This is a genomic window from Microbacterium ulmi (assembly GCF_011759705.1).
Taxonomy (GTDB): Bacteria; Actinomycetota; Actinomycetes; order Actinomycetales; family Microbacteriaceae; genus Microbacterium; species Microbacterium ulmi.
The window spans coordinates 285,292-398,614 of the sequence record NZ_JAAOZF010000001.1; the positions used below are offsets into that span (position 1 = coordinate 285,292).

Sequence of the window (113,323 nt, forward strand, 5' to 3'; positions counted from 1 at the left end):
ACGGCGCCCGTGACGACCATGCGCTCGAGCGGAGTCGGCGCCCGCGTGGACGTGACGACGAGGAGCTGGCGGGTGCGGCGCCGGGTTCCCAGAGGATGGATGGCGGTGACCGCGCCCTCGTCGTCGATGATCTGCGCCACGGCCCCCTGCGTGCTCGCCCGCTCGAGATCGGCGCGCAGCGCGTCATATCGTTCGGCCGCGGCGCCGGGCGAGGCATCCAGCACGGTTCCCCGGATGCTCAGCACCGCGACCTGGCTGCCCGTCGCCGCAGCGAGCAGTCGCAGCACCTCCGCCCGGCCGCGCGGTTCGAGGGCGGCGGAGGTGAGCTGCCGCTGGATGTCGTACGCGCGCTGCACGGTCGCGAACTGCTCCGAGGCGAGCCGGGTGGTCACGAACTGGGACACCGCGACGAACGGGACGTCGATCGGCACCTCGATGACGGGGATGCCGCGCTGTTCGCCCGCCTCGACGATCGCGGGGGGAACGACGCCGTAGGGGGCGTGGACGGTCCCTCCCGTGCCGAAGCCGACGCCGGAGATCCCCCGGTCCGCCAGCCGCTCCATGTACTGCATCATCGACGCCGGCGTCGACAGCTGGAGTCCCGTCGTGATGAGGAACTCGCCGCCCTGCAGCCACGGCGTGGGGTCAGCGACCTCGCTCACGTGCACCCAGCGGATCTCGCGGTCGAGCTCGGCGGCGCCCGCGACGCATCTCAGCTCGAGCTCGGTCTCCTCGAGCAGCTGACGCAGTGTTACCGCCACGTTTCTCCCCGTGCCTGGTCGCCGTCCGCAAGGGCGGTTCCTCATCATTATGGTGGTTTGGATGCGCGCGAACCGACAGGACGTCGATAGCGTGCCGCCTTTGCGGCAGGGAGACTGGCACGGCATCCTGATCCGCTCCACCCGACCCCACGGAGATCACATGAGAAACCGCGCTGTTCTCGCGACCGCGGCCCTCGCCCTCACGACCGTCGCCCTCGCGGGCTGCGCCGTCGAAGGCCCGGGCACGACGGCCGATGCCGATGCACTCAAGATCGGCTGGCTCCTGCCCCAGACCGGTCCGATCTCGAGCCTGGGCGCACCGCAGATCGCAGCGCTCGAGCTCGCAGCCGCAGACGTCTCCGCAGCGGGCGGCGCGGCCGGACTCGAGATCGAATACGTCGGCGGCGACGAGGCGGGCGACACGGCGGCGGCCGCGCAGGCCGTCGATCGGATCCTGGCGGACGGGGTGAGCGCCGTCATCGGCGCAGGAAGCTCGTCCATCACGCTCAGCGTCATCGACCGCATCACGGGGGCCGGCGTCGTGCAGTGCTCCGGCATGAACACGTCGCCCGCGCTGACGGGCTACCCGGACGACGGCCTCTACTTCCGCACGGTCCCCTCGGACATCCTGCAGGGCGGCGTGCTCGCCGAGCGCATCGCCGCGGACGGCGGAGCGAATGTGGCTGTCATCGCGCGCAGCGACTCGTACGCGACGGGGCTGGCCGACGCCCTCGTCGACGCCCTGCCCGACAACGGGCTCGCACTGGCGGATCGGGTCGACTACGACCCCTCGGCGACGAGCTTCGACGCCGAAGTGCGCAGGGTCGTCGCGAGCGGCGCCGACTCGATCGTGCTCCTGAGCTTCGACGAGGGCGCCACCATCCTGCAGGGTCTGATCCAGGCAGGCGCGGGTCCCGAGTCGGTGAACCTCTACGGCACCGACGCGCTTCCCATCGCGTCGCTTGCCGAGACGGTGGACCCGTCGAACCCCGCGGCGCTCGAGGGCATGACCTTCACGCAGGCGTCCTCGGGCGAGGGCTCGGACTTCACGGCCCGCCTCCTGCAGAAGTCTCCCGAGCTCACCACGACGGCGTTCACTCCGTACTTCTACGACTGCGCCATCCTCATCGCGCTCGGCGTCGAGCAGACCGGCAGCACCGACCCGCGGGGCATCGCCGACGCGCTCGTGGGCCTCACGAACGGCGACGAGGAGTGCACGACGTTCGCGGACTGCAAGAAGCTGCTCGCCGAGGGCGCGTCGATCGCCTACGTCGGCGCGGCCGGACCGCTGAAGTTCGACGAGGACGGTGAGCCGACGACGGGCCTCTACGACGTGCTCGTCATGCAGGCCGACGGCACCACCACGACGGTCGACACCGTCCGACGGACGATCGAGAAGTAGGCCCGTCATGAGCACCGCAGTCGACACCCTCGACAGCCGGACGAACCGGAGCACCGGCCGGCGCCGCGCTCTCCTCGTCGCGGCCGTCGTCGTGCTCTCGGCTGCGGTGCTCGTCGCCGTCGTGCCCGCCGGTCCCGTCGCGATCGTCCAGGCGATCGCCGACGGCGTGCGCGTCGGGCTGATCCTCGCGCTCGTGGGGATCGGCCTCTCCCTCGTCTTCGCGACGACGGGCGTGTTCAACTTCGCTCACGGCGAGCTCGCGACCCTCGGCGCGCTGACGACCTGGGCGCTCAACGCCGCGGGCGTTCCGCTCGTGCTCGCGATGGCGCTCGTGATCCCGGTCGGCATCGCTGCCGGCTATGTCGGGGAGAAGGCCGTGTGGCGTCCGCTGCGCCGCCGGGGCGTCAGCCTCCCGGGCATGCTCGTGGTCGGGATCGGCCTGGGCCTGGCGCTGCGCAGCTCGTTCCTGTTCGCCATCGGCGGCGGCGCGCGCACGTACCGGGAAGGCTCGGTGCAGGCCCCCATGGACGTCTTCGGCGTCTCGATCCAGCCGAAGCAGATCGCGGCGGTGGCCGTCGTGCTCCTCGTGCTGGCGGCGCTCGCCCTCTTCCTGCGGTTCGCGCCGCTCGGACAGGCCATCCGCGCGGTCTCCGACGATCGCGAGCTCGCAGCGGCCACCGGCGTCGCCGTCGACCGCGTCCTGGCCGCCGTGTGGATGATCGGCGGCGCGCTCGCGACGCTCGGCGGCGCGCTCATGGGCCTGTTCGAGCAGGTCAGCTGGCAGATGGGCAATCAGGTGCTCCTGCTGGTGATCGCCGGAGTCACGCTCGGCGGCCTCGGCAGCGTCGCGGGAGCCGCCGTCGGAGGCGTCATCGTCGGGGTCGTGACGCAGCTGAGCGTGCTGGTCCTTCCCGCCGAGCTCAAGTACGTCACGGCGCTCGTGCTTCTCATCCTCATCCTGCTCATCCGCCCGTCGGGGCTGTTCGGGCGTCGTCAGCGGATCGGATGACCGGAGCCATGGATCCGACAGCACTGTTCACAGACGCCCTGCGCGCCGCCATCAGCCCGACCGCCGCCGCGTACGCGCTCGCGGCGATCGGCCTCAACCTCCAGTTCGGGTACGCGGGACTGGTCAACCTCGGCTTCGCCGGGACGATGGCGGCGGGCGCCTACGGGCTCGCGATCGTCGTCGTCAGCGGCGGGCCGTTCTGGGCGGGCATCGTCGTGGGAGCGGCGACCGCGGCGGTCTTCTCGCTCCTGGTCGCGCTGCCGACCGTCCGGCTCCGAGCGGACTACCTGGCGATGACGACGATCGCGACGGCCGAGATCCTGCGTCTGATCCTCCGCTCCAGCTGGGCGCGGCCCGTGACGGGCGGCGTGAACGGCCTCCAGCGGTTCGCGAACGAGTTCTACGCGCTGAGCCCGTTCGGCACCCGCAGCTTCGCGATCGGTCCCGTGATCGTCCCGGGGCGGACGCTGTGGCTGATCGTCGTCGCCTGGGCCCTCGTCGCGATCGTCGCCGTCGTGATCGGAGCGATCGTCCGCAGCCCCTGGGGACGCACCGTCGTCGCGATCCGCCAGGACGAGGATCTCGCGCGGGCCCTCGGCAAGAACACGTTCGCGATCAAGGTCCAGGTGATGGTGGTCGGCGGCGTCTGCGCCGCGCTGGCCGGGAGCGTGCTCGTGACCGATCAGCAGAACGCCAATCCCGACAACTTCGGCACGCCGCTGACCTTCATGCTCTACGCGATCGTCATCCTCGGCGGCGCGGGCCGCATCCTGGCTCCGATCGCGGGCGCGATCCTCTTCTGGGTGCTGCTGTCGGTCACCGACGGCATCCTTCGTGCCCTTGCGGATGCCTCGACCGCCGCCGGCGGGTGGTTCGGGCAGGATCAGGCGGGCGCCGCCCGGTACATCCTCGTGGGGGTCGGCCTGGTGCTCGTGATCGTGTTCCGTCCGCAGGGGCTGCTGGCGCGGGCGGCGCGCCGGCCGTCTGGAGCGACTGCATGAGCGCCTCGTCCATCGCTGCCGCCTCGTCGATCCCTCTCGAGGAGACCGCGCTGCGCATCCAGGGGGTCCGACGCGCGTTCGGCGGCGTCACGGCGGTCGACGTCGACGAGATCCGCGTGCCGCGCGGCAAGCTCACGGCGCTCATCGGCCCCAACGGAGCGGGCAAGTCGACGCTGTTCGACATCATCACGGGCTTCGAGGCGGCGGATGCCGGAACGTGGTCGTTCGAAGGCCAGCCGCTGTCGGGCCGCCGCGCGCACTCGATCGCGCGGCTCGGGCTCGTGCGCACCTTCCAGGCGACCCGGATCGTCGAGGGTGAGTCGGTCCTTCAGAATATGATGCTGGCCGCGCCGGCGCAGTCCGGCGAGAGCCTCCTGCGTGCTGCGTGGCATCCCGGGTGGCGTCGCGGGGAGCGTGCGGAGGCCGAGCGCGCCATGGCGCTGCTGGAGCGGTTCCGGCTCGCCGAGAAGGCGTCGGAGGACGCGGCCGGCCTGAGCGGCGGCCAGCGGCGCCTCCTCGAGGTCGCTCGTGCCCTCATGGCGAAGCCGCGCGCACTGCTGCTGGACGAGCCCCTCGCGGGTGTCAACCCCGCGCTCCGCGAGAAGGTCATGGAGCACCTCGTGTCGCTGCGCGACGAGGGCCTCACCCTGCTGTTCGTCGAGCACGACATGGATGCGGTCATGACGCTCAGCGACCACGTCGTGTGCCTCGCGACGGGGCGGCGCATCTCTGAGGGCACTCCGGCCGAGGTGGCGGGCGACCCCGCCGTCGTCGACGCGTATCTGGGAGCGAACAAGCCCGTCTCCGCCGCTCGGCCGCGGACGACCACGCGCGACGACGATGTCGTGCTGGACGTCCGCGGCCTCACTGCGGGGTATCACCCTGGACGGCCCATCGTCTCGGACATCGACGCGCAGGTGCGACGGGGCGAGATCGCCGCGATCATCGGCGCGAATGGCGCGGGCAAGTCGACACTGCTGAAGGCCGTCGCCGGCATCGTCCCCGTCAGCACCGGCACCGTGTCGGTCGACGGCTCGGACATGTCGCGGACGAGCGTGCATCGACGGGTCCGCGACGGCATCGGATACGTCCCGCAGTCGCGCAACGTCTTCCCCTCGCTGACGGTCGCCGAGAACCTCCGGATGGGCGAGTACGGCCGCCGACACGACCGGGAGGCGATCGACCGCGTGCTCGCGATCTTCCCCGGTCTCCGCGACCGGCTCGGCGCGCGCGCCGGGTCGCTCTCGGGAGGACAGCGTCAGGCCGTCGCCATGGCCCGCGCGCTCATGCCGCAGCCGCGACTGCTGCTGCTCGACGAGCCGTCCGCCGGGCTCTCGCCGATGGCACAGACGAGCGCGTTCGAGACGATCGCGGACACCGCACGATCGGGTGTCGCCGTCCTCATCGTCGAGCAGAACGCGCGCGACTGCCTCGCGATCAGCCATCGCGGCTACGTGCTCGAGCAGGGCCGGGTCGCGCTGACGGGCACCGGTCACGACCTGCTGCACGACGACCGCGTGATCGAGCTGTACCTCGGCGCGCTGCGCACCCGGCTCGAGACCGACCCCGGCGTTCCACAAGACCCGACCCACGAGGAGACCCGATGACCGACCCCATCCGCACGTTCGAGCTCGTCGGCGCGCCGTTCGACGGCGCCGCCACGCTCGGATGGCCCGGCTCGCGGCACGCGCCGGCGCGCATCCGCGAGTCGCTCGCGTGGATGACGATGCGCTCCGAGGGCGGCCAGGTGTTCAGCCTCGACACGGGCGGACTGCTTCCGGCCGGACCGGATCTGATCCGGGATGCCGGCGACGTGGCGGTCGTCCCTCACGACGTCCTGGCGACGCTCGACGCCGCAGCGCAAGGGGTGAGCGACGTGGTGCGCCGCGGCAGCGTGCCGATCCTGCTCGGCGGCGACGACTCGCTCCTGCTCGCCGGCGCGCGCGGGCTGCACGACGCCGTGGAGGGCACCGTCGCGATCGTCCACTTCGACGCCCACCTCGATCTCATGGACGAGAGCGTCAGGCAGGGCCGGTTCAGCCATTCCAGCGGCATGCGTCGTGCCCTCGAGCTCGACCGCGTGCGCGTCGAACACAGCATCCAGCTCGGCCCGCGTCACTTCAACTACCCGTCGTCGCTGCGGTTCATCCAGGAGTCGGGCCTCCCGCAGATCCCCGCCGTCGAGGTCATCGAAGCCGGCTGGCGTCCGGCAGCCGATCGGGTGCTCGACCGCATCCGGGGAGCCGACCACGTCTTCTTCAGCTTCGACATCGACACGATCGATCCCGCGCACGCGCCGGGGGCGGGGGCCCACGAGCCGGGCGGCATCACGTCGCGCGATGCGATCGAGCTCGTCAAGGTCCTCGCCCCGCACTGCGACGCGTTCGCCGTCACGGAGGTGAACCCGATGACCGACCACAACGACCTCACCTCCAATCTCGCCGCGTATCTCTGCTACTACTTCGCCGTCTTCGGCGCCGTCGCGGCATGACGGTCCGCGGGGACGAGGGGATCCACCGGCGCAGGCCGGGAGCCGTGGCCTACGGCGCCGAGATCGGCGTCGTCATGCTCGACTTCGACTCGCCGTTCGTGCCGGGCGACATGGGGAACGCGGCGACCTACTCGAGGCCGGCCGCCTTCCGCGCCGTGCCGGGGCTCTCGGTCTCGGCGATCCTGGAGGACGACGCGGGCGCATTCGAGGCGGCCGTCGTCGACGCCGCGCTCGAGCTCGCGGCAGGCGGCGTGCGGGCGATCACGAGCAACTGCGGGTTCATGATCCGGTACCAGGATGCCGTGGCCGCCGCCGTCGCGCCCGTTCCGGTGGGACTGTCGAGCCTCGTCCAGCTTCCGATGCTCGCTGCGCTCCTGCCCGCCGGCGGCAGGATCGGCATCGTCACGGCGGACGCGAGAGTCCTCGATGCGGCGTTCGTGGAGCGGTTCCTTCCCGGCCTCGGCGCACGTGTCGCGGTGCACGGCCTCGAGTCGGCCCCGTCCTTCCGTCAGACGATGTTCGAGCTCGGCGACGAGCTGGACGCCGACGGGATCCGCCGGGAGGTCGTCGACGCCGTGGCGATGCTCACCCGACGCGAACCCGACGTCTCGGCCCTGCTGTTCGAGTGCGCCGCGCTGCCCGCCTACTCGTCGGCCGTGCAGTCGGAGTTCCCCCGCCTGCCCGTGTTCGACTTCGGCACACTCGCGGAGCTGCTGCTGACCGCCACCGCCCGCACGCCGTACATCGGGCACGTCTGAGGAGAGAGATGAAAGTCGTCGCCGGCTGGCATGCCAGCCCGATGGAGCTCGATCGGGTGCGGCGGGCCCTGCCCGTCGGCACGGAGGTCGTGACGCTTCCGGGCCACGACGCCGTGGCCTTCCCCTACGGCGCCGACCGCGCCGCCTATCTCGAGGCGATGCGCGACGCGGATGCCGTGATCACGTGGGTGCTGCCGCACGACGTCGTGCGAGCGGCGCCGAAGCTCGCGCACGTGTCGTGGCTGCACGCGGGCTGCGACCGCCTGCCGTTCGACGAGTTCCGAGCCAGGGGCATCACCCTCGCCAACGTCCCCGACGCCCACCAGGCTGCGATCGCCGAGCACGCGTGGGCACTCGTCCTGGCGGCGGTCAAGCGCATCGTGTGGAAGCACGGCGAGCACGTCGCCGGCCGGCACGTCCCCTACTGGCGCGACGGCGGCGTCGGGGGCACGCTCTCCGGATCGACGCTCGCGGTGCTCGGAGTGGGAAGCATCGGAGCGCAGATCGCCCGCGTCGCACATGCCTTCGACATGCACGTGGTGGGAGTGCGCCGCAACGGAACCGTGCCGCATCCCCACGTCGACAGGATGTACGGCGAGCACGAGCTGCATCTCGCCCTCGCGCAGGCCGACGTCGTCGTGATCGCCGTGCCGTCCACCGCCCGCACCCGTGGCCTCATCGACGCGGAGGCGCTCGCCGCGCTGCGTCCCGGAGCGGTCGTCGTGAACATCGCGCGCGGGGACATCGTCGTGGAGGAGGCCGTCCGCGACGCCCTCGACGAAGGCCGGGTCGGCGTGTTCGCGTCGGACGTGTGGTGGGACTACGAGGACGCGATGCCTCCCGACCAGCACTTCGGGTCGCCGTCGCGTCTGGGAGTGCATCTGCGCGACGACGTCATCGTCTCGGGCGATCAGGCCTCGAACGTGTACTTCGCGCGGGATCGCATGCTCGATCGGGGCCTCGAGAACCTCGCCGACATGATCGCGGGTCTGACACCGCGCGGGGCCGTCGACCTCGATGAGGAGTATTAGGCCGCGGCGTCGATGGACGAGCCGGCGATGGACGAGTCGGCGAGCCGCACCACGAGCACGGGGCCACGGGGCCACGGGCCACGAGGCAAGGGGCCCCAGGAGGCCAGGAGGCCAGGAGGTCAGAGGGTCAGGAAGGCAGCAGGCCACGAGCCCAGTAGACAAGGGGCCAGGGGCCGCGAGGCCGCGGACGGGATGCCGGACAGCACGTCAGCCCGCGGCCTCCAGCATGCGCTCGGGCTCGAAGAGCTCGCGGGCGGCACCCGTCTCGTCTCGCGGGAGCGCGGATCCCGAGCTCGCAGGAGCGCGCTCGCCGACCGGCACCGGCCGTGGAGCAGGCCGGGTCTCGGCGGGCAGCGCCTCGATCTCGCCTCCGGCGCCGGGCAGCAGCATCCGCCCGCTGCGCGGCACGGGCCAGCGCCTGCTCGACACCGTCACGGTGAGCGCCCGCCCTGCGAGGTAGCCGTGACCGCGGCCGAGCCCCGACCACTCGGGATCGCCGAGCCCGAGGACGGCCTCGGCCTGCGGCCACGGCCCCTGCACGAGCAGCACGGCGCCGCGGTCGCGCAGCCGCGCCGCGAGCCGCGACACCTCGGCGGCCCCTGCGCGCGAGCCGGGACGCACCGCGACGACCGGCAGCACCTCTGAGACCGTCGACGTGACGGCGAGCCACCGCGCACCGGGATCGGGGACGAGGACGAGCCGCGACAGATCGACCCCCAGCCGCTCGGCGGCCTCGGCGCCGAGCTCGGGCATCCCGATCGCGCCGCACCACGACCCCGCCTGCGACGGGCCGGCGAGCAGCGCGAGCAGCAGGGATGCGGAGGGTGCGAGCGAATACGCGGCCCCCTGCCGAAGCCCGCCGCCGGGGAGCAGCGCCGCGAGCGCGGGGTGCACGGGGAGCACGGGCGCGTCGAGCCTGCGCCCCTGCACGCGTTCGAGCTGGGCGCGCAGACGCAGCACGTCGGGATCCTGCTCCTGCCGGAGCGTCTCGGTGCGCACGATCGCCCTCATCCTTGAATGATAGAACAGATGTTCTAACGTTCGATCAGATGAGGGGGACGCTACCGCCTGCTGCCGACATCGGGGGATGGGCCGAGGATGAATCGTGTCGATTCTCCCCGGGCATTCCGCAGAGGAGATCGACGGGCGAGATCAGGCCCGTGCGACCTGCCGAGTCGTCGCGATGCGCGCGAAGCCGCCTGCCTGCAGCACGAGCGCCGTCGCGGCCATGAGCTCGGCGGCGGTGCGCGCGACAGTGCCGAGGCCCGCGACATCCGTCGACAGGTCGAACGTGCGCGTCGCATCGAGGACGACCGTCACGTCGTAGCCGAGATTCCCCGCCATGCGCGCCGTCGTCTCGACGCACATGTTGGTCTGGATGCCGCACACGACGAGCTCCGAGACGCCCTCGCGCTGCAGCCACGCGTGCAGGTCGGGGTCGCCGTAGAACGCGGAGTTGACGCTCTTCGTCACGAACAGCGCGGGCTCGACGGCCGCGACGACCTCGACGAGCGCATTGCCCGGGGCCCCCGCGTGCAGCGGAGACGACGGCGACGGCGAGTCGTGCCGCACGACGACGATGGGCTCACCCGCACGCTCCCACGAGGAGACGAGCGCACCGACGTTCGCCTCGCAGTCGGGATTCGCGGTCGGACCCCAGTGCTCGAGGTCGTCGAAGCCGCGCTGCATGTCGATCACGATGAGGGCTCGGGGCATGCCCCCATCCCATCACGAGCCCGGTCGAGCCGGAGTGCCGCGGATGGCAGCGATCCTGCCGTCTTCCGCGTCGTTCCTGCCGGAACGCCCGGTTCGTCCGCTCACGCGGCGATCGCGAGGTATCTCTCCCACTGCGGGTCGCTGCGCTCCGTGCCGCGGACGGTCCACTGCGTGCCGTGCGGCGGCCTCGGGACGATCTTGAGCTCCCACCCCATCTCCTGCGGAGTGCGGTCGCCCTTGACGTTGTTGCAGCGCAGGCAGCACGCGACGAGGTTCTCCCATGAGTCCGCGCCGCCGCGCGAGCGGGGAAGCACATGGTCGATCGTCGACGCGGACTTGCCGCAGTAGGCGCAGCGGTGCGCGTCGCGCCGCAGCACGCCGCGGCGCGTCACGGGGATGTGCCGGCCTCCGGGAACCCGGACGTAGCGCGTGAGGAGGATGACGGCAGGTCTGTCGAAGGCGGCCCGCGTCCCCCACACGGGCAGTCCGTCGACGTGTTCGACGACGGTGGCCTTCTCGTTCATCACGAGCACGAGGGCCCGCTTGAACGACACGATCGCGAGCGGCTCGTAGCCCGCGTTGAGCACCAGAGTGCGCATTCCTCATCCTCTCGAACGGCCCGGGACGGCTTCCCGGGTTTATTCGATGCCGACGATTCGAGGCACGCAGGGCATGAAAAAGGCGCTGTCTACAGACAGCGCCTTGGACGCACGGCAACGCCGTGGCATCCGGTCTCATGATGCCGAAGGACCAGCAGGCCGAGCGCATCCATGGTTCGGATGCGTGGTGTGCGGTCCATCGGCGCCCTCCGCTTCTCTCAGCGTCGGGTTTCAGGCTAACGCACGCGCAGGACACGCGGGCCGAACGCCCCACTGAACGTCACGTGGCGTGTCGGCGAACGGATGCCGCGGCATCCGCTCCCACGGCCTACCCGGCGTTGGCCTGCAGGTAGGCGAGCGGGTCGACGAGCGTCCCGTTGATGCGCACTTCGAAGTGGAGGTGGTTCGCGGTCGAGCTGCCCGTGCTGCCGACCAGGCCGATCAGCTGACCCGCCGAGACCGTCTGCCCCGCCGAGACCTGACGGCTGCCGTAGGTCATGTGGCCGTACAGCGTCGAGACGAGCTGGCCGTTGATGACGTGGTCGATCGTGACGGCGACGCCGTACCCGAAGTAGCTCTCCGACGAGATGCGCACGACGCCGTCGGCCATCGCGAAGATCGGCGTGCCGCCGGCGGTGAGCATGTCGACGCCCTGATGCGCGCCGCCGCGCGACATGAAGCCGTCGCCGATGTAGTCGATGTGCGCGAGGGGCCAGCGCACCGCGCCGGATCCCGGGGCGACCATGTTGAGGTTGATCTTCGTCCGCGCCGACGCGACGGAGCTCGCGAGAGCGCGGGCGCGCTCTGCCGCCGCCTCCTGCGCCTTCTTCTTGTCGATCTCTTCCTGGGTCGTCGCGTCGTAGCTCTGGCGCGAGAGCGCCGCGTGCGTCGCATCGGAGGCGACCACGAGCGTCTGCGCGTCGTCGACGGCGGCCTGCTGCATCGTCATGGCCTCGGCCGCGGGCTGGCGCGTGCTGAAGGCGGGAAGCGCGATCGAGACGATGAGGCCTCCGACGACGCTGAGGATCACGAGGCTGCGCAGAGGCCGGAGGGTGCGGCGGGGGCCCTTGGCCGCAGCCGGACGTGCGGCAGCCGGTCGCCCTCGGCGCGCGACTGTGGCCGCGGCGGCGACGGAGCGCCCGCTGCGACGTGTGACACCGGTCACGGTGTTCTCGCCCGCGGGCGATTCGATCTCTTCAGCCAAACTGTCCTCCGGCGCCTCTGCACCGGATGACTCGCACCGTGGCGCTGGCTCGTCAGCACTGTGTGTCGGGGCACGATGTGCGGGCTTCACCACGTGGACGACGAGCCGCTGAGGCAATCCGCGTGGGGTCCGTCGGCGGGCTTCTCGCCTGTGGACCCTCCGAGGCTACCCGAATGTCACGATTCTGTCACGTTGGCGACCTGGCAGAACCCTGGGGACTACCTCCGGTCGTCGACCAGGAAGATGTGCGACGCGACCTCCACGGGCAGCTCGAGGCCCTGATCGCTGCCGTGCATCTCGACGAGCACGTATCCCTCGCTGTAGCGGTAGTCGCCCACGGCGCCGGGCACGACTCCGGCGCCCTTGAGCTGCTGCAGCAGCTCGGGATCGACCTGAGCGGGCTCCGCGAGGCGGCGCACCGTGCCCGAGATCGGCTCGCCCGCCTCGTTCAGACGGCGGACGAGGCCGACGACGCCCTGCGCGAACGTGTTGGCGGGCAGGTCGCCGAGCTGGTCGAGCCCCGGGATCGGGTTGCCGTACGGAGACTCGGTCGGATGCCCCAGCAGCTCGACGAGGCGCCGCTCGACCTGCTCGCTCATGACGTGCTCCCAGCGGCAGGCCTCTTCGTGCACGTATGCCCAGTCCAGTCCGATGACGTCGCTCAGGAGCCGCTCCGCCAGGCGGTGCTTGCGCATGACGTCGACCGCCTTCTGGCGGCCCGCGTGCGTCAGCTCGAGCGTGCGGTCGTCCGAGACGACGACGAGGCCGTCGCGCTCCATGCGGCCGACGGTCTGCGACACCGTCGGGCCGGAGTGGCCGAGGCGCTCCGAGATGCGTGCGCGCAGAGGCACGATGCTCTCCTCCTCGAGCTCGAGGATCGTGCGCAGGTACATCTCGGTCGTGTCGATCAGATCGGCCATGTGTGGTTTCCTCGCAGGGGTGGCGCGTGCCTTCCCAGCCTAGTCAATGGCGGGGCGCCGGGATCCGCCGCCGGATGCCGCGCCATGGGCCGGCGTGTTACCGTGGCGGCATCCAGGAGCAGACGGGGGGTGCGCGGATGCCGTCCTTCGGCCCTGTGCTGCGGTCCCTTCTCGTGACCGTCGCGCTCCTGTCCGCGTTCGAGGCGATCCGGCCGCTCGAGCACGGTGCCGCAGGCGTCGTCATCGGACTCGTCGCCCTCGCGATCCTCGCGCTCGCCGTGTGCGTCGTCGCGGGCCCCGGCATCCTGCGCGCATCGTGGACGGCGCCGCGGCGCGAGCGCGACCCGTCCGCCGTCGTCGCGCAGAGCGATCCGGATGCCGCGGGCCACGCCCGCCCCAGGGCGCCCTCCGTCGCGGCCTCGGCCGCGTAGCAGCCCCGCGCACCACCGCCTCCGCCGTCGGCGGGGTGTCGTCGTGTCCGCAGGAGCCGTCGCGGCCGCATCCGCGACCCCTCCCCTTCGACGATCGGACACGCCCGTGGACCTCTCCGCCCTCCCGCCCATCGCCGCGATCCTGAATGCCGCCTCCTCGGGGCTGCTGGGACTCGCGAGCCTGCTCGACCCGCTCATCGGCACCGCCTCCGCCGCGGCCGCCATCATCCTCGTGACGCTTCTCGTCCGCTGCGCCCTCATCCCCGTCGGCATCTCGCAGGCCCGTGCGGAGCAGACCCGCGCACGGCTCGCGCCCCGCCTCCGCGAGCTCCAGAAGCGCCACGGCCGCGATCGCGAGAGGCTGCAGCGCGAGACGATGAAGCTGTATGCCGACGAGAAGGCGTCGCCGCTCGCCGGATGCCTTCCCCTCCTCATCCAGGCGCCCGTCGTGGGGCTCATCTACACGCTCTTCCTGCATCCCGCGATCGCGGGTCAGCCGAACGCGCTGCTGTCGCACGATCTGCTGGGCGTGCCCCTCGGCACGAGTCTCGCCGGCGCGGCGACGCACGGCGCCCTCGACGCGACCACGGGCGTCGTTCTCGGCGCCATCGTCCTGCTCATCGCCTGCGTGGGCGAGATCACGCGGCGGATGTTCCGGGTCTCGCCTCCCGCGGGCGGCGAGGCGACGACGATGCTGCGGATGATGGGCCTGCTGCAGTATGCGAGCGCCGTGGCGGCGGTGTTCGTGCCGCTCGCGGCCGGGCTGTACCTCGTCGTGACCGTCACGTGGACGCTCGTGCAGCGGATCGTCCTGCGTCGCCGGTTCCCCCTCCCTCCCGGATGAGGGCGCGGGCCGGCACGCGGCGTGTCACCGGCCGTCACCGGCCCCAAGCGCGACGCCGCGCGGACCTAGAATCGGGGTCATGGCCCACGTGACGCTGCCCCGAGACATCCTCCCCGCCGACGGACGCTTCGGATGCGGCCCGTCGAAGGTCCGCGACGCGCAGCTCGAGGCTCTCGTCGGCCCCGGCCGGTCTCTGCTGGGCACGTCGCACCGGCAGGCGCCCGTCAAGAACCTCGTCGGACAGGTGCGCGTGCAGCTGAACGACCTGTTCCGCGCGCCCGAGGGCTACGAGATCATCCTTGGCAACGGAGGCTCGACGGCGTTCTGGGATGCCGCCGCCTTCGGCCTCATCGAGAAGCGCAGCCAGAACCTCGTCTTCGGCGAGTTCGGCGGCAAGTTCGCCGCCGCCGCGAAGGCGCCGTGGCTCGAGGCCCCCGACGTGCGCGACGCGGCGGCCGGCACGCGCGCGTCGGCGGAGGCCGTCGAAGGCGTCGACGTGTACGCGTGGCCGCACAACGAGACCTCGACGGGCGTCGCGGCGCCGATCGAGCGCGTCGCGGGCGACGACGGCGCGCTGACGGTCATCGACGCGACGAGCGCGGCGGGCGGCATCAACTTCCGCGCGACCGAGGCCGACGTGTACTACTTCGCGCCCCAGAAGAACCTCGGGTCCGACGGCGGCCTGTGGTTCGCGCTCGTCTCGCCCGCCGCGGTCGAGCGGATCGAGCGGATCGCGGCATCCGGGCGATACATCCCCGAGTTCCTGAGCCTGAAGAACGCGCTCGACAACTCGCGGCTGAACCAGACCCTCAACACCCCCGCGCTGACGACGCTGTTCCTGCTCGACAAGCAGCTCGAGTGGATCACGCAGAGCGGCGGGCTGCAGTGGGCCGACGGCCGCACGCGCGAGTCCTCGCAGGTGCTCTACGACTGGGCCGCGGCATCCTCCTACGCGACGCCGTTCGTCGCCGACCCGGCAGACCGCTCCCCCGTCGTCGTGACGATCGACTTCGACGAGTCCGTCGACGCCGCCGCCGTCGCGAAGAGCCTCCGCGCCAACGGGATCGTCGACACCGAGCCGTACCGCAAGCTCGGCCGCAACCAGCTGCGGGTCGCCACGTTCGTCTCGATCGAGCCGGGCGACGTGCGTCAGCTCGTCAAGTGCATCGACTACACGGTCGAGCACCTCGCGGGCTGACGCACGCCCGAGTCCTAGACGCGGATGCGGCCCAGGCTGTTCTGCCCCTCGTAGACCAGCCGCTGCCCGAAGTAGTACACGAGCACCATCGGCACGGTCAGGAGCATGCCTCCCGCCATGATGAGGTTCCACTCCGGCGTCTGCCCGACGTTGCTCGTCTGCGTCATGGCGTAGAGCCCCAGCGCGAGCGGGTACCGGTCCGGATCGCTGATGTAGATCAGCGGGCCGAGGAAGTTCCCCCACGTGAACGTGAACGTGAAGATCGCGACGGTGGCCATCGCGGGGGCCGAGAGGGGGACGACGATCCGCCACCAGATCCCGAAGAAGCCCAGGCCGTCCAGGCGCGCGGCCTCGTCGTACTCCGTCGGGATCTGCATGATGAACTGCCGCATCAGGAAGATGCTGTAGCCGCTGCCGACGATCTGCGGCACGATGAGCGGCCAGAACGTGTTGATCCAGTCGAGGTACTGGAACATCACGAACGTGGGGATGATCGTCGCCTCGTACGGGATCATGAGCGTCGCGAGCGTCGCGATGAACCAGAACCTGCGCCCCGGCGCGCGCAGCCGCGCGAGCGCGTAGCCGGCCATCGACGACGAGAGCACCTGCCCCACGATCGACGGCACCGTGATGACGAGCGAGTTGACGAAGTACGTGCCGAGGTCGGTGTCGGTGAAGATGCGGATGTAGTTGTCGATCTCGAAGGTCTCGGGCAGGAACCGCGGCGGGAACGTCGTCGCGTACTTCGAGTCGGCGAGCGAGGTCGTGACCATCCACAGCAGCGGCAGGATCATGAGGATCGCGCCGACGCCGAGCACGACGTAGGTCGAGACCCGGAAGCCGAGCGGAGTGCGATGACCCGCGTGGCGGCGGTGCCGCCTCGGCTTCCCCGTGACGATCAGCTCGGTGTGGGTCGCGGTGGCGGTCACTGCGCGACCTCCCCCTCGTAGTACACCCAGCGTCGAGACCAGCGCAGGATGACGGCGGTCACGGCGAGGATGAGCAGCACGAACAGCACCGAGATGGCCGACGCGTCGCCCATCTTCCCGAACTCGAAGGCGTTCGAGTACACGAGCGGCACGAGCATGACGGCTCCCGGATTGTGGCCCTGCGTCACGATGTAGACCTGGGCGAACACCTGCAGGGACCCGATGACGCCGATGATGAGGTTGAAGAGGATGATGGGCGAGAGCATGGGGATCGTGATCGACCAGAACCGCCGCCACGCCCCAGCCCCGTCGAGGGTCGCCGCCTCGTAGAGCATCGGGGAGATGCCCTGCAGCCCCGCGAGGAACAGGACCACGCCGCCGCCCATCTGCCAGACCCCCATGATGATGAGCCCGTTCTTGACCCAGGCGGGGTCGACGAGCCACGCGGGCCCGTCGATCCCCACCGTGCCGAGGATCGAGTTGACGATCCCGGACGGCGCCAGCAGCCAGCTCCACAGCATGACCACCGCGACGATCGGGATCGTGCTCGGCAGGTAGAACGCCGTCCGGAAGAACCTGCGCAGCACGAGCGGCTGGTTCAGCAGTACCGCGAACCCGATGCTCAGCGCGAGGTTGAGTGGCACGAGGATCACCGCGTAGTAGGCGGTGTTCCAGAACGCGAGCCAGAACGCGCTTCCCGGGGTGAACAGGAGGTCCGTGTAGTTGTCGAGGCCGACCCACTCCGGCGGCTGGAACAGGTTCCAGTCCGTGAAGCTCAGCAGGAACGTCGCGACGAGCGGGATCGCGAAGAGGAAGACCATCCCCACGAGCCAGGGCGACATGAAGAGGTAGAACGCCGTCGTCTCTCGCGTTCGAAGGCTCACGGACCTCTTCGTCCTCGCGTTCACCGTCATCGTCCGCTCGTACTCCCTCCGCGCTCGGCCGCGCACGGCGACATCGCGACGTCAATCATCGCCGAGGATGCCGTTGATGTGCTGCGCCGCGAGCGAGGTCGCGTCGTCCACCGATTCCGTCGACGTGAAGAACGGGTACAGGTCCTGCTCCCACTGCTTGAGGATCTCGTTGATCTGCGGCGGGTTCACCGTCGAGAAGATCTGCTCGGGGACCGAGGCGACCTCCGCGTAGCTGATGCCGCCGGGCAGGCCCGCCTCCCACTCGGGGATGAGCTCGTTGGCGCTCGGGACGTCCTGGCCGTTCGTCACGATCGGCCGCTGGCCGTCGGGCGTGAACATGTACCTGACGACCTCCCATGCGGCGGCCTGGTTCTTCGAGCGCGCGCCGACGGCGAGCCCCGTCCCGAAGGCCATCATCGTGGGCTCGCCCTGCTTCGCGACGGGAGGCGGCACGATGCCGAAGTCGATGCCCTGCTTGACGAACTCCGGGATGTTCCACAGTCCCGCCCAGATCATGGCGGTCTTGCCCTGCGCGAACAGCGCGTCGCGGTTCACGTTCTGCCCGAAGTCCGCGTAGTCCTGCAGCGTCGGCGAGACCTTGAGGTCTGTCGCGAGTCCGTTGTACTCCGTGAGCGCCTCGCGGTACTCGGGAGAGTCGACGGCCGCGGCATCCACCGCGTCGTTGAACATCGAGGCGCCGAAGGATGCCGTGACCGACTGGACCGCGTTGGGCCAGTTGTCGATCGAGACGCCCCACTGGGTCGTCGTCCCGCCGTCGCGGATCGTGGTCTTCTCGGCGGCGTCGACCATCTCGTCCCACGTCCAGCCCGCCTTCGGCTCGGGGACGCCCGCGCTCTGGAACATCGTCTTGTTGTAGTAGAAGACGATGTTTCCGCCGCGATCCGGCACCGCGTACTGCTTCCCGTCGACCTGGTATCCGGACACGCGACCGGGATCGACCGTGTCGGACAGGACGAGGCCGTCCTCGTCGATGAGCGGCGATAGATCGAGGATGCCGCCCCGCGACGCGAGCCCCGGGGTCTTCGAGCCGTCGACGAGGATGATGTCGGGCGAGCTGCCGCCCGCGATCATCGTGTCGACCTGCTGGTCGTAGTTCTCGACGGGGATGTTGCGGACCTTCACCGTGACGCCCGGGTGGTCGGCCGTGTAGGCGTCGGCCCGCTCCTGGTAGGTCTTGGTGTCGTTCTCGCTGCCCCAGATGGTCATGACGAGCGCGGCGTTCTCTGGATCTCCCTCGCCGCCGGCACCGCCTCCGCCGCCGCACGCGGCGAGCCCCGTCGCGAGCATCGAGATCGCCGCGATCGCGGCGGCGCGCCTGCCTGCCTTCCGAAGTCGGCTTTCGTGTTCCATGGTGATTCCTCTTCATTGAGTGGGTTCGTACAGGTGGATGGGATGCCGCTACGGCAACGAGTTGCCCGCGGCGAGGTAGAGGGAGTACCACTCCTCCCTCGTGAGCTCGACGTCGGCCGCGCGGGCGAGCTCGCGCACGCGAGCAGGTCGCGTCGTGCCGACGACGGGCAGCATTGCGGCGGGGTGGCGCAGCAGCCAGGCGACGGCGATCGCCGCCGGAGTGACGCCGTGGCGCCCCGCCTGCGCCGACAGCTCCTCGTTCAGCGCGGGGTATTCGGCGCTTCCGACGAGGCTGCCGGCGAAGTATCCGTGCTGGAGCACGGACCAGGGCTGGATAGTGATGCCGTGGAGACGGCAGTAGTCGAGCGTCCCCCCGTCGTGGTCGAGCGACGCAGCCGAGGCCATGTTGACGTTGAGCCCTGCGTCGATCAGCGGCGTGTGGGCGACGCTGAGCTGGAGCTGATCGGCCACGAGGGGCTGGCGCACACTGCCTGCGAGCAGCGCGATCTGACCGGCGCTGTGGTTGCTCACGCCGAAGTGGAGCACCTTGCCTGCCGCGTGCAGCTCGTCGAAGGCTGCCGCGACCTCGTCCGGGTCGACGAGGGCGTCGGGGCGGTGGAGGAGGAACAGGTCGAGCCGATCCGTCCGAAGCCGCCTGAGCGAGGCCTCCACCGCCGCGATGAGATGCGCCCCGGAGAGGTCGTAGCGTCCGGGCCGGATGCCGGCCTTGGACTGCAGCACGATCTCGTCGCGGCGCACGACTCCGGCATCCAGAGCACGCCCGAACGCCTCCTCGCATCGCCCGTCGGCGTAGATGTCGGCGTGGTCGAACACCGTGATGCCCTCGTCGCGAGCCGCCGTGAGCAGCGCGGCGAGGTCGGCGTCGGCCAGCGAGTCGATCCGCATGCAGCCGAGCGCGATCTGCGAGCCCCGCAGACCGGACCGGCCGATCTCGATGTCCTTCATCCGCGTCTCCTCAGTCGCGTCCGGCCGCCCAGCGGATCCCGCCGTGCAGGATCCGCTGGAACGACGGGCTGCGCCACGCCGAGTCGTCGTGCCCCGACTGGTAGCAGAAGACACGGCTGTCGCGGAACGAGCGGGTCCACGCGAGCGCGCGCAGGCTCTTCGGATGCGTCGTCTCCAGCAGAACACGATTGTCGGGGGTGGGCTCTGCCATGAGATACGACTCGTCGACGATGTCGAACTCGCCGAGTCCCGCCACGATGGGGTGCGACGGGTCGGTCACACGGCAGGTCAGCGTCTCGTTCTGGTGGAAGGTGAAGCTGCGGTCGGCGGTCCCCGACACCTCGTCCCAGGCCGGCCACTGCTCGTAGCTCAGGATCGCGTGATGCAGCAGGACGATGCCCTGCCCCGTCGTCCCGAGCTCCGACTCCACGTACTCTCGCCGCGCGTCGCCCTCGGCAGGCTCCGGGAAGCTCATGTTGTAGAACAGGAGCGCGTCGTACTCCCCTCGACGGGGATCCTTCACGAACACGTCCCATTCCTGCACGTAGGGATCGACGTCCGCGAGCCCGTCCAGCAGGTGCTGGAAGCTCTGCACGTCGTACGGATGCCACTCGGTGATGACAGCCGTCTTGATCAGGTCGGCCACTCGCATCCTCCCTGTCAGCCGAAGAACTTGTCGCGGAGCGCCCGCATGTACTCGAGCGTGACGGTCGTCTCGTACGCGTAGTCGATCGGGTCTGCCCCGGTCGAGCTCAGCCAGGGCGCGGCGACGGAGACCGTGCCGTGGTACCCGATGTCCTTGAGCAGCTGGAACAGCTCGTCGTACGCCGCCGTGCGGGGTCCGACGTTCGGCTGCGAGTGACCGTTGCCCTCGCCCGCCATCTGCACGTGCAGGCAGTACTCCGGCTCGTTCCGCACGACGTCGAACGACTCGCCGAGCTTGAGGAAGTAGTTGAGGTCGACCATCATCTTGACGGAGTCGCGGCGCACCGACTTCGCGAACGCGAGCCCCTCCGCATAGCTCGGGAAGAGCGTCGCAGGGTCGGCGTTCGGCTCGAGCGCGATCTGGATGCCGTACTTGTCGGCCTCGTCGGCGATGATGTTGCAGAAGCTCACGGCGTCGTCCCACGCCTTGGCGGTCGAATACCCGTTGTCCGCGCGGAAGAACCCGCCCCAGACGCCCGCGACCTTGACTCCGGCCTCCGCCATGCGGCGGAAGGAGCGGGAGGCCCAGAAGAGCTGCTGGTCACGGTCGTATGAGGGGCCCGATGCCTCGGTCCCGAAGCCGAAGAGCGGGTTGTCGCCGCTGATGTAGTGGCTCGCGACCGGGGTGGGCACGCCGGTCGCGCGGTAGCGGTCGCGGTTCTCGCGCCAGATGTGCTCGCTGTGCATCGGCAGGATGTGGACCGCGTTGGGGATCTCGAAGAAGTCCCATCCGCTCGCGATGTCCTCGAGCGGAACGACGTCGGTCACGAGGCCGAGCTGGATCTGGTGTGTCACTTTTCACCCGTTCTTGTCTTGTTTCGATGGAGTGCAGATCTCGGAACGGCTGCCTCGTCGCTTGTGTCCTCGCGCCGCCTCATCGCGTCCCGCGTTCTGCTCGGCGACAAGTTGACCGCACGCCCCGAGAGGGCGACAAGTGGGGGATGCGATGCACGAACAGGTGACACCTGATGTGTGGTGCTACTGTATCGGCGGAAAGGGTGCCCCGTGCCCAAGGCGTATCCGCAGGAGTTCCGCGACAGGGTCGTCGCGGCGGCGCGCGATCGCGCCGGGGGCGTCCCGCTGCGCCGGATCGCCGCCGACTCGGGGATCAGCGAGACGTGCCTGCAGAACTGGATGCGGCGGGCGGATGCCGCATCCGACCGCCCTTCCGCACGGTCCGCGCACAGCAGAGCGCCCGACGCGAGGCAGCTGCGCCTGATCGAGCAGGAGGACGAGGTCCTGCGGCGCGCCATCGCGTATCACGACCCCGCCGAGGGGCCCGCCGCAGCACGTCCGAGCAGGTTCTATCCGCTCGTGGGCGAGCTCGCGCGGGACGGCATCCCGATCGCCGTCACGTGCCGGGTCCTCCGGATCGCGCGGCAGCCGTACTACCGGTGGCTCGCGCGTCCCGTCTCGGATGCCGCGTGGATCGAGGCGCACCGCGTCGACGCGCTGATCGAGGCGCACAGGGCCGATGCGGCGGCGGGATACCGCGCGCTCGCCGAGGCCGCCGGCGAGCAGGGCTGGCCCATGGCGCAGCGCACGGCGTGGCGCCTGTGCCGTGGCAACGACGTGCGATCGGCCGCGCACGTCGCTCCCCAGGACCGCGGGCGGGCACCGTCTGGGTTCGAGCGCGCGGAGGTGCTGCCGCACGAGCTGACGGCATCGAGGCCCGGCGTGCTGTGGCTCGCCCGGCTCACGGAGCACGGCACGACGCACGGCAAGCGCCACCTGTGCCTGATCCGCGACATGTTCTCGCGGCGCGTCGTCGGCTACGCGGTCGGGGAGCGCACGAGCGCGTCGCTCGCCGTGGCCGCCATCGACGACGCGGTCGCGCGGATGGGCGACCCCGTCGGCTGCACGCTCTGGTCGGACAAGGGCAGCCAGTTCCAGTCACGCGCCTTCAGCCGCGCGCTCTCGCGTCACGGGCTCGTGCCGTCGCCGGCTCGCGTGGGTGCGGACGACGACCAGGAGCACGCCGAGGCGGCGCAGTTCTTCGCGGTGCTGCAGTCCCGCGGGCTCGCGCCGCGGTGACGCGCGCACGCGCGCCGTCGCACCCGCGGGAGGCGGGTCACTCCGCGAGCGGCGACGGCTGCGGGCCCAGCACCGACGATACGATCGCCTCGATCGCGAACTCGGTCGCCCGCGCGAGATCGACGCGCTCGGGGGCGAGCAGCCACTGCACCTGCAGACCGTCCATGACGGCGAGGATGCTGGCCGCGGCATCCTCGATCGTGTCCGGCGCCGTGATGCCGCGCTCGGCGCAGACGGCCGTGAACGCGTGCGCGACCTCGCCGCGCAGCTGCTCGTAGCGCGCCGTGAAGTACGCCTGCGCCGGATGGTCGTCCGTCACCGACTCGGCCGAGAGCACGACGAACGCCTGCACGATGCCCGCGCGCTGCGCGTTCGCGATCGCGGTGCGCACGAGGTGGCGGAACAGCGGCATGCCGTCGGGGATGTGCCGCTCCTCGAGGTCGGCGACATCGGACTCGTCCCGGTACCGGAGCACCTCGAGCAGGAGCTGGTCCTTCGAGCCGAAGTGATGGAGGATTCCCGCGTGGGTCATGCCGACCTGGGCTGCGATGTCGACGAGGGTGCCCCCCGCGAACCCCTTGGCCCCGAAGATGTCGACGGCCGCGTCGAGGATCTCACGGCGGCGCACGAGCGTGGCGGGACGCGACTTGCGCTGAGGACGTGCGGCGTCCATCGGTCGATTCCACCTCCCTCGCGGACGCGGCGCCGCGTCCGCGGCCGGTCCGGTCACAGAGTCTACGCAGACGATGCGCATCCGTTATCTCGGCGACTTGATTTGCTTACTGACTCGACGGTAACTTAAACCAGCGCCGACGATGGCGCACACCGTGCACGAAGCCAATGATGTCCTCTCGCGGCGCAGGTCCGTGAGACCACCAAGAAGGAGAAGCAATGAGGCTGAAGTCCTCACTCGCTGCAGCGGGCCTCGCTGTCGCCCTCGCACTCACCGGGTGCTCGGCATCCGGCAACCAGGGCGGGGCCGCCGACGGCGCCGCCCTCACGATCGCCAAGCCGGACGGCGCGATCGCATCCGAGAGCAACAACCCGTGGATCGGCGACTCGTCGGCCCTCAAGCTCGGCTACGTGAACGCCATCTTCGAGCCCCTCGCGTTCGTCAACGTGATCGCCGACAAGCCCGTGACCCCCTGGCTCGCCTCGGAGATCGAGTGGGCCGACGACTACCGGTCGGTCACGGTGACGGCGCGCGACGGCGTCACCTGGAACGACGGCGAGCCCTTCACGGCCGACGACATCAGGTTCACGTTCGAGCTCCTCCGCGACAACCCCGCGATCGAGCCCGCGGCCCTCGGAATCACGGACGTGACCGTCGACGGCGACAAGGTCACGATCGGGTTCCAGACCTCGGTGTTCGTCAAGCAGGACAAGGTCCTCGAGAAGTTCATCGTCCCCGAGCACATCTGGAAGGACGTCGAGGACGTCACGACCGAGACGAACCCCGAGCCGGTCGGCACGGGTCCCTACACGCTCACGAGCTTCAGCTCGCAGAGCGTGCAGCTCGACCAGCGAGACGACTACTGGGGCGGCGAGCTCGCCGTGCCGACGCTGTACTTCGTCTCGTACAACGACAACACGGCCCTCACGACGGCACTCGCCAACGGCGACGCCGACTGGGCGCAGGGGTTCATCCCGAACATCGAGGACGCGTACCTGTCGAAGGACGAGCACAACCAGTACTGGGCTCCCGCCGGGCTCGGTGTCGACGCGCTGTGGTTCAACGTCACGAAGAAGCCGTTCGACGACAAGGCGCTGCGCCAGGCGCTGAACCTCATCGTCGACCGCGACCAGCACCGTGAGGTCGCCCGCGAGGGCAGCGTCCCTGCGCTGACGTCGGTGACGGGGCTCCCGCAGCCCGCGGGCGACCCGTTCATCATCGATCGGTTCCAGGGCGAGGAGTACACGGTCGACGTCGACGGCGCCAAGGCCATCCTCGAGGCGGCCGGATACACGTGGGACGGCGCAGGCAAGCTCATCGACCCGGACGGCGAGCAGGTCACCTTCACGCTGCAGGTCCCCCAGGGCTGGAGCGACTACGTGACCGGCATCACCCTCATCGCGGAGGAGGTCAAGGCGATCGGCATCGACGCGACCGTCGACACCCCCGACGTCGACACGTGGTGGGCCGCCAAGGGCACGGGCGACTTCGACGCGATCCTGCACTGGACCGACACGGGCCTGACCCCGTGGGACATCTACTCCAACATCATGGACGGCGCCCGCTACCTCCCGATCGGCGAGCAGTCGGAGCAGTACAACTTCGGCCGCTTCAACGACCCGGAGATCACGCAGGCGCTCGCCGACTACGCGAACGCCGCCGACGACGCGACTCGCCAGACGGCGCTGGAGAAGATCCAGACGTCGTTCGTCGACGAGGCCGTCGCCCTGCCGATCGGAACGCGCCCCTTCATCGGCGAGTTCAACACGCGCAACTACGTCGGCTGGCCGTCGGAGGAGGATCCGTACGCGGTTCCCGAGCCGACCCGCCCGCAGATGCTGCTGGTGCTGACGAAGCTCCAGGCCGCCGAGTAGGCGCATGACAGGGTGGGTGCTCCCGGCCGCGTCCGGGGGCACCCACCCCCATGCAGGCAGGATCCCGGCGGGCGAACCCGAATCGCACCGCCGTCAGAGACAGAGGAACCCGTGACCGACCGACCGCTCCTGACGATCGACGACATCCACGTCGTGTACGACGTCGACCCTCCTGTGCACGCCGTGCGCGGGGTCTCGCTCGAGCTCCGGCGCGGCGAGATCCTGGGCCTGGCCGGCGAGTCCGGCTGCGGCAAGACGACGCTCGCCTACGGCATCCAGCGCCTCCTGAAGCCGCCCGCCGTCATCAGCGCCGACGGCGTCGTCTTCCACGACGCCTCGGGCGAGGACATCGACATCACGAAGCTCGGCACGGACGAGCTGCGCCGGTTCCGATGGAACAAGGTGTCGATGGTCTTCCAGGGCGCCATGAACGCCCTCAACCCCGTGAAGAACATCGGCAGCCAGCTCGACGACGTCTTCGTGACGCATCGCCCCTCCATGTCGGCGACCGAGCGCCGCGAGGAGTGCGCCGAGCTCCTCGACATCGTTCAGGTGGGCCGCGACCGGCTGCGGTCGTTCCCCCATGAGCTGTCGGGCGGGATGCGCCAGCGCGTCATGATCGCGATGGCCCTCGCGCTCAAGCCCCAGCTCATGATCATGGACGAGCCCACGACGGCGCTCGACGTCCTGATCCAGCGCGAGATCCTCGAGCAGATCTCCGAGCTGCGCGTGCAGTTCGGCTTCTCCGTCATCTTCATCACCCACGACCTGCCGCTGCTGCTCGAGATCAGCGACCGGATCGCCGTCATGCGCGCGGGAGAGGTCGTCGAGCTCGACACGCCGGCGAACATCTACCACGGTGCCGCGCACGAGTACACCCGCACGCTGCTGAGCTCGTTCCCGAGCCTCACGGGCGACCGAGGCGGCTTCGTCCGGGGAACGCAGACGCGGGACGGAGCGGCGCGATGACGACGCTCGAGTTCTCCCATGTGACCCGCCGCTACCGCGTCCGCGGCGCCGGCGACATGCTCGCCCTCGACGATGTCAGCTTCACCCTCACCTCCGGCCGGACGATCGCCCTGGTCGGCCAGAGCGGCAGCGGCAAGTCGACGATCGCGAAGATCCTGACCCAGCTCGAGACGCCGACGTCGGGCACGATCCTGCTCGACGGCACGCCGATCCCGCGCCGCGGCCGGGCTCTTCGCGCCTACCGACAGCACGTGCGGATGGTGTTCCAGGACCCGTACGCGTCGCTGAACCCGTACCACACGATCCGGCACCATCTCGAGCGCCCGCTGCGGCTGCACCGCGTCGTGCCCCGCGACGGGATCGAGGGGGAGGTGCGCAGGCTCCTCGATCGCGTGCGGCTCTCCCCCGAGCTCGCGGACCGCCATCCGCACGAGCTCTCGGGCGGTCAGCGTCAGCGCGTGGCCATCGCGCGCGCGCTCGCGTCACGGCCGAGACTGCTCATCGCGGACGAGCCCGTGTCCATGCTCGACGTCTCGATCCGCCTCGGCGTGCTGAACCTGCTCGCCGACCTGCAGCGCGACGAGAACCTCGGCGTGCTCTACATCACGCACGACCTCGCGACGGCCCGTCACTTCAGCGACGAGATCATGGTGCTCAACCGCGGGGTCGTCGTCGAGTCCGGGCCGGCCGACGAGGTCATCCTCCACCCGAGAGACCCCTACACCCGGCGGCTCCGCGACGCATCGCCCAATCCGGATGCGCTGTTCGGCGGTCGTGCGACTCCCGATGCGGGCCCCGGCCGCGCCGAGGAGGCACAGGCATGAGGTTCTTCCTGCGACGCGCCGCGTTCTACCTGTTCACGCTGTGGGCGGCCATCACGATCAACTTCTTCCTTCCCCGTTTCATGAAGGGGGACCCGATCACGGCGTACCTCGCCCGCAATCAGGGCAAGGTGAGCCCCGAGGCGATCGAGTCGCTCAAGATCCTGTTCGGCCTCGAGCAGGACCGCCCGCTGTGGGATCAGTACATCCAGTACTGGGGGCTCCTCCTGCGCGGCGACCTCGGCCGGTCGCTCTCGAAGGGTCTCGCCCCCGTGGGCGAGGTCATCCTCGACGCCCTCCCCTGGACGATCGGGCTCGTCGGCATCGCGACGCTCATCAGCTTCTTCGTGGGCACATCGGTCGGCACCTACATCGGGTGGAAGCGCGGCAGCAGAGCGGAGTTCGTCGTGCCGGTCGCGACGTTCCTCTCGACCGTCCCCTACTTCTGGCTCGGCCTCATCATGATCGCCGTGTTCTCCACGACCCTCGGCTGGTTCCCCGCCTCCCACGCGTACGACAAGACGCTGCATCCGCAGCTCAGCTGGGAGTTCGTCTCCAACGTGATCTATCACGGCACCCTGCCCGCGCTGACGATCGTCATCACGTCGCTCGGCGGCTGGATCCTCGGCATGCGCAACATGATGATCACCGTGCTCGACGAGGACTATGTGACGGTGGCCCAGGCGAAGGGCCTGACGCCCCGCCGCGTGGTCGTCAACTACGCCGCTCGCAACGCCGTCCTTCCGCAGCTGTCGAGCTTCGCACTGTCGCTCGGCTTCATCGTCGGGGGCACGCTCATCATGGAGATGATCTTCTCCTACCCGGGCCTGGGCCTGCGGCTGTTCGAGGCGACGCTCGCCAAGGACTATCCGCTCATGCAGGGCATCTTCCTCGTCATCACGCTCTCGGTCCTCGTCGCGAACGTCATCGCCGACATCGCGTACGCGGCGCTGGACCCCCGCACCCGTCAGGAGGCACAGTGACCGCCGCAACCGGCACGATCGAGGAGGTCACGCCCTCCCCTCGATCCCGGCGCTTCAGCGAGGGCCTGTCGATGTTCCGCAACCCGAAGTCGCTCGTCGGGATCGGCATCCTGGGATTCTTCGCCCTCCTCGCGATCATCGGACCGTGGATCGCGCCCTACGACCCGAACGCGATCGATCTGCAGGCGCGCAACTCCCCGCCGACGCCCCAGCACTGGCTGGGGACGACCCACATGGGCCAGGACGTGCTCAGCCAGATCATCATCGGCACGCGAGACGTCATGTTCGTCGGGTTCATGGCGGGCGTGCTCGGCACGCTCCTCGCGGTGATCGTCGGCGTGACGGCGGGCTACATCCGGGGCACGGGCAGCGAGGCGCTCTCGGCGCTGTCGAACGTGTTCCTGGTCATTCCGGGGCTTCCGCTCATCATCATCATCACGTCGCAGTTCGACGATCCCAACATGCTCCTCATCGCCGTCGTGCTCGCGATCACCGGCTGGGCATGGGGTGCTCGCGTCCTGCGCGCGCAGACGATGTCGCTGCGCAACCGCGACTTCGTGCAGGCTGCGCGTGCCAACGGCGAGCCGCTGTGGCGCATCATCGGCGTCGAGATGCTGCCGAACCTCATGGCGGTCATCGCGTCGAGCTTCGTGGGCACCGTGACGGCCGCCATCCTCACCCAGACCACGCTGGCGTTCGTCGGGATCACGCCGATCAGCCAGTGGAACTGGGGCACGATCCTGTTCTGGGCGCAGAGCCAGAACGCCTTCCCCGATCGATGGTGGTGGTACCTGCCCGCGGGTCTGTGCATCGCGCTCGTCGGCATGGCCCTCGCCCTCCTGAACTTCGGCATCGACGAGTACGTCAATCCGCGTCTGCGCACGGCGGGTCAGCGCGCCCGCGCGCTGAAGAAGAAGGGGATGTCGATCTCGAGCGACATCACGGTCGTGCGCGCCGCGCCGCCCGTCGACTCCCCCTCGGGCGCCTGACGAACCCGCACATCGACCTCTGCGCGCGACAGCGCACCGATTTGGAGCCATCGTGACCTCATCCCCGCCCTACCTCGACCAGACGCTGCCCGTGGGCGAGCGGATCGACGACCTCCTCGGGCGCATGACGCTCGAGGAGAAGATCGGCCAGATGCTGCAGCTGGACGCGCGCGAGGATCTCGAGCACGAGGTGCTCGGGATGCACGCCGGCTCGATCCTGCACGCGTCGCCGGAGCGCGTCGTGCGCGCGCGAGAGCTCACGCTGCGCACGCGGCTGCGGATCCCGCTCATCGTCGGGGAGGACTGCATCCACGGCCACTCCTTCTGGGAGGGCGGGACGGTGTTCCCGACGCAGCTGGGCATGGCGGCGACGTGGGATCCCGAGCTCGTCGAGCGCGTCGCCCGCTCGACCGCCGCCGAGGTCGCCGCGACCGGCATCCACTGGACGTTCTCCCCCGTGCTGTGCATCTCGCGCGACCTGCGCTGGGGCCGCGTCGACGAGACGTTCGGCGAGGACCCCTTCCTCATCGGCGAGCTCGCCTCGGCGATGGTGCGCGGCTATCAGGGCGACGGCCTCGGCGACCCCACGGCGATCCTCGCGACGGCCAAGCACTTCGCGGGCTACTCCGAGACGCAGGGCGGCCGCGACGCGAGCGAGGCGGACATCTCGCGTCGCAAGCTGCGCTCGTGGTTCCTGCCTCCGTTCGAGCGAGTGGCACGGGAAGGATGCCGCACGTTCATGCTGGGCTACCAGACGACCGACGGCGTGCCGATCACGGTCAACGAGTGGCTGCTGGGCGACGTCCTCCGCGGCGAGTGGGGCTACACGGGCACGCTCATCACCGACTGGGACAACGTGGGCCGCATGGTGTGGGAGCAGAAGGTGCAGCCCGACTACGCCCACGCTGCGGCCGCCGCCGTCAAGGCGGGCAACGACATGGTCATGACGACGCCCGGCTTCTTCCAGGGAGCCCTCGACGCCGTCGCCCAGGGCCTCATCACGGAGCGGGACCTCGACCGCGCCGTCGCCCGGATCCTGCTGCTGAAGTTCGAGTTCGGCCTGTTCGAGGATCCGCGGCTGCCCGACGCCGAGCGCATCCGGACCGTCATCGGCTCCGCGGCGCACACGGCCCTCAACCTCGAGACGTCTCGCCGCTCGCTCGTCCTGCTGCGCAACGACGACGGCGTGCTACCCCTTGCCGGCGGTCTGACGCCGGATGCCGCGGGCCGCGCCTTCGGAAACGGCTCGCCGCGGCGCATCGCTGTGGTCGGACCCCTGGCCGACGATGCGCAGAGCCAGCTCGGCGACTGGGCCGGCTCGTCGGGGCAGGTCGACTGGCTGCCGGACGGCCAGCCGCGCGAGCTGATCACGACGGTGCTCGACGGCCTGCTGGCCCACGTTCCCGCGGACTGGGCCGTCGACTATGCGAAGGGCGCCGACATCCTGACGCTCGCGGACGACCCCGAGGGGGCCTTCTTCCCCGACGGCCAGCCCCGCCCGCAGGTGGTCGTGCCCTGCGAGCCCGACGAGGCCCAGATCGCCGCAGCCGTCGCCGCGGCAGAGGGCGCGGACTGGGTCGTCGCGGTCGTGGGCGATCGCGTCGAGCTCGTGGGCGAGGGCCGGTCCACGGCGACGCTCGAGCTCATCGGCGGTCAGCGGGCGCTCCTGGACGCCCTCGCGGCGACCGGCACCCCGCTGGTCGTCGTGCTGCTCGCGTCGAAGCCGCTCGTGCTTCCCGCATCCGTGCAGGATGCCGCGCTGGTGTGGGCCGCGAATCCGGGCATGCAGGGCGGTCGCGCGATCGCCGAGCTGCTGCTCGGGCTCATCGAGCCGACGGGGCGTTTGCCCATCTCGTTCGCGCGTCATGTGGGGCAGCAGCCCACCTACTACAACCAGATCCGCGGCCAGCACGGCAACAGGTACGCCGACCTCACCCAGAGCCCCGCGCACGCGTTCGGCGAGGGCCTCTCGTATTCGACGGTCGAGTACGCCGGGGTGAGGATCGACGACGACGTCCTCACGGCGGACGGCGTCGTGCGCGCCGAACTCGTGCTGCGCAACACGGGCACGCGGCCCGCTCACGAGGTCGTGCAGGCGTACGTCCGCGACACCGTGACCTCGGTCAGCTGGGCGGACAAGGAGCTCAAGGCGTACCGCCACGTCGACCTCGCCCCCGGCGAGGAGGCGACGGTCGAGATCACGGTTCCCGTCTCCGAGTGCACGATCGTGGATGCCGCGGGCCGCCGCATGGTCGAAGCCGGCGCGTTCGAGCTCCTCGTCGGGCCCTCGTCGCGCGACGAGGCGCTGCTCGGGGCGGGCTTCTGGGTCCTCCCCGCCGCCGAGCGGACCGAGGACGTCCCGGAGGCGGTCGCCGACCGGCGCTGAGCTGCGGGCCCTGCCGCGTTCGCGGGGATCGTGCGCGATCCCCGCGGCACGATCACCCGACGGCGGCGATCACGCCTCGGAGAGGCGGAGTGGATCAGTCCCGGTCGTCGGGGTCGTCGTCTTCATCGGGGTCGTCGGGGTCGTCGTCGTCGGGGTCGTCGTCGTCCGAGTCGTCATCGTCCGAGTCGTCGTCGTCCGAGTCGTCATCGTCCGAGTCGTCATCGGCAAAGTCGTCGTCGGAGTCGTCCTCATCGTCCGAGTCGTCATCGTCCGAGTCGTCCTCATCGTCCGAGTCGTCATCGTCCGAGTCGTCCTCGTCGAAGTCGTCCTCGTCCGAGTCGTCATCGTCGAAGTCGTCGGAGTCGTCCTCGTCGTCCGAGTCGTCGTCGCTCGCCGTGTCATCCGGCCCGTCGAGCTCGTCGATGTCGACGCCGTCGACGTCGCCCGAGTGCAGGATCGGCGATCCGTCGTCGTCGAAGTCGACGGCGTCCAGATCGTCCAGATCCTCGACGTCGTCGAGGTCCTCGGCGCCGGTCGCGGCATCCTGCCCCGCGGCGGCGAGCGCGGCCTGCGCGGCCTCGTAGTCCGCGAGCCGAACGGCCCACGGGATCCACTCGGGCGCGAGGAGCGCGCCGTCGCCGGGGAGCAGCTCGGTCTCGAGCACGGTCGGCTCGGCGTCGTCGACGCGCGCGACGCTGACGGTCCAGAACCATCCGGGGTACCCTGCCAGCCGGTTGGCGAAGCGCAGCGAGACGACGCCGCCCGGTTCGAGCGTGTACCCCGCCGGTTCGCCGATGGTCGCGGCGGGCGTGATCTCCTTCAGCGCAGCGAGCGCGAGGTCGTGGGCCTCGACGAGCCGCTCGTCGGGCACGCGCTCCTCGACGGTCTCGGCGGCGACGACCGCTTCCTCCTCGGCGGCCGCGGCCGCGTCGGAGCCGGCGACGTGCTCGACGTCGCCCTCGAGCGCGTCGACCTCCACGGCGGATGCCGCGGCATCCGTCTGCGAGTCATCGGCCGGGGCGGCGTCGACCGGCTCAGGCGTCGAGTTCATCGGCCACCTTGCGGAGGACCGCCGCGACCTTCTTCGCGTGCGCACCGCTGGGGTAGCGGCCCCGGCGGAGGTCGCCGCCGATGCCGTCGAGAAGCTTGACGAGGTCCTCGATGATGATCGCCATGTCGTCGGCGGGCTTGCGGGAGCGCTTCGCGAGGCTCACGGGAGCCTCGAGCACGCGCACCGAGAGCGCCTGCAGACCGCGCTTGCCGTCGGCGACTCCGAACTCCAGGCGCGCGCCGGGCTTGGGCGCGGGCGTGCCTGCGGGCAGGGCCGTGGCGTGCAGGAAGACGTCCTGGCCGTCATCCGTCGTGATGAAGCCGAACCCCTTCTCCTCGTCGTAGAACCTGACCTTGCCGGTGGGCATCGAGACCTCGCTGCGCTTCGCCCGCGGTCTGCGGGCGTGGTGGAAGAGGGCCGGTGGGTCCCCTGCATCAAGCCTAGAGCACTGCCGCGAGCGGGTAGGCTGATGCGGATGAGCACGCAGACCCCCGGCGACGTACCCGTCCGCCGCATCGACCGGATCCTCGCCTTCATGTCGTTGGGCCTCCTGGTTCTGTCGGTCTTGTGCTTCGTCGCGATCATGATCGGCACCGCGACGGGCATGGAGCAGGCGGACTTCGCCGGCGGCGTGTGGCCGGTCGTCGGCATCCTGGTCTACATCGCTCCGATCCTCGCCTTCCTGCTGCTGATCTCGGTCGTGATCATGGCCTTCGTCCGGAGGGCTCGCGCCAACCGAGGGCGCTGACCCGTGGCCGACGCCTCCGACGAACGCACGCTCGCGACCTGGGTCGCCGGGCGGTCGGCGGGGGCGCTCGGAGCCCTCTTCGCCGCGCGCGGAGTCTCGCCGAGCGCGGCGTGGCGCGATCCCTTCGACGCGGCGGAAGGACTCCTCGAGGCCGCGTCGATCGACCGCGCGCTGATCCGGATGCCGCGCCCCGTGCTCGCAGCCCTCGCGAGCGCCGTCGATGAGTCCGCCGACGCCGACGCGCCCGAGCGCGGCACGCTGCGCGATCTCGCCCTCGTCGACGAGGACGGCGCTGCCTACCGGGCCGTCGCCGCCCGGGTCGGCGCGCTGCGGGCGCTGCATCCCGACGCCTTCGTCCGCGATGCCGCGGCGTTGCCCCTCCCTCCCGCGGATCCGCGGGAGGAGGCGACCGCTGCCGAGCACGCCTTCTCGAGCAGCGCGTCGCTCGCCGACATCCTGCTCTCGATGCTCCACGCGCCCCTCGGCCGCACCTCGACGGGCACGGTGAGCGCGACCGACCGCCGGCGTCTCGTCGAGGCGGGCTCCGTGGCGGACGGCGAAGAGCTCGACGATCTGCTCGCCGCGGCCCACGACGCACGCCTCATCCGCAGCGCGGAGCGCGAGTGGCTCGTGACGCGCCGCGGCTCACGCTGGCTCGGCGCCTCGACCGCCGCGCGCTGGGAGAAGATCGCGGGCGGGTTCGTCGCCGCCCTCCCCCGTGCGCTGCGCACGGCATCCGGCGGATTCCTGCCGCTCGGGCTGTGGGCCGGCGCCTTCCCGCTCGATCCGGACTGGCCGGCCCAGGCCGCACGCCTTGCGCGCGTCGCCGAGGCGTGGGGTCTCGTGACGGCGACGAGCGAGACGCCGTGGGGCGCCGCGCTGCGCGAGACGGGCGAGGTCGACTCCGAGCGCCTGTCGGCGCACCTCCCGCCCGAGATCGACCGCATCTACCTGCAGGCCGACCTGAGCGCCATCGCGCCGGGTCCGCTCGCGCCCGCGCTCGATCTGCGGCTGCGCGGCATCGCCGTGCGCGAGTCGCGCGCACAGGCGTCGACCTACCGCTTCACGGCGGACTCCGTCGCCGCCGGGATGACGGAAGGCGAGACGGCCGAGTCGATCCGCGCGTTCCTCACGGAGCTGTCGCTGACCGGCATCCCGCAGCCGCTCGCGTATCTCATCGAGAGCACGGCGGCCCGGCACGGGCTCGTGCGCGTGAAGGCCGAGGACGACCGCACCCGGGTCGAGAGCGCGAATGCCGGAGTGCTCGCCGCGATCGAGGTCGACCAGTCGCTGCGCTCTCTCGGCCTCGTCGCCGATCGAGGCACGCTCGTCTCGAAGGTCGGCCGCGATGCCGTCTACTGGTCGCTCGCGGACGCCCGCTACCCCGTCGTCGCGGTCGATGCCTCGGGGGCGTCCGAGCCTCTGCGCCGGCATCGGGTCGCTCCGAAGGCGCCTGCGGACGACCCGACGGCTCCCTACGCGTCGCTCGTCGCGCGCGTCCAGGCCGCCTACGGCGAGGACACCGACGCGGCGTGGCGCGAGCGCGAGCTCGATCAGGCCGTGCGCAATCGATCCGTCGTCGCGGTCATGGTGAAGCTGCCGGACGGCACGACCCGCGAGTTCGTGCTCGAGGCGACGGGGCTCGGCGGCGGGCGGCTGCGCGGACGCGACCGGCGCGCCGACATCGAGCGCACCCTGCCGGTCTCGAGCATCGAGAGCGTCCGCCCGGCCTGACGCGGCGGGCCGCCGTCCGCCCCGCCTGACGCGGCGGGCCGCCGTCCGCCCCACGCCGTGCCGGCTCGGTCGCGTGCATCGACGACACGTCCAGACGCGTGCGCGGCATCCATCCCCCCTCATGTGAGCCTCGGCGACGAGGGCACGGGTAGAATTGCTCCTTATGGCTGACGGCCCCCTCATCGTGCAGAGCGACCGGACGGTGCTGCTCGAAGTGGCGCACCCGGATGCGGAGAGCGCGCGCCACGAGCTCGCGATCTTCGCCGAGCTGGAGCGCGCCCCCGAGCACATCCACACGTATCGCATCACGCGCCTCGGCCTGTGGAACGCCCGCGCCGCAGGTCACGACGCGGAGGACATGCTCGCGACCCTCGATCGCTGGTCGCGCTTCCCCGTGCCGCCGTCGGTCGCGATCGACATCCGCGAGACGGTGGGCCGCTACGGCCGCCTCGTCATCGAGCGCGACGAGGAGGGGCAGCTGGTCCTGCGGGCGACGGATGCCGCGGTGCTCGCCGAGGTCTCCAAGAACAAGCGCATCCAGCCGCTGCTGCTCGGGCGCCCCTCCCCCGACGCGTTCGTCGTCGATGCGTGGGCGCGCGGGCACATCAAGCAGGAGCTCCTCAAGATCGGGTGGCCCGCGGAGGACCGCGCCGGCTACACGCCGGGGACGCCGCATCCGATCGAGCTCGCGGAGAACGGCTGGGCGCTTCGCCCCTACCAGCGCGAGGCCGTCGACAAGTTCACGGAAGGCGGATCGGGCGTCGTCGTGCTCCCCTGCGGCGCCGGGAAGACGCTCGTCGGCGCGGGGGCGATGGCCGACACGAAGACGACGACGCTCATCCTCGTGACCAACACGGTGAGCGCCCGTCAGTGGCGCGACGAGCTGCTCAAGCGCACGTCGCTCACGGCGGAGGAGATCGGCGAGTACTCGGGCCAGGTCAAGGAGATCAAGCCCGTCACGATCGCGACGTACCAGATCCTCACGGCCAAGCGCGCCGGTCAGTACGCGCACCTCGCGCTGCTGGACGCCCTCGACTGGGGGCTCATCCTCTACGACGAGGTGCATCTCCTGCCCGCGCCCGTGTTCAAGCTCACCGCGGATCTGCAGGCGCGGCGGCGCCTCGGGCTCACGGCGACGCTCGTGCGCGAGGACGGCCGCGAGGGCGACGTCTTCAGCCTCATCGGGCCCAAGCGCTTCGACGCGCCGTGGAAGGAGATCGAGGCGCAGGGCTTCATCTCGCCCGCCGCGTGCTACGAGGTGCGCGTCGACCTCCCCGCGGGCGATCGTCTCGAGTACGCCGCGTCCGCCGACGACGAGCGGTACCGCCTCGCCGCGACGGCGCCCGCGAAGATCAACGTCGTCAAACGGCTCGTCCGGCGCCACAAAGGCGAGCGCATCCTCGTGATCGGCCAGTACCTCGACCAGATCGACGTGCTCGCCGAGGCGCTCGACGCCCCGCAGATCACGGGCGCGACGCCCGTCGACGAGCGCGAGAAGCTCTACCAGGCGTTCCGCGTGGGCGAGATCGACCTGCTCGTCGTGTCGAAGGTCGCGAACTTCTCGATCGATCTTCCCGAGGCATCCGTCGCGATCCAGGTGTCTGGATCGTTCGGCTCTCGGCAGGAGGAGGCGCAGCGCCTCGGTCGCCTGCTGCGTCCCAAGGAGTCGGGCAACACCGCGAGCTTCTACACCCTCATCGCGCGCGACACGGTCGACCAGGACTTCGCGCAGAACCGTCAGCGCTTCCTCGCGGAGCAGGGGTACGCGTACACGATCCTCGACGCGGAGTCGATCGCGGCGTGATGTCGGCGGCCTCCGGTAGACCGGAGCCATGTCCGAGCACAACCGCATCGACCTGATCGAGCTCCCCGCGCACCCCGACGCCCTCGCCGCGACCCGCGGGTTCTACGAGTCCGCCTTCGGCTGGGCGTTCACCGACTACGGCGCGTACGTCGACACTGCGAGCGGCGGCACGACGTTCGGTGTCAACGCGATCCCCGACGAGAACCAGCAGCGGATGCCGCTCACGGTCCTCTACGCCGACGACCTCGAGGCGGCGCGGCAGCGGGTGACGGATGCCGGGGGCACGATCGTGCACGACATCTACTCGTTCCCGGGCGGGCGACGATTCCACTTCGCCGATCCCGCGGGCAACGAGCTCGCCGTCTGGTCGCAGTGAGCCGCCCCGGGTCGCGTGCTCCCTGCACGGGCGCGGGGAGCATGCGGCGCCGCTGACCGCTCGGCGCCGTTCACGCCCGCGCTATGCGCTCGCCCTGCCGGGATGGGCCTCGAAGAACTCGGCGACGAGCCGCGCGGTCGCTGCAGGCGCCTCGTCGGCGACGAAGTGGGCGGCGCCCTCGACGAACGCGAGCTCGACGTCGTCGCCGAACTCCGCCGTGTCCGCCAGGACGGCGCGCGCGACGGCCGGCGGGAACGCGACATCCTCCGCGCCGAACGCGAAGAGCGACGGCATGGCGTATCTCGTGCCCCGGTACGTTCCGCGCACGATCCGCCCGAGCTCGGGCAGCACCATCCGGCGGTTGAGCATGCTCCCGGCGCGGGCGAGCCCGGGATCGCGCAGGAGGCTCACGTAGCGATCGACGACGTCGTCGGCCAGCGGCCGAGCGCTGAAGTGCGAGTAGAGCCACCGCGGCAGCCGCCCGCCGCGCAGCAGCCTCGCCCCGAGGCCGGGGATCGCGAGCGCCTCCTCGAACCACAGGTGGCGCATGCCCGGCAGCAGTGCGGGCGAGAACCTCATCTGCACGGGCGGGACACCGAGCATGACCTGGGCGACGACGCGATCGGGATGCTGGAGAGCGAGCTGCATCGCCGTGATCGCGCCCATGTCATGGCTCACGATCCGCACGCGGTCGAGCTCGAGCGCCGAGAGCAGCTCGAGCACGTCCGCGCAGCGCCGCGTGCGCGATATCGCGTCGACGGGAAGCTCGCTCCACCCCTCGCCGCGGAGGTCCGGCGCGATGAGCCGGTAGCGCGGCGCGAGGGCGGGGATGATGTCCCGCCACTCCCACCACGTCTGGCCGAAGCCGGACAGCAGGAGCACGGGGTCGCCGGCTCCGGCAAGAGCGACGTGCATGCGACCGTCGGACAGCGCGATCCATCGATGCTCGACGCCCTCGACGGTGGGCATCGCGGGCGGGGCGGAGAGCTGAGTTTCCATGAGGGACTCCTCGCGGCATCCAGGTACTACGTTCGTAGTATCTGCTACTGTACTCTCTAGAGCACTACTTTCGTAGTGCCGCCGATAGGCTCGTCTCGTGACGACCACGAAGGAGCGGGCACTCGACGCCGCGATCTGTCTCGCGGGCTCCCAGGGCATCCGCGCGATGACGCACGCCCGCGTGGATGCCGCGGCCGGCCTTCCGAAGGGATCCACCTCCAACCACTTCCGCACGAGGGACGCGCTGCTCGCGGGTGTCATCGCGCGCATCGCGGAGGGTGAGCGCGCGGACCTCGCGCCCGCCGCGAGAGGCCCCATCCACTCCATCGACGAGTTCGTCGATGTCTTCACGGCGGTCGTGACGACCCTCACCGGCCCCCATGCGGATCGCACACGCGCCCGGTACGCGCTGTTCCTCGAGCTCTCGTCCGACCCGGAGCTGCAGGCGCCGCTGCGCGCTCAGCGAGCCGCGTTCGCCGAGCTGGCCCGCATCCTCCTCGCGGGCCTCGGCGCGAAGCATCCCGACGCGGCCGTCGAGGCCTTCATGGCTTTCGGCGACGGGCTCATCCTGCATCGCCTGACCGTCGATCCGGGGGCTCCTGTGCGCAGGTCCGTCGCCATCGCGGTCCGCGGCTGCCTCGAGGCCTGATCCCGCCCCGGATGTCCGCGAGGTGCCGTCGTCTGCCGCGTCGCAGAGCGCGCGCGCGACGGCCGCGAAGCCGTTCCGGCGCCCGCGACGGGCGCCGCCGCGCCGCCGCGCGACCCGCGGATCCCCATTCGAACGACGGATATCCAGCCTGCGAGCGGCATCCGTCACCATAATGGGCCTATGACCGCACCGCGCATCCTCGTCGTCGACGACGAGCCGAACATCCGCGACCTGCTCATCACGAGCCTCCGGTTCGCTGGATTCCAGGTCCGCGCCGTCTCGAACGGGGCCCAGACCATCTCGGCCGTCCTCGAGGAAGAACCCGACCTCATCATCCTCGACGTGATGCTTCCCGACATGAACGGGTTCAGCGTCACGAAGCGGCTGCGCGGCGCCGGCTACACCGCCCCGATCCTCTTCCTCACCGCCAAGGACGAGACGGAGGACAAGATCACGGGCCTGAACGCCGGCGGCGACGACTACGTCACGAAGCCGTTCAGCCTCGACGAGATCGTCGCCCGCATCCAGGCGATCCTGCGCCGCACGATGCAGGCCGACGAGGAGTCGATCATCCGAGCGGGCGAGCTCACGATGGACCAGGACACGCACGACGTCCTCGTCGGCGACTCGTCGATCGAGCTGAGCCCGACCGAGTTCAAGCTCCTGCGCTACCTCATGCTCAACCCGAACCGCGTCCTGTCGAAGGCCCAGATCCTCGACCACGTGTGGGAGTACGACTTCAACGGCGACGCGGGGATCGTGGAGAGCTACATCTCCTATCTGCGCCGCAAGATCGACCCGCACTCGACCGAGCCGCTCATCCAGACCAAGCGCGGCTTCGGCTACATGCTGAAGGCGGGCAAGTCCGCCTGATCAGGCGAGACGTTCGAGGGGGTGCGTCGTGGCGGGCAAGTCCGACGCCGTGACCCGGTGGTGGCGGGGGCTCAGCCTTCGTGCCAAGGTGACCGGGGTCACCGTCGCGCTCCTCGTCGTGGGCCTCGTGGCGGCGGGCGTGGGCACGATGGCGTTCCTTCGCAACACCCTCGTCGCCGCGCTGGACACGTCGCTGTCGCAAGCCGTCTCGAGCGATGTCGCGAGCGGCCTCATCGGCATCGAGGTGGTCGACGGCGAGCCCCTCTTCACCGTCAAGGACGACGTCGCACCGAACGACATGTGGGTCGCCCTCTACGGTCCGGACGGCGAGAGGGTCATCACGGCGGGCGGGGACGATCCCGACAGGGCGCCCGTCTTCCCCGACACGATCACGCTCGAGTACACGGCCCGCGAGCGCGGCACGCCGTTCACGATCCCGAGCGCCGACGGCGGGTCGGGGTTCCGCGCCGCCGTCGACATCTACCCCGTCGGCGGCGTCGGCACGCTCTTCACGCAGCTCATCGCCCGCCCCCTCGCGCCGATCAACGAGGTGGTGGGCACCTTCCTCGGCATCTACGCCATCCTCGCCCTCATCACGATCGTGGGCGGCGCGCTGCTCACGCGCTGGCTCGTGACGCTGACCTTCCGCAGTCTCGGCCAGGTCGAGACGACGGCGATGGCGATCGCGCAGGGCGACTTCAGTCAGCGCCTCACCGACATCGAGCCCACCACGACCGAGGTCGGGCGGCTCAAGACGGCGCTCAACACGATGCTCGGGCGGATGGATGCCGCGATCACGCAGCGCGACGCGACCGTGCGGCAGATGCGCCGGTTCATCGGCGACGCGAGCCATGAGCTGCGCACGCCACTGGTGACGGTCCGCGGCTGGGCCGAGCTCTACCGTCTCGGCGCGATCTCCGGCGACGACGACGTCGCGCAGGCGATGGACCGCATCGAGAGCGAGGCCAAGCGCATGGGCCTGCTCGTCGAGGACCTGCTCGCGCTCGCGCGGCTCGACGAGCGCCGGGACGTCGTGTTCGGTCCCGTCGACCTGCGGCCCGTGGCCCGAGATGCCGCCCTCGACGTCCGCGCGACATCCCCTCTGCGTGCCGTCACGGTCATCGACACGACGATCGAGCCGCGCGACGGGACGGATGCCGCGCCCGGCGAGCCCGCCTCGAACGACCCGGGCGAGCAGGCCAGACGCCGCGGCGCGCCCACCACCGCGATCGCCAGAGCGGGGGCGACGCTGTCGCTGCTGCGCCGCAAGCCGCGGCCGGTCCCGGCTTCCCAGGCGTCCGGCGTCGGCGAACCGCCGCCCGTCGCGCCGATCGATCTCGCACCGCCCGCGACGGGCCCGACGTCGCTGCCGCCTGTCGTGTTCGGCGACGAGAACCGCATCCGGCAGGTCGTCGCGAACCTCCTCGGCAACGCGCGACGCTTCACCGCCGAGGACTCCCCCATCGAGCTGCGCGTCGGCATCGATGCCGCGGCGGGAATGGGCTGGATCGAGGTCGCCGACCACGGCGAGGGCGTCCCCGACCAGATCAAGGACAAGATCTTCCAGCGCTTCTGGCGCGCCGACACCTCGCGCGCGAGGGAGACCGGCGGCACGGGCCTGGGCCTGTCGATCGTCGCGTCGATCGTCGAGGCGCTGCACGGCCGGGTCAGGGTGAAGGACACGCCGGGCGGCGGCGCGACGTTCCACGTCGCGTTCCCGCTCGCCTCCTCGCGGACGGCGCAGGAGCACCTGCACATCGAGACGCAGCCCATCCGTCCGGTCCGCCGCGGCGCCGACTGATCGCGACACGGGCGGCCGGCGCTCCTCCCCAGCCATCCCCGCCGGCCCCGGAACGCACAGGTCGGTGCGGTCCCGCTCTGGATGGACGGGGCGGCTTCTAGCGTGGGTGCTCCCATCCCCTCTTCACAGGAGTCACTCATGGCCGTCTTCTCCGTCGACAGCGACGCCGTCCTCACCGCCACCGCATCCGTCCGGGGCACCGCCGACCGCCTTCAGGCCGAGACGCAGGCGATGCTGGCGCAGCTGACCAACCTCCAGTCCGCGTGGACCGGCACGGCATCCGTGGCCTTCCACGGCGTCGTAGACCGCTGGCGCGCGACGCAGCGCCAGGTCGAGGAGTCGCTCGCCGAGATCAGCACCGCGCTCGGTGTCGCGGGGCGGCAGTACGCGGATGCCGAGCAGGCCTCGGCGAGCCTGTTCCGATGAAGGTCGCCGCGACTGCTGCGCTCGGCGGGTGCGGGCTGCACGTCGCTTCGCCCGCCTGACCCCGCCAGATGCACGGATGCCCCGGCCCTTGCGGGCCGGGGCATCCGGTGTGTCAGCGCGTCAGCGTGGACTCAGAAGTCCATGCCGCCCGTCGGGTCGCCCGCGGGAGCGGCGGCCTTCTCGGGCTTGTCGGCGACGACGGCCTCGGTCGTGAGGAACAGGCCTGCGATCGAGGCGGCGTTCTGCAGCGCCGAGCGCGTCACCTTGGCGGGGTCGATGATGCCCTGCGCGAACAGGTCGCCGTACTCGCCGGTCGCGGCGTTGAGGCCGTGACCCTCAGGCAGCTCCGAGACCTTGTTGGCGACGACGCCCGGCTCGAGGCCCGCGTTGAGGGCGATCTGCTTGAGCGGAGCCTCGATCGCGACGCGCACGATGTTGGCACCGGTCGCCTCGTCACCCGTCAGGTCGAGGGTCGCGAGCGCCTTGCGGCCGGACTGGATGAGCGCGACGCCACCGCCGGGGACGATGCCCTCCTCGACGGCCGCCTTCGCGTTGCGGACGGCGTCCTCGATGCGGTGCTTGCGCTCCTTGAGCTCGACCTCGGTGGCCGCGCCCGCCTTGATGACGGCGACGCCGCCGGCGAGCTTGGCGAGGCGCTCCTGGAGCTTCTCGCGGTCGTAGTCGCTGTCGGTGTTCTCGATCTCGCGGCGGATCTGCGTCACGCGGCCCTCGATGAGCGATGCCTCACCGGCGCCCTCGACGATCGTGGTCTCGTCCTTCGTGACGATGACCTTGCGCGCGCGGCCGAGCAGGTCGAGGGTCGCGTTCTCGAGCTTGAGACCGACCTCCTCGGTGATGACCTGGCCACCCGTGAGGATCGCGATGTCCTGCAGCTGGGCCTTGCGGCGGTCGCCGAAGCCGGGCGCCTTGACGGCGACCGACTTGAAGATGCCGCGGATCTTGTTGAGCACGAGAGTCGCGAGCGCCTCGCCCTCGACGTCCTCGGCGATGATGACGAGCTCCTTGCCGTCCTGGATCACCTTGTCGACGATGGGCAGAAGGTCCTTGATGTTCGAGATCTTCTGGTTGGCGATCAGGATGTACGCGTCTTCGAAGACGGCCTCCTGACGCTCGGGGTCGGTGACGAAGTAAGGGTTGATGTAGCCCTTGTCGAAGCGCATGCCCTCGGTGAGTTCGAGCTCGGTGCCGAACGTCTGCGACTCCTCGACCGTGACGACGCCCTCCTTGCCGACCTTGTCGATGGCCTCGGCGATGAGCTCGCCGATCTCCGGGTCGGCCGCCGAGATCGACGCCGTGGCGGCGATCTGCTCCTTCGACTCGACCTCCTTGGCGCTGGCGAGCAGCTCGGCCGTGATGGCGGCGACGGCCTTCTCGATGCCCTTCTTGAGCGAGATGGGGTCGGCGCCGGCCGCGACGTTGCGCAGACCCTCGCGGACGAGGGCCTGGGCGAGCACGGTCGCCGTCGTCGTGCCGTCGCCGGCGACGTCGTCGGTCTTCTTCGCGACCTCCTTGACGAGCTCCGCGCCGATCTTCTCGTACGGGTCGTCGAGTTCGATCTCCTTGGCGATCGAGACGCCGTCGTTCGTGATCGTGGGGGCGCCCCACTTCTTCTCGAGCACGACGTTGCGGCCGCGGGGGCCAAGCGTCACCTTGACGGCGTCGGCGAGGATGTTCAGGCCGCGCTCGAGGCCGCGACGAGCCTCCTCGTCGAAAGCGATGATCTTTGCCATGTGTGTGTCGTCCCTCCCGGACGTATGCGATGGTCTTTAGCACTCAGCAAGATGGAGTGCTAACCCATTCTGGCACTCGCCCCTGGCGAGTGCAAGCTGTGACGGACGCAGCCGGACACACGAAGACGGGATGCCTCTCGGCATCCCGTCTGGGCCTTCCGCCGCGGGTGTCAGGCGACGATGCGCACGGACTCGGCCTGAGGACCCTTCTGTCCCGTGCCGACCGTGAACTCCACGGTCTGCCCTTCCTCGAGCACGCGGAAGCCCGACATGTCGATATTCGAGTAATGGACGAAGACGTCCTGGCCGCCGACCACGGTGATGAAGCCGTAGCCCTTCTCGGCGTTGAACCATTTGACGGTGCCCTGGGTCATGCGAATCTCCTGTAGCTGTGGGTCATCGCCATGAAATCACGGCCCGCGAAGGCGTGAGCCCCGTTCGAGCGACTATTGACACGCGCGCATAGAAGTGTTTACCCGCGTGAAACACGCGGGTCGAAGGGCTTCAGGATGTCGGAGCCGGCGTCGCTCCCGCGGCCGTGCGGTCGAGGCCGATGACGATCGCGAGCTGCCGCGCCTCCGGGTCGTCGAGGGGCTGATAGACATCGCTCTGCGCCGTCTTGGCGCCCCCGATGACCTGCGCGAGTCCCAGCGCCGCCGCCTCGTCCTCCGGGTAGGCGAAGAAGACCGTCGTCTCGGCGAAGTCCTGCGACTGCGCATCGCCCGCCGTGACGGAGTCCGCCGCCCAGCCGCCCGCGACGACCACGTCCTTCAGCTGCGTCGCGAGCCCGTCCTCGGGCGTCGCATTGAGGATCAGCACGCGGTAGCTCGTGTCGACGACCGGCTCCACGGCGGGGGGTGCGACGACCGTCGGAGTGGGCGTCGGGAAGAGCACGACGCGGCCGGAGGCCAGCAGGGTTCCGAAGATGCCGAGCGTCACGAGCACGATCGTCGCGAGCGCCGCCCAGAGGAACACGACCCAGCCGCGCATGCGGGGCTGCTCCGCGCGGTGGGCGCCGACGCGGTCGACGTCCTCGGGGAGGTCGTCGAAGCGGTCCCGGGGGAAGGTCGTTTTCGGCACCCCACGATGTTACCCGGCCGCGCGTCGCGCTCCCCGTGAGGCGGCGGCACGCCGGCATCCATCGTCAGCGCGGGGCGCCCGCAGCCCGCGCGAGGCGAGCCCGCAGCCGCTCGTCGCGCAGCCGCCTGAGCCTCTTGACGAGCATGGGATCGTGCTCCTGCGCATCCGTCGTCTCGATGAGGCGGCCGAGCAGCTGGTAGTACCGCGCGGGCGAGAGCCCGAGATCCGCGCGGATCGCCTCCTCCTTCGCCCCGGCGTGCCGACGCCACTCCGCTTCGAAGTCGAGGATGGCGCGGTCGCGGTCGGAGAGGGGCACGACGCCACGCTACCGCCGGCCGCCCGCAGTCCCCGCGCGCCACTCCACGGATGCCCCGAGCGGATCGACGGCCGCGAGAGGCACGCCGTCGCGGCCGAGGACGAACCCTCCCCACGAGTGCGGATCGAGCGGCGGATGCCACGCCTCGTGGAGTCCGGGCGGGTCGATCGTGATCCAGACGGCGTCGAGCTCGCGCAGCGTCGCGATGAGCCGCTCACGCCCTGCACGCGGGATGTGCGGGAGCACGCCCGGTGTCGTGACGACGAGCGTCGCGCCGCGCGGCGCGCGGGACGCGGCATCCCGCAGCACGTCCGGCCGGGACGCGTCACCGCGGATCATGAGCGGCGGGTCGGCAGCGACGATGTCGAGGGCCGCCTCGATGCGTGCCGCCCGGCCCTCCTCCCCCGGCCAGACGAGGGTCGTGAGGAACCGGCGGTCGCGGGCGTCTGCGGCGTCGAGGGGCTCGAGGTCGAGACCGGCGCGCCAGACGACGTCCGGAAGCCGCAGCAGCGGGTCGCCGGTCAGCGCGGCGTCGAGCACGACGCGCGACGGGCCGCGTGCGGGATCGAGCGAGGGACCGCCCCGATAGCGGTACGAGTACCTGTCGGGATACAGGCACAGCCCCGCGCTCGCGCCCAGCTCGAGCAGCGCGACAGGCCCCACCACGGTGCTCAGCGCGGGAAGGAGCGCCGCGCAGCGCAGCGGCTCGTTCGTCTGCAGGCTCCGGCGCCCCGCCTCGTCGACGAGCTCGTCGGCGTGCCCGGCGACCCACGACGCCCAGCCCGCGTATCGGCCCTCGCGGGCTCCGAGCAGGCGCGTCACGGCGAACACGAGCGGAGGCTGCCGTCGTGCCGAGGGGATGCGCGCGAGGATCCGCGCCACGTCGTCGTCGGCCGCGACGCCCGCCGCCCACTCCTCGTACACGGCGGATCGCCCGGGGGCCTCGTCGCGCGCGAACCGCGCGAAGCGCTCCTGCACGGCGCGGGTCTCGGCATCCATCGCCCCATTCTCCCGGCTGACCTGAAGCTCCCACGGGACCGCACCGGCCCGGCGTCGGGTTGAATAGAGGGGCGACGCGTCGGTGCGACCCCCTCTCCGGGCGGCCGCGACGCGCCGCCATCCGCTCCGAGAGGAGCCGTGAAGGAGCCAGCGATGACCTACGCAGTGAAGAAGTCCGACGACGAGTGGCGCCAGGAGCTCGACCCCCAGCAGTACGCCGTCCTCCGCGAGGCGGCGACCGAGCGGGCCTGGACGGGCGAGCTGCTCGACGAGAGCCGCGCGGGCCTCTACACGTGCGCCGCGTGCGGCGCCGAGCTGTTCAAGAGCGGGACGAAGTTCGACTCGCACTGCGGCTGGCCGAGCTTCTACGAGTCGATCCGGCCTGAGGCCGTCGAGCTCATCGAGGACCGCAGCCACGGGATGCTGCGCACCGAGGTGCGCTGCGCGAACTGCGGATCGCATCTGGGGCACGTGTTCCCCGACGGCTTCGGAACGCCCACGGGCGACCGCTACTGCATGAACTCGATCGCCCTCGAGTTCACCCCCGAGTCGTGACGGTCGCCGCGCCCTCGCCGCACGCCGCCCTCGACGCGGTGCGGTCGCGCCGCTCGTGGTCGAAGGTGACGGATGCCGCGCCCACCCGCTCCGAGCTGCTCACGCTCGTCTCGGCCGCCGGCCGCGTCGCCGACCACTCCTCGCTGCGCCCGTGGCGGCTCATCGAGCTGCGCGGCGACGACCGCGAACGGCTCGGCCGCGCGATCGCGAAGGCCGAAGGCGACGCCAAGCCCTCGACCAAGCCGCTGCGCGCGCCCCTGCTCATCGCCGTCGTCGCGAGCTACCGCAAGAGCGACAAGGTCCCCCGCTGGGAGCAGGAGGCTGTGGCATCCGGTGTCGCACACGTGCTGAGCCTGCTGCTCGACGAAGCGGGGTGGGGCGTCATCTGGCGGACGGGCCACTACACGCGCTCGAAGGCCGTCGCGAAGGCGCACGGACTCGGCAAGAGCGAGGAGCTCCTGGGCTGGCTGTACGTCGGCGGCAAGCCGCCGCGGACGCGGCCGGAGAGGCGCAAGGCGGTCGACGCGCGTCACCACGTGTCCCGGATGCCGAAGAAGGGCGCGAGCGCGGACGCGGAAGCGGATCCGACACTGCTCTGAGCGATCCGACGCTGCTCTGAGCCGGGCTCAGCGCCGCCGCGGGGCCCATCGCCACGGCACGGACGCGACGACGACGGAGGCCAGGGCGATCGTGACGATCGCGAGCTCGACGGCGAGCCCTGGGCTCGCCGACGCCGGCCATGCCAGATCGAGCACGAGCGCCGCAACGAGCTGTCCCGCGATCGCGCCGAGCCCCAGCAGCAGGACGCCCGTGTACACGACGATCGCCGACGACAGGAAGATGTACGCGACGCCGAGCGCCCCGCCGAGGTAGATCCAGGGATCGGTCGGGAAGGGCTCGGGGCTTCCGACGATCGCGACGTGCACGATCGTCGCGAGCGCGAGCAGGATCGTGCCGCCGACGAAGTTGACGAGGGTCGCGGTGAGCGCGGTCCCCACGCGCTGACCGAGGCGTCCGTTGATCGCCTGCTGCCACGCGACGCCGACGCCCGCGAGCAGCGGCAGGACGAGCATCCACGGCGGAACGCTCCCGAGGCCACCGCCCGACAGCGAGAATCCGACGGCGACGAGCGCGAGCGCCGCGCCGGCGACACGAGGCATCGTGACGGCGACGACACCGGCGGGGCCGAAGCCGATGCGGTCGACGATCAGCCCGCACAGCGTCTGCCCCGCGACATAGCCGACCGTGAACAGCGACACCCCGATGATCGCGACGGTGAGCCCCTGCGTCGCGACCGTGAGGGCGCCTGCCGCTCCGCCCGCGAGCATCCACCACGGAACGGAGCGGTCGCGGATGCCGGATGCCAGCCGCCCGAACCCCGCGCGTCCCGCGGGGAGCACGAGCGACAGCACGATGAGGATCGCAAGACCCGAGCCGAACGAGACGACCGCCGCGGCGAACCCGTCGTCGAGGCGGATGCCGAGCTGCCCGTTGATGCGGGCCTGCACGGCCGTGAGGACTCCGACGAAGACTGCGCCCGACACGGCGATCCAGGCGGGAACGCGCCTCCCGCCGCCCCCTGATGACACGTTCGAGTCGACGCCGGACACGAGCCGATCGCGACGCTCGCTCTCGCCACCCCCTGATGACACGTTCGAGTCGACGCCGGGCACGAGCCGACTGCGGGACTCGAACCCGCAACCCCCTAATTACAAGTTAGGTGCGCTACCAATTGCGCCAAGCCGGCAGGGGGCCCAGTCTACCGGGCCGCACGCCTCGGCCCCGTGCTACGGGGTCGTGCTCGGGGTCGGGCTGGGGGTCACGTAGTAGTCGTCGCTCGCGATCGTCAGGACGAACTGCGCGAACTCGGCGGCGTCGTCGAGAGCGCCCACGTAGGTCTTGCCGTTGACGAGCACCATGGGCGCGCCCGTGAGGGCCGCTCCGTCGGTGTCGGGCAGGCCCTTCAGCGCGCGCTCCGTCGCTCCCTTGGCCCAGGTCGCGTACGTCTCGTCCTGGATGCACGAGCGCACGGTCTTGGGCGACTCGGCGCCCGAGGCGATCGCCAGGTCGGCCAGCGCCTTGTCGTCGAGGCCGTCCGAGTCGACGGTCGGCTGCTGCGTGAGCAGCGCGTGGTTGAAGGCGAAGAAGGAGTCGCGCGAGAACGACGCGACGCACGCCGCCGCGCTCGCGGCCCGCAGCGAGTACTTCGTGCCGTTGGACTTCGACGTGAGCATCGCGACGGGGTAGTACGTGAGGGTCGCGGCATCCTGATCGACCCAGGAGGCGAGCTGCTGCGCGTTGGCGACCTGGAAGTCGCGCGACTGCGGCGACAGGTAGTCGACGTACACGCGGATGTCGACCGCGCCGCGCTGCGTCTCGGTCGGATCGGGCGTGGGCTCCTCCGCCACGGGCGTCGGAGTCGGCGTGGGGTCGCCGAGGCCGCTCAGCCCCGCGGTCGCGGCGACGCCCGTGACGGCGGTCACGGCGAAGCCGTCGTGGGTGGAGTTGGCGGGGGTGAGCATCGGCTTCGACACGGCCGAGCCGACGACCCACGTCACGACGACGGCCGCCACCGCGACGACGGCCACGATGCCTGTCGCCAGCGCACCGCGGCGGATCGCGCGGGCACGGGACTGCTGGGCCTGCACGAGTTGCGCCTTCTCGCGCACCGCCTCGCGGCGGTCGCGCTTCTCGGGCACGTGCGAAGAATCGTCGCTCGACATGGAACCTCTTGGGACGGCGGGGCCGCTCTGGGCGGACGGCAGCACGGGGTGGCGCAGCCGAGCACGATGCTAGCCAGAGTGGCTGGGAGATTCCCAGACGCTGCCTCCGTGCGCGCCGTGTCGCGCCGCCATGTCATACTGAGAGGTGCGCCCGAAGGCGGGCGTGCGGGTCAAGCCCCCGCTCATCCTCACTACGGATCGTCCGGCACGTACCTGCCGGTGAAGGAGAAGAAAGCATGGCGTCTGTCACGTTCGACAACGCAACTCGCCTGTACCCCGGGGGCACGCGCCCCGCTGTGGACAAGCTCAACCTCGAGGTCGCCGACGGCGAGTTCCTCGTCCTCGTCGGCCCGTCCGGCTGTGGCAAGTCCACGTCGCTGCGCATGCTGGCCGGCCTCGAAGAGGTCAACTCGGGCCGCATCCTGATCGGCGACCGCGACGTCACCGACGTCCCGCCGAAGGACCGCGACATCGCGATGGTCTTCCAGAACTACGCGCTGTACCCGCACATGACGGTCGCCGAGAACATGGGCTTCGCGCTCAAGATCGCCGGCGTCGGCAAGGAGGAGCGCGCCGCGCGCGTGCTCGAGGCCGCCAAGCTCCTCGACCTCGAGGAGTACCTGACCCGCAAGCCCAAGGCCCTCTCGGGCGGCCAGCGACAGCGTGTCGCGATGGGCCGCGCGATCGTGCGCCAGCCCCAGGTCTTCCTCATGGACGAGCCGCTGTCGAACCTCGACGCGAAGCTGCGCGTCCAGACGCGCACGCAGATCGCGTCGCTGCAGCGCCGCCTCGGCGTCACGACCGTCTATGTCACGCACGACCAGACCGAGGCCCTCACGATGGGCGACCGCATCGCGGTGCTCAAGGACGGCCTGCTCCAGCAGGTCGGCACGCCGCGCGACCTGTACGAGAAGCCGAACAACGTGTTCGTCGCCGGCTTCATCGGCTCGCCCGCGATGAACCTGTTCCCGTCCGACCTCGCCGAAGGCGGAGTCCACTTCGGCACCGAGGTCGTGCCGCTCGACCGCGACACCGTCGGCCGTGCGAACGGCAGCCAGGTCACGGTCGGCGTCCGCCCCGAGGACATCCTCGTCGGACCCGCCGACGGCAAGGGCCTCTCGGTCACGGTCGACCTCGTCGAGGAGCTCGGCGCAGACGGCTACCTCTACGGTCACACCGACATCAGCGGCAAGCGCACCGACATCGTCGCGCGCGTCGACGGACGCAGCCACCCGAACGCCGGCGAGACCGTCACCCTCGCCGCGAAGGCCGGCCACGTGCACGCCTTCGACCTCGAGTCGGGCGAGCGCCTCAACGACAAGCCGGTCGTCTCGGCGTAACACCTCGCATCGTCGCGGCGCGGGTCTCGGGATTCCGGGGCCCGCGCCGCGCGGTTAACCATCCCGCCGACGAGGAGAGCGAGTCCGTGTCGAAGTCACTGAGCATCACCGCGAGCTCCGTCGATCCGGGAATCCTGACGCTGCCGTGGTCCACCACCCTCGGGGAGTGGCCGAGCAGTCACATCGTCTTCCTGCCCAAGGGCATCTCCCGCCACCTCGTGCGCTTCGCGAACCTGTCGGGCCGCGTCGTGGCGATCAAGGAGACGACGGAGGAGATGGCGCGGCGCGAGTACGACATGCTGGGCAACCTCTCGCGCCTCGACGCTCCGTGCGTCGAGCGCGTCGCCGTCATCGCGGGGCGGGTGGATGCCGCGGGAGCACCGCTGCCCGCCGCGCTCGTGACGGCTCACTTGAAGTTCTCCCTCCCGTACCGTGCGCTGTTCACGCAGGTGCTGCGCCCGGACACCGCGACCCGCCTCGTCGACGCTCTGGCGCTGCTGCTGGTCCGGCTGCACAACGTCGGGTTCTTCTGGGGGGACGTGTCGCTGTCGAACACGCTGTTCCGTCGTGACGCGGGCGCGTTCGCCGCCTACCTCGTCGACGCCGAGACGGGAGAGCTCCACGAGTCGGGCCTCACGCGGGGCCAGCGACTGCACGACCTCGACGTCGCGCGCACGAACATCGCGGGCGAGATCATGGACCTGGAGGCCGGAGGGCGGCTCGAGGGCGGAGTCGACGCCGTCGCGATCGCCGACGGCATCGTCTCGTCGTACCACTCGCTGTGGGCCGCTCTGACCGACCAGGAGACGTTCCGCGCCGACGAGTCGTGGCACATCACGGAGCGTGTCCGCAAACTCAACGATCTGGGCTTCGACATCGGTGAGATGTCGATCGAGGCGACGGTGGACGGCACCCGCGTCTCGATCCAGCCGAAGGTCGTCGACGCCGGCCACCACCAGCGCCGCCTCCTGCGGCTGACGGGCCTCGACGTCGAGGAGAACCAGGCGCGCAGGCTCCTCAACGACCTCGACGAGTTCAGCGCCCGGGTGTCGCGGCTCGGCTCCGACGAGGACATGGTCGCGCACGAATGGCTGACGCGCGTGTTCGAGCCCGTCGTCCAGGCGATCCCCTTCGATCTGCGCGCGAAGCTCGAGCCCGCCGAGGTGTACCACCAGGTGCTCGAGCACCGCTGGTACGTATCGCAGGCGAACGGCCGCTCCGTTCCGCTCGCGGAGGCGCTCACGTCGTACATCGACGGCGTGCTGCGGCACCGCCGCGACGAGGCCACCCTCATGGGGCCGCCCACCGAGACGATGACGCTGCCGATCCAGGTGCTCGGCGACGCCGCCATCGAGGCCGACGAGGACGAGGACGTCGACTGGCGCGACCTCGTCTGACCTCCGACTCCGCGTCACGCCGCTCCGGCGGGCCGCTCTCCCGCGACGTCCGTCGCGGCGCCAGCAGCGATGCTCGCCGCGGGGGGCGTCGGCTCGTCACCGGATCCGACATCCTGTGCGGGGGTTGCAGGACCGGCATCCCGCCTGTCGCCGTACGGCGCCGGCGGCGAATCGTCCAGGAGCGCGTTGCGGATGATGAGTCGCGGGTCGTACTGCCGCGGATCGAGTCGGCGCCAGTCGATCTGCTCGTAGTCGTCGCCGAGGTCGCGCCGCACCTCCTCCGTCGTCTTGTCGGCCAGCTCGCGCAGGCGCCTGATGACCTGGGCTGCCCGCGACGCCAGCCCGGGGAGCCGTTCGGGCCCGAGCAGGAAGACCGCTGCGGCGAGGATGATGACGATCTTGTCGATCGAGATGCCGAGCATGTCACGCTCCCGCGGGCATCGCGTCGAGCGCGAGGGCCCTGGCGCGCCGTCGGTCGTGCAGGAAGGCGACCCCGATCGCAGCGAAGTACAGCGCGACCATCGGCAGAGCGAGCAGGAACATCGACAGGACGTCTGCTGCGGGGGTCGCGAACGCCGCGAACACGGTGATGAGCAGGATCGCGGTCCGCCAGCCCTTCAGGATCCCCGCCGCCGAGACGACGCCCGCGAAGTTCAGGACGACGAGGAACACGGGCACGACGAACGCGACCCCGGTCGCGACGAGCAGCTTCAGCACGAAGTCGTAGTACGCGCGAGCATCGAGCAGAGCAGCGGAGTTCGCCGTCGTGAAGCCGAGCATCAGCTCGACGATGTGCGGCAGCACGAGCCATCCCGCTGCACATCCCGCAAGGAAGAGCGGGATGGCGGTCGCGAGGAAGGCCAGCGCGTACTGGCGCTCCCTGCGCACGAGTCCGGGCACCAGGAAGGCCCACACCTCATACAGCCAGACGGGGCTCGCGATGACGATGCCGACCGTCACCGCGATCTGCAGCTTCAGATCGAAGGCCTGGGTCACGGCTGTGAAGTTGAGGCCCGTCACTCGGCCCTCGGCCATGCCCGTATGCGCGATGGGTGCGCCCAGGAGCTGGAAGATCGGGTCGGCCAGGATGAATCCCGCGATGCCGCCGACGACGACACCCGCCGCCGCGATCGTGAGCCGCTTGCGCAGTTCGCGGAGGTGGGATCCGACCGACATCCTCAGATCGACGGGTGGCCGGCCCTTCTTCCGCGTGCGTTCCATCGTGTCAGTTCCGCGGTGTGGGGCCGACGGTGGATTCCGCCGCGGCGGACGGGTCGGCGGCGCTTGCGCGAGGCTTGTCGTCCGCGCCGCTCTCGTCGGCGCTCAGGGATCGCGTCTCGGTGCGCAGGATCCGCATCGACTGTCCTATGCTGCGCGCGAGCGCGGGAAGCTTCGTCGCTCCGAACAGGAGCAGCAGCACTGCGACGAGGACGAGCAGGTGCATTCCGGTCAAGTTGCCGATCATCGTTGATCCACTTTCTCTCGCTGGGCTTCTCGTGGCCGGGGGGACGGGTCGTCCTCCGGTCGGCAGACGGTGCGGCAGCATCGCCCACGTCGGTGAGGGCGATGGCCGCCGCGCCAGCCGCGGCATTCGGGAGCATCCTGTGCGGGTGCGAAAAGACACTTCTGTCCAATTATGGTGCACAGCTGTCCAGTGTCAATGGACATTGCTGTTCAGTTATAGCAGAGATGCCTTTCGAGTGTCAGGGCAATGTGCGCGTTCAGACCAGCATCCCGACCGGGTTCTCGATGCGGTGCACGAACGCCGCGAGCCACCGCGCTGCGAGGGCGCCATCGAGCACACGGTGATCGGCGGAGAGTGTGACGGTCATGATCGACGCGACACCCACCGAACCGTCGGACTCGACGATCGGGCGACGCGTCGCCGCTCCCACTGCGAGGATCCCCGCGTGGGGCGGGTTTATGATCGCCGAGAACTCACGCGTGCCGTACATCCCGAGGTTCGATACCGAGAACGACCCGCCCTCCAGCTCATGCTGCTTGAGCCTGCCCTCTCGCGCGCGGGCCGCCAGCTCGCCGATCGCCGAGCTCAGCTCGCCGAGCGTCATCCGCTCGACGCCGCGGACGACCGGGGTGAGCAGTCCCGTCGGCACCGATACGGCGATCGCGATGTCGACGCTCGAGAAGCGCCGGGTCGCATCGTCGGTCCAGATCGCGTTCGCCTCGGGAACGTCGCGCATCGCCCAGGCGACGGCCTTCACGACGAGGTCGTTGACCGAGATCCTGACGTCGCCCTGTTCGTTGATGCGCGCACGCAGAGCGAGCAGCTCGTCGACGCGGCAGTCGGCGACGACGTAGAAGTGCGGGATCGTGCTCTTGCTCTCGGTGAGCCGCCGGGCGATCGCGCGCCGCATGCCGGTGTGAGGGATCTCGGTGAACTGGCCGACCTCGACTCCACTGCTCGGGGCGGGCACGGCGGATGCGGGCGGAGCGGAGGCCGCGGCGGGCGGCGGCGTCGCCGGCGCGGAGGACAGCTCATCGATGTCACGACGCACGATCCGGCCGTGAGGACCCGACCCGGCGACCAGCGTCAGATCGATCCCGCGATCGCGGGCGAGACGGCGGACGAGCGGACTCGCGAACAAGCGCACCGGTGCGCTGTGCGATTCGGATGCCTCCGCCGACGGGGCAGGCTGAACATCGGCCATGACCCGCGCCTCGGCTGCCGCAGCGGGTGCGGCATCCGGCGTCGCCGCCGCCACGGCACCCGCTTCCTCCACGGCACCCGCTTCGCGCATCGCCTCCTCGCGGGTCTCGCCGGGCGCGGCGAGCACCGCGATCGGCGCACCCACGGGTGCGGAGTCGCCGGCGGCGACGAGGATCCCGGCGAGCGTCCCCTCCGCCTCCGCCTCGTACTCGACGACGGCCTTCTCGGTCTCGATCTCGACGATCGTCTGTCCGAGCGCGACGACGTCGCCGACATCGACGAGCCACGTCTGGATCGCCGCCTCGGCGCCGCCGGCGGCGAGCTGCGGCATCCGCACGACGGCGGTCATCCCCGGCCTCCCCACGCGGCGCGCACGCGTTGGAGGCCCGCGGCGACCTCTTCGGCGCGGGCGATCGCGGCCCGCTCCAGCACCTTCGAGATGCTCGGACTCGCCTCGCCGCCGGTCACGCGCTCGACGGGCTGGTCGAGCCAGTCGAAGTATCGCCGCTGGATCTCGTCGGAGAGCCATCCGCCGTACGACGGTCCCTTCGCCCCCTGCTCGACGATGAGCACGTTGTTCGTCTTCCTGATGCTCTCGCCGATCGTGTCCCAGTCGATCGATGCGCGGTCGAGCCAGCGCAGGTCGATCACCTCGGCGTCGATGCCCGTCTGAGCGGTGGCCTCCAGAGCGTGGCCCACCATCGAGAGGTAGGTGAGGACCGTCACGTCGGAGCCGGCTCTGCGGACGGCCGCCGATCCTGGCGGGATGATGTAGTCGAGGTCTCCGTCGGGCACACGATCGGCGGCGCCGTAGAGATCGACGTGCTCGATGACGAGCACAGGATCGTCGAGGGCGAGGGCGGCGTTCATGAGCCCGACGTAGTCCGCCGCCGTCGAGGCCGCGACGATCCGCCAGCCCGCCGACGTGGCGAAGATGCCCGCCGGGTCCATGAGGTGCTGCGAACCGTAGCCCGACCCCATGGCGACCTTCGTGCGAAGCACGAGCGGCACGCGGTTGTTGTCGCCGAACATGTGGCGCGCCTTGCCGATCTGGTTGAAGACCTGGTCGGCTGCGACCCACATGAAGTCGGGATACATGAACTCGACGATGGGCCGGAACCTGCCGTCGAGTGCGATTCCGCCCGCGAGTCCGACGAAGCCGTTCTCGCTGATGGGCGTGCCGATGACGCGGTCTGGACCGTACTTCTTCGCAAGACCCTTCGTGGCGCCGTTGGTGCCGCCGTTGAGGCGATGCACGTCTTCTCCCAGCACGATGATGCGGTCATCGGTCTCCATGCGGCGATCCATCGTCGCGGCGACGGCGTCGACGAACTTGGTGTCGCGCCACGCTCCGGAGTAGCTCGCCGGCTCGCCCGCGGTGAGACCTGCGAGCTCGCTCGCGTCGCCGCGGATGCCGGTGTCGACGACACTCGGATCGGGCCAGAGCCCGGGGCGGATGCGCCGACGCCCTGCGCTGTCGGGGTCGTCTTCGAGAAGCCGGCCCGCCGCTGCGGCCATCGCCGCCTGCGCCTGTTCGCGCACGGCGCCGACGCCGGCTTCGTCGATGAGTCCGAGCGCCACCATTTCTCGCGCGACGCGGTCGAGCGGGTCGCGAGACCGCCACTGCGCCTCCTCGTCCTTCGTGCGGTATCCGAAGGCGCTTCCCGGGTACGGGCCGTTCTGGTGGAAGAAGCGGTACACCTCCGCCTCGATGATCGCCGGGCCCTCCCCTGCCCTCATGCGCGCGAGCGCCTCCTGCGTCGCGAGGTGCACAGCGAGCGGGTCCATCCCGTCGACGCGCCACGATGGGATGCCGAATCCCTGGCCGCGCACGGAGAAGCGCGGGTCGGCCGTCACCTCGTCGGCATGCGTCGAGACCGCGTAGAGGTTGTTCTCGATGAAGTACATGACGGGGAGCTTCCACGCCGCCGCGAGGTTCATGGACTCGAGCACCGAGCCGATCTGGCTCGCACCGTCGCCGAAGTAGTTGACCGAGACGTCGTGCGTGCTCGAGTGCTTCTGCGCCCACGCGTTGCCTGCTGCGATGGGCGCACCGCCGCCCACGATGGCGTTCGTGCCCAGTGCTCCGGCCTCGAGCCACTGCAGATGCATCGAGCCGCCGCGGCCGCCGGAGAACCCCTGCGCGAGCCCGAGGATCTCGGCGAGCGTGCGCTGAAGCATCGCCTGGAGCTCGGGGGTCACGAGGGCCGCAGGATCGAGCGTGCCGCCCGAGACGTGGCCGATCGCCTTGGCGAGGAACTGGTGGTGTCCGCGGTGCGAGCCGTTGACGGCATCCGTCGACGTGAGTGCCACGATCGACCCGACGGCCCCGCCCTCCTGGCCGATGCTCGAATGCGCCGGGCCGTGCACGAGGCCGGCCGCGGCGAGGTCGAGAACCGTCTCCTCGAACGCGCGAATGAGGTTGAGCTGTCCGAGCATGGTGCCCAGCAGCGCCGGATCCGCGCGCTTCCAGTCTGCGGCGGTCGTGGTCAGCTCGACCCAGGGCACTCCCGTCTCGAGCGTGCGTCGTCGAGGCATCGTCATCTCCATCGATCAGCGAGCGGTCGGTCGTCGACCGACTCCCATCGTAGGAATGATTGGATGCAATTACAAGCAATCGACACGTGGTACTCCAGAATCCTTCGATATTGACCCCGTGCTGGATACAATGAGCTTCTCGCAAGGCATTGACGAAGGGGTTGAGCGTGGCGATTCCAGGACTGCGGGGTTCAGATCACATCGGCATCACGGTTCCCGACATCGACGCCGCCGAGCGTTTCCTCGTCGATGTCCTCGGCGCGCACGCCGTCTACACGCTCGGTGCGAAGAGATCGGACGACGACGACTGGATGACCGTCCAGCTGGGCGTTCACCCGCGCACCGTGATCCGCGAGATCCGCTTCTACCGCCTCGGCAACGGGACGAACCTCGAGGTGTTCCAGTACGACAGCGCCGACGGCCAGGCTCCCCCGCCGCGCAACAGCGACATCGGCGGCCACCATCTCGCACTGTACGTCGACGACATGGACGCGGCCGTCGACTATCTGCGCGCCGAGGGCGTCGAGATCATGGGCGAGCCCGTCGCCAGTGCCGGCGCATCGGCGGGTCAGCGCTGGCTCTACTTCCGTTCGCCGTGGGGAATGCAGTTCGAGCTCGTGAGCTTTCCCGAGGGGAAGGCGTACGAGCGGGATGCCGAGATCCTGCTGTGGCACCCCGGGCAGCCCGAACGATGAGCGCTGACGGCACGGCCGAGCAGTCTCGCGCGCGGGACGGCGACGCGGGCGCGCGCATCGCCCTCGCCGTGCGTGAGGGGATCATGGCCGGCGAGTACCCGCCCGGCGCACGCATCCGTCAGGAGAACCTCGCCGAACAGTTCGGCGCGAGCCGCGTGCCCGTGCGCGAGGCGCTGCGGCAGCTCGAGTACGAGGGGCTCGTCCGGGTCGTCGCGAACACGGGGGCGTGGGTCTCTCGCCTGACTCTCGAGGAATGCGAAGAGGTCTACCAGATGCGCGAGCGCCTCGAACCGCTGCTCCTCCACTACAGCGCACCGGCCCTCGATGCCGCCGCCATCGCGGGCCTTGCCCAGCTCGCCCAGCGGATCAGCAGCGTCGGGGCGGACACGGATGCCTTCCTCGCACTCGATCGTGAGTTCCACATGGCGAGCTACAAGGGCGCGCACACCGCGCAGCTGAGCGATCTCATCGAGAAGCTCTGGAACACGACGGCGCCCTATCGGCGCGCCTACGTCTCGAAGTGGGACGCGGACTCGCGCAAGATCGCGCACGAAGAGCACCACCTCATGGTCGCGGCCCTCCGCGACGGCGATTCGGAGGATGCCGAGCGTATCCTGGCGGGACACATCCGGCGAACCCGGCGACAGCTCGCGCGGCATCCCGACATCTTCGACGTCGAGTCGTCGGGCCGCTGACGAAAGGCCGGGTGGGACTCGTGTCACCCCACCCGGCCCTCTGGCGGCGTGTCGCAGGCGGCGCTACTGCCACCAGCTCGCGTCGAACACGTGGTCGCTGTCGTGCGACCAGTCACGACTTCCGCGCACGACACCCGTGTCATGGACGATCGCTCCGTCGACGAACGTCATGACCGGCAGAATGCGGCGGACCTCGGCATCCGGGATCGTGAAGTAGTCCTTGTCGAGCACGAGGAGGTCGGCGAACTTGCCCGGCTCGATCGAGCCGAGATCGTCTTCGCGGTTGAGGTACCACGCGTTGCCGCGCGTGTACGCGTGCAGGGCCTCCTGACGCGTCAGCTGCTGGCCGGGGTTGATCTGCTGGCCGGACACGTTGAGCCCGGTCGTCGCGTAGTGCAGGGCGAACCACGGGTTGTGCGGCGCGATGTGCACGCCGTCCTCGTGCAGACCCATGTGGATGCCGCTGTCATGGATCTGCCGGAACAGCGGGCCGACGGGAAGGCCGTCCGTCCTCGGCACACCGCCGAGCCACCGGAAGCCAGATGTCGAGACAGCGGCGTTCAACGCCTTGAGCCTCTCGAGATGGTCGGGCGTCGCGAAGTCGGCGTGCTGCAGACCCCATCGGAGCTCCTTGATGCCGAACTCCTGGTCCATCTGCTCATACGTCGCCACGACCTGCTCGATCGCGGCTGCGCTGGTGGGGCTTCCGCCCTGTGCATTCTCGTTGCGCCACCCCGCCTGCGCCACGAGCCGCTGCGACTCGAACCACACCGCGTACGCGTCCGCGTTGGTGGGCGCAGCGAAGGGAGCGGCCCATTCGCCGATGCCGCCGGTGCGGAGCATGTCGTCGCCGAAGAAGGGGAACTGGTTCCTGAGCCGATCCTTGAGCTCAGGCAGCTGCTGGGCGAGCCCGCCGAGGGCGGGAATGAACCCCTGGTTGTGCAGGAAGTTCATCTGCAGGCGCACGTATGCCTTGCCCTCGCCATGCAGCGACAGCCACGCGTCGTACATGCGGAAGTGATCCAGGCGGAACAGCGCGTCGTTCGGCTGCGGCGGCAGCAGCGACGGGTCGAGGGTCGCGCCGGCGGTCGCGGGGAGCACCTGGTCGAGGATCGACGTGAGGCCGACCTTGGCGGTGAACGCCATGGAGTCCAGCGCGCTGCGGCGCTTATCGGCGAACGTCTGACGGATCCGCAAGTGGTAGAGCCCCGCGTTCGCGTTCGCGCCGGCGAGCGAGCCATCCTCGGCCACCGTCACGACGGGGTTGGTGACGGACTCGAAGAACTGCTTGCCGAGCGTGTTGACGCGTGCCGGCCCGAATCCGCTCTGGTAGAGGAACACTGGCCGGTCGGAGATGACGGCGTCTATCTCCGACAGCGTCGGCAGCCGGCGCTCGGCGAACATGCCGGAGGTGCCCGAGCCCATCGCCGTGATGAACTGGCCTTCCGGCACGTCGGGTCGGCGCGCGGCGAGGATCGCGAGCACTTCGCTGACGTTGTTCGCGAGCTCCCACTCGGCGACGTGGTACCCCGGCCGGTTCGCGAGACTCACGAAGTGCGAGTGGCTCTCGATGAGTCCGGGGACCACGGTGCGGCCGCCCAGGTCGATCCGGTTCTCGGGGCTGCCGTTGCGGATCGCGTCCGCTCCGACGTCGACGATGCGGTCTCTCACGATCCGCACGGCGTTCACGACGGTGTTGCTGTCGTCCATCGTGTGGATCTTCCCGTTGACCAGGAGGCGGCCGACATCGCCACTGCCGTGCCATGGGCGATCCACGGTGTGGATCGGGCCCACGACGGCGGTAGCGGGGGATGCCACGGCACTGCCGCTCAGGACTGCGGCTGCCGCCGCAGCGCTTCCACCGATGATCAGTCCTCGGCGCGAGATGCCTTCGGTGGCATCCTGCGGGTTCTCGCCGAACTGCTCTGACTTCTTTCCCATGAGTGCTCCTGCTTGCTTGTCGACACTGACATTTGGCGTGCATGCGTGCGCTGCATGCGCGGAGACCCGTCTCCGGGCGGGCCGGGTATTTATCCAGGGTTGTTCAGAGTGTCTAGCTATACTGGACACACTGTTCAGGCCCGCACCCTAGCAGTAATCAGGAGTGTTGCGCGACTGTTCTGCCTGATGGACGAGGCACCTCCGACTGGCCTCGTGAATTGCCGCTTTCCTCGCGAGACGAATCGAGCGTTGTCGACTCTCGCTTGATCTGCTACCGTCCACACTGAACGCATGTCCAGCCCCACTGGACAGCGATACTCGGACACCGCTGTCCGTTTACGAGTGTGGCCCCGATGACGCACCACGCCAGGGAAGGGGAGTGGAGCGCGGTGCGAGGTCGTCCGCACAGGTCCGGAATGGCTGAATGTCAGCGTCGACAAGCAAGCAGGAGCACTCATGGGAAAGAAGTCAGAGCAGTTCGGCGAGAACCCGCAGGATGCCACCGAAGGCATCTCGCGCCGAGGACTGATCATCGGTGGAAGCGCTGCGGCGGCAGCCGCAGTCCTGAGCGGCAGTGCCGTGGCATCCCCCGCGGCAGTCGCCGCACCGCCGGGATACACGACAGCCGTCGGCGGCGGCGGCAATGACGACCTGCTGTTCGTGAACGGGAGCATCCACACCTACGACGACGACAACTCCGTCGTCGACGCGGTGCGCATTCGGAACGGCCGCTTCATCGCGGTCGGGCAGGACGCCATCAACGCCGGCGACTCCAGGTTCAAGGTCGACCTCGGCGGTCGTACCGTGATTCCCGGCATCATCGACTCGCACAACCACATCGGGCTGGTCAGCAACCGCCCCGGTCACTGGGTCGGACTGGAAGACGTCTTCACCCATGAGGATGCGGTCGCACGCCTCACGGCGAAGGCCGACTCCGTGCCCGAGGGCGAGCTGGTCACGTCTCTCGGCCCGATCGTCGCGATGCAGTTCCCCGGCAATGTGCTGCCGAACCTCACGACTCTGAACGCCGTGCCGCGACCGGTGATGATCATGGCCGAGCAGGGCGGCAATGCCGTGAACCAGGCCGCGATCGACTACTTCGCCGCCAAGGGGATCACGATCACCGTCAACGCGGCGGGGTACCCGACCGGCGCCGGCGTGGGCCTCGCGCTCCAGCGGCTCCGGCAGGAGCTGACGGACGCCGACCGCGAGACCAACGCCCAGGCGGCGCTTCAGTACTACTCGACCCTCGGCATCACGACGCACCTCGACGAGGGCGCCTTCCACGTCGACACACCAGGCACGGCCATCTGGAACGAGAACGCATACACGCTGCACCGGGGCTTCCTCGCGCGCAACGCGAAGAAGGCTCTGCCTGCCCGCATTCGCTTCGACTACCTGGAGGAGGACAGCACGGCGGATCTCCCCCGGCTCACGGCGCGTCTGAAGAACGCGTTCCCATTCTTCGGGAGCGACATGATGCGCTCCGGCGGAATCGGCGAGTTCACGGTGAACGGCTTCGGCGGCGGCGCCGTCGCCATCGGGGGTCCGGTCTGGCTGGCGGGCACCAAGATGGTCGCGCAGGCAGGCTGGCGCAACGAGAACCACTCGCTGTCGGCCACCGACATCGGCCAGATCGTCGCCGGCTGGGAAGCGGTCAACGCGGAGATCCCGATCGACGGTCTGCGTTGGGTCGTCGCGCACGTGCCGAACATCACCGAGGATCACGCCAACCGGCTCAAGGCGATGGGCGTGGGCGTCAAGGTCGGCTGGGGCCCGACGCGAACAGGGTCGAACCTCGGCCCGAAGCATCGCATGCTCATCGACAGCGGCATCCACGTGGGCTACCACTCGGACGGTGGCGACATCACGTCGATCAACCCGTGGCTCAACCTCTACACGATGATCACCGGCCGCAACCTCCTCGGCAACGTGGTCTGGGAGGCGGGTCAGTCGATCACGCGCGACGAGGCGATCCAGCTCGCGACGAAGGACAACTCGTGGTTCATCCACGAGGACGACCTCGGCGGGATCAAGGTCGGCAATCACGCAGATCTCCTGGTGCTCGACCGCGACTTCTACACGATTCCGGACGCGGACATCCCGAAGATCCACTCCGACCTCACCGTCGTGGGCGGCGACATCATCCACGACAGCGGCGCGATCCCCGGCGACCGCAGCTGGGCCGAGGGCTGGACGAACCGCTACAACCATCCGGCGGCGGTGCGGCGGATCGATCTGGCCGTCTCGTCGACGCCGCGCACGGTGGCCGGCAAGGCCTACGTCACGGTCGTGGCGACGAACAACGAAGCGGTGCCGGTGGATGTCGTCATCACGACGGCGTTCGGCACGAAGTCGTTCACCAACGTCGCACCGGGCAAGTCCGCGAGTGTCTCGTTCAACTCCACGCTCGCATCGATCGGAGCGGGTGAGGCGACGATCGAGGTGACCGCCGTGCTCAACGGAGCGAGTGTGACCAACACCAAGATCGCGCCGTACCCGGCATTCCCCGCTGCGTGAACCATGTGGTCCGGGCTCGCCCGTCGGCGCTCCCGGACCACGTCGAACCTCGGCGCGTCTGCGCACCGATGGGCGAAGCACCCGAGCTTCGAAGCCCCCACTCAGTCACATTTCAAAGGAGAGACAATGAAGACCAAGAAGTCCTTCGCGCTGCGCGTCGCAGCTGCCGCGTTCGGCGTGGCGGTGCTGACCGCCGCGGGAACCGCGATCGCGTCCGCGGACGACGAGCTCGGCGACGAGGGTGTCGACGTCAACGTCGACATCAGCCCGATCGTTGAGCCCGGAGTCCTCGCTCTGAGCGTCGCGGATGACAGCACCACCCTCACGGAGGACGGGTCGACCGACGTCGTGCGCCAGTTCACAGGCACGCTGCCGCTCGTCACCGTTACCGACACGCGCACCGGCGACGAGATCCCCGACGGCGCGTTCTGGGCCGTCGTCGGCTCCGCCAGCGCGTTCCTGAACCAGACGGCCCCCGACGCCGCCCCGATCGGGGCGGATCACCTCGGCTGGGAGCCGGCACTCGTTCAGGGTGAAGGCGAAGCGTTCATCAGCGTCGGCGACGACGTCCAGACCGTCCTCGACGGGGACCGCGGTCTGGTCAACCAGGAATTGCTGTTCCTGGCCGACTCCGCCGCCGACGCGGCGGCGGCGGGCGGCACATGGAGTGCGAACGCCAACCTGTTCCTGCGCGTGCCGGCCACGGTCACACCCGGCTCGTACACGTCCGTCCTGACCCTGTCGCTGTTCGAGTAGCCGCACCGCTCGGATGCGGACGGCGGGTGCGACCGCCGCCCGCATCCAGGCTCGAAAGACGACCGCAGTCCGGGAAGCCGGATGCGAGGCCCCGCACACCACTGACCGTCGAGGATCCGATGCGCTGGAGAAGTCTGCTCGCCACGGCGTTCGCCGCCGCCTTCGCCGTCGCCCCGCTGGCGCCGGGTTCCGCCATGGCGGACGACGACACGTCGACGGTGAGCTGGTCCGTGCGGCCGAGCAGCGCGGACGGTCCCGACGGACGCGCGTGGATCGAGCTGGACGTCGACCCGGGCGAAGAGGTCGCGGAGCACCTGAGCGTGTTCAATTACGGAGACCGCGACGTGGACTTCCGGCTCAGCGCAGCCGATGGCTACTTCACCGAGACCGGACGCTTCAACATGCTGCCCGCGGATCACGAGTCCGTCGACGCAGGGACGTGGATCTCGCTGCAGACCTCGGTGAGCGTGCCGGCGAAGTCCGGGGTGACGGTGCCGTTCACCATCTCGGTGCCCGAGAACGCCACTCCCGGCGATCACCTCGCCGGTGTCGCCGCCTCCATCTCGTCGGCGGGGAGCGGCAATGTCGCCGTGGAGTCCCGCGTCGGCTTCCGTGTCCTCTCACGCGTGAGCGGCGAGTTGCAGCCTGCGCTCACCGCCTACGTGCTGGCGACATACGAGGGGTCCGTCAACCCGTTCGAGCCCGGAACCGCCGTCGTGGACTACGCCATCTCGAACACGGGGAACACTCGTCTGGCAGCGACCCCTGTCATCGCCGTGTCGGGCCCATTCGGTGCGTTCGCCCAGTCGATCCCCGGCGACGCCATCGATGAGATGGGCCCGGGCGAGACGCGCACGTTCCGGGTGGAAGTGCCGGACGTCTGGCCGCTCGGCCTCCTGTCCGTCGACGTGAGCGCCGACCCGCACGTCGTGCCGGCGGAGAGCGACACGACGCCGCTGCCGGCCGCGCAGAGCACGGCGCTGACGGCGGCGATCCCCTGGAGTCAGCTCGTCGTCGTCCTCGTCGTCGTTCTGCTCGTCTGGTGGTGGCGGCGCGATCGTCGTCGTCTTCGCCGCGACCTCCAGCGGCAGGTCGCTGAGGCGCGAGAGCAGGTGCGAACCGAGGGCGAGGGCAGAGCGAGCGTCGGTGTCGGCATCGCGGCCGTGATCGTCGCCGTCGGACTCATTCTCGCCGTCCCCGTGTCTGCGACGGCGGATACCGGAGCCGATGGGATCGTGATCGACATCGAGATCCAGCCTGTCGAGCCGCCCGAACGGGCTTCGACGGTTCCGCGGCTTCCGGCTACCGGCGCAGAGATCGATGCCTGGACGATCGCCGCGGGCGGGACGCTGTCGGCGCTCGGCGTCCTGCTCGTGGCCTCCCGCCGCCGGCGCACCGCTGCGCCGGATCGCTGAGCGCGTCGCCGTCAGCCGTGGGGAACGGCATCCCCTGGATTGCGATCGCGGACGAACCAGATCGCGCGGACGTCGACGTCGGACTCGTTCCAGAATCGATGCGGCAGACTCGAGTCGAACACGATCGAGTCCCCCGGCTCGAGAACGGCGACAGCGCCGTCGACCATGACGTTCATCCTGCCCGAGATCACGATCCCGTACTCGCGTCCCTCGTGCCTGATGTCCTCCGAGGGCGCCGTCGTGCCGGGTGAGTAGACGACCTCGAGAAACTCGGCATCCACCTCACCGGCCGCCGTCAGGCGGCTCCACCGGGGACCCGAGCTGAGCTTGATGGTCGGATGATCGGCGGCCCGCTGGATGATTCCGGCGACAGCGAGATCGCCGCCGGAGGACACACCCACGGCCACCGATGCGTGGGGGTTCGGCGGGTCGAGCAGCTCGTTCATCGAGACTCCGAGTTCACGCGCAACAGCGTACAGCGCGGGCACGCTGAACGCGCCGATCCCCCGCTCGACCTGCGACACGTGGCTCGCGGAGACGCCGATACGACGCGAGAGCTCGCGCACCGTCATCCCGGCGGCAACTCGGGCGCTGCGCACCCGCACTCCGACGGTGTTCCACGGGGTATCGAGATCTGGCATGACCCTCCTCGGAGCGAGAGCGTCAGCTCTCGGTGCGGCCGGGCAGCCGGCTCATGGCATCGAGCACGTCGACGGCGCTGCGCATCGTGCCGGAGGCGGCGACCCGCTCGTCGTCTCCTGTGGAGGAGCGACCGACGACGAACCAGACTCCCTCCGCCACGGCATCCGTGCGGTTCTGGTACAGGTGCGGACGCATCGAGTCGAAGCAGAACGAGTCGCCCGCCCGCAGCACGTATGTCTCGAAGTCGAGGCGCAGCGTGAGCTCGCCGCGGATCAGGTAGCCGTACTCGGTGCCCGAGTGGCGCATGTGGGTGTCGTCGATCGAGCTCGATGCGCCCGGCCCGTATGTCACGAGGAGCGAGTCGACGCTCGAGTCGATGACGGCGAGGCCGCGCCACGTGACACCGTTCTCCATCACGATCTCGGGCGCCGCCGCGGCGAGCTGGACGGGCTCGACGTGCGCGGAGCGCTTCGGCGCGTCGGCGGCGGCCTCGTGCCCGAGCACGTCGTCCACGGAGAGTCCGAGACACGTCACGATCGCCCACAGCGTGCTCACCGAGGGCTGCACCTTGCCCGTCTCGACCTGCGAGAGCAGGCTCGGCGAGATCTCGGCCTCGGCGGCGAGCGCACGAAGGCTGCGACCCTTCGCGATGCGGGCCGCGCGGATGCGGGCCCCCAGCTCTGCTGTCATCGGCGCCCCCTCTCTGACGGATCGAACGATATGAACAGTTGTATCGCGAGAATGAACACAGTACCTGGATGCCGGTTGTCCCGCGGCGCGTCAGTACGGACTCGCCACGAACAGCTGCTGCGCGGGGAACTTCGTGAGCACCTCGATGCCGTAGTCCGTGACGACGACCTCCTCCTCGATGCGCGCGGCGGAGAAGCCGTCGGATGCCGGGCAGTACGTCTCCATCGCGAAGACCATCCCCGCACGCAGCTCGACGGGGTCCCTCATGGAGTTGAGCCTCGAGATGATGGGCCGCTCGTGCAGGCCCAGCCCGAGTCCGTGCGCGAACTGCAGCCCGAACGCGGCGAGCTCGTTCTCGAAGCCGAAGTCCTCCGCGCGCGGCAGGACCGCGGCGACCTCGTCCGTCCCGACGCCGGGGCGGATCGCATCGAGCGCGGCATCCATCCACTCCCGCGCCTGCTCGTACGCGTCGCGCTGGCTCTCGGTGGCCCAGCCGACGCCGAACGTGCGGTAGTAGCACGTGCGGTAACCGTTGAAGGAGTGGATGATGTCGAAGAACGCCTGGTCACCGGGGCGGATGATGCGATCGGTGAAGTTGTGCGGGTGCGGATTGCACCGCTCCCCCGAGATCGCGTTGACGGCCTCGACCTGATCGCTGCCGTACTCGTAGAGCCGCTTGTTGGCGAGCGCGACGATCTCGTTCTCTCGCACGCCGGGCTTGAGCGCCTCCACGATGTCCTGGTAGACGCCGTCGACCATGGCCGCCGCCTGATTGAGCAGCATGATCTCGTCCTGGTTCTTGATGACGCGCGCGTCGAGCATGGACTGCTGCGCATCGGCGACCCGCACACCCTGCCGCTGCAGCTCGAAGAGGAACGGCGGCTCGACGATGTCGAGCCCGACGGGCGCATCAGCAAGGCCCCCTTCGCGCAGCAGCGACACGATCTCGCCGACGGCGTCGCGCATGAGACCCGCACCCTCGGGATCGACGGCGCCGCGGAAGCCCAGGAAGCCCGCGCGGTAATTCTCGTCGGGCACCCAGTCGGAGTAGATCTTGTGGTGGCGCACGGCGGAGCCGAAGTCCCACAGGATCGGGTCGCGTCCCCGCATGAGCAGGGCGTAGCGGATCATCTTGTCGCCGAGTGCACCTCCGATCCACGTCTGCGTCGTGTACCGGATGTTGTAGAAGTCGAACAGCAGGAACGCTCCGCACTCGCTCGCGTCGAGCGCCGCCTGGGCCCGCCCGAGCCGGTACCCGCGCAGGCGGTCGAAGTCGACTCGGTGCTCGTAGTCGACGCCGTTCTGCCCCGGCGCACCGAGAGGACGCACCCCCGGCGGCCGCGAGGGAGGCCGTTCGAACCTGCGACCGCCGTGGTCGTGGTGGGCGCTCATCAGATCGCCTCGAGTCCGTCAGCGACCTCTGCCTCCTCCGAGACGATGTCCAGGCCCGACCCTCGTGCGACCGTCAGGATGAGCGACGCGAAGTCCTGGTGGACGTTGCCGCCGCCGACCTCCTGTGCGACGAGATTGCGCGTCACGCTCGCGACGGGCATGACGACGCCGAGCTCCTTCGCCGCCGCGAGTCCGAGGTCGAAGTCCTTCTGCAGCAGGACGTTCGTGAACGTCGGCGCGAAGTCGAGATTGACGAGCGCGGGAGTCTTGTACCGCGTGAAGACCGAACCCATGACCGAGTCGTTGAGAAAGCCCAGGAACGCCTCGCGCGTGACACCCGCCTTCTCGGCGAGCACCGTGATCTCGGCGAGGGATTGGATGACGACGCCGAGGAACACGTTGTGCGCGATCTTCACGATCCGCGCGACCTCGCCGTCGCCGACGTAGGTGACGCTGCGGCCCCACGTGCGAAGGAGCGGCTCGGCGAGGTCGAACACCTCTCGGGGTCCGGATGCCGCAACGGTGAGCTTGCCCGCCGCGATGACCTTCGGATTGCCCGACACGGGAGTCGCGAGGAATCCCACTCCCCGCGCCTCGGCGGCCGCACGGACGAGTGCGCTCGCCTCGATCGAGACGGTGGACGCATCCGCGATCGCCGTGGGTGCACGCTGCGAGTCGCTGAGGAGTCCGTCGGGACCGAGCATCACGTGCTCGAGGTCGTTCGAGGCCGAGACCATGCTGAACACGACGTCGCGGTCGGCGAGGTCTGCGGGTCGGTCGACGATCGTCGCGCCGAGCTCCGCGAGCGGCTCGGCCTTCGCCCTCGTGCGGTTGTAGACGGCGACGTCGTAGCCGGCCGTGAGGAGGCGCTTGGCGAGCTGGGATCCCATTCTTCCGGCTCCGATCCATCCAACGGTCGGTGTGTTGTCTGTCATGTTCTCTCCTCGAGGGCTGGTGACGGTGGGGTGTCGCTCACGCGACCGGTGTCAGCGGTCAGCACGCCGGCGTCGAAGGTGACGTGGCCGCCCATGATCGTCAGATCGCTCAGGATCTCGCGCAGCTCGTCGTCGGCGCATGTCAGCGGGTCGAGGGTCGGCACGCACAGATCGGCGTCGTAGCCCGGCAGCAGACGGCCGCGGTGCCCCTGCTCGCCCGTGAACCACGCGGCGTCCCGTGTATATGCGGCCAGGGCGTCGCGCCGCGACATCCTGTGCCGCTCGGAGCGGATGCCGCGTCCGTCGAGGGACTCACCCGTCACGAGCCACCAGATCGAGGCCCACGGCGAGAACCAGTTCGCGCGCGTCGCGTCGGTGCCGCCGCCGATCACGATGCCGAGCTCGCGCATGTCGTCGATCCGCGGCGCCGACGTCACCGCCTCCTCGCCCCACGCCTCGACGTAGTCGCCGCCCTTGAGGACGAGCCTGTCTTGGACGAGGACGCCGGCGCCGAGGCGCGCGATCCGTTCGAGGCTCGAGCGCGAGGCCTCGTCGGCATGCACGATCGAGAAGCCTCGGCCCGCGACCTGCCCGCTCTCGCGCTCGACCTCTTCCCATGCGTCGAGGATGCGCCTGAGCGTCGCGTCGAGCACGGCATGGATGCTCATCCGCCAGCCGCGGTGCGCGCACAGCCGCACGATGTCGACGAGCTCGCGGTACGCGTCATCGCCGATCCGGAACGGGTCGAGGCCTTCCATGTCGTGACATCCGAGGTGGGGGATCTCGCCGACGCCGACGACCCGCAGCATCCCGTCGCCGCTGTCGGGCTGCACGAGCGTCGTCAGGGCGTCGATGTCCGCGACCTCACCGCCGCGGTTCCAGACGGAGATGAACAGGCGGTGGCGGACGTCGAGGCCGCCGCTGCGCCAGACCGCGTACAGAGGGTCGTAGTCGCGCGGCGTCACGAGCAGGCCGCCGCCGTCGACGACGCCCGTGAGTCCGTGCCGCGCGAAGACCGCGTTCATGGCGCGGATGCCCGCTCGCGAATCAGACGCCTCACCTGCAAGGGCCAGCGCCGTCGGGACGGCGAAGGCCCCGACGCCACGGACTTCGCCCGTCGGGCGCCCCGCGGCATCCCGGATCAGGTGTCCCTTGGGCGGGTCTGCCGACTCGTCGCCGAACCCGCAGGCGGCGAGCGCCGCCGAGTTCAGGATGCCGCGATCGTACAGCTCCTGCACGAACACCGGGTTGCCGGGCGCGGCCTCGTCGAGCTCGGCGCGCGTCGGGACGCGTCGCTCGGCGACCTGCGACGAGTGCCAGCCGCCGACGACGCTCACCCACTCGCCCGGTCCGCGCCGAGCGCATTCGCCCCGCACACGCTCGAGCGCCTCGTCGATCGAGCGCACGTCCTCCCAGTGCATCGTGCGATCCCACGACACACCGGCACGCACGGCGTGGATGTGCGAGTCGTTGAGCCCGGGGACGACGCGTCGTCCCTCGAGGTCGATGACGCGTGCCGCGAGCGCGATGTGCGGCGCGAGGTCGGCGTCGGTGCCGATCGCGACGACCCGGCCGCCCGCGATCGCGATGGCGTCGACATCGCTCGGGCCCTGCTCGGCATCCGCGAGGGTCAGGATCCGGCCGCCGTGCAGCACGAGGTCCACGAGCGGACGCTGTCGTGCGGCGGCGTCGGTGGTCACGCTGTCGGTGGTCACAGTGTCGCCCACGGCTAGATGCTGAGGTGGCGTTCGAGGAGCCGCTCGTCGGCACGGAGATCGGCGGGGGCGCCGGACCAGGCGATCGTTCCGGAGTCGTCGATGACGAGGACGTGCTCGACGATGTCGAGCGCGAGATCGACGTTCTGCTCGGCGACGAGGATCGACAGGCCGGAGGCGCGCAGGCCCTCGAGTCGGTCCTGGATGACGTCGAGGATGCTGGGCGCGAGTCCCTCGCTCGGCTCGTCCATGATGAGCAGCGTCGGATCGGTCATGAGCGCGCGTCCGATCGCGAGCATCTGCTGCTCTCCCCCCGACAGGGAGCGCGCCATCGAGGTGCGACGCTCAGCGAGCCGCGGGAAGAAGTCGAAGACGCGCTCGACGCTCCAGCGCTCGCCGGGCACGGCAACGCGCCTGCGGGGCACGACCGTCAGGTTCTCGAGAGTCGTGAGCGATCCGAAGACCCGCCGCCCCTGCGGGACGATCGCGATGCCCGCGCGAGCGATCCGGTAGCTCGGCAGGTGAGTGATGTCGACGCCGTTGTACAGGATCGTCCCGCTCGTGACGACGGGCGGACGCAGTCCGCAGATCGTCCGTACGAGTGTCGTCTTGCCCATGCCGTTGCGACCGAGGAGCGCGACGCTCTGTCCGTCCGCGATCTCGAAGTCGATGCCGCCCAGCACTCTCGCCGTCGCGTAGCCGGCGTGCAGTCCCGTGACCCGAAGACTCACTTCTTGTCGCGCCTTCCCAGATAGATCTCCTTGACGGTGGGATGCTCGCGCACCTCGTCCGGAGTGCCCGTCACGACGTGCCTGCCGTTCTCCATGCACATGACACGGTCGGTGAGGCCGAGCGCGAGCGTCATGTCGTGCTCGATGAGCAGGATCGGGAGCGTGCGGGGCAGCTCCTCGATCAGCTGACGAAGCGTCGCGCGCTCCGCGGCGGAGAGTCCGGCCGCGGGCTCGTCCAGCAGCAGGATGCTCGGGTGGCTCACGAGCGCCATCGCGATCTCGAGCTGGCGCTTCTCGCCGTGCGACAGGTCGGCGACGGTGTCGTCTCTGCGACCCGTGAGTCCGAGCGAGTCGAGCATGAGGATCGACTCGCGTGTCACGTCGTCGGTCATGCCCTGCGTACGCCAGAACGCGCGGGCCTTCGAGGACCCGCCGCGCGCTGCGACGCGCACGTTGTCGAGGACCGACATGTCGCGGAACAGATTCGACACCTGGAACGTCCGCCCGACCCCGAGCCGTGCGCGCGGCGCCGTGCTCATGTGGGTGACGTCGCGGCCGAACAGCTCGATCGTTCCCGTCGTGGGTGCGACATCCCCCGCGATCATCTTGAACAGCGTGGTCTTTCCGGCGCCATTGGGCCCGATCACGCCCATCCGCTCGCCGGCCGCCAGCTCGAGCGAGATCCCGTCGACGGCCTGGACTCCGCCGTAGCGCTTGCCGAGGCCCGTCACGACGAGCGCGGGGGCGGCGGCCCCGGACCCCCTCGGGTCCGGGGCCTTCGCCTGTGCGGTCGAGGTCAACTCAGATTCCTTGGAACTGCGCCGAGTAGTTCGGCTGTGCGAGCGCGTCCTCCGGAGTGCGACCGAGCCACTGGTCGACGTCCTCGAACGTCGCGATCGGCACGTTGTACAGGTTGCCGTCGTCGAACTTCTCGACCTCGCGGATGAACACGGGTCCGACCGTGTTGTTGTAGTCGTCCCACGAGACCCTGCCGAAGATGCTGTCCTCGAACGTGAACTCGGTGATGGCCGACACGAGGTCGGCGCCCGTCACGAGTCCGTTCTCAGCGAGCACCGAGGCCACGAGCGACGCTGTGATGTAGCCGCCTGCGACGTAGGCGCCCGGCACCTTGCCGTCCGAGAACTCCTTGTACGCGTCGATGAACTCCGTCACGACATCGCTGTCGCGACCCTCCGCCCAGTAGCTGACGGACTTCAGTCCGACGATCTGGTCGCCCATCGCGCGGAGGGTGCCCTGGTCTGCCGCACAACAGTTCAGGAGCAGCTTGTCCATGTCCTGGCCCAGGCCCAGGTACGCGTTGAGGAAGTTCGGTCCCGGGGCGCCGCCGGCCGTCGCGACGTAGACGAGGTCGGCGTTCGCCGCCTGGATCTGCGAGACGTAGGTCGAGAAGTCCGTCGTGGTGTTGGGGAACCAGATCTGCTGGACGACGTCTCCGCCGTTCTGCTCGAATCCCTGCGCGAAGCCGGCGCACGATTCCCACCCGAAGGCGTAGTCCGCGCACAGCGTGACGGCGGTCTTGAATCCGCCGTCCGTCGCGGCCCACTCGCCGCCGGGGAAGTTCGCCTGCGAGCCGCCCATCGATCCCGTGCGCACCGTCAGGTCGTTCGCGTTGCGCTGCGTCAAGTCGTCGGATGCCGCGACCGGCTGGAGGTTGGGGATGCCGACGCTCGCCGTGTACTCGGCGACCGCGAGCGCCGTGTTGGCCAGGAGGGGACCGACGATGACGTCGACGCCGTCCTGCTCGACGAGCTTGTGCGCCTTCGTGAGCGACGTCTCGGGGTTGCCCGCGTCGTCTTCGACGATCGTCTCAACGGTGACGCCGTTGACCTCGTTGCCGTTCGTGTCCCAGTACAGATTCCAGCCGTCCACCATCTCCTGCCCCGCGACGGCGAAGTTGCCCGTCGTCGGGGAGATGTAGCCGACCTTGAGCGTTCCGGTGGCCGTGGTCTCCGTGGGTTCGGGCGTCACCTCTTGCGAGGCTCCGGGAGGAGCACAGGCCGAGAGCGCGAGCATGGCCGCGACTCCCAGGCCGGCGACCGCTGCGAGGCGGCCGCGAGTCGACATCGTTATCGACTTCATGGCAGGTCCTTTCCATCTTGGTGCGTTGTGACTGCAGCGGACACGGCTGTGCCCTGTGGTGAGCCCGGATCGTCCCGGGACTCGGATGTCGCGCGCCGGCGAATCCAGTTGACGAGCTTGCGGACACTGCCCGCGATGCCGGCGCGCGCGAAGAGGATGACGAGGATGAAGATGAGTCCGAGGATCGTCGGCCAGCGGTCGACGTAGCTCGAGAGCACGTTCTCGACGAGCACGACGACGGCAGCGCCGATGAGCGGCCCGAGAAGCGTTCCCACGCCGCCGAGGATCACCATCACGATGAGGTGGACGGAGCGGTCGACGCCCGCCGAGGACGGGCTCATGAAGTGCGTGTTCCAGACCGCGAGCAGTCCCGCGAGACCCGCGACGGCGCCGGAGATCATGAACGCGCCGAGCTTGTAGGCGGGGACGCTGTAGCCGAGGCTGCGCATGCGGCTCTCGCTGTCGCGGACCCCCCGAAGGCTCGCGCCGAACGGCGAGCTGCCGACGACCCAAAGGCCTGCCGTGACGAGGACGAAGGCCCCGAGCACGACGTAGTAGTAGACCCAGTAGGAGTCCATCCACTCCGGTCGGTCGATGCCGGAGATGCCGTTCTCCCCTCCCGTCAGGGAGGAGAAGCGGAACGCGAGGCCGTAGACCAGCATGCCGACCGCCAGCGTCACCATGAGGAAGTAGATGCCGCTCGTGCGCATCGACAGAAGGCCGTAGGCGAGCGAGACGAGCAGAGTCATCCCGAGCGCGAAGAGCGCTTGCACGCCCGGGTCGAAGCCCTCGCGCGACGCCCATGCCACGCCGTATGCGGATGCCGCGGCGATGCCGGCGTGGCCGAGCGAGACCATTCCGCCCTGGCCCGCGAGGAAGTTGACGCTCGAGGCCAGGATCGCGGCGATGAGGATCGTCGAGGACAGCGTCACCGTGAAGCTCGTCGCGCCGAGGTACGGCAGCGCGATGCCTGCCGCGAGGAGGAGGACGAGGAGGATGAGGTTCACGGTCTGCGCGCGCCCCGGGCGCGGAGCGCCGAGGGTGCGGACTGTCCTGGTCTCGACGAGGCGATTGCTCATCAGGCGGCCTTTCCGAACAGGCCGGTCGGTCGCACCACGAGGACGATGGCCATCGGCAGGAAGATCGTGAAGTACGCGAGCTCGGGGATCCAGGCTTTCGCGAACGCGTCGATGAGGCCGATGAGAACGCTGCCGACGGCAGCGCCTGGGATGCTGCCGAGCCCTCCGATGATGATGACGACGAGCGCGTAGAGGAGCACTTCATTTTGCACGCCCGGCAGAATGCTCTGCATGCCGGAGCCGATCGTGCCGCCGATCGCGGCGAGCGCCGCGCCGACCACGAACATCCCCGTGAACACCCAGCGGATGTTGACCCCCATCGCCGTGATGATCTCGCGGTCGTCGACTCCGGCGCGGACGATCGCCCCGACGCGTGTGCGGTTCTGCACGAGGGCGAGGGCGATTCCAATGAGGAGTGCGACCCCGATGACGAAGATCCGGTACCAGGGGTAGGCGAAGGACCCGATCATGAGCGCGCCGGGGACCTTGACGGAGTTCGGCAGATTCTGCGGGTCGCCGCCGAAGATCGCGAGGCACAGGTCGGTGATGACGAACGAGACTCCGATCGTGAGCAGCACTTCGGGCAGCTCCTGCCCGCGCACGAAACGCAGGAGCACGACCTCGACGACGAAGGCCGTCACGCAGACGGCGACGACGGCGGCGATGAGGGCGACGAGCAGGTTGCCCGTCAGTGTCGCGACGACGACTCCGATGTAGCCGCCCAGCACGTAGAACGCGCCGTGCGCCATGTTCACGATGCGCATGAGGCCGAACACGAGCGTCAGCCCGCTCGCGAGGAGGAACAGGAGAGCGCCGAAGCTCAGACCGTTGAGCACCTGCTGCGCGAGGAAGACGGGTTCGAACACCGAGGTTTCAGACCTTCCACGTCGTCGGGGAGTTGCCTGCGGGAGTGCTGGTTCGTCCTAGTACAGCAAGGGGGGTGGATACTGTCAAGTGGCACTGCACAACGTTGAAGTAACAGTGCACACTCACCTTTGCGCAGAAACTCACCTTGCGCAGAACGTCAGCCACCGCGGACCGTGTAGCGTGCGCGCGAGATCGTCCCCGCGATCGCGAATCCGCTCGACACGGCGATCGAGGCGACGAAGAGTGTGGGGAATGCGTCCAGTCCCACCGCCACCGAGCCCAGCGCCGCGCCCGCCGCGCCGCCGAGCATGAGCGAGATGGAGAAGAGCGTCATGCCGAGCGCACGTGTCGCGGCCGCGGCATCCGTCATCCAGGTCTGCAGGGTCGTATGGGCCAGCGCCCACGAGGTCCCCATGAGCCCGGCGCCGACGAGCACAGCCACCGGCGAGACACCGGTCGCCAGCACGGTGAAGGCGGCGACGGCGCACGCGCCCCCGACCGCGATGAACGCGGCAGGGGGGATGCGGGTGATGACGGACTTCATGACCTGGCTGACGACGACGACCGCGACTCCGAACACCGAGGTGACGAGCCCCGACACGAAGACGTCCTCGCCCTCCTGCTGGAGGGCGACAGGGAGCAGGTTGTACACGCCGATGAGAAGGAGTCCCTCGACCGCCACGAGCGCGCACACACCGAGCCCCCAGCGGTTGCGCAGGAGCAGCCGCAGCTGCACGAGCACACGCTCCTCGTGCCGGTCCGCCGCGTCCGGCAGCCGCGAGATCGCCCACGCCATCGCGATGGTCACGACGGCGAATCCGCCGAAGATCGACCGCCATGACACGGCCGTCACGATCGCGCCGGACACGAGCGTGCCGAACCCGAGGGCGAGCGCCGTCGCCGTCGCGAGGTTCGACATCGCGGCAGGACGACGTTCGAGCGGGAGCGTGTCGCCGAAGTACGTGAGCACGGCAGCGAACGTCGCGGCGAAGGCGCCGCCCGACGCCGTGCGGGCGATGAGGAACCACGTGAGGTCGGGAGCGAGCGCGCTCCCGACGTTCGCCGCGGCGGCGATCGCGGTCGAGAGCCACAGCACGCGCACCCGCCCCCATCGCGTCGACAGCGGCCCCCACAGGATCTGCAGCAGCGAGTAGGCGAGCGCCTGCAGCGTGATGGCGGTCGCCGCGCCCGGAACCGTCGCCCCGAGGTCGCGCGCGATCGTGGGGACCAGCGGCAGGATCAGCGACCGGTCGAGCGTGGACCAGAAGATCGCGAACGTGAGGACGGTGGTCGGGTGCAGCATGCGGAGCGCCCATCGTCCCCGCACGCGAGACCGTTCCTCAGTCGTGGGCTTCTCCGCGGCCCTCGGGCGTGTTGAGGTGCGACTGGGAGTCTCGGATGCCGGGAAGCGGGCCGTTCACCGTGAAGTAGCGTCCACCGCCGGCGACGAGGAGATCCTCGGCAGGGAACTTCGTGATCACCTCGCAGCCGTCGGCCGTCACGACGACCTCCTCCTCGATGCGCGCCGCGCCCCACCCGTCGGCCGCGGGCCAGTAGGTCTCGAGGGCGAAGACCATCCCCTCCTGCAGCTCCTCGGGGTGCTCGAGCGAGGTGAGCCGCGAGAAGATCGGCTTCTCCCAGATCGAGAGGCCGACGCCGTGGCCGTACTGCAGGGCGAACGCCGCCTCCTCGTCGGGGAAGCCGAACTCCTGCGCCGTGGGCCAGAGCGTCACGATGTCGGCGGTCGTCGCGCCGGGGCGCACCGACGCGATCGCGACGTCCATGTACTCGCGAGCGCGCGTGTACGCGTCGACCTGGGCCCTGCTCGCCGAGCCGACCGCGAAGGTGCGGTAGTAGCACGTGCGATAGCCGTTGAAGGAATGCAGGATGTCGAAGAACGCGGGGTCGCCGGGGCGGACGGCGCGGTCCGAGTACACGTGCGGATGCGGCGCGCACCGCTCCCCCGAGATGGCGTTGACGCCCTCGACGTACTCCGAGCCCTGATCGTAGAGCGCCTTCGCGACGAGGCCGACGCACTCGTTCTCGCGCACGCCGGGGCGCAGGAACTCGTAGAGCTGGTCGTACGCGGCATCCACCATCGATGCGGCCGTCGTGAGGAGCGTGATCTCGTCCGGGGTCTTGATGCGGCGCGCCTCCATGAACACCTGCTGCCCGTCGACGACCTGGATGCCCTCCGCCTGCAGCGCGAACAGGACGGGGAGCTCGACGATGTCGACGCCGAGCGGCTCGCCGAGCAGCCCGAACTTCTCGAGCTCCCGGCGGATCTTGCGCGCCACCCCCTGCGCGATCCCGGCAGACGGGGGGAACGCGCCGCGCAGCGTCGAGATGCCGGCGCGCGCGCCCGACTCGAGCCGAGGGCTCGTCGCGCCGTGGTGCGGCGCGTGGGGATCGGCATCCGCCTCCATGTGGGTCTCGTGCAGCCACGGGTTCAGCAGCGCGTGATGCTTCGCGGCAGAGCCGAAGTCCCACACGATCGGGTCGGTCTTGCGCGTCACGAGACAGAAGCGGATGAGCTTGTCCATGGCCCACGTGCCGATGTGGGTCGCGGACGCGTATCGGATGTTGCCGAAGTCGAACGCGAGCACGGCCCCCATCGACGATCGCTCGAGCTCCGCGCGCAGTCGCGCGAGGCGCTCCTCCCTGAGCCGGTCGAAGTCGACCCGGGCTTCCCAGTCGACACCCATCGTGCCGCGCGTGGCGATGCTCATCTTCCACTCCACTTCATCTTCGTACGGTCGAATCGCCGGTGGCCGGCTCCGGCGGGATCACGTGATGCGCCAGCCCCGGTCCACGTTGAGGCTGTGGGCCGAGACGCCGCGGTTGAACAGGAGGAACTTCGCGGCATCCACGATGTCGGCCATCGTCGCGAGCTCCCCTCCCGGCGTGCGGCCCTGGTACCCCGCCAGCACTCCCTCGGGCTTGCCTGCCCAGAACGGGCTGTCGCCGATGATCCCGGGGTGCAGCGAGTTGACACGGATCGGCGCCAGCTCGTGCGCGAGCGTGTTCATGAGCCCGTCGACGCCGCCGTTGATCGTCGACACTGTCGTCGAGCCGGGATACGGGGCATCCTTCGCGCGACCGCCGAACAGCACGATGCCCGTGTCGACCGACGGCGTGAGGCGATCGAGCAGCGCGTGCACGGTCTCGGTGTAGCCGATCAGCTTGAGGGTGATGAGCCGGCGTGCCCGCGCGATGTCGTACTCGCGGATCGTGTTGGCGTCCCGTTCGATCGCCCCGAGCACGAGCCCGTCGAGCTGTTCGACGGAGGCGAGGCGCCCGGCGATCTCCTCGGGCTCCGAGACGTCGAGCGCGATGCCGCGGGCGTTCGGCCCGAGCTCGGCGGCGACGGCATCCGCCGTCGCCTGGCTGCGACTCGTGACGATCACGCGGTCGCCCCCCGCGATGAGATCCTTCGCGAGCTCGTTGCAGATCCCGGAGGATCCTCCCACGACGAGAATGACGCGTCCGCTCATAGCTCCTCCTCCAGATGTTCTGTCAAGTACTCCCAGTCCCGGGCGAACCGGTACGCGTGGCGCGGCGGCATCTGCGGCGACTGCGTCTCGAGCCACCGCACCGGCGCGCCGGTGGCGGCGAACGAGTGCACGCAGCCGACCCCGGCCCATGCGATGTCGCCCTCCTTCAGGAGGAACTCCTCGCCGTCGAAGGTCGCGATCACCTCGCCCTCCGTGATGAGGTACGCCTCCTCGAGGGGGTGGTCGTGGGGTCCGGCCTTGCCGTCTGGGTCGTACTGCACCATGAAGAGCGTCCCGAGCGTCGCGCCGAGATCGGAGTCGACCATCATCTTGAGCGTGATCCCGCTGTAGACGAGGAGGGCCGTGCGCATGCTGGCAGAGACGGCGAGCAGCTCCTGCGACTGCCTGGCCGGGTTCATGTGCTCCGTCGTGATGTTTCCGAAGGAGCGCGTGCGCGGGTCTCGGGTGTCGACGCGCACGGGCGTCGCGTCGGGGATCTCGGGCACGCGGTAGGTGTCGGATCCGTACCGCTCGCGCGCAGGCGGAGTGAACAGGTCCGCCCACGCGGCCTCGGCGTCGCCGACCGCGCGCCAGGCATGCGGCACGCCGATCGGGATGAGGCCGTAGTCGCCCGCGACGAGTCGCACCGTCGCTTCGGACGTTGCGAGCACGACCTCGCCCTCGAGGACGTGGAAGCTCTCCTCGAACGAGTGCACGTGCGCCGCGGTGCGGCCGCCCGGGGCCAGGCGAGTGATCCCGAAGTCGGTGTGCGCGGCGCCGTCGGCCTCGCCGACGGCACGCCAGCGCGTGAGGCCTTGCGCCCCGGGAGCCAGGGGGCCCGGATCGAGGTAGTCCGCCTCATCCCTTCGGCGGACGACGAATCTCGCCATGTGCTCCTCCTTGAGAACGGCATCGTCCTCGTTGACCGCGCAGGTTCGCGCTCGGACTGCTCCGCTGGACCGACGATCCGAGCGGATGTTCAGTGGTACTAAACTAAAGTGAACTGAAACTGCACGATGTTGTCAAGGCTCCGCGCCCGGCGATTCACCGGGCGTGGACCGCCGGTCTCGGCTCGGCGATCCACGGGTCGACGAGCGTCTTGATCTGCGTCGAGCTGCCCTCGAGCAGCGGTCGCAGAGCCCCGTCGAGCAGGAGATCGAGCGGCAGGACCTCGCTCGCGATGTCCGACCAGTCGGTGCGTGCCCCGAGGAGCCGGACGGCCTCGGGAAGGTCGTCGGCGATGACGTGAGCGACGGAGCCGACGATCGTGTACTCGCGCAGCGTCCACGATCCGAGGGGCACCGTGACCGGCTCCTTCTGCACGCCGACGGGCACGATGACGGCTCCCGGAAGGGCCGCCCCGAGCACGTCGGCCAGACCTGCGGGCGACCCGCTCACCTCGAACAGCACGTCGGCCTCGACGCCGAGGCTCGCCAGCACATCCGCGAGAGCCCGCTCTCCCGCGATCACGACGTCGCTCGCGCCGAGATCACGCGCGAGATCGAGCCGATCGGGCACACGGTCCAGCGCGATGACCCGCGCGCCCGTCGCGGCGGCGGCGAAGGTGATGAACGCGCCGATTCCCCCGACGCCCACGACGACGGCATCCTGCCCCGCCTTCAGGCCAGATCTGCGCACGACGTGCACCGCGATCGCCATGGGCTGAGCAAGTCCGAGGGTGTCGGACGCGAGACCCGAGTCCGACACGTCGAGCAGCGTTCGCGCGGGCACCACGACATATCCGGCAAGCCCGCCGTCCACCTGCAATCCCGCCGTGCGGTAGCGGCGGCACAGGTTCGTGCGCCCGGCGCGGCACGGCTTGCACTCGCCGCACGAGATCCCCGCGCCGCACACGACGGCGGCCCCGACGGGCGGCGTCTCGACCCCCGCCCCGACCGCCTCTACGACCCCCGCGAACTCGTGGCCGAGCGTGACGGGCGGTTCCGACAGCAGGCCGCGGCTGAACTCGGTCGCGTCCGTGCCGCACACGCCGCACACCGTGACGCGCACGAGGGCGTCGCCCGGACCCGGCTGCAGGATCGGCCGATCCTCCACCCGCAGATCGCCCACGGCGTGGAGGACGGCGGCCCTCATCGCGGTCACCCCGCCGCGCCGATGTCCAGCTGCGCGGCCTGCCTGCGCTCGATCATGCGGCCGAGGATCCGGTCGTAGACGGCCTTGTGCACGTCCGAATCGAGGTATCCCGTGAGTCCCTCCTCGTCATCGACCGTCGCCGCGACGACGTAGTCGGCGTCGCTCGGGCGCAGTCGCAGGTTCGGTCCGCAGTGGTAGCGGCGCAGCGACGGCACCTCGGCGGCCATCGCCGTCAGCTGCGCCGTGAGCTCGGCGACGTCCTGCGCGGTGACATCGTCCTTCCAGGTGAACATAGCGACGTGCAGGATCATCAGCCCTCCGATGCGGCGGTGACGTGGGCATCGCCCGACGTGTACTTGTAGGGGTTCTCGATCTCGGCATCCGGCTCGATCTCGGGGTGCATGTCGGCGAACCACCGGTCCTCGCCCAGCTGCGACCGGACGTGCTCGACGGATGCCGCGACCTTGTCGGCGATGGGCTTGAGCGGCAGGCCGATCCGCTTGCCCTCGTACTTGACGATCTTGCCGTTGACGACGACGGTGTGCACGTCGGCCGTGCCCGCCTGGTACACGACGTGCGCGTAGGGGTGCAGGATCGGCGTCATCGCGGGCGACTCGTCGTTCTTGATGAGCAGGAGGTCCGCCTTCTTGCCCGGCGTGATCGAGCCGATCGCGTCCTCCATGCCGAGCGCCTTGGCGCCGCCCATCGTGGCCATCCGCACGACGTCCTCCGCGCGGAGGCGGTTCGCGACGATCGTCTCGTTGCGCGCGTGGGCCTCGAGGTGGTCGCGCGAGCGGTCGGCGCTGAGGGTCGCCCGCATCGCGGAGAAGAAGTCGGCGCTCCACCACACGCTCGTATCCATCGAGATGGAGGCGGGGATGCCGTAGTGCCTGATCGCCCAGCTCGACGGGTAGCCCTGCCCCGCGCTCTGCTCCGACTCCGTCGCGACCGAGACGGTGCCGCCCGTCGCCGCGATCTTCTGGTAGCTCTGCTCGTTGAGGGAGCTCGAGTGGACGTACGTGATCGTGTCGTCCATGACGCCGGCGTCGTACATCTGCGTGATGCCGGTGTCGGTCGTCGCTCCCCACACGCCCGCGTGCGTCGTGACGCGCAGGCCGAGCTCGCGCGCGGCCTGGAACGCGCCGAGCTCGGGGAACTCCGGCGACCCCGGCACGTCGAACGCGAGCGCGAGTCCCAGCATGTCGTCGGGCGCGTTGAAGTTCTTCGTCACGAAGTCGCGGAACTCGGGACTGTTCGACCACTCCCACGGCGCACCGAGGTAGTTGCCGTAGGCCAGCACGAAGCGCCCGGGGATCTCGCGGAAGGCCTGGATGGCGGCCTCGCCGTACTCGGGGCTGCGCAGTCCGTGCGACCAGTCGAGCGTCGTCGTGACGCCCGTGTCGACAGACTCGAGCGCGCTCAGGAGGTTCCCCGCGTAGACGTCCTCGGGGCGGAAGACCTGCCCCCACTGCAGGTAGTAGAAGACGAAGTACTGCGTCAGTGCCCAGTCTCCGCCGTAGCCGCGCAGCGCGGTCTGCCACATGTGCCTGTGCGTGTCGATGAAGCCGGGCGTGATGATGCCGCCCGTCGCGTCGATCTCGAGCGTGCCCTCAGGCACCTCGAGCTGCGGTCCGACGGCCGTGATCGTCTCGCCCGTGACGAGGACGTCGCCGCCCTCGATGACGCCGGGCGAGTCGACCGTGATCACGGTCGCATTGCGGAAGACGATCGGCCTGCCTGCGACGAAGTCCTCGGCGCGGGGGGCGGCGGCCGGCTCGGGTGTGCTCATTGTTCTCCCCTTCGAGAATGTTCAGCATTGATTTACACTCTCTACCGGATGCCCGGCGATTTCAACAGTCTCGACCCCTGTCGTGTTCAGCAGGGCTTTAGCCCGAAGGAGGGCGCAATGACGGGACGAGTGGCAGTCGTCGGAGCGGGGGCGAACGGCGCATCGATCGGCGCAGACCTCGTGGCGGCGGGCGTGGACGTGACGCTCGTGGAGCAGTGGCCCGCGCACGTCGAGGCGATGCGCTCGGCGGGCCTGCGGGTGCGGATGGCCGACCGCGAGCTGCACGTCGAGCCGCGCGTCGTCCACCTGTGCCAGGTGGCCGAGCTGCGCGATCCGTTCGACGTCGTGCTCGTGGTCATGAAGGCGTACGACACGCGCTGGGCCACCCAGCTGCTCGCGCCGCATCTCGCCGAGGGCGCGGTCGTGGCCGCCGTGCAGAACGGCATGACGACGGATGCCGTCGCCGACGTGGTCGGCCCCGACCGTGCGATCGGCACGGTCATCGAGATCTCCTCGACCATGACCGAGCCCGGGATCGTGCAGCGCCATACGCAGCCCGAGGCGTCGTGGTTCGCTGTCGATGCGGATCCCCGCGCCGACGGCGTCGCGGCGCTGCTGGCCTCGTCCGGGTGCGTCGAGCGGTTCGCCGACATCGAGTCCGCGAAGTGGATGAAGCTCGTGAGCAACTGCTCGCTGCTCGTGACGACGGCCCTCCTCGGGATGCCGATGCTCGACGCGCGCGACGTGCCCGGCCTGCGCGAGCTCATGATCGCGGCGAGCGACGAGGCGCTCGCGGTCGGTATCGCACGCGGTCACGGCATCCTGCCGATCTTCGGGCTGACGCCGGCCGACCTCGAAGGCTCCGTCGCCGAGGCGCTCCTGGACGCCGTCTACGGCTTCGTGCGACCCGGCGCCACGACGACCGTGCTGCAGGACTGGGGCAAGTCCCGGCGCAGCGAGGCGTCGGAGCTCAACGGCCTCGTGGCCGACGAAGGAGCCCGGCTCGGCATCCCGACCCCCGTCAACACGCGGATCGTCGAGCTCGCCCGTCGTGTCGAGCGGGGCGAGCTGTCGCCAGGGCCGCACAACACGGCGGCGCTGCTCGGCGGCCGGTGACCGTCGAGGCTGCGCCCGGCGGCCGGCCGCTCAGTACCCGACGGTGAAGCGCTCGCGGCGGTGCTTCGGGTTCTCGATCTCGTCCAGGACCGCGATGGCGAAGTCGGCGCCCGAGATGTCGGAGCGGCCGTCCTCGTCCACCACGAGCACGTCGCCGCCGTCGCGGTACGAGCCCGTCCGCTGTCCCGGGTTGAACGCTCCGAAGCCCCCCGCGGGGTGGATGTAGAACCAGTCGCGTGCGGCATCCGTCGCCTGCAGGTCCTCCAGCACGCCGTACGCCTCGAGCGACTCGGGCTTGTACTCCTCGGTGAAGCCCTCCGTGTCGACCAGACGCGGGCCCCCGGGTGCGACGAGGCTACCGCCTGCACCGCCGATGACGCCGACGCGGACCGTCTCGGGAAGCGCCGCGACGAGCGCCGCGAGGTTGGGCCGCACCTTGCCGAGCATGTCGCCGCGCGGGGCGACGGCCGAGACGACGACGTCGACGCCCTGCAGCTCGGCGGCGAGGCTCGGCGCGTCCAGGAGCGTGCCCTCGATGTAGGTCGCGCCCGCGACCCGCTCGCGCGGGTAGGAACGGGCGACCGAGACGACCGAGTGACCGCGGTCCACGGCCTCCTGGACGAGGTGGCGACCGGCGAAGCCGGTGCCTCCGATGACGGCGATGCGAGCCATGGTGTTCCTTCCGACGGTGGGATGTCTGCCGAATGCAATCCGCCGCCCGCGCGGTGCATTCCCGTGCATCGACCTCGTGGCCTCTCGAGCCGGGGGCGCTCTCCGGCCTGCGGCGCGGGCGGCCTGCTGCGGGGCGGCCTACTCCTGGGCCGCCCGGAGCGTCGCGACCTGGTACAGGGCGACGGATGCCGCGATCCCCGCGTTGAGCGACTCCGTGGCCGCCGAGATCGGGATCGACACGACCTGGTCGCACGTCTCGGTCACGAGCCGCGAGAGGCCCTTGCCCTCGGAGCCCACCACGATGACGACGGGCCGATCGGCCAGCTCGAGGGCGGGCAGCGACACGTCCCCGCCGCCGTCGAGGCCGAGGACGAACACGCCCTGCTTCTTGAACTCCTTGAGCGTCGAGGTGAGGTTGGGCGCGATCGCGACGGGGACCCGTGCCGCCGCCCCCGCGCTCGTCTTCCACGCCGCCGAGTTGACGCCCGCCGAACGGCGCTGCGGGATGATCACGGCATCGCCGCCGAAGGCGGCCGTCGAGCGGATGATGGCCCCGAGGTTGCGCGGATCCGTCACGCCGTCGAGCGCGACGAACAGCGGGACCCCGCCGCGCTCGACGACCGCTTCGAGGAGGTCCTGCGGGTGGGCGTACTCGTACGGCGGCACCTTGAGCGCGACGCCCTGGTGCACGCCGTCGAAGCCCGCCATGCGGTCGAGCTCGGGGCGCGTGACTTCGAGGACGGGGATGCCGCGATGCGTCGCGATCGACAGCATCTCCTTGACGCGGTCGTCCATCTCGACGCGCTGCGCGATGTAGAACGACGTCGCGGGGATCTTGGCGCGCAGCGCCTCGAGCACCGAGTTGCGGCCCGTGACCGTCTCGGTGTCGTCGCCCGACTTCGCCTTCGGCGGGCGGTTGCCACCGGCGCCTGCCGGCTTGGCGCCCGGCCTTCCCTTGCCGCCCGCCGCCGCATAGCGCTCGGCCGCCGCCTTGCGCTTGCCGGCGACGTGCCAGCCGCGATCCTCCGCCTTGGGCGTCGGGCCCTTCCCCTCGAGCGCCTTGCGGCTGTGGCCGCCCGTGCCCTTGAGGGGACCCTTCTTCTTGCCTCTGCTTGCGCCGGGGCGCGGTGGCTTAGCCATGAGTCACACTCCAATGAGTCCCGTCGGGACCGTCTTCGAGGACGATGCCGGCCGCCGCGATCGCGTCGCGGATGCGGTCGGCCGCCGCCCAGTCCTTGTTCGTGCGGGCGTCTGCCCGCTGCGCGATCATCGTCTGCACGAGGGTGTCGAGAGTGGATGCCGCTCCCCCGCCGTCGCGCGCCGTCCACTCCTCTGCCCCCGGATCGATGCCGAGGATGCGCGTCATCTCGCGCACCTGGATCGCTGCGACGTGCGCGTCGTCGCTCGCGCCCGCGTCGAGAGCCGCATTGCCCGCACGCACCTTCTCGTGGACGATCGCGAGCGCCTGCGGCACGCCGAGGTCGTCATCGAGCGCATCCGCGAACGCCTTCGGCAGGAGGTGGAAGTCGGGTTCGCTCGCGTCCGCGGCGGTCGCGGCGGGTCGCTGCGCCGACCACTCGAGTCCGCTCGGAACGCGCTGCACGCGCTGCAGGAACGTGCGGATGCGGTCGACCGCGGCATCCGCTTCGTCGAACGACGACTCTGAGATCGCGAGGCTCGAGCGGTAGTGCGCCGCGGCGAGCGCGTAGCGCACGACGAGCGGGTCGCGGTCGCGCAGGAGGTCGTCGGCGAGCACGAAGTTGCCGAGCGACTTCGACATCTTCTGGTCGCCGACCGTCACGAGGCCGTTGTGCACCCAGTAGCGCGCGAATCCGTCGCCCGCGGCCGCCGACTGGGCGAGCTCGTTCTCGTGGTGCGGGAAGCGCAGGTCGAGGCCGCCGCCGTGGATGTCGAACTCGGGGCCGAGATAGCGCCGCGACATCGCGGAGCACTCGATGTGCCAGCCGGGGCGGCCCGCACCCCACGGCGAGTCCCACACGGCCGACGACGGCTCGTCGGGCTTCGCGCCCTTCCACAGGGCGAAGTCGCGGGGGTCGCGCTTGCCCCGCGGGTCGGCGTCCTCCGCGGACTCCATGAGATCGAGCGACTGCCGCGTGAGCTGCCCGTAGTGCGGCCACGACCGCACGTCGAAGTAGACGTCGCCGGGCGCGGCATCCCCCGCCGCATACGCGTAGCCGGCCTCGACGAGGCGCCCGATGAGCTCCTGCATCTGCGGGATCGACGCCGTCGCCCGCGGTTCGTACGTCGGGGGCAGGATGCCGATCGCGGCATACGCACGCGAGAACTCGAGCTCCATGCGGTACGCGAGGGCCCACCACGGCTCGGCGTCTGTCGCGTTCGCGAGCACCTTGTCGTCGATGTCTGTCACGTTGCGCACGAACGTCACGCGGCCGAACCTATGGGTCAGCCACCGGCGCAGGAGGTCGAACGCGAGCGCGCCGCGCAGATGCCCGATGTGCGGTCCCGACTGGACGGTCGGACCGCAGACGTAGATCGTGACGTTCGCCGGGTCGAGCGGCGCGAAGTCGCGCAGCGCCTGAGCCTTGGTGTCATAGAGCCGGACCGTCACCGCACCAGCCTACCGGCGGGGCCTGCGCGAGTCCTGGTCGTGACGACCCGGTAGAACTGTAGAGTGCTCCGCGTCTTCGCCGTCCTCGCCGCGGCCGTCCTGTTCGGCACGACGGGCACGTCGCTGGCGCTCGGGCCTGACGGGACGACGCCCCTCGCGGTGGGAGCCGTCCGCCTCGTCATCGGCGGCACGGGCCTCGCGATCGTCGCGTTCGTCCTTGCGCGACGCCACGCGCGGCGGCGCACGACCCCCGCGCCGCGCCCGAGCCGACGAGCCGTCGCGCTCATGGCCACGACGGCGGTCTGCCTCGTCGTGTACCAGCCGCTGTTCTTCCTCGGGACGGCGCGCAACGGCGTCGCGGTCGGGACGGTCGTCGCACTGGGCGCCGCTCCCGTGCTCGCGGGCATCCTCGAGTGGACGCTCACGCGCCGGATGCCCGGCGGCACGTGGATGCTCGCGACGGGCTTCGCGACGATCGGCGTCGTGCTCCTCGGCTTCGGCGGCCAGGCGCATGCGTCGGGCGCCGCCGGAACGGATCCGCTCGGGCTGCTCGGCTCGCTCGGGGCAGGGGCGTCCTTCGCGATCCTCGCCAACGCACAGCGGCGCCTGCTCGACGAGGGCTGGGATCCGTTCACCGTCGTGGGTTCGATGGGCCTGGGCTCGGCCGTCCTGTCGGCGCTCGTGCTGCCCTTCGTCGACCTGCGCTGGCTCGGCGAGCCGGCCGGCGTCGTCATGGCGCTGTGGCTCGGGCTCGCGACGATCTCGCTCGCCTACACGCTGTTCACGTGGGGCCTCGGCGGCCTCACGGCGGCGACCGCCGCGACGCTGACGCTCGGCGAGCCGCTCACGGCGAGCGTCCTGGGCATCGCCGTGCTCGGCGAGCGGCTCTCGGGTCTTGCGGTCGGCGGCGTCGTCCTGCTCGCGGCGGGACTCGCGCTGCTCGCCTGGGGCTCGCGGCGCGCCCGGGACCCCGAGCCGTTCGCCGTGGAGGGCTGAGCCTGCGCGCATCGAGTGCGCCGGCCGTGCACGGCCACCCGGCCCGGCCAGGCCGGCCGGGTCGCGCGAGGCGGGACGAAACGGGCCCGACATCGCCGCGTGCGAGACTGTCGGCGACATGACCACGGACATCCAGATCCGCGTCGACGACCTCTCCGGCGCGCAGACCCAGGCCCTCGTCTCGCGCCATCTCGCGGGCATGCACGACAGCTCGCCGCCCGAGAGCGTGCACGCGCTCGACCTCGACGGGCTGCGGCATCCGTCGATCACGTTCTGGTCGGCGTGGATCGACGGCGAGCTCGCCGGGATCGCCGCGCTCAAGAGCCTCGATGCCGACCGGGGCGAGATCAAGTCGATGCGCGTCGACGACCGCTTCCGCGGGTCCGGAGTCGGGCGCGCGCTGCTGCGGCACGTGCTCGGGCAAGCGCGCCTGCGCGGAATGTCGAGCCTGTGGCTCGAGACGGGCACGCCGGCCGAGTTCCTCCCCGCACAGCGGCTCTACGAGAGCGAGGGGTTCGTCGAGTGCGGTCCGTTCGAGGACTACTCGCTCGATCCGTTCTCCCGGTTCATGACGAAGGCTCTGTAGCGCCGGGCGGGTTCTCACGGAGGCCGCCTCCGGACGACGAGCCGCGCCCTCAGGCCGGAACGACGAGCCGCGGCCTCAAGCCGGAACGACGAGCGCGACCGCGAACGCCGCCACTCCCTCGCCGCGCCCCGTGAAGCCCAGCCCGTCGGTCGTCGTCGCCGCGACCGACACGGGGGCGCCGCCGAGTGCGGCCGACAGCGCCGCCTCGGCCTCCGCCCGACGCGATGAGAACCGCGGGCGTCCCGCCTGCACCTGGACGGACACGTTGCCGACGCGCCATCCGGCCTCGCCGAGCAGTGCCGCGGTGCGCGAGAGGAACGCGTCGGCGTGCGCCCCCGCATACTGAGGCTGGTCCGTGCCGAAGTGGGTTCCGATGTCGCCGAGCCCCGCCGCCGACAGCAGCGCGTCGACGATCGCGTGCGCGACGGCATCGCCGTCGGAGTGCCCCGACAGCGCCCGCTCGCCGCTCCATCGGAGCCCCGCGAGCCAGAGGTCGCCGTCTCCGCCGAAGGCGTGCACGTCGGTGCCGACCCCGACGCGAGGGCCCGGGGCGCGAGCGTCGAGCGACGTCTGCGCGGGCGCGACGGGGTGCACGAGCGAACGCGCCCGCTCGAGGTCGGCGGGCGTCGTGATCTTGAACCCGAGCGGATCGCCGTCGACGACGTACACGGGATGACCCGCTGCGGCCACGAGCGCCGCATCGTCGGTGAACTCCTCGTCCGCGACGGCGTACGCCGTGTCGAGGATGTCGCGCCGGAACCCCTGCGGCGTCTGTGCCGCCGCGAGCTGCGACCTGTCGACGGCCGCCTGCACGGCGTTCCCCTCGATGCGCTTGATCGTGTCGATGACGGGCAGCACGGGAACGACCCCGGGGAGCCCCTCTTCGACGGCGTCGACGACGCGCGCGAACACCTCCGGGGGCACCAGGGCACGGGCCGCGTCGTGGACGAGGACGACATCGACGTCGGGCCACACGGCGGCGAGCCCTGCCGCGACCGAGCCCTGCCGGGTCGCTCCCCCCGTCACGACGGACGCGAGGTCGCGGCGGGCCCCCGCCGCTTCGAGCACGTCGGTCAGCGCGTCGCCTTCACGTCCGTCGGGCGCCACGACGACGACCTGCGCACGGGGCCCGGCGAAGACCCCGCGCAGCGCATGACGCAGGATCGTGTGCTCGTCGAGCCCGACGAACGCCTTGGGGGCGCCGGCGCCCAGTCGCGTGCCTGATCCGGCCGCGACGACGACGACGGCGACACGGGGAACGGGGTCGACGCTCATGCCATCGAGACTACCGAGGGCGCTCGGCGTCGTGCGATGCGGCGGCAGCGGAGCGCGATCGCGTGCGCGTCAGGACGCGAGGACCTCTTCCAGGACGACGCTCGCGCGCTCCTCATCGGTCTTCTCGGCGAGGGCCAGCTCGGAGATGAGGATCTGCTTCGCCTTGGCGAGCATGCGCTTCTCACCGGCCGACAGTCCGCGGTCCTGATCGCGGCGCCACAGGTCGCGCACGACCTCGCTCACCTTGATGACGTCGCCCGACGCGAGCTTCTCGAGGTTCGCCTTGTACCGGCGCGACCAGTTCGTCGGCTCTTCCGTGAAGGGAGCCCGCAGGACCTCGAAGACTCGGTCGAGGCCTTCCTTGCCGATCACGTCGCGGACGCCCACCAGATCGACGTTCTCCGCCGGGACCTCGATGATCAGGTCCCCCTGCGTGACGTTGAGCTTCAGGTACTTCTTCGTCTCGCCCTTGATGACTCGGTCCTTGACCTCGATGATCGTCGCGGCCCCGTGATGGGGATAGACGACCGTCTCGCCAACCTCAAAAAGCATGCAGTTATGTCCTTTCGGCAACCTCCAGAATACCACAGGCGGCATACGCTAAGGTTCGCCGCCGCCCTGGACGCGTGCGGGCTCGGCGGCGGCCGGCCCCGCGGAGGACGACACGCCGACCCTCTAGAATCGTGAGGTAAGCCGTCGTCCGCTCCCCCTTGGAGGATCCGTGAAATCGCGCCTCATCGCGTCGCTCGCCGTCGGCGCCGCCATCGCCCTCGGGACGACGGGCTGCGCCATGATCTCGCCGCAGGCGACGACGATCCACTACTCGCCGGCCGACGGTGTCAGCGTCTCGGCGCCAGGCTCGCCCCTGCAGGTGCGCAACGCGCTCATCGTCGCCGACGAGGCCGGAGAGAACGGCAACTTCGTCGCCGCGATCGTCAACGACACCGACGACGCGCAGACGCTGAGCCTCGAGTTCGGCGAGGGCTCGGGCGCGATCCAGAAGTCGGTCCGCGTCCCCGCGCGCAGCGTTGTGAGCCTCGGCAGCGACGACACCGAGCCGCTCCTGGTGAAGGGCATCGACACGCTTCCGGGGTCCGACCTGCCCGTCTTCTTCCAGTCCGGCGACGCAGACACGGTGCGCGCCGACATCCCCGTCCTCGACGGATCGCTCTCGTACCTCGAGTCGCTCGCTCCGTAGCGGCCCGCGAGACGGGATGCCGCGGCATCCCGTCTCGCGCACGTCACCCCTCGAAGCGGTACCCGAGCCCGCGCACCGTCACGAGCATGACGGGCTCGCCCGGGTTCTGCTCGATCCGCGAGCGAATGCGCTTGATGTGCACGTCGAGGGTCTTCGTGTCGCCGAAGTAGTCGCTTCCCCACACGCGGTCGATGAGCTGGCCGCGGGTCAGGACGCGTCCGGCGTTGCGCATGAGCACCTCGAGCAGCTCGAACTCCTTCAGGGGCATGCTGATCTCGCGCCCCTCGACCGCGACCGTGTGCCGGTCGATGTCGACCGTCACGCGGCCGCCCGTGAGGATGCGATCGTCGAGATCCGCGTCGACGGAGGAGAACCGGCGCAGCACGGCCCGCATGCGCGCGAGCAGCTCTCGGGCCGAGTACGGCTTCGTGACGTAGTCGTCCGCACCGAGCTCGAGCCCCACGACGATGTCGACCTCGGAGTCCTTGGCCGTGAGCATGATGATCGGCACGGCCGACGAGGCTCGGATCTGACGGCACACCTCGGTGCCCGGCATCCCCGGGAGCATGAGGTCGAGCAGGACGATGTCTGCACCGCGATCGCGGAACGCCGACAGCGCGGCCGGTCCGTCCTCGGCGATCTCGACGTCGTAGCCTTCGCGACGGAGCAGGTAGGCGAGCGGATCGGCGAGATCCGGCTCGTCCTCGACGAGCAGCACACGGGTCATGCGGGGTCTCCCTTCGTGGGGACGGGAGCCGTGGAGGTGCCGGCGGCGGTCGAGACCGCCTTCGACTTCGGCTTGGACTTCTTGCGTTTGCGCTTGCGCGACGGGTCGTCGAGCGGCGCGTCGATGCGCGGCAGGCGGATCGTGAAGGTCGAGCCCTTCCCCGGTCGCGACCACAGGCGCACCTCGCCGCCGTGCCGCTGCACGGCGTGCTTGACGATCGACAGGCCGAGACCCGTGCCGCCCGTGCGCCGGGAGCGCGCCTGGTCGGCGCGGTAGAACCGCTCGAAGATGCGGTCCTGATCGCCTTCGGCGATGCCGATGCCGCGATCCGTGACGGAGATCTCGACGATGTCGTCGACCGCCTTGACGCCGACGGCGACGGCCGACCCCTGCGGGGAGTACGCGATCGCGTTCGCGACGAGGTTCCCCACGGCTTCGCCGAGCACCTGCGCGTCGCCGCGCACGTAGACGCCCTTGACGCCGCCGCGGTGCAGGAGAACGCCCGCGGAGGCCGCCTGGATCGCGTGCGCCTCGAGCGCCGACGCGACGATCTCGTCGACGGAGACGTCGCGCTCGGCCGTCAGGTCGTCGGCCGACTGAAGGCGCGACAGGTTCATGATGCGCGACGTGAGCAGAGCGAGCCGGGATGCCTCGCCCGTCAGGCGCGATGCGAAGATGCGCACCTGCTCGGGGTCGTCGGCTGCGGACTCGATCGCCTCGGCGAGGAGGCTGACGGCGCCGACGGGCGTCTTGAGCTCATGACTCGTGTTCGCCACGAAGTCGCGGCGCATCTGCTCGACGCGCTCCTTCTCCGTGATGTCGCGGAGGACGAGCAGCACGAGGCGCGGCGAGATCCGCGTCGCGCGGACGGCGACGAGCCGCGGCTCGGCAGGGGCGGGGCCCCGGCGCAGCCGCAGCGTCTCGGTCGCCGCCCCCGACTCCGCGCCGCGAGCGCGGCGGGCGAGCGCCCGCAGCTCGTCACCAGGGACGACGTTGCCCTCTTCGAGGCCGAAGGGGCCCGCGGGGGCGGATGCCGCGAGCACGGTCGACGACGTGTCGACGACGACGGCCGGGTCGTCCATGCCGTGCATGACGTCGCGAACGCCGTCCGGGATCTCGACCGACGTCTCGGCGCGCATGCGGTCGCGCGCACGCATCGAGACGACCACGAGGGCGGAGATCGACCCGCCGATCGCGACGCCGACGAGCAGCGCAAGCAGCGCGAGCTGCGTCGAATCCATGTCCTCCAGAGTAGAGGGACAGCGCCCCGGCGCCCCGTCGGCCCGAACACCGCGGGAGGCGCATCCGGCTACTATTCACTCCTGGAGCACCGTTCGTTAACCTTCGCTGGCGAGAATCGCCGAGTCGCAGGACGAGTGCGTCCAGGCGAAAACGGAAGGGTTGCAGCGGATGCGCGAAGTGTTCCACCACTCGCTGGAGGATGTCCAGGGGCGCCTGGTCGAGATCGCGGAGCTCGTGACGATCGCGATCGACAAGGCCACGCAGGCATTCGGCACGAGCGACGTCTCGCTCGCCGAGGAGGTCATCGAGGCCGATGCGATCATCGACGAGAAGGCGATCGCACTCGACGAGCTCGCGATCGAGATCCTCGCGCGCCAGCAGCCCGTCGCCCGCGACCTGCGCATCGTGGTGAGCGCGCTGCGCATCAGCGCGTCGCTCGAGCGCATGGGAGACATCGCCGAGCACATCGCGCAGCTGACGCGCATGCGGTTCCCCGAGCGCGCCATCCCCAAGGGGCTCAAGGGCACGTTCACGCGCATGGGCGGCCTCGACGTCGAGGTGTCCCGTCAGCTCACGGAGCTCCTGCGCACGCAGGACCTCGAGATCGCCGACCGGATCCGCAACGCCGACGACGAGATCGACGAGCTGCACGTCTCCGTGTTCGAGAAGGTCCTGAGCGACAGCTGGCAGGGCGAGGCGGCCGCGACGGTCGACGCGACCCTCGCGAGCCGGTACCACGAGCGCTTCGCCGACCACGCCGTGTCGATCTCGAAGAAGGTCATCTACCTCGCGACCGGCGACTGGACGCCCGACACGGACGACACGTTCGTCGTGCCCGGAGGCGCACAGGCGTAGGCCCCGCAGACGAAGAGGAGCGGATGCTGCCGGGGGGCGGCATCCGCTCTTCCGTGTCTGCGCGGTGCTCCTGCGCGCGTGCTCCTGCGCGCGAAGCGTCTGCGCCGTGCTCCCTGCGCTGCGTCCGTGATCCTGCGCTGCGTCCGTGATCCTGCGCTGCGTCCGTGCTCCCGCGCTGCGTGCGCGCGGTGCGCCGTGCGGAGCGGGGGTCCGGGTCGACGCCGCGGCGGCATCGACCCGGGCCTCGTCAGGCCTTGCCCTGGTTCGCGACGGCGGCGGCGCCCGCCGCGGCGGCCTCGGGATCGAGGTACTCGCCCGGGCCGAGCGGCAGGAGGTCCTCGCCGAGCTTGTAGACGAGCGGGATGCCGGTGGGGATGTTGAGCTCGGCGATGTCGGCGTCGCTGATGCCGTCGAGGTGCTTGACGAGTCCGCGCAGCGAGTTGCCGTGCGCCGTGACGAGGACGGTCCTGCCCGCCTTCAGGTCGGGGACGATCTCGCCCTCCCAGTACGGCAGGAGGCGGTCGATGACGAGCTTGAGCGACTCCGTCCGCGGGAGCTCGCCGTCGATGCCGGCGTAGCGCACGTCGTCGACCTGGCTGTACGGGTCGTCGTCGGCGAGCGGGGGCGGCGGCACGTCGAACGAGCGGCGCCACAGCATGAACTGCTCCTCGCCGAACTCCTCGAGGGTCTGCGCCTTGTCCTTGCCCTGCAGCGCGCCGTAGTGGCGCTCGTTGAGGCGCCACGAGCGCTTGACGGGGATCCACAGCCGGTCGGCGGCGTCGAGAGCGATGTCGGCCGTCTGGATCGCGCGGCTCAGCACCGACGTGTGCAGGACGTCGGGATGCAGGCCCGACTCGGCGAGCAGCTCGCCGCCGCGCTGGGCCTCGGCCTTGCCCTGGTCCGTGAGGCGGACGTCCACCCATCCGGTGAACTGGTTCGACTTGTTCCACTCGCTCTGGCCGTGGCGGAGGAGGATCAGCGTGTAGGGCGCAGTCATGCGCTCAGCTTAGCGAGGAGCCGCGCGACACGCCCCTGGGAGTGACGGCCGATGTCGGGCTGGCATCATGGGGGGATGCCGTCCGGTCGCTCCCCCGTCGGCCAGGTGACGCGCGGCACGACGGGCACGAACCGCCTGCGCCGCGTCGACCGCTGGATCGCGCGGCATCCCGTGCTGCGTCGTACGACGGATCCGCTCGTCGTCGACCTGGGCTACGGCGCGAGCGGCGTGACGGCGCTCGAGCTGCATGCCCGCCTCGCGCGGGCCCGTCCCGACGTCGAGGTCCTCGGCCTCGAGATCGACCCGGCGCGCGTCGCCCGGGCGACCGCGCAGCTGCGCGAGGTCCGCGCGGGCGGGACGGCCTTCGCCCCGGAGGCGCACGTGTCGTTCGCGCTCGGCGGGTTCGAGGTGCCTGTCGCGCAGGGACGCAGGCCCGCCGTCATACGAGCCATGAACGTCCTGCGGCAGTACGACGAGTCCGACGTCGCGGCGGCCTGGCGGCGCATGGCCGCGCGCCTCGCGATGGGCGGCCTGCTCGTCGAGGGCACGTGCGACGAGCTCGGCCGGATCACGACGTGGATCGCGGTCGACGCGGAGGCCGTGCCGCGGTCCCTCACGCTGTCGCTGCGACTCACCGGGCTCGAACGGCCCTCCGTCGCGGCCGAGCGCCTGCCCAAGGCCCTCATCCACAGGAACGTGCCCGGCGAGCCCGTGCACGCCTTCCTGCAGGCCCTCGACGCGGAGTGGGAGCGCGCGTCCGCCGTCTCGCCGTTCGGTCCCGTGCACCGCTGGCAGACGGCGCTGAGCGCCCTGCAGGCGTCGGGCTGGCCGCTCGTCGCACGCTCCCGCTGGCGCCTCGGCGAGGTCACGGTGCCGTGGGAGGCCGTCGCCCCGGCATCCTGACCCCGCTTCCCATCCGCGCCCTCGCATCCGCGCCCTCGCACGGGCGCGCGCCGCCGCCGACCCCGTGCGCCCACGTCGACCCCGTGCGCCCGCGATCGGGGCCCGCAGGCCGGGCCTCAGATGCGCGGAACGGCCGCGCGCGCCTCGGCCGGCGGCATCCCGGTCGCCGTCAGGAGGTCGACGGCGAACGGCCGCATCGCCGCGACGAGGTTCTGATCGCCCAGCGACGCGCCGGGCAGCACCTTCGCGGGGTCGAGGTGAGACGCGATCGCGCGCAGGGCCTCGCGGGCGGCAGGCTCCAGCGAGATGTCGTCGAGCGCGGCGTCGGCCGCCGCGGCGCCCCGCAGCAGATCGGCCAGGACGTCGGCCGTGACGGCGCGCGCGACGCCGTCGTCGCACACGTACGCCGTGCGGCGCGCGATGACCCGCAGATTGCGGATGGCGAGGTCGAGCGCCTGCCGCGCCCGCTCCTGACGCTCGAGCTCGAACCGCTGGCGCCGCAGGAACGGCGAGATGCGCGCGATCGCGAGGCCCGCGTCCAGCGACGACCTCCAGTCGTCGACGAGCGGCTGCAGCGCGCGCGCCTTCTCGAGCCCGCGCTCCGCACGCAGGCGATCGCCCCGTCGCAGCGCCTGCACCAGGGTCTGCCCCGCCGACTCGACGCCCGCGAACACCCTGTGCCCGTCCCGTTGCGCCGCGCGCAGCGGATTGCGCGGCAGCAGCGCCGTCACGAGGACCGCCGCGATCCCCGCGACGACGCCGTCGGCGAGCCGGAGGAAGGGCGCCCCCGCCGGGACGACCATCACGATCGCCGACTGGATCGCCGCCGCGATCGCGAACCCGCCCTGCGGGGAGAGGAATCGCGCGATGACGAGCGTCACCGCCAGCGCAAGCCCGAGCTGCCACCAGCCGGCGCCCGCGACGATGAGCAGGAGCTCCGCCACGAGGATGCCCACGAGCATCCCGAGCACGGTCTCGAGCACGCGCCGCGGACGCGCGTCGCGCACGAGGCCCAGGCTCGAGACGGTGACGGTCGCGGCGAGCAGCGGCGCGGGATGGCCCAGCACGTAGAAGGCGAACGCATACGCCCCCGTCGCTGCCACGACGATCTGCAGGATCGGGACGGCCGACTCGCGCACGCGCGCGATCGCCCCGCGGACGTCGAACCGAGCACGCCAGCCGGTCGCGACGACCCCCGTCGCGGGCCCGCTCACGGCGGCGGCCTCACTCGACGGACGCGCCGGCCGGCGGCTGCGCGGCCCGGCGACGGCCGATTCGCGGAAGACGCGGGACGGATGCCGTGGCACCGGCGTCCGGCGGCACGACGACCTCCTGCGCCGCAGCGACGGGCCCGTCGGCCGTGTCGACGGCGAGCCCCGCGTCGACGGGGGTCGAACGGCGCACGAGCGCGAGCGCGATGGGGCCCTCCTCGTAGTGCAGCGCGACCGACGTCACGGTGCCGACCGCGTCGTCGCCCACACGCACCGCCGCACCGGGCTCCGGGAGCACGCTCCCGCTGCCGTCGAGCTGCAGCGCGACGAGACGCCGGGGAGGATGACCCAGGTTGTGCACCTTCGCGACGGTCTCCTGGCCGCGGTAGCACCCCTTGCTCAAGTGCACCGCGGTGCGCAGCCAGTCGACCTCGTGCGGGAGCGCCCGCTCGTCGGCCTCAGCGGACCAGCGCGGGCGCCACGCCGCGATCCGCAGCGCATCCGCTGCCGCGAGACCCGCGAGCGCGAGGGTGCCGGCGGCCGCGGCATCCGCGATCCGCTCCTCCTCGGCGCGTGTCACGATCGCCTCGACCCAGTCGCGGTCGGCCCCGGGGTGCGGCTCTGCGGCCGCATAGCCGTGGCCTCCCGCCGCGACGCCGGGCCACGGGTCGTGCCACACGAGGGGAACCCCCGCGGGCGAGGCCGGCGAGATGCCGCCGATGGCAGCGGCCGTCCCGCCGACGACGGCGTGCTCGCCGCCCGCGTCGCGCGGCGCGACCCTCAGCCGGAAGCGCATGCGGACGAGCCATGCCAGCAGCGCGTCGGCGTCGCCCGCGTCGGCGATGAGCCAGGTCGTCTCGCCGTCGTCGAGGACGGATGCCGCATGCTCGACGTGACCGTGCGGGTCGAGGATCAGCAGCTCCGAGCTCTCGCCGGGGGCGAGTCCCGTGAGCGCCTGCGACGCGAGCGAGTCGAGCCACGAGAGGCGGTCCTCGCCGGACACGGCGAGGACTCGCCGATCGCCGAGGGGGGCCAGCGCGGCGCCCGCCGCGAGCGCACGCTGCTCCGACAGCGGGTTCCCGACGTGGCGGAGCCCCTCGTCGTCGACGACGGCGCCGGGGACACGACCGAAGACGGCGCTCATCAGTCCATCCGCGCGAGTCGCGCCGACGCGTGCGACGAGAGCTCACGTCCGAGCGCCGCGATGTCCCACGCCCACAGCAGGTGCTCGTCGACGAGTCCGTACATGCGGGATGCCGCGGCGTAGATCTTGGCGTTCGCCGTGCGCACGACGGCATCCGTCGCGAGGTCGATGCGGGGTCCCTTCACCTGGCCGAGATAGAGCTCGGTGACGCCGTCGGCGTGCACGAGCGACACCTCGAGGTCGAACCCGCCGAGCGGGTTGCGCAGCGCCTCGACGTCGTCGGCGGTGCGCTGCGGAGCCGCGGCGATCGCGGGCAGGAGCCCCGGGCCGGCGTCGGCATCCGTCGCAGCGCGCGAGAGGCGCCAGTAGCCCATCTCCGACACGAGCGGCGTGCGCTCGCCGCCGGTGCCGAGCAGCCACGCGTTCGCCGAGTAGTTGAGGTAGTCGCCGCCGTCGTGGCTGAAGCTCACCCGGTGCAGGAACTCGCCCTCGAAGAGGCGCTCGCCCGCTTCGTAGTCGATGACGCCCGTGCCCTCCCACACGCCGAGCAGCCAGGAGAGCGGCACGAGATCGGCGGGAAGCCCTGTCGGCAGCTCGATCACGTCGCGCCGTCCGTCAGCGCTGGCCGCGATACAGGTTCCAGACGACGGCGCCCGAGACGAAGGCGATCGCGAGAGACGCGAGCACGAGAAGGCCCACGAAGAAGAGTTCGAGCGCGACGTAGTCCATGTGCCTAGCTTATCCCGGGGAATCGCGCAGCGCGCCGAACGGGCTCCGCCGCGCGGACCCGCATCCCGGGCGTCAGGCGGGGACGATCGAGGCGAGCGCGAAGCCGAGGCTGATGACCCCCATGACCACGAGCGCGCCCAGGACGCTCGCGGCGACGCGCTCCGTGAAGCCCTGCGACCGGCCGTAGCTGAGCTGCACGGCGAACGAGAGCAGGACCGATCCGCCGAGACCCGTCGCGAGCCATGCGGCTCGCCACTCCGGCGGGACGAACGCGCCGACGCTGATCGCGATGAGCGCGGCGACGACCCACACGACGATGACACCGGCGAAGGTACGGCGCGGAGCGAGCTCAGGCGTGGCCACGCTCCCATTGTGTCCCACCGCGCGCGGCGGTGCACGGCGAGGAGGGGCGGCGACGTCCTACACTTGGGTGACGGCGCTCCCCCAAGCGCCGGGAGGACCCGCCTTGGCACAGCTTCTCGTTCTGAGCTCCGCACCTGGAGGCGGTCCCGTCCTGCCTTCGCTCGAGCTCCTGAGCCACCGCGTGCGACAGATCCCCGCCGAGCCGGCACAGCTCGTGAACGCGCCGAGCGCCGACGTCATCTTCGTCGACGCGCGCATCGACCTGGTCGGGGCGAAGTCGCTGTGCAAGATCCTCAACACGACGGGACTGGACGCACCGCTCGTCCTCATCGTGACGGAGGGCGGCCTCACCGCCGTCTCGCCCGACTGGGGCGTCGACGACGTCATCCTCGTCACGGCCGGGCCCGCCGAGGTCGACGCGCGCGTGCGCCTCGTGATCGGGCGGATGTCGAAGGAGCAGGTCTCGACCCGCATCCAGACCTCCGGCATCACGATCGACGAGTCGTCGTACTCCGCGAAGGTGCACGGCAAGCCACTCGACCTCACCTACAAGGAGTTCCAGCTCCTGCACTTCTTCGCGACGCACCCCTCGCGCGTGTTCACGCGCGAGCAGCTGCTCAGCGAGGTGTGGGGGTACGACTACTTCGGCGGCACGCGCACCGTCGACGTGCACGTGCGGCGTCTGCGCGCGAAGCTCGGCGACCTCGAGCAGCTCATCGGCACCGTGCGCAACGTCGGGTACCGCTTCAACGTCTACGAGGACGATCAGCTGCCCGCGGCGCCCGCGCGCGGCTGACGGATCCGAGTTCACCTACTCGTCACATCCCCCTGCAATGATGAGGGGATGATCGAACACGAGGTGCTCGACGCCGGGCTCGGCGACGCGGACGACGACGACTTCGACCTGTCCGAGATCTTCGACTCGCAGCTGCCCGACAACCGCTATCTCGATCGTGAGGTGAGCTGGCTCGCGTTCAACCGGCGCGTCCTCGAGCTCGCGGAGGACGCGACCCTGCCGCTGCTCGAGCGCTCGAACTTCCTCGCGATCTTCGCGAGCAACCTCGACGAGTTCTTCATGGTCCGCGTCGCGGGCCTCAAGCGCCGCATCCTCACGGGTCTCGCGGTCCCGACGAACGTCGGGCGCTCTCCGCAGGAGGTCCTCACCGACATCGCCGACCTCGCGCACTCGCTGCAGGCGCGGCATGCCGACGTCTGGACCCACGAGGTCAAGCCCGCCCTCGCGGAGGTCGGCATCGAGATCGTGTCGTGGGAGTCGCTCTCGCACGAAGAGCGCGACCGCCTGTACGAGTACTTCCAGGCTCACGTGTTCCCCGTCCTGATGCCCCTCGCGGTCGACCCCGCGCATCCCTTCCCCTACATCTCCGGGCTCTCGCTCAACCTCGCGATCCGCATCCGCAACGCCAAGACGAGCCGTCAGGAGTTCGCGCGCCTGAAGGTGCCGCCCATGCTCCCGCGCTTCGTGCGGGTCTCGCGCGAGGGCGACGCCGTCCGCTACCTCCCGCTCGAGTCGCTCATCTCCAATCACCTGGAGGACCTCTTCCCCGGGATGGAGATCCTCGACCACCACGCGTTCCGCCTCACGCGCAACGAGGACGTCGTCGTCGAGGAGGACGAGACCGAGAACCTCATCCAGGCGCTCGAGGCAGAGCTGCTCCGCCGTCGCTTCGGACCGCCCATCCGCCTCGAGGTCACGGAGGACATGGACGACCTCACGCTGTCGCTGCTCATCAAGGAGCTCGACATCACCGAGCAGGAGGTCTACCGCCTCCCCGGCCTGCTCGACCTCCGCGGGCTGTTCGACCTGTCCAGGATCGACCGGCCCGAGCTGCACTACGCGCCGCACGTGCCGACGACGGCTCTCGCGTTCCAGCCGCCCGAGCAGAACGGCCGCGCCGACATCTTCGCCGCGATCCGCAAGGCGGACGTGCTCGTCCACCACCCGTACGAGTCGTTCGCGACGAGCGTGCAGGCGTTCCTCGAGCAGGCCGCGAAAGACCCGCACGTCCTCGCGATCAAGCAGACCCTCTACCGCACCTCCGGCGACAGCCCCATCGTGCAGGCGCTCATCGACGCCGCCGAGGCCGGCAAGCAGGTGCTCGCGCTCGTCGAGGTCAAGGCGCGCTTCGACGAGGCCGCCAACATCGTGTGGGCCCGCAAGCTCGAGAAGGCGGGCGTCCACGTCGTCTACGGCCTCGTGGGACTCAAGACGCACTGCAAGCTCGCGCTCGTCATCCGCGAGGAGGACGGCATCCTGCGCAGCTACAGCCACATCGGGACGGGCAACTACAACCCCAAGACGAGCCGCATCTACGAGGACTTCGGTCTGTTCACGGTCGACGAGCAGGTCGGCCGCGACCTCACCCGCCTGTTCAACGAGCTGTCGGGGTATGCGATCGAGAAGAAGTTCAAGCGCCTGCTCGTCGCGCCGCTGCACCTGCGCAAGGGCCTCCTGCGGCTCATCGACAGGGAGCGCCGCAACGCGCTCGCCGGCCGGCCCGCCCGCATCCGCATCAAGGTCAACTCCATGGTCGACGAGCAGATCATCGACGCGCTCTACCGCGCGAGCCAGGTGGGCGTCCCCGTCGAGGTGTGGGTCCGCGGCATCTGCTCGCTCAAGCCCGGCGTCGAGGGCATGAGCGAGAACATCACGGTGCGCAGCATCCTGGGCCGCTATCTCGAGCACTCGCGCATCTTCGCGTTCCACAACGACGGCGATCCGCAGGTGTACATCGGCAGCGCCGACATGATGCACCGCAACCTCGACCGCCGTGTCGAGGCCCTCGTGCGCGTCGTCGCTCCCGCGCACCTCAAAGAGCTGACCGACCTGTTCGACCTCGCGATGGATGACGCGACCAGCTCGTGGCACCTCGGCCCGGACGGAGAGTGGGTGCGTCACAGCGTCGGCCCTGAGGGCACGCCGCTCTCCGACATGCAGGACCGCACCATGACGAACGTCCAGCGTCGTCGCCGGGCGCGGGCGGTGCGATGACCGAGACGGCCGTCTACGCGGCCGGCGGCGTGCTCTGGCGACTCGTCGAGGGCAAGCTGAAGGTGCTGCTCATCCATCGCACGGCGTATGCGGACATCACGCTGCCCAAGGGCAAGGTAGACCCCGGCGAGACGCTCGCAGAGACGGCCGTCCGCGAGATCTACGAGGAGACGGGCATCCGGGTCTCGCTCGGCGTCCCCGTGGGCGTCTCGCGCTACCACATGCCCAACAAGCGCCAGAAGATCGTCCACTACTGGGCGGCGGAGGCGACGGAGCCCGCCATCCGCGCATCGGCGTTCGTGCCCAACAAGGAGATCGCCGCGCTCGAGTGGGTCGGGCTCAACAAGGCCCGCAAGCGCCTCAGCTACCCCGTCGACATCGAGATCCTCGACCACTTCGCGACCCTCGTGGACGAGGGCGTGCTGCACACCTTCCCCATCATCGCGCTGCGCCACGCGAAGGCGCTGTCGCGCGACGAGTGGAAGAAGGCCGACGCCGACCGCCCCCTCGCCGTGCGGGGCCGACGCGAGGCCGAGGCGATGGTCGGGCCCCTGCGGGCGTTCGGGCCGCGCAAGATCGTGTCGAGCCCGGCTGTGCGGTGCGTCAAGACCGTCACCCCCCTCTCGAAGTCGATCGGACGCCGCATCGAGCTGACGCGGCTCGTGAGCCAGGACGCGTGGGAAGAGGGCGAGTCCGATCCGCGAACGGTCGTCGGCAGTCTCGTCCGCGGGCGCCGCCCCGCCGTCGTGTGCAGCCACGGCCCCGTGCTGCCCGGCATCCTGACCGAGCTCGCGCTCGCGACGGGCACCCTGCGCGGGTCCTACCTGGGCAGCGCGTCGGCGCTCGACACGGGCGCGTTCTCCGTCGTGCACCTCTCGGCGACGAACCCGGGGTCGGGCATCGTCGCGATCGAGACGCACGACCCCAAGGTGTGAGCACGGGCCTCGAGAGCGTCCGCCTCGCGTGGAGCGCCGTGCCGGAGGGCGGCGACCGCCGCGCCGTCGCGTGGGGCCTCGTGCGCGAGCTCCTCGGCGATGCGGGCCCGAGCGCGCGCCTGACCAATCCGTGCGCGTACTGCGGCGGACCCCACGGGCCGCTCCGCGTCGGCGGGGCGCCCTACCTCGCCGGCATCGCGTACGCCCGCGACCTCGCCGTCGCCGCGGTCGTGGACGCCCACGCGACCCGCACGTTCGCGATCGACGCCGAGCCGGACGACGCATCCGGCGCGGGTCTCGTGCTCGGGGCCGGGGCCGGGCGGACCGTCCGCGACTGGGTGCGCGTCGAGGCCGCGCTGAAGGCCGACGGACGGGGGCTGCGAGTCGACCCCGCCCTCGTCGAGGTCCGCGAGGACGCCGACGGGTGGACGGCCGCGATCCCGGGCCGCGCCGTGCCCCTGCGCGGCCGCGACCTCGCCGGGCCGCCCGGCGTGCTCGTGAGCGCCGTCACGGACGACCCGGCAGCGGCGGGAGCGCCGGCCGGTCGAGCCAGTCCGTGAGGACGCCGGCGAGGTCGCGGCCGGTGACGCGCGACGCGAACGCGCGGAAGTCGTCCGTGCCGACGAGCTCGTGCCGGTGCGACGTCGCCCAGGCGCGCAGGAACGTCGCGAACGCGGCATCCCCCGCCTCGGCGCGCACGGCGTGCAGCGTGAGCGCGCCGCGCTTGTACACGCGGTCGTCGAACATGCGATCCGGTCCGGGATCGGAGATCACGAGGTCCTGCGGGAGCGCCGCCAGGAGCGCGTGGTGGGATGCCGCGGCCTCCGCCACGGTCGGTCCGCCGGACGCCTCGCTCCACAGCCACTCGGCGTAGCACGCGAAGCCCTCGTTGAGCCAGATGTCGCCCCAGCGGGCGATGCCGACGCTGTTGCCGAACCACTGGTGCGCGAGCTCGTGCGCGACCAGACGCTCCGACTCGGCATCGAGGTGGTTGGCGCCGAACACCGCGAGGCCCTGGGCCTCGAGCGGGATCTCGAGCTCGTCGGCGGTCACGACGATCGTGCAGGCCTCCTGCGGGTACGGTCCGAACGCCGACTCGAACACCGCCATCATGTGCGGCAGCGGCGCGAAGGCCCGCCGCGCGGCCGTGCGCTGCGCGGGAGCGCACGCGAGCGTCATCCGGTCGCTCAGCCGCTCGGTGCGGTAGCGGCCGACGTGGACGGCGGCGAGGTAGGCGGCCGTCGGGACGCTGCTCTCGAACACGCGCACGTCGGAGCCGCCCCGGCGCTCCGTCGCGACGAGCGCGCCGGTCGCGACCGCGACATAGCCGGGATCCGTCGCGACGGCGATGCGGTACCGCGCGCGATCGTCGGGCCGGTCGTTGCACGGGAACCAGGTCGGCGCCCCGGTCGGCTGCCCCGCGACGAGCGCGCCGTCCGCGAGCTCTTCCCACCCGATCGCTCCCCAGCGCGAATGCCGCGGCGCGGGTGCGCCGGAGTACTCGATGTCGAGCGAGAACCGCTCCCCCGGCTCCATGCGCCGCGGGAGCGCGACGCGGAGCTTGCGTGCGCCCTGCTGCCACCTCGTACGGCGGTCGCCGTCGACCCGCACGCGCGATGCACGCAGGCCGATGAGATCGAGCGTCACGGACGAGGTCGCGACGGCCGTGACCGCGTTGACGATCGCGCGCCCCTCCAGACGGTTGGTGCGCACGCGGTAGGCGAGGTCGAGGTCGTACGTCTCGACGTCGTACGACGGGTCTCCGCTCTGCGGCGCATACGGATCGTGGCCGATCACGATGTCGACTGGTAGGCGCGCACCTTGACGGCGCGCCAGGGTCCGATGGGGTTGCCGCTCCAGCGCGTGCCGACCGGCACGGTCTCGCCGCGCATGACGAGCGAGGCGGGGCCGACGGTCGCGTGCGCGCCGATGCTCGCGGCGGGGAGGATGACGCTGTGGGGGCCGAGGGTCGCTCCGGGCTCGAGCTCCACGGTGTCCATGCTCATGATTCGATCATGGAACAGATGCGTCTGCACGACGCACCCGCGGTTGACGGTCGAGCCGTCGCCCAGGGTCACGAGGTCGGGCTCCGGGAGCCAGTAGCTGTCGCACCACACGCCCGTGCCGATGCGGGCGCCGAGCGCGCGCAGCCACACGGCGAGCGCAGGCGTGCCCGAGGCGGCTCGCGCGAACCACGGCGCGGCGACCATCTCGGTGAAGGTGTCCGACACCTCGGTGCGCCACACGAAGCTCGACCACAGCGGCTGCTCGCCGGCGTGGATCGGCCCCACGATGATCCATTTCGCGGCGACCGAGATCCCCGCGGCGAGCGCGCCGGCCGCCAGCAGGACGAGTCCGGAGACGAGCAGGGTCGTGGCCGGGCCGGCGTACTCCCACAGGTAGCCGAGAGTGAACAGCACCAGCACGCCGATGGCGCACGTCACGAACACCGGCACGATGCGCCCGAGCTCCCACAGCGTGCGCGCGGCTCTCAGCGCGGGCGTCGGGCGGTACGTGCGGCTCTCGTCGCCCGCCGCCGAGATCCGGCGCAGGCGCACCGCCGGCGACCCGAGCCACGACGACCCCGCCTTCGCCTTGACCGGCGCGGACGAGAGCACCGCGACGAGCCCGTCCCGGGGCACGCGGTGTCCGGGGGCCGCCATCCCCGAGTTGCCGAGGAAGGCGCGCTTGCCGATGCGGACGGCCCCGAGGCGCAGCCACCCCCCGCGCAGCTCGTACGAGGCGACCATCGTGTCGTCGGCGAGGAACGCGCCGTCCTCGATGCGCGTCATCGAGGGGATCAGCAGCACGGTGGACGCTTCGACGTCGCGGCCCACGCGGGCGCCGAGGAGCCGCAGCCACGCCGGCGTGAACAGGCTCGAGTAGATGGGGAACAGGAAGGTGCGCGCCGAGTCGAGGAGCCGCTCGGTCGTCCAGGCCTGCCATCCGATGCGGCTGCGCACGGCGTGCGTGCCGGCGTGCAGGCCGATCGACAGGAGCCTCACGAAGACGACGACGGATGCCGCGTACGCGGCGCCGACCGCCAGCACGGCCGGCACGAGCCACACGAAGGCCGCCAGGAGTGCGTCGCCGAGCGTCGGGGCGCCGCGCATCCCCTGCGCGAGCACGAGGCCCCCGACCGCGAAGGCCGCGAGCGGGAGCAGCGCGAGGACGACGGAGGATGCCGAGTACGCCCACAGCCACCGGTTGGGTGCAGGCGCGCGCAGGGCGGGCCACCCCGCGTCGAGATCGCCGACGCGGACGGCGGGCGAACCGGCCCACGCCTGCTTCGCGCGGACCCGGCCGAACACGGCGGAGCCGGGGGCGATCTCGGAGCGCTGCCCGATGCGGGTGCCGGGGGCGAGCGTGCTGCGCGCACCCACCGTCGCGTCGGCGCCGATCCGCACCTCGCCGATGCGCACGACGTCGCCGTCGATCCACGTCCCCGAAAGGTCGACCTCGGGCTCGACGGCGGCGCCGTCCCCGATCTCGAGCATGCCCGTGATGGGCGGCAGCGTGTGCATGTCGACGTTGCGGCCGATCTTCGCCCCGAGGGCTCGCGCGTAGTAGGTCACCCACGGCGCTCCTGCGAGGCCCACGGCATCCACTTGATCGGCGATCTGCTCGGCCAGCCACAGCCGGATGTGCACCCAGCCGCCGCGCGGATAGTCGCCCGGCCTGAGGCCCCACAGCAGGATCCGGGCGCTCACGACGGCGATCGCCATGCGGCCGAACGGGGTCGCGAACACGAGCAGCCCCACGAGGAGAACCCACCACGCGACCTCGGGCAGCACCTCGAACCCGGGCGCGAGCCGGAGCAGCGCGCTCGCCGTGAGCAGGTACAGCAGCCACCGCACGCCCGTCAGGATGAACAGCGGGATGCCGAGCAGCGTCTGCGCCCACTGGGCCCTCCGCGGCGTCGGCACGGGACGGTGGAACGAGGCCGGCGCATCGTCGGCGATCGGGCCGAGCGCCTTGGCCATGGCCCCGAGCCGCGGCACGTCGTAGATGTCGGCCACCGAGAACTCGGGGACGCGCGTGCGGATCCGCGAGACGAGCTGCGCCGCGGCGAGCGACCCGCCGCCGAGGTCGAAGAAGTCCGCCGAGCGTCCGGGGACGGCAAGGCCCAGCACGGCCTGCCATTGCTCGGCGAGCCATGACTCCGCCGGGGACAGTCCGGCGACGGGCGTCTCGACGCCGGGGAGCGGCCACGGCAGCGCCGCGCGGTCGACCTTGCCAGAGGTGCGGACGGGCAGGTCGTCGACGACGGCGAGCAGCGGCACGATCGAGGCGGGAAGGCTCTCGGCGAGAAGGGCCCGGGCGTGCGAGCGGTCGAAGGCCGCGGCATCCGTCGTCGCGAGATAGCCCACGAGCACGGGGACGCCCGCCTCCGTGCGGCGCACGGCAGCCGCCGCGCCCGTCACGCCGGGAAGCGCCTGCAGGGCCGCTTCGACCTCGCCGAGCTCGATGCGACGGCCGCCGACCTTGACCTGGTCGTCGGCCCGGCCCTGGAAGACGAGTCCGTCGGGGTCGTAGCGCACGAGGTCGCCCGAGCGGTACGCGCGGTCCCAGCCGAGGCTCTCGAACGGCGCGTACTTCTCGAGGTCCTTCGCGGGGTCGAGGTAGCGCGCGAGGCCCACGCCCCCGATGATGAGCTCTCCGACGCCGCCGGGCGCGACGCGGGCGCCGTCGGCGTCGACGACGGCGAGCGTCCATCCGTCGAGCGGGAGCCCGATCCGCACGGGGCCCTCGGTGCCGAGCAGGGCGGCGCACGCGACGACGGTCGCCTCGGTCGGCCCGTACGTGTTCCAGACCTCGCGGCCCTCGGACGCCAGTCGTGCGGCCAGCTCCGGCGGGCAGGCCTCGCCGCCGAAGATGAGCAGGCGCACGTTCTCGATCGACTCGACGGGCCACATCGCTGCAAGGGTCGGGACCGTCGAGACGACCGTGATGGCCTGCCGGATGAGCCACGGCGCGAGGTCCTCGCCCGAGCGGACGAGCGAGCGGGGCGCCGGCACGAGGCACGCCCCGTGCCGCCATGCGAGCCACATCTCCTCGCACGAGGCGTCGAACGCGACCGAGAGGCCCGCGAGCACACGGTCGCCGGGACCGAGCGGTGCGTCCTGCAGGAAGAGGTGGGCCTCCGCGTCGACGAAGGCGGCCGCCGAGCGGTGGCTGACGGCGACGCCCTTGGGCACGCCGGTGGACCCCGACGTGAAGATGATCCATGCGTCGTCGTCGACGGAAGGCGGCGGCACCGTCACGAGCGCGTGCGTGCTCGGGTGCGCGGCGGGCCGGTCGAAGAGGGATGCCGCGCCCGGCTCCGCCGGCTCCTCCGACACGACGGCGGGGACGTACGCGCCGCCGTCGCCCACGATGCCGGTCACGCGGGCTTCGCCGAACACGAGGCGCGCGCGCTCGTCCGGGTCGTCGGCGTCGACGGGAACGTAGGCGGCGCCCGCCGCGAGCACCCCGAGGATCGTGATGTACAGGTCCTTCGAGCCCGAGGGCATCCGCACCCCGACGCGGTCGCCGCGCCGGACCCCCGCGTCGTGGAGGCGCGCGGCCGTCTGGCCGACCCGCGCCGTGAGCTCGCGATAGCTCAGAGCGCCGGAGCCGTCGTCGATGGCAGACGACTCCGGATGCCGCGCCGTCGTCTCGCGGAGGATGTCGACGAGGGTCCGCGGCGCGGGCGCAGCGGACGAGCGATCGAGCTCGGGCTGTGCGCGCTCCGAGGTGGAGTGGACCACTGTCAGGCGAGGAGCGCGACGAGCTGCGCCTTGTTCAGGCGCGAGTATCCGGTCCTGCCCGCGTCGCGGGCACGGGCGCGCAGCTCCGCGACCGTGAGAGCGGCAAGCTCCGACGACTCTCCTTCGTCGGATGCCGCGTCCGCGACGGCTCGACCCGCCTCGGCGCCCTCGACGGCGGACGCGGGCTCGGCGGCGGGTGCGGCATCCGTCAGGGAGACCTCTGCGGCCTCCGCGGCCTCTTCTGCGGCCCTGGCCTCCTTCTCGGCGAGCTCGGCGACGGCGCGCTCCGCCTCGGCCTCGGCGCGGAGGGCGGCCTTCGCGGCCTTCGTCGCCGCCTTCTTGAGGGACTTGGCCTCGGCGGCGCGCTCGGCCGCCTCGGCGGCCGCCCGGGCGGCGGCCTCCTCCGCACGGCGGGCCTCCGCCTTGAGCCGGGCCTTCTCCTCCGCCGCCAGGATGGCCTTCCGCGTCGCGCGGGAGAGCTCGCGGGCCGCCCGGGCCGCCTTCTCGGCGATGCGGCGCGGGTTCTTGCGGAGGGCCTTTTTCGAGACGTCCGCGACGCCGCGGGTCTCTTCGGCCAGGTCGAGGAGCTTGCGGCGGGGCTTGCCCGGGAGGTCTTTCGCGACTCTGCGGGCCTGCTTCGCCGCCGCGGCGGCGTCGTCCAGCGCTTCGCGCGCCGCGCGCTCGAGCTTCGTGGTCTTTGCCATTCCTCCACGGTATCGGGAACGCGCCGCTCACCAAGGTGCGCCCGAGGTCGTTCACCTCGCGTTTACCATCGCAGCCCGTTCCCTTAAGAGTGGCTGTCTACCGTCATGTCGTGCCCTGCACCGGGCCCAATTCCCCTTACATGTGAAGGATTCACCACAGTGAAGATCTCCCGCATCGCCCAGCTGGGCGCTGTCGCCGCCATCGCGGCCCTCACTCTCACCGCCTGCGCCAGCAACGAGGGCGGGACGACGGCTCCGACCGAGACCGACGCGCCGACGCTGTCGGGCAGCCTCAGCGGCTCCGGCGCCACCTCGCAGCAGGTCGCGATCCAGGCGTGGACGGCCGAGTTCCAGAAGGCCAACCCCGACGTCACCGTCAACTACGACCCGCAGGGCTCCGGCGCGGGCCGCGAGTCGTTCCAGGAGGGGGCCGTCCAGTTCGCCGGCTCCGACCGCGCGTTCAAGGTCGAGGAGATCGAGGCCGGTCTCGGCGCGTGCGCCGAAGGCGCCGACCCCGTCGAGCTGCCCACCTACATCTCGCCGATCGCCATCATCTTCAACCTCGACGGCGTCGACTCGCTCAACATCGACCCCGCGACGCTCGGCGGCATCTTCGCCGGCACGATCACGAAGTGGAACGACCCGGCGATCGCCGCGACGAACTCCGGCGTCTCGCTGCCCGACGCCGCGATCACCCCCGTGCACCGCTCCGACAAGTCGGGCACGACGGGCAACTTCACCGACTACCTCGCCGCGACCAGCGGCGGCTCGTGGACCTTCGGCTCGGTCGAGGAGTGGCCGATCCAGGGCGGCGAGGCCGCTCAGGGCACCTCGGGCGTCGTCAACGCCGTCAAGGGCGGCGCGGGCACGATCGGCTACGCCGACTCGTCGCAGGCCGGCGGCATCGCCTCGGTCAAGGTCCAGGTGGGCGACGACTGGGTCGAGCACTCCGCTGAGGGTGCAGCCAAGACGGTCGACGTCTCGCCGATCGAGGACGGCCGCGCCTCGACCGATCTCGCGATCACGATCGACCGCACCACGACGGAGGCCGGCGCCTACCCCGTCATCCTCATCAGCTACCTCATCGGCTGCACCGAGTATGAGGACGCGAACATCGGCGCCCTCGTCAAGGGCTTCTTCGGAACCGCAGTGAGCGAGGCCGGTCAGGAGACCGCCGCGAAGAACGCCGGCAGCGCCCCCATCTCGGACGCGCTCCGTGAGAAGGCACAGGCCGCGGTCGACGCGATCAAGTAGTACCTTCGGCCCCAGGAAGGCGTTCTGCGCCTTCCTGGGGCCGATCCCCACCCATCTCCTCGACCAGGAAGCACTCCATGACCGAGACCACGGCGACCGCCGAGGCCACGCCCAAGGCCAAGCAGCGGCCGGGCGACATCTGGTTCTCCGGCTCCGCTCTCTTCGCAGGGTCGATGATCCTCGCCACCCTCGCGGCCGTCGCGATCTTCCTCATCGTCCAGTCCATCCCCGCGTTCTCCGCGAAGCCCGAGACGGCGTCGCTGCTGACGACGAACTTCTGGGACTACGTCTGGCCGCTCCTGTTCGGCACCATCTGGGCGGCGCTGCTCGCCCTCATCCTCGCCGTGCCGCTGTCGCTCGGCGTCGCACTGTTCATCACGCACTACGCGCCCCGCCGCCTCGCGCAGGGCCTCGGCTACATCGTCGACCTCCTCGCCGCCGTCCCGTCCGTCGTCTTCGGCCTGTGGGGCATCCTCGTGCTCGCCCCCGCCGTCCAGCCCACGTACGCGTGGCTCAATCAGAACGCCGGATGGTTCCCCCTCTTCGCGGGCGACGCCTCCGCGACGGGTCGAACGATCTTCACGGCGGCCATCGTGCTCGCCGTCATGATCGTCCCCATCATCACCGCGATCTGCCGTGAGATCTTCCTGCAGACGCCGAAGCTCCACGAAGAGGCGGCGCTCGCACTCGGCGCGACCCGCTGGGAGATGATCCGCATGGCGGTGCTGCCGTTCGGTCGCTCCGGCATCGTCTCGGCGTCGATGCTCGGCCTCGGTCGCGCCCTCGGCGAGACGATGGCCGTCGCCATGGTGCTCTCGGCCACCGGGACCGTGACATTCCAGCTCTTCACGTCGACCAACCCGTCGACGATCGCCGCCAACATCGCGCTCACCTTCCCCGAGGCGTACGGCGTCAACATCAACGTCCTCATCGCGACGGGGCTCATCCTGTTCATCGTGACGTTCGCGGTCAACGCGCTCGCACGATGGATCGTGGGCCGTCGCAAGGAATTCTCGGGAGCGAACTGACATGACCGTGACCGCTCCTCCCACCGCCCCCGTCGCGGTCGAGCCTCCCGTCTCGCTGCGCTCCGGCCGCCTGGCCGCCTGGGTGCCGTGGGGCCTGCTCGCGGCATCCCTCGCCATCCTCGGCGGTGTGTTCTTCATCGTCGCGGTCGCTCAGGGCGACGGCTTCAACCTCGCGGGCTGGGTCATCACGTCGGCGCTCGCGTACCTCGTGCTGGTCTGGGTCATCTCGGCGATCGTCGAGGGCACGCGCAAGGCCGTCGACCGGCTCGTCACGGGCATCGTGACGGTCGCGTTCCTCATCGCGATGATCCCGCTCGTCTCCGTGGCATGGACCGTCGTCGCCAACGGCCTCGCGCGCTTCGACGCCGAGTTCTTCTCGTCCTCGATGCGCAACGTCGTGGGCGAGGGCGGCGGCGCCGTGCACGCCATCTGGGGAACGCTGCTGGTGACCCTCGCGGCCGCGATCATCTCGATCCCGATCGGCCTGATGACGTCGATCTATCTCGTCGAGTACGGCGAGGGCAAGCGCATCGCGCGCGGCATCACGTTCCTCGTCGACGTCATGACCGGCATCCCGTCGATCGTCGCGGGCCTGTTCGCGTACGCCCTGTTCGCGATCTTCTTCGGGGCGGGCGTGCGGCTCGGCATCATGGGATCGGTCGCGCTCGCGGTGCTCATGATCCCCGTCGTCGTGCGCTCGAGCGAGGAGATGCTCAGGCTCGTGCCGAACGAGCTCCGCGAGGCCGCGTACGCGCTCGGCGTGCCGAAGTGGCTCACGATCGTGAAGGTGGTGCTGCCCACCGCGATCGCGGGCATCACGACGGGCGTCATGCTCTCGATCTCGCGCGTCATCGGCGAGACGGCGCCGCTGCTCATCACGGCGGGCTTCACCGACTCCCTCAACCTGAACCTGTTCGACGGCCGTATGCAGACGCTTCCCGTCTTCACGTACACGCAGTACGCGAACCAGGGCATCCCCCCCGAGGCGTACTGGGATCGCGCCTGGGCCGCCGCACTGACCCTCATCATCATCGTCATGGTGCTGAACCTCGTCGCGCGTCTCATCGCGAAGCTGTTCGCCCCCAAGACCGGCCGCTGACCCGCGCTACCCGAAAGAAAGAACCCGTGTCGAAGAGCATCGAAGTCAACGACCTGAACGTCTACTACGGCGACTTCCTCGCCGTGGAGGGCGTGTCCCTCGAGATCGAGCCTCGCAGCGTGACGGCCTTCATCGGCCCGTCGGGCTGCGGCAAGTCGACGTTCCTGCGCACCCTCAACCGCATGCACGAGGTCATCCCCGGTGCCCGCGTCGAGGGCCAGGTGCTCCTCGACGGCGACGACCTGTACGGCAACGGCGTCGACCCCGTCGCCGTGCGCCGTCAGATCGGCATGGTCTTCCAGCGTCCCAACCCGTTCCCCACGATGTCGATCAAGGAGAACGTGCTGGCGGGGGTGCGGCTCAACAACTCGCGCATCTCGCGATCGGATGCCGATGCCCTCGTCGAGAAGTCCCTCAAGGGCGCGAACCTGTGGAACGAGGTCAAGGACCGCCTCGACAAGCCGGGATCGGGCCTGTCGGGCGGCCAGCAGCAGCGCCTGTGCATCGCCCGCGCGATCGCCGTGTCGCCGCAGGTGCTCCTCATGGACGAGCCGTGCTCGGCGCTCGACCCCATCTCGACGT

General features: G+C 70.6%; 109 protein-coding genes and 1 tRNA gene (2 of these 110 running past the window's edge). 48 read left to right on the top strand and 62 right to left on the bottom strand.

The features are described from left to right. Nucleotides 1–761, bottom strand: the 5' portion of a protein-coding gene (locus tag FHS08_RS01340) for a PucR family transcriptional regulator ligand-binding domain-containing protein (RefSeq protein ID WP_167034770.1). The gene continues 781 nt to the left of window position 1, outside the view; only the first 761 of its 1,542 coding nucleotides appear in the window; it begins with the start codon at nt 759–761; its stop codon lies off the left edge, out of view. Between the two features lie 160 nt (nt 762–921). Here FHS08_RS01340 and FHS08_RS01345 point away from each other — a divergent pair, with 160 nt between their 5' ends. The 7 genes from FHS08_RS01345 to FHS08_RS01375 are packed head-to-tail and all read left to right on the top strand — an operon-like array spanning nt 922 to nt 8,453. Beyond that, nucleotides 922–2,163 carry an ABC transporter substrate-binding protein gene (locus tag FHS08_RS01345; protein WP_167034772.1) on the top strand — a complete coding sequence of 414 codons (1,242 nt, stop codon included), beginning with the start codon at nt 922–924 and terminating at the stop codon, nt 2,161–2,163. Between the two features lie 7 nt (nt 2,164–2,170). Then, nucleotides 2,171–3,172, top strand: coding sequence for a branched-chain amino acid ABC transporter permease (locus FHS08_RS01350; protein ID WP_167034774.1), 1,002 nt, complete (start codon nt 2,171–2,173; stop codon nt 3,170–3,172). An 8-nt stretch (nt 3,173–3,180) separates the two neighbouring features. Continuing rightward, a complete protein-coding gene (locus FHS08_RS01355; RefSeq protein ID WP_167034776.1) occupies nt 3,181–4,173 on the top strand; it encodes a branched-chain amino acid ABC transporter permease in 993 nt (330 codons plus the stop codon). Beyond that, complete coding sequence (locus FHS08_RS17195) at nt 4,170–5,780, top strand: ATP-binding cassette domain-containing protein (protein ID WP_167034778.1); 1,611 nt, start codon at nt 4,170–4,172, stop codon at nt 5,778–5,780. Before FHS08_RS01355 ends, FHS08_RS17195 begins: the two co-directional genes overlap by 4 nt. Beyond that, a complete protein-coding gene (locus FHS08_RS01365; protein ID WP_167034780.1) occupies nt 5,777–6,664 on the top strand; it encodes an arginase family protein in 888 nt (295 codons plus the stop codon). The genes FHS08_RS17195 and FHS08_RS01365 overlap by 4 nt, the downstream gene beginning before the upstream one ends. After that, nucleotides 6,661–7,422: an aspartate/glutamate racemase family protein gene (locus FHS08_RS01370; RefSeq protein WP_167034782.1), complete on the top strand. Its 762-nt coding sequence runs from the start codon at nt 6,661–6,663 to the stop codon at nt 7,420–7,422. The genes FHS08_RS01365 and FHS08_RS01370 overlap by 4 nt, the downstream gene beginning before the upstream one ends. Before the next feature lie 8 nt (nt 7,423–7,430). Continuing rightward, the gene (locus FHS08_RS01375; protein ID WP_167034784.1) at nt 7,431–8,453 is read left to right on the top strand and encodes an NAD(P)-dependent oxidoreductase; all 1,023 of its coding nucleotides are present in this window, start codon (nt 7,431–7,433) and stop codon (nt 8,451–8,453) included. A gap of 207 nt (nt 8,454–8,660) precedes the next feature. On the opposite strand, the gene FHS08_RS01380 is transcribed toward FHS08_RS01375, so the two are convergent. From FHS08_RS01380 to FHS08_RS01400, 5 genes are all read right to left on the bottom strand, one after another. Then, complete coding sequence (locus FHS08_RS01380) at nt 8,661–9,464, bottom strand: hypothetical protein (protein ID WP_243847189.1); 804 nt, start codon at nt 9,462–9,464, stop codon at nt 8,661–8,663. A gap of 141 nt (nt 9,465–9,605) precedes the next feature. After that, complete coding sequence (locus tag FHS08_RS01385) at nt 9,606–10,169, bottom strand: cysteine hydrolase family protein (protein WP_167034786.1); 564 nt, start codon at nt 10,167–10,169, stop codon at nt 9,606–9,608. Nucleotides 10,170–10,270: 101 nt separating this feature from the next. Further along, on the bottom strand, nt 10,271–10,768 hold the full coding sequence (locus FHS08_RS01390; protein ID WP_167034788.1) for an HNH endonuclease: 498 nt from the start codon (nt 10,766–10,768) through the stop codon (nt 10,271–10,273). Between the two features lie 328 nt (nt 10,769–11,096). After that, nucleotides 11,097–11,972, bottom strand: a complete 876-nt coding sequence (locus FHS08_RS01395; protein ID WP_167034790.1) for a M23 family metallopeptidase — start codon at nt 11,970–11,972, stop codon at nt 11,097–11,099. A gap of 218 nt (nt 11,973–12,190) precedes the next feature. Continuing rightward, on the bottom strand, nt 12,191–12,892 hold the full coding sequence (locus tag FHS08_RS01400) for an iron-dependent transcriptional repressor DtxR (RefSeq protein WP_167034792.1): 702 nt from the start codon (nt 12,890–12,892) through the stop codon (nt 12,191–12,193). Between the two features lie 137 nt (nt 12,893–13,029). Between FHS08_RS01400 and FHS08_RS01405 the strand changes: the two genes are divergently transcribed. From FHS08_RS01405 to serC, 3 genes are all read left to right on the top strand, one after another. After that, nucleotides 13,030–13,323, top strand: coding sequence for a DUF6412 domain-containing protein (locus tag FHS08_RS01405; protein WP_167034794.1), 294 nt, complete (start codon nt 13,030–13,032; stop codon nt 13,321–13,323). A 106-nt stretch (nt 13,324–13,429) separates the two neighbouring features. Further along, on the top strand, nt 13,430–14,167 hold the full coding sequence (locus FHS08_RS01410) for a membrane protein insertase YidC (RefSeq protein ID WP_167034796.1): 738 nt from the start codon (nt 13,430–13,432) through the stop codon (nt 14,165–14,167). Nucleotides 14,168–14,246: 79 nt separating this feature from the next. After that, nucleotides 14,247–15,365: a phosphoserine transaminase gene (gene serC / locus FHS08_RS01415; RefSeq protein WP_167034798.1), complete on the top strand. Its 1,119-nt coding sequence runs from the start codon at nt 14,247–14,249 to the stop codon at nt 15,363–15,365. 14 nt (nt 15,366–15,379) lie between these two features. Here serC and FHS08_RS17200 read toward each other — a convergent pair whose 3' ends face one another. From FHS08_RS17200 to FHS08_RS01445, 6 genes are all read right to left on the bottom strand, one after another. Beyond that, nucleotides 15,380–16,294, bottom strand: coding sequence for an ABC transporter permease subunit (locus FHS08_RS17200; protein WP_208382183.1), 915 nt, complete (start codon nt 16,292–16,294; stop codon nt 15,380–15,382). After that, nucleotides 16,291–17,178 (bottom strand): ABC transporter permease subunit, encoded by an 888-nt coding sequence (locus FHS08_RS01425; protein WP_208382184.1) that lies wholly within the window; start codon nt 17,176–17,178, stop codon nt 16,291–16,293. The genes FHS08_RS17200 and FHS08_RS01425 overlap by 4 nt, the downstream gene beginning before the upstream one ends. Nucleotides 17,179–17,259: 81 nt before the next feature. After that, nucleotides 17,260–18,579 carry an ABC transporter substrate-binding protein gene (locus FHS08_RS01430; protein WP_167034802.1) on the bottom strand — a complete coding sequence of 440 codons (1,320 nt, stop codon included), beginning with the start codon at nt 18,577–18,579 and terminating at the stop codon, nt 17,260–17,262. 48 nt (nt 18,580–18,627) lie between these two features. Then, nucleotides 18,628–19,545 (bottom strand): aldo/keto reductase, encoded by a 918-nt coding sequence (locus FHS08_RS01435; protein WP_167034804.1) that lies wholly within the window; start codon nt 19,543–19,545, stop codon nt 18,628–18,630. Nucleotides 19,546–19,555: 10 nt separating this feature from the next. Beyond that, nucleotides 19,556–20,191: a ThuA domain-containing protein gene (locus tag FHS08_RS01440; RefSeq protein WP_167034806.1), complete on the bottom strand. Its 636-nt coding sequence runs from the start codon at nt 20,189–20,191 to the stop codon at nt 19,556–19,558. 14 nt (nt 20,192–20,205) lie between these two features. Continuing rightward, nucleotides 20,206–21,045: a TIM barrel protein gene (locus tag FHS08_RS01445; protein WP_167034808.1), complete on the bottom strand. Its 840-nt coding sequence runs from the start codon at nt 21,043–21,045 to the stop codon at nt 20,206–20,208. A 210-nt stretch (nt 21,046–21,255) separates the two neighbouring features. Here FHS08_RS01445 and FHS08_RS17205 point away from each other — a divergent pair, with 210 nt between their 5' ends. Then, nucleotides 21,256–22,284: a DDE-type integrase/transposase/recombinase gene (locus FHS08_RS17205; protein ID WP_167034810.1), complete on the top strand. Its 1,029-nt coding sequence runs from the start codon at nt 21,256–21,258 to the stop codon at nt 22,282–22,284. Between the two features lie 37 nt (nt 22,285–22,321). Here FHS08_RS17205 and FHS08_RS01455 read toward each other — a convergent pair whose 3' ends face one another. Beyond that, nucleotides 22,322–22,957, bottom strand: a complete 636-nt coding sequence (locus tag FHS08_RS01455; RefSeq protein WP_167034812.1) for a TetR/AcrR family transcriptional regulator — start codon at nt 22,955–22,957, stop codon at nt 22,322–22,324. 218 nt (nt 22,958–23,175) lie between these two features. Here FHS08_RS01455 and FHS08_RS01460 point away from each other — a divergent pair, with 218 nt between their 5' ends. From FHS08_RS01460 to FHS08_RS01485, 6 genes are all read left to right on the top strand, one after another. After that, nucleotides 23,176–24,831, top strand: coding sequence for an ABC transporter substrate-binding protein (locus FHS08_RS01460; RefSeq protein WP_167034814.1), 1,656 nt, complete (start codon nt 23,176–23,178; stop codon nt 24,829–24,831). A 111-nt stretch (nt 24,832–24,942) separates the two neighbouring features. Then, on the top strand, nt 24,943–25,800 hold the full coding sequence (locus FHS08_RS01465; protein WP_167034816.1) for an ATP-binding cassette domain-containing protein: 858 nt from the start codon (nt 24,943–24,945) through the stop codon (nt 25,798–25,800). After that, entirely contained in the window at nt 25,797–26,624 is an 828-nt protein-coding gene (locus FHS08_RS01470; RefSeq protein ID WP_167034818.1) for an ABC transporter ATP-binding protein, read from the top strand. Before FHS08_RS01465 ends, FHS08_RS01470 begins: the two co-directional genes overlap by 4 nt. Beyond that, nucleotides 26,621–27,604, top strand: coding sequence for an ABC transporter permease (locus FHS08_RS01475; protein WP_167034820.1), 984 nt, complete (start codon nt 26,621–26,623; stop codon nt 27,602–27,604). Before FHS08_RS01470 ends, FHS08_RS01475 begins: the two co-directional genes overlap by 4 nt. Beyond that, nucleotides 27,601–28,593 (top strand): ABC transporter permease, encoded by a 993-nt coding sequence (locus tag FHS08_RS01480; RefSeq protein ID WP_424960784.1) that lies wholly within the window; start codon nt 27,601–27,603, stop codon nt 28,591–28,593. Before FHS08_RS01475 ends, FHS08_RS01480 begins: the two co-directional genes overlap by 4 nt. 52 nt (nt 28,594–28,645) lie before the next feature. Further along, nucleotides 28,646–30,979: an exo-beta-d-1,3/1,6-glucosidase gene (locus FHS08_RS01485; protein ID WP_170283181.1), complete on the top strand. Its 2,334-nt coding sequence runs from the start codon at nt 28,646–28,648 to the stop codon at nt 30,977–30,979. A 94-nt stretch (nt 30,980–31,073) separates the two neighbouring features. Here the strand turns inward: FHS08_RS01485 and FHS08_RS17210 are convergent, their stop codons facing one another. Both FHS08_RS17210 and FHS08_RS01495 read right to left on the bottom strand, forming a co-directional pair. Beyond that, nucleotides 31,074–32,030, bottom strand: a complete 957-nt coding sequence (locus FHS08_RS17210; RefSeq protein WP_167034822.1) for a DUF3027 domain-containing protein — start codon at nt 32,028–32,030, stop codon at nt 31,074–31,076. Continuing rightward, nucleotides 32,014–32,397, bottom strand: a complete 384-nt coding sequence (locus FHS08_RS01495; RefSeq protein ID WP_167034824.1) for a cold-shock protein — start codon at nt 32,395–32,397, stop codon at nt 32,014–32,016. The genes FHS08_RS17210 and FHS08_RS01495 overlap by 17 nt, the downstream gene beginning before the upstream one ends. A gap of 108 nt (nt 32,398–32,505) precedes the next feature. On the opposite strand from FHS08_RS01495, the gene FHS08_RS01500 reads away from it, so the two are divergent. From FHS08_RS01500 to FHS08_RS01515, 4 genes are all read left to right on the top strand, one after another. After that, entirely contained in the window at nt 32,506–32,778 is a 273-nt protein-coding gene (locus tag FHS08_RS01500; RefSeq protein ID WP_167034826.1) for a multidrug ABC transporter ATPase, read from the top strand. Nucleotides 32,779–32,781: 3 nt separating this feature from the next. Beyond that, nucleotides 32,782–34,512, top strand: a complete 1,731-nt coding sequence (locus FHS08_RS01505; protein WP_167034828.1) for a helicase-associated domain-containing protein — start codon at nt 32,782–32,784, stop codon at nt 34,510–34,512. 163 nt (nt 34,513–34,675) lie between these two features. Then, nucleotides 34,676–36,316: a DNA repair helicase XPB gene (locus FHS08_RS01510; RefSeq protein ID WP_167034830.1), complete on the top strand. Its 1,641-nt coding sequence runs from the start codon at nt 34,676–34,678 to the stop codon at nt 36,314–36,316. Nucleotides 36,317–36,344: 28 nt separating this feature from the next. Next, entirely contained in the window at nt 36,345–36,692 is a 348-nt protein-coding gene (locus FHS08_RS01515; RefSeq protein WP_167034832.1) for a VOC family protein, read from the top strand. 81 nt (nt 36,693–36,773) lie between these two features. On the opposite strand, the gene FHS08_RS01520 is transcribed toward FHS08_RS01515, so the two are convergent. Further along, on the bottom strand, nt 36,774–37,691 hold the full coding sequence (locus tag FHS08_RS01520; RefSeq protein WP_167034834.1) for an alpha/beta fold hydrolase: 918 nt from the start codon (nt 37,689–37,691) through the stop codon (nt 36,774–36,776). A 97-nt stretch (nt 37,692–37,788) separates the two neighbouring features. On the opposite strand from FHS08_RS01520, the gene FHS08_RS01525 reads away from it, so the two are divergent. The 4 genes from FHS08_RS01525 (at nt 37,789) to FHS08_RS01540 (ending at nt 41,440) form a co-directional block, all read left to right on the top strand. Continuing rightward, complete coding sequence (locus FHS08_RS01525; RefSeq protein WP_167034836.1) at nt 37,789–38,340, top strand: TetR family transcriptional regulator; 552 nt, start codon at nt 37,789–37,791, stop codon at nt 38,338–38,340. A 180-nt stretch (nt 38,341–38,520) separates the two neighbouring features. Next, nucleotides 38,521–39,213 carry a response regulator transcription factor gene (locus tag FHS08_RS01530; RefSeq protein ID WP_167034838.1) on the top strand — a complete coding sequence of 231 codons (693 nt, stop codon included), beginning with the start codon at nt 38,521–38,523 and terminating at the stop codon, nt 39,211–39,213. Nucleotides 39,214–39,361: 148 nt separating this feature from the next. Then, complete coding sequence (locus FHS08_RS01535; RefSeq protein ID WP_167039496.1) at nt 39,362–41,014, top strand: sensor histidine kinase; 1,653 nt, start codon at nt 39,362–39,364, stop codon at nt 41,012–41,014. Nucleotides 41,015–41,152: 138 nt separating this feature from the next. Continuing rightward, nucleotides 41,153–41,440, top strand: coding sequence for a WXG100 family type VII secretion target (locus FHS08_RS01540; protein WP_167034840.1), 288 nt, complete (start codon nt 41,153–41,155; stop codon nt 41,438–41,440). Between the two features lie 131 nt (nt 41,441–41,571). Here FHS08_RS01540 and groL read toward each other — a convergent pair whose 3' ends face one another. The 5 genes from groL to FHS08_RS01565 all read right to left on the bottom strand — a co-directional run bounded on the left by groL (nt 41,572) and on the right by FHS08_RS01565 (nt 45,586). After that, entirely contained in the window at nt 41,572–43,191 is a 1,620-nt protein-coding gene (gene groL, locus FHS08_RS01545) for a chaperonin GroEL (protein ID WP_167034842.1), read from the bottom strand. Between the two features lie 170 nt (nt 43,192–43,361). After that, nucleotides 43,362–43,565 carry a cold-shock protein gene (locus FHS08_RS01550; RefSeq protein WP_167034844.1) on the bottom strand — a complete coding sequence of 68 codons (204 nt, stop codon included), beginning with the start codon at nt 43,563–43,565 and terminating at the stop codon, nt 43,362–43,364. Nucleotides 43,566–43,695: 130 nt separating this feature from the next. Continuing rightward, entirely contained in the window at nt 43,696–44,271 is a 576-nt protein-coding gene (locus FHS08_RS01555) for a LytR C-terminal domain-containing protein (protein WP_341800284.1), read from the bottom strand. Between the two features lie 64 nt (nt 44,272–44,335). Next, nucleotides 44,336–44,587, bottom strand: a complete 252-nt coding sequence (locus FHS08_RS01560) for a DUF3263 domain-containing protein (RefSeq protein ID WP_167034846.1) — start codon at nt 44,585–44,587, stop codon at nt 44,336–44,338. 9 nt (nt 44,588–44,596) lie between these two features. After that, nucleotides 44,597–45,586, bottom strand: a complete 990-nt coding sequence (locus tag FHS08_RS01565) for a DUF2332 domain-containing protein (RefSeq protein WP_167034848.1) — start codon at nt 45,584–45,586, stop codon at nt 44,597–44,599. 153 nt (nt 45,587–45,739) lie between these two features. Here FHS08_RS01565 and msrB point away from each other — a divergent pair, with 153 nt between their 5' ends. Both msrB and FHS08_RS01575 read left to right on the top strand, forming a co-directional pair. Next, the gene (msrB, locus tag FHS08_RS01570; RefSeq protein WP_167034850.1) at nt 45,740–46,141 is read left to right on the top strand and encodes a peptide-methionine (R)-S-oxide reductase MsrB; all 402 of its coding nucleotides are present in this window, start codon (nt 45,740–45,742) and stop codon (nt 46,139–46,141) included. Beyond that, nucleotides 46,138–46,740, top strand: a complete 603-nt coding sequence (locus tag FHS08_RS01575) for a nitroreductase family protein (protein ID WP_167034852.1) — start codon at nt 46,138–46,140, stop codon at nt 46,738–46,740. Before msrB ends, FHS08_RS01575 begins: the two co-directional genes overlap by 4 nt. A 27-nt stretch (nt 46,741–46,767) precedes the next feature. Here the strand turns inward: FHS08_RS01575 and FHS08_RS01580 are convergent, their stop codons facing one another. The 3 genes from FHS08_RS01580 to FHS08_RS01590 form a co-directional block, all read right to left on the bottom strand. Further along, on the bottom strand, nt 46,768–47,691 hold the full coding sequence (locus tag FHS08_RS01580; protein ID WP_167039500.1) for a DMT family transporter: 924 nt from the start codon (nt 47,689–47,691) through the stop codon (nt 46,768–46,770). A gap of 124 nt (nt 47,692–47,815) precedes the next feature. Next, nucleotides 47,816–47,888 (bottom strand) — tRNA-Thr (locus FHS08_RS01585). Nucleotides 47,889–47,928: 40 nt separating this feature from the next. After that, nucleotides 47,929–48,840: a DsbA family protein gene (locus FHS08_RS01590; RefSeq protein WP_341800285.1), complete on the bottom strand. Its 912-nt coding sequence runs from the start codon at nt 48,838–48,840 to the stop codon at nt 47,929–47,931. A gap of 260 nt (nt 48,841–49,100) precedes the next feature. On the opposite strand from FHS08_RS01590, the gene FHS08_RS01595 reads away from it, so the two are divergent. Then, nucleotides 49,101–50,204, top strand: a complete 1,104-nt coding sequence (locus tag FHS08_RS01595) for an ABC transporter ATP-binding protein (RefSeq protein WP_167034856.1) — start codon at nt 49,101–49,103, stop codon at nt 50,202–50,204. Between the two features lie 86 nt (nt 50,205–50,290). Next, nucleotides 50,291–51,601: a DUF4032 domain-containing protein gene (locus FHS08_RS01600; protein WP_167034858.1), complete on the top strand. Its 1,311-nt coding sequence runs from the start codon at nt 50,291–50,293 to the stop codon at nt 51,599–51,601. A 14-nt stretch (nt 51,602–51,615) separates the two neighbouring features. Here the strand turns inward: FHS08_RS01600 and FHS08_RS01605 are convergent, their stop codons facing one another. From FHS08_RS01605 to FHS08_RS01625, 5 genes are all read right to left on the bottom strand, one after another. Then, nucleotides 51,616–52,023: a twin-arginine translocase TatA/TatE family subunit gene (locus FHS08_RS01605; RefSeq protein ID WP_167034860.1), complete on the bottom strand. Its 408-nt coding sequence runs from the start codon at nt 52,021–52,023 to the stop codon at nt 51,616–51,618. Nucleotide 52,024: 1 nt separating this feature from the next. After that, complete coding sequence (gene tatC / locus FHS08_RS01610; protein WP_167034862.1) at nt 52,025–52,777, bottom strand: twin-arginine translocase subunit TatC; 753 nt, start codon at nt 52,775–52,777, stop codon at nt 52,025–52,027. 49 nt (nt 52,778–52,826) lie between these two features. Then, nucleotides 52,827–53,045 (bottom strand): twin-arginine translocase TatA/TatE family subunit, encoded by a 219-nt coding sequence (locus FHS08_RS01615; RefSeq protein ID WP_341800400.1) that lies wholly within the window; start codon nt 53,043–53,045, stop codon nt 52,827–52,829. 277 nt (nt 53,046–53,322) lie between these two features. Further along, complete coding sequence (locus FHS08_RS01620) at nt 53,323–54,618, bottom strand: pyruvate dehydrogenase complex dihydrolipoamide acetyltransferase (protein WP_167034866.1); 1,296 nt, start codon at nt 54,616–54,618, stop codon at nt 53,323–53,325. Beyond that, a complete protein-coding gene (locus FHS08_RS01625) occupies nt 54,615–56,807 on the bottom strand; it encodes an alpha-ketoacid dehydrogenase subunit alpha/beta (RefSeq protein ID WP_167034868.1) in 2,193 nt (730 codons plus the stop codon). The genes FHS08_RS01620 and FHS08_RS01625 overlap by 4 nt, the downstream gene beginning before the upstream one ends. A 167-nt stretch (nt 56,808–56,974) precedes the next feature. On the opposite strand from FHS08_RS01625, the gene FHS08_RS01630 reads away from it, so the two are divergent. Continuing rightward, on the top strand, nt 56,975–57,502 hold the full coding sequence (locus tag FHS08_RS01630; RefSeq protein ID WP_167034870.1) for a VOC family protein: 528 nt from the start codon (nt 56,975–56,977) through the stop codon (nt 57,500–57,502). Continuing rightward, the gene (locus FHS08_RS01635; RefSeq protein ID WP_167034872.1) at nt 57,499–58,197 is read left to right on the top strand and encodes a GntR family transcriptional regulator; all 699 of its coding nucleotides are present in this window, start codon (nt 57,499–57,501) and stop codon (nt 58,195–58,197) included. Before FHS08_RS01630 ends, FHS08_RS01635 begins: the two co-directional genes overlap by 4 nt. 63 nt (nt 58,198–58,260) lie before the next feature. Here FHS08_RS01635 and FHS08_RS01640 read toward each other — a convergent pair whose 3' ends face one another. Next, nucleotides 58,261–60,138: an amidohydrolase gene (locus FHS08_RS01640; RefSeq protein ID WP_167034874.1), complete on the bottom strand. Its 1,878-nt coding sequence runs from the start codon at nt 60,136–60,138 to the stop codon at nt 58,261–58,263. Between the two features lie 456 nt (nt 60,139–60,594). Here FHS08_RS01640 and FHS08_RS01645 point away from each other — a divergent pair, with 456 nt between their 5' ends. The 3 genes from FHS08_RS01645 to FHS08_RS01655 all read left to right on the top strand — a co-directional run bounded on the left by FHS08_RS01645 (nt 60,595) and on the right by FHS08_RS01655 (nt 64,829). After that, entirely contained in the window at nt 60,595–62,658 is a 2,064-nt protein-coding gene (locus FHS08_RS01645) for an amidohydrolase family protein (RefSeq protein WP_167034876.1), read from the top strand. Nucleotides 62,659–62,784: 126 nt separating this feature from the next. Then, nucleotides 62,785–63,414 (top strand): hypothetical protein, encoded by a 630-nt coding sequence (locus FHS08_RS01650; protein WP_167034878.1) that lies wholly within the window; start codon nt 62,785–62,787, stop codon nt 63,412–63,414. A gap of 119 nt (nt 63,415–63,533) precedes the next feature. After that, nucleotides 63,534–64,829, top strand: a complete 1,296-nt coding sequence (locus tag FHS08_RS01655; protein WP_167034880.1) for a COG1470 family protein — start codon at nt 63,534–63,536, stop codon at nt 64,827–64,829. 11 nt (nt 64,830–64,840) lie between these two features. Here the strand turns inward: FHS08_RS01655 and FHS08_RS01660 are convergent, their stop codons facing one another. The 17 genes from FHS08_RS01660 to FHS08_RS01740 form a co-directional block, all read right to left on the bottom strand. Then, nucleotides 64,841–65,470 (bottom strand): helix-turn-helix domain-containing protein, encoded by a 630-nt coding sequence (locus FHS08_RS01660; RefSeq protein ID WP_167034882.1) that lies wholly within the window; start codon nt 65,468–65,470, stop codon nt 64,841–64,843. Nucleotides 65,471–65,492: 22 nt separating this feature from the next. Next, the gene (locus FHS08_RS01665; protein ID WP_167034884.1) at nt 65,493–66,161 is read right to left on the bottom strand and encodes a cupin domain-containing protein; all 669 of its coding nucleotides are present in this window, start codon (nt 66,159–66,161) and stop codon (nt 65,493–65,495) included. A gap of 90 nt (nt 66,162–66,251) precedes the next feature. After that, nucleotides 66,252–67,553: a M24 family metallopeptidase gene (locus FHS08_RS01670; RefSeq protein ID WP_167034886.1), complete on the bottom strand. Its 1,302-nt coding sequence runs from the start codon at nt 67,551–67,553 to the stop codon at nt 66,252–66,254. After that, on the bottom strand, nt 67,553–68,488 hold the full coding sequence (locus FHS08_RS01675; RefSeq protein WP_167034888.1) for an NAD(P)-dependent oxidoreductase: 936 nt from the start codon (nt 68,486–68,488) through the stop codon (nt 67,553–67,555). The genes FHS08_RS01670 and FHS08_RS01675 overlap by 1 nt, the downstream gene beginning before the upstream one ends. Then, nucleotides 68,485–70,215 (bottom strand): amidohydrolase family protein, encoded by a 1,731-nt coding sequence (locus tag FHS08_RS01680; RefSeq protein WP_167034890.1) that lies wholly within the window; start codon nt 70,213–70,215, stop codon nt 68,485–68,487. Before FHS08_RS01680 ends, FHS08_RS01675 begins: the two co-directional genes overlap by 4 nt. A 2-nt stretch (nt 70,216–70,217) precedes the next feature. After that, the gene (locus tag FHS08_RS01685; protein ID WP_167034892.1) at nt 70,218–70,934 is read right to left on the bottom strand and encodes an ATP-binding cassette domain-containing protein; all 717 of its coding nucleotides are present in this window, start codon (nt 70,932–70,934) and stop codon (nt 70,218–70,220) included. Beyond that, nucleotides 70,931–71,734 (bottom strand): ABC transporter ATP-binding protein, encoded by an 804-nt coding sequence (locus FHS08_RS01690; RefSeq protein WP_167034894.1) that lies wholly within the window; start codon nt 71,732–71,734, stop codon nt 70,931–70,933. Before FHS08_RS01690 ends, FHS08_RS01685 begins: the two co-directional genes overlap by 4 nt. A 1-nt stretch (nt 71,735) precedes the next feature. Beyond that, complete coding sequence (locus tag FHS08_RS01695; protein ID WP_167034896.1) at nt 71,736–73,034, bottom strand: ABC transporter substrate-binding protein; 1,299 nt, start codon at nt 73,032–73,034, stop codon at nt 71,736–71,738. Then, nucleotides 73,031–74,113, bottom strand: a complete 1,083-nt coding sequence (locus tag FHS08_RS01700) for a branched-chain amino acid ABC transporter permease (protein WP_167034898.1) — start codon at nt 74,111–74,113, stop codon at nt 73,031–73,033. The genes FHS08_RS01695 and FHS08_RS01700 overlap by 4 nt, the downstream gene beginning before the upstream one ends. Next, complete coding sequence (locus tag FHS08_RS01705) at nt 74,113–74,979, bottom strand: ABC transporter permease subunit (protein WP_167034900.1); 867 nt, start codon at nt 74,977–74,979, stop codon at nt 74,113–74,115. Before FHS08_RS01705 ends, FHS08_RS01700 begins: the two co-directional genes overlap by 1 nt. A 158-nt stretch (nt 74,980–75,137) precedes the next feature. Then, nucleotides 75,138–76,283, bottom strand: coding sequence for an MFS transporter (locus tag FHS08_RS01710; protein ID WP_167034901.1), 1,146 nt, complete (start codon nt 76,281–76,283; stop codon nt 75,138–75,140). Nucleotides 76,284–76,320: 37 nt separating this feature from the next. Further along, nucleotides 76,321–77,709, bottom strand: a complete 1,389-nt coding sequence (locus FHS08_RS01715; RefSeq protein ID WP_167034903.1) for a M24 family metallopeptidase — start codon at nt 77,707–77,709, stop codon at nt 76,321–76,323. Nucleotides 77,710–77,766: 57 nt separating this feature from the next. Continuing rightward, nucleotides 77,767–78,474 (bottom strand): SDR family NAD(P)-dependent oxidoreductase, encoded by a 708-nt coding sequence (locus tag FHS08_RS01720; RefSeq protein ID WP_167034905.1) that lies wholly within the window; start codon nt 78,472–78,474, stop codon nt 77,767–77,769. Continuing rightward, the gene (locus tag FHS08_RS01725) at nt 78,471–79,364 is read right to left on the bottom strand and encodes a cupin domain-containing protein (protein WP_167034907.1); all 894 of its coding nucleotides are present in this window, start codon (nt 79,362–79,364) and stop codon (nt 78,471–78,473) included. Before FHS08_RS01725 ends, FHS08_RS01720 begins: the two co-directional genes overlap by 4 nt. Before the next feature lie 154 nt (nt 79,365–79,518). Further along, nucleotides 79,519–80,568, bottom strand: a complete 1,050-nt coding sequence (locus FHS08_RS01730; RefSeq protein WP_243847322.1) for a zinc-dependent alcohol dehydrogenase — start codon at nt 80,566–80,568, stop codon at nt 79,519–79,521. Between the two features lie 5 nt (nt 80,569–80,573). Continuing rightward, nucleotides 80,574–80,879, bottom strand: a complete 306-nt coding sequence (locus tag FHS08_RS01735; RefSeq protein WP_167034910.1) for a Dabb family protein — start codon at nt 80,877–80,879, stop codon at nt 80,574–80,576. Next, the gene (locus tag FHS08_RS01740) at nt 80,879–82,357 is read right to left on the bottom strand and encodes an amidohydrolase family protein (protein ID WP_167034912.1); all 1,479 of its coding nucleotides are present in this window, start codon (nt 82,355–82,357) and stop codon (nt 80,879–80,881) included. Before FHS08_RS01740 ends, FHS08_RS01735 begins: the two co-directional genes overlap by 1 nt. Before the next feature lie 117 nt (nt 82,358–82,474). Between FHS08_RS01740 and FHS08_RS01745 the strand changes: the two genes are divergently transcribed. After that, nucleotides 82,475–83,473: a ketopantoate reductase family protein gene (locus FHS08_RS01745; protein WP_167034914.1), complete on the top strand. Its 999-nt coding sequence runs from the start codon at nt 82,475–82,477 to the stop codon at nt 83,471–83,473. A 30-nt stretch (nt 83,474–83,503) separates the two neighbouring features. Here the strand turns inward: FHS08_RS01745 and FHS08_RS01750 are convergent, their stop codons facing one another. The 3 genes from FHS08_RS01750 to cysS form a co-directional block, all read right to left on the bottom strand. After that, the gene (locus FHS08_RS01750) at nt 83,504–84,145 is read right to left on the bottom strand and encodes an NAD(P)-dependent oxidoreductase (RefSeq protein ID WP_167034916.1); all 642 of its coding nucleotides are present in this window, start codon (nt 84,143–84,145) and stop codon (nt 83,504–83,506) included. 138 nt (nt 84,146–84,283) lie between these two features. Then, a complete protein-coding gene (rlmB, locus tag FHS08_RS01755) occupies nt 84,284–85,285 on the bottom strand; it encodes a 23S rRNA (guanosine(2251)-2'-O)-methyltransferase RlmB (RefSeq protein WP_167034918.1) in 1,002 nt (333 codons plus the stop codon). After that, a complete protein-coding gene (gene cysS, locus FHS08_RS01760) occupies nt 85,278–86,735 on the bottom strand; it encodes a cysteine--tRNA ligase (RefSeq protein ID WP_167034920.1) in 1,458 nt (485 codons plus the stop codon). Before cysS ends, rlmB begins: the two co-directional genes overlap by 8 nt. Before the next feature lie 63 nt (nt 86,736–86,798). Between cysS and FHS08_RS17215 the strand changes: the two genes are divergently transcribed. Together FHS08_RS17215 and FHS08_RS01770 are read left to right on the top strand one after the other, a co-directional pair. After that, nucleotides 86,799–87,731, top strand: coding sequence for an EamA family transporter (locus tag FHS08_RS17215; protein WP_167034922.1), 933 nt, complete (start codon nt 86,799–86,801; stop codon nt 87,729–87,731). Nucleotides 87,732–87,849: 118 nt separating this feature from the next. Further along, the gene (locus FHS08_RS01770) at nt 87,850–88,317 is read left to right on the top strand and encodes a GNAT family N-acetyltransferase (RefSeq protein WP_167034924.1); all 468 of its coding nucleotides are present in this window, start codon (nt 87,850–87,852) and stop codon (nt 88,315–88,317) included. 75 nt (nt 88,318–88,392) lie between these two features. Here FHS08_RS01770 and ispD read toward each other — a convergent pair whose 3' ends face one another. Together ispD and FHS08_RS01780 are read right to left on the bottom strand one after the other, a co-directional pair. Next, nucleotides 88,393–89,592 carry a 2-C-methyl-D-erythritol 4-phosphate cytidylyltransferase gene (gene ispD, locus FHS08_RS01775; protein WP_167034926.1) on the bottom strand — a complete coding sequence of 400 codons (1,200 nt, stop codon included), beginning with the start codon at nt 89,590–89,592 and terminating at the stop codon, nt 88,393–88,395. Between the two features lie 69 nt (nt 89,593–89,661). Then, complete coding sequence (locus FHS08_RS01780) at nt 89,662–90,144, bottom strand: CarD family transcriptional regulator (protein WP_167034928.1); 483 nt, start codon at nt 90,142–90,144, stop codon at nt 89,662–89,664. A gap of 169 nt (nt 90,145–90,313) precedes the next feature. Between FHS08_RS01780 and FHS08_RS01785 the strand changes: the two genes are divergently transcribed. Continuing rightward, entirely contained in the window at nt 90,314–90,790 is a 477-nt protein-coding gene (locus FHS08_RS01785; protein WP_167034930.1) for a DNA modification methylase, read from the top strand. 43 nt (nt 90,791–90,833) lie between these two features. Here FHS08_RS01785 and FHS08_RS01790 read toward each other — a convergent pair whose 3' ends face one another. Both FHS08_RS01790 and FHS08_RS01795 read right to left on the bottom strand, forming a co-directional pair. Continuing rightward, the gene (locus FHS08_RS01790) at nt 90,834–91,517 is read right to left on the bottom strand and encodes a response regulator transcription factor (RefSeq protein ID WP_167034932.1); all 684 of its coding nucleotides are present in this window, start codon (nt 91,515–91,517) and stop codon (nt 90,834–90,836) included. Next, nucleotides 91,514–92,758 (bottom strand): sensor histidine kinase, encoded by a 1,245-nt coding sequence (locus FHS08_RS01795; protein ID WP_167034933.1) that lies wholly within the window; start codon nt 92,756–92,758, stop codon nt 91,514–91,516. Before FHS08_RS01795 ends, FHS08_RS01790 begins: the two co-directional genes overlap by 4 nt. A 169-nt stretch (nt 92,759–92,927) precedes the next feature. Here FHS08_RS01795 and phoU point away from each other — a divergent pair, with 169 nt between their 5' ends. Then, nucleotides 92,928–93,614 carry a phosphate signaling complex protein PhoU gene (gene phoU, locus FHS08_RS01800; protein ID WP_167034935.1) on the top strand — a complete coding sequence of 229 codons (687 nt, stop codon included), beginning with the start codon at nt 92,928–92,930 and terminating at the stop codon, nt 93,612–93,614. 247 nt (nt 93,615–93,861) lie between these two features. Here the strand turns inward: phoU and FHS08_RS01805 are convergent, their stop codons facing one another. Further along, the gene (locus tag FHS08_RS01805) at nt 93,862–94,611 is read right to left on the bottom strand and encodes a phosphoglyceromutase (RefSeq protein ID WP_167034937.1); all 750 of its coding nucleotides are present in this window, start codon (nt 94,609–94,611) and stop codon (nt 93,862–93,864) included. A 75-nt stretch (nt 94,612–94,686) separates the two neighbouring features. On the opposite strand from FHS08_RS01805, the gene FHS08_RS01810 reads away from it, so the two are divergent. Beyond that, nucleotides 94,687–95,514: a class I SAM-dependent methyltransferase gene (locus tag FHS08_RS01810; protein WP_167034939.1), complete on the top strand. Its 828-nt coding sequence runs from the start codon at nt 94,687–94,689 to the stop codon at nt 95,512–95,514. A 116-nt stretch (nt 95,515–95,630) separates the two neighbouring features. Here the strand turns inward: FHS08_RS01810 and FHS08_RS01815 are convergent, their stop codons facing one another. The 4 genes from FHS08_RS01815 to FHS08_RS01830 all read right to left on the bottom strand — a co-directional run bounded on the left by FHS08_RS01815 (nt 95,631) and on the right by FHS08_RS01830 (nt 98,961). Continuing rightward, nucleotides 95,631–96,728: an FUSC family protein gene (locus FHS08_RS01815; protein WP_170283178.1), complete on the bottom strand. Its 1,098-nt coding sequence runs from the start codon at nt 96,726–96,728 to the stop codon at nt 95,631–95,633. A 10-nt stretch (nt 96,729–96,738) separates the two neighbouring features. Continuing rightward, nucleotides 96,739–97,869 carry a CAF17-like 4Fe-4S cluster assembly/insertion protein YgfZ gene (gene ygfZ / locus FHS08_RS01820; RefSeq protein WP_167034941.1) on the bottom strand — a complete coding sequence of 377 codons (1,131 nt, stop codon included), beginning with the start codon at nt 97,867–97,869 and terminating at the stop codon, nt 96,739–96,741. Further along, nucleotides 97,869–98,471, bottom strand: a complete 603-nt coding sequence (locus FHS08_RS01825; protein WP_167034943.1) for a heme-binding beta-barrel domain-containing protein — start codon at nt 98,469–98,471, stop codon at nt 97,869–97,871. The genes ygfZ and FHS08_RS01825 overlap by 1 nt, the downstream gene beginning before the upstream one ends. A gap of 199 nt (nt 98,472–98,670) precedes the next feature. Then, complete coding sequence (locus tag FHS08_RS01830; RefSeq protein ID WP_167034945.1) at nt 98,671–98,961, bottom strand: hypothetical protein; 291 nt, start codon at nt 98,959–98,961, stop codon at nt 98,671–98,673. A gap of 103 nt (nt 98,962–99,064) precedes the next feature. Between FHS08_RS01830 and FHS08_RS01835 the strand changes: the two genes are divergently transcribed. The 4 genes from FHS08_RS01835 to FHS08_RS01850 are packed head-to-tail and all read left to right on the top strand — an operon-like array spanning nt 99,065 to nt 103,466. Next, a complete protein-coding gene (locus tag FHS08_RS01835; RefSeq protein WP_167034947.1) occupies nt 99,065–99,757 on the top strand; it encodes a winged helix-turn-helix domain-containing protein in 693 nt (230 codons plus the stop codon). Between the two features lie 48 nt (nt 99,758–99,805). Next, nucleotides 99,806–101,971 carry an RNA degradosome polyphosphate kinase gene (locus FHS08_RS01840; protein ID WP_167034949.1) on the top strand — a complete coding sequence of 722 codons (2,166 nt, stop codon included), beginning with the start codon at nt 99,806–99,808 and terminating at the stop codon, nt 101,969–101,971. Further along, a complete protein-coding gene (locus tag FHS08_RS01845; protein WP_167034951.1) occupies nt 101,968–102,906 on the top strand; it encodes an NUDIX hydrolase in 939 nt (312 codons plus the stop codon). The genes FHS08_RS01840 and FHS08_RS01845 overlap by 4 nt, the downstream gene beginning before the upstream one ends. Further along, a complete protein-coding gene (locus FHS08_RS01850) occupies nt 102,903–103,466 on the top strand; it encodes a chemotaxis protein CheY (protein WP_167034953.1) in 564 nt (187 codons plus the stop codon). Before FHS08_RS01845 ends, FHS08_RS01850 begins: the two co-directional genes overlap by 4 nt. On the opposite strand, the gene FHS08_RS01855 is transcribed toward FHS08_RS01850, so the two are convergent. From FHS08_RS01855 to FHS08_RS01865, 3 genes are read right to left on the bottom strand one after another with little or no spacing between them, the layout of a single operon-like run. Next, the gene (locus tag FHS08_RS01855; RefSeq protein ID WP_167034955.1) at nt 103,414–104,703 is read right to left on the bottom strand and encodes a M1 family aminopeptidase; all 1,290 of its coding nucleotides are present in this window, start codon (nt 104,701–104,703) and stop codon (nt 103,414–103,416) included. The genes FHS08_RS01850 and FHS08_RS01855 overlap by 53 nt on opposite strands. After that, on the bottom strand, nt 104,700–108,656 hold the full coding sequence (locus tag FHS08_RS01860; RefSeq protein WP_341800286.1) for a Pls/PosA family non-ribosomal peptide synthetase: 3,957 nt from the start codon (nt 108,654–108,656) through the stop codon (nt 104,700–104,702). The genes FHS08_RS01855 and FHS08_RS01860 overlap by 4 nt, the downstream gene beginning before the upstream one ends. 2 nt (nt 108,657–108,658) lie before the next feature. Next, nucleotides 108,659–109,360 (bottom strand): hypothetical protein, encoded by a 702-nt coding sequence (locus FHS08_RS01865; protein ID WP_167039506.1) that lies wholly within the window; start codon nt 109,358–109,360, stop codon nt 108,659–108,661. Nucleotides 109,361–109,519: 159 nt separating this feature from the next. On the opposite strand from FHS08_RS01865, the gene pstS reads away from it, so the two are divergent. The 4 genes from pstS to pstB form a co-directional block, all read left to right on the top strand. Then, nucleotides 109,520–110,614 (top strand): phosphate ABC transporter substrate-binding protein PstS, encoded by a 1,095-nt coding sequence (gene pstS / locus FHS08_RS01870; RefSeq protein ID WP_167034957.1) that lies wholly within the window; start codon nt 109,520–109,522, stop codon nt 110,612–110,614. 77 nt (nt 110,615–110,691) lie between these two features. After that, nucleotides 110,692–111,642 carry a phosphate ABC transporter permease subunit PstC gene (pstC, locus tag FHS08_RS01875; RefSeq protein WP_167034959.1) on the top strand — a complete coding sequence of 317 codons (951 nt, stop codon included), beginning with the start codon at nt 110,692–110,694 and terminating at the stop codon, nt 111,640–111,642. A gap of 1 nt (nt 111,643) precedes the next feature. Next, the gene (gene pstA / locus FHS08_RS01880) at nt 111,644–112,741 is read left to right on the top strand and encodes a phosphate ABC transporter permease PstA (protein ID WP_167034961.1); all 1,098 of its coding nucleotides are present in this window, start codon (nt 111,644–111,646) and stop codon (nt 112,739–112,741) included. Nucleotides 112,742–112,767: 26 nt separating this feature from the next. Continuing rightward, on the top strand, nt 112,768–113,323 hold the 5' portion of the coding sequence (pstB, locus tag FHS08_RS01885; RefSeq protein ID WP_167034963.1) for a phosphate ABC transporter ATP-binding protein PstB. Its footprint extends 224 nt past the window's final position; 556 of the gene's 780 nt are visible here — the first part of the coding sequence; its start codon is at nt 112,768–112,770; its stop codon lies beyond the right edge, outside the window.

Bases quoted from the DNA above. Each gene is read 5' to 3' on its own strand.
- FHS08_RS01345 (WP_167034772.1), top strand. From the start codon at position 922: ATGAGAAACCGCGCTGTTCTCGCGACCGCGGCCCTCGCCCTCACGACC.
- FHS08_RS01350 (WP_167034774.1), top strand. From the start codon at position 2,171: ATGAGCACCGCAGTCGACACCCTCGACAGCCGGACGAACCGGAGCACC.
- FHS08_RS01355 (WP_167034776.1), top strand. From the start codon at position 3,181: ATGGATCCGACAGCACTGTTCACAGACGCCCTGCGCGCCGCCATCAGC.
- FHS08_RS17195 (WP_167034778.1), top strand. From the start codon at position 4,170: ATGAGCGCCTCGTCCATCGCTGCCGCCTCGTCGATCCCTCTCGAGGAG.
- FHS08_RS01365 (WP_167034780.1), top strand. From the start codon at position 5,777: ATGACCGACCCCATCCGCACGTTCGAGCTCGTCGGCGCGCCGTTCGAC.
- FHS08_RS01370 (WP_167034782.1), top strand. From the start codon at position 6,661: ATGACGGTCCGCGGGGACGAGGGGATCCACCGGCGCAGGCCGGGAGCC.
- FHS08_RS01375 (WP_167034784.1), top strand. From the start codon at position 7,431: ATGAAAGTCGTCGCCGGCTGGCATGCCAGCCCGATGGAGCTCGATCGG.
- FHS08_RS01380 (WP_243847189.1), bottom strand. From the start codon at position 9,464: ATGAGGGCGATCGTGCGCACCGAGACGCTCCGGCAGGAGCAGGATCCC.
- FHS08_RS01385 (WP_167034786.1), bottom strand. From the start codon at position 10,169: ATGCCCCGAGCCCTCATCGTGATCGACATGCAGCGCGGCTTCGACGAC.
- FHS08_RS01390 (WP_167034788.1), bottom strand. From the start codon at position 10,768: ATGCGCACTCTGGTGCTCAACGCGGGCTACGAGCCGCTCGCGATCGTG.
- FHS08_RS01400 (WP_167034792.1), bottom strand. From the start codon at position 12,892: ATGGCCGATCTGATCGACACGACCGAGATGTACCTGCGCACGATCCTC.
- FHS08_RS01405 (WP_167034794.1), top strand. From the start codon at position 13,030: ATGCCGTCCTTCGGCCCTGTGCTGCGGTCCCTTCTCGTGACCGTCGCG.
- serC (WP_167034798.1), top strand. From the start codon at position 14,247: ATGGCCCACGTGACGCTGCCCCGAGACATCCTCCCCGCCGACGGACGC.
- FHS08_RS01430 (WP_167034802.1), bottom strand. From the start codon at position 18,579: ATGGAACACGAAAGCCGACTTCGGAAGGCAGGCAGGCGCGCCGCCGCG.
- FHS08_RS01435 (WP_167034804.1), bottom strand. From the start codon at position 19,545: ATGAAGGACATCGAGATCGGCCGGTCCGGTCTGCGGGGCTCGCAGATC.
- FHS08_RS01455 (WP_167034812.1), bottom strand. From the start codon at position 22,957: ATGGACGCCGCACGTCCTCAGCGCAAGTCGCGTCCCGCCACGCTCGTG.
- FHS08_RS01460 (WP_167034814.1), top strand. From the start codon at position 23,176: ATGAGGCTGAAGTCCTCACTCGCTGCAGCGGGCCTCGCTGTCGCCCTC.
- FHS08_RS01470 (WP_167034818.1), top strand. From the start codon at position 25,797: ATGACGACGCTCGAGTTCTCCCATGTGACCCGCCGCTACCGCGTCCGC.
- FHS08_RS01475 (WP_167034820.1), top strand. From the start codon at position 26,621: ATGAGGTTCTTCCTGCGACGCGCCGCGTTCTACCTGTTCACGCTGTGG.
- FHS08_RS17210 (WP_167034822.1), bottom strand. From the start codon at position 32,030: ATGAACTCGACGCCTGAGCCGGTCGACGCCGCCCCGGCCGATGACTCG.
- FHS08_RS01495 (WP_167034824.1), bottom strand. From the start codon at position 32,397: ATGCCCACCGGCAAGGTCAGGTTCTACGACGAGGAGAAGGGGTTCGGC.
- FHS08_RS01500 (WP_167034826.1), top strand. From the start codon at position 32,506: ATGAGCACGCAGACCCCCGGCGACGTACCCGTCCGCCGCATCGACCGG.
- FHS08_RS01510 (WP_167034830.1), top strand. From the start codon at position 34,676: ATGGCTGACGGCCCCCTCATCGTGCAGAGCGACCGGACGGTGCTGCTC.
- FHS08_RS01515 (WP_167034832.1), top strand. From the start codon at position 36,345: ATGTCCGAGCACAACCGCATCGACCTGATCGAGCTCCCCGCGCACCCC.
- FHS08_RS01520 (WP_167034834.1), bottom strand. From the start codon at position 37,691: ATGGAAACTCAGCTCTCCGCCCCGCCCGCGATGCCCACCGTCGAGGGC.
- FHS08_RS01530 (WP_167034838.1), top strand. From the start codon at position 38,521: ATGACCGCACCGCGCATCCTCGTCGTCGACGACGAGCCGAACATCCGC.
- FHS08_RS01535 (WP_167039496.1), top strand. From the start codon at position 39,362: ATGGCGTTCCTTCGCAACACCCTCGTCGCCGCGCTGGACACGTCGCTG.
- FHS08_RS01540 (WP_167034840.1), top strand. From the start codon at position 41,153: ATGGCCGTCTTCTCCGTCGACAGCGACGCCGTCCTCACCGCCACCGCA.
- groL (WP_167034842.1), bottom strand. From the start codon at position 43,191: ATGGCAAAGATCATCGCTTTCGACGAGGAGGCTCGTCGCGGCCTCGAG.
- FHS08_RS01550 (WP_167034844.1), bottom strand. From the start codon at position 43,565: ATGACCCAGGGCACCGTCAAATGGTTCAACGCCGAGAAGGGCTACGGC.
- FHS08_RS01565 (WP_167034848.1), bottom strand. From the start codon at position 45,586: ATGGATGCCGAGACCCGCGCCGTGCAGGAGCGCTTCGCGCGGTTCGCG.
- msrB (WP_167034850.1), top strand. From the start codon at position 45,740: ATGACCTACGCAGTGAAGAAGTCCGACGACGAGTGGCGCCAGGAGCTC.
- FHS08_RS01595 (WP_167034856.1), top strand. From the start codon at position 49,101: ATGGCGTCTGTCACGTTCGACAACGCAACTCGCCTGTACCCCGGGGGC.
- FHS08_RS01605 (WP_167034860.1), bottom strand. From the start codon at position 52,023: ATGCTCGGCATCTCGATCGACAAGATCGTCATCATCCTCGCCGCAGCG.
- tatC (WP_167034862.1), bottom strand. From the start codon at position 52,777: ATGTCGGTCGGATCCCACCTCCGCGAACTGCGCAAGCGGCTCACGATC.
- FHS08_RS01615 (WP_341800400.1), bottom strand. From the start codon at position 53,045: ATGCACCTGCTCGTCCTCGTCGCAGTGCTGCTGCTCCTGTTCGGAGCG.
- FHS08_RS01620 (WP_167034866.1), bottom strand. From the start codon at position 54,618: ATGACCGCCGTCGTGCGGATGCCGCAGCTCGCCGCCGGCGGCGCCGAG.
- FHS08_RS01625 (WP_167034868.1), bottom strand. From the start codon at position 56,807: ATGCCTCGACGACGCACGCTCGAGACGGGAGTGCCCTGGGTCGAGCTG.
- FHS08_RS01635 (WP_167034872.1), top strand. From the start codon at position 57,499: ATGAGCGCTGACGGCACGGCCGAGCAGTCTCGCGCGCGGGACGGCGAC.
- FHS08_RS01640 (WP_167034874.1), bottom strand. From the start codon at position 60,138: ATGGGAAAGAAGTCAGAGCAGTTCGGCGAGAACCCGCAGGATGCCACC.
- FHS08_RS01645 (WP_167034876.1), top strand. From the start codon at position 60,595: ATGGGAAAGAAGTCAGAGCAGTTCGGCGAGAACCCGCAGGATGCCACC.
- FHS08_RS01650 (WP_167034878.1), top strand. From the start codon at position 62,785: ATGAAGACCAAGAAGTCCTTCGCGCTGCGCGTCGCAGCTGCCGCGTTC.
- FHS08_RS01655 (WP_167034880.1), top strand. From the start codon at position 63,534: ATGCGCTGGAGAAGTCTGCTCGCCACGGCGTTCGCCGCCGCCTTCGCC.
- FHS08_RS01660 (WP_167034882.1), bottom strand. From the start codon at position 65,470: ATGCCAGATCTCGATACCCCGTGGAACACCGTCGGAGTGCGGGTGCGC.
- FHS08_RS01665 (WP_167034884.1), bottom strand. From the start codon at position 66,161: ATGACAGCAGAGCTGGGGGCCCGCATCCGCGCGGCCCGCATCGCGAAG.
- FHS08_RS01670 (WP_167034886.1), bottom strand. From the start codon at position 67,553: ATGAGCGCCCACCACGACCACGGCGGTCGCAGGTTCGAACGGCCTCCC.
- FHS08_RS01675 (WP_167034888.1), bottom strand. From the start codon at position 68,488: ATGACAGACAACACACCGACCGTTGGATGGATCGGAGCCGGAAGAATG.
- FHS08_RS01695 (WP_167034896.1), bottom strand. From the start codon at position 73,034: ATGAAGTCGATAACGATGTCGACTCGCGGCCGCCTCGCAGCGGTCGCC.
- FHS08_RS01700 (WP_167034898.1), bottom strand. From the start codon at position 74,113: ATGAGCAATCGCCTCGTCGAGACCAGGACAGTCCGCACCCTCGGCGCT.
- FHS08_RS01710 (WP_167034901.1), bottom strand. From the start codon at position 76,283: ATGCTGCACCCGACCACCGTCCTCACGTTCGCGATCTTCTGGTCCACG.
- FHS08_RS01715 (WP_167034903.1), bottom strand. From the start codon at position 77,709: ATGAGCATCGCCACGCGCGGCACGATGGGTGTCGACTGGGAAGCCCGG.
- FHS08_RS01720 (WP_167034905.1), bottom strand. From the start codon at position 78,474: ATGAGCGGACGCGTCATTCTCGTCGTGGGAGGATCCTCCGGGATCTGC.
- FHS08_RS01725 (WP_167034907.1), bottom strand. From the start codon at position 79,364: ATGGCGAGATTCGTCGTCCGCCGAAGGGATGAGGCGGACTACCTCGAT.
- FHS08_RS01730 (WP_243847322.1), bottom strand. From the start codon at position 80,568: ATGAGGGCCGCCGTCCTCCACGCCGTGGGCGATCTGCGGGTGGAGGAT.
- FHS08_RS01735 (WP_167034910.1), bottom strand. From the start codon at position 80,879: ATGATCCTGCACGTCGCTATGTTCACCTGGAAGGACGATGTCACCGCG.
- FHS08_RS01740 (WP_167034912.1), bottom strand. From the start codon at position 82,357: ATGAGCACACCCGAGCCGGCCGCCGCCCCCCGCGCCGAGGACTTCGTC.
- FHS08_RS01745 (WP_167034914.1), top strand. From the start codon at position 82,475: ATGACGGGACGAGTGGCAGTCGTCGGAGCGGGGGCGAACGGCGCATCG.
- FHS08_RS01750 (WP_167034916.1), bottom strand. From the start codon at position 84,145: ATGGCTCGCATCGCCGTCATCGGAGGCACCGGCTTCGCCGGTCGCCAC.
- rlmB (WP_167034918.1), bottom strand. From the start codon at position 85,285: ATGGCTAAGCCACCGCGCCCCGGCGCAAGCAGAGGCAAGAAGAAGGGT.
- FHS08_RS01770 (WP_167034924.1), top strand. From the start codon at position 87,850: ATGACCACGGACATCCAGATCCGCGTCGACGACCTCTCCGGCGCGCAG.
- ispD (WP_167034926.1), bottom strand. From the start codon at position 89,592: ATGAGCGTCGACCCCGTTCCCCGTGTCGCCGTCGTCGTCGTCGCGGCC.
- FHS08_RS01780 (WP_167034928.1), bottom strand. From the start codon at position 90,144: ATGCTTTTTGAGGTTGGCGAGACGGTCGTCTATCCCCATCACGGGGCC.
- FHS08_RS01790 (WP_167034932.1), bottom strand. From the start codon at position 91,517: ATGACCCGTGTGCTGCTCGTCGAGGACGAGCCGGATCTCGCCGATCCG.
- FHS08_RS01795 (WP_167034933.1), bottom strand. From the start codon at position 92,758: ATGGATTCGACGCAGCTCGCGCTGCTTGCGCTGCTCGTCGGCGTCGCG.
- phoU (WP_167034935.1), top strand. From the start codon at position 92,928: ATGCGCGAAGTGTTCCACCACTCGCTGGAGGATGTCCAGGGGCGCCTG.
- FHS08_RS01805 (WP_167034937.1), bottom strand. From the start codon at position 94,611: ATGACTGCGCCCTACACGCTGATCCTCCTCCGCCACGGCCAGAGCGAG.
- FHS08_RS01810 (WP_167034939.1), top strand. From the start codon at position 94,687: ATGCCGTCCGGTCGCTCCCCCGTCGGCCAGGTGACGCGCGGCACGACG.
- ygfZ (WP_167034941.1), bottom strand. From the start codon at position 97,869: ATGAGCGCCGTCTTCGGTCGTGTCCCCGGCGCCGTCGTCGACGACGAG.
- FHS08_RS01840 (WP_167034949.1), top strand. From the start codon at position 99,806: ATGATCGAACACGAGGTGCTCGACGCCGGGCTCGGCGACGCGGACGAC.
- FHS08_RS01845 (WP_167034951.1), top strand. From the start codon at position 101,968: ATGACCGAGACGGCCGTCTACGCGGCCGGCGGCGTGCTCTGGCGACTC.
- FHS08_RS01865 (WP_167039506.1), bottom strand. From the start codon at position 109,360: ATGGCAAAGACCACGAAGCTCGAGCGCGCGGCGCGCGAAGCGCTGGAC.
- pstC (WP_167034959.1), top strand. From the start codon at position 110,692: ATGACCGAGACCACGGCGACCGCCGAGGCCACGCCCAAGGCCAAGCAG.
- pstA (WP_167034961.1), top strand. From the start codon at position 111,644: ATGACCGTGACCGCTCCTCCCACCGCCCCCGTCGCGGTCGAGCCTCCC.